Genomic DNA, 113,087 nt, shown 5'->3' with positions numbered 1-113,087 from the left:
ACGGCGGATATCGCCGCCACCGCGCAGGAAACCTGCGGCTTTGGAATATGTCGGTGCTGCTGCTACCGCGGTTGCGGCGAATGCCCCAAGAAGTGCACGCCGGGTCATCCCCGTTGAGCTTGTTCCAGTCATAGGTCGTCAGTCCCGTTTTCTGCCTGTGTCCATGATGTTACATGGGCGTAAATTTTAGTCCCCAGATGCAACCTTTTTATGTCATAGGCAGAATCCTGAACCAAGCCTTTAATCTTATAGAGATTAAGTTGATGCAACTTTAGGCAATTTTCTGCTCAAAGCGTGACCATCCAACGGAACCCGCGCTTTGCTGCGGTGTTGTTTTGGCATCATGCACGATTTTGTTCCGGGTTAACTTCAATGTTATTGGACAGTGGTCTCGTCCCTTCGGACAATCGGCTTTAATATAAGTATTCAAAATACAGGCAAACGCAACGGTGGGAAAATTAATGATGCGAACGGCTTTATTTACGAAAGCATCACGGCGGCAGGCCCTGATGGCGGGGTTCGTGATTGCATTCGGGGCAGCGGTTTCTTTCGCGCCGCGTGCGGGCAGCGCACAGGTGACCGCGTTTAAACAAGCAATCGCCGAAGCGGCAGCGCAAGATGATGATATCGCAGCCTTTTATCGCGCCAACGGGTACAGCCCGATTTGGACTGGTGCGGGAGACGTCGACCGCAACCGCCGCGCGGAACTGTTGCGCGCGATCCGTTCGGTTGCGTCGCATGGCTTGCCCGTTGCACGCTATGACCCTGAAGGGTTGATGAACACGCTGGCCTCCGTGCGCACCGCACGGGATCGGGGCATGGCAGAGGTCGAGATGAGCCGCGTCTTTCTGAAGTACGCCCGCGATATCCAGACCGGCATGCTGACGCCCAAGTCGATTGACCCTGCGATGGTGCGCGAAATTCCCTACCGTGAGCGGGGTACCTATCTGTCGGGCCTCGCCGAGGCGAAACCTGCCGCATTTTTCCGCGCGCTACCGCCAACCAGCATGGAGTACAACGCGCTGATCAAGGAAAAGGTCGCGATGGAGCGGCTTTTGCTGTCGGGGGGCTGGGGCGCAACCGTGCCTGCCAAATCGCTAAAACCCGGGGACAGCGGAAACGCCGTCATTGCGCTGCGCAACCGTCTGATTGCGATGGAGTATCTGGAGCGCACCAACACCCGTGAATATGATGCCGACATGCAGGCCGCTGTACAGCAATTCCAGATTGCACATGGTTTGAACGATGATGGTGTGGCGGGGGTTGCCACGATGAACCAGATCAACGTTGGCGTGGAAAAGCGTCTGCAATCGGTGCTGGTCGCGCTTGAGCGCGAGCGCTGGTTCAACACGGAACGGGGCAAGCGACATATCCTTGTGAACCTGCCGGACTTTTCGGCCAAGATCATCGATGATGACAAGCTGACCTTTTACACCCGTTCCGTCATCGGGGCGAACAGGGACGACCGTCCGACGCCGGAGTTTTCGGATACGATGACCCATATGGTCGTCAATCCCAGCTGGTACGTGCCGCGCTCCATTGTGACCAAAGAATACCTGCCTGCGCTTAAACGTAATTACAATGCGGCCAGCCACATCGAGATCACGGACCGGCGTGGACGCAAGATCAATCGTGCTGCCGTGAACTTCTCGCAGTTTACCGAACGGAACTTTCCCTACGCCATGCGCCAGCCGCCCAGCAAATCCAATGCGCTGGGGTTGGTAAAGTTTATGTTCCCGAATAAATACAACATCTATCTGCATGACACCCCGGCCAAGAGCCTGTTTTCTCGCGATGTGCGGGCCTTTAGCCACGGCTGCGTGCGCTTGGCGCAACCTTTTGAATTTGCTTATGAATTACTAAGCAAGCAAGAGGCAGATCCAAAGGGTCACTTCCAGTCGATCCTGCGCTCGCGCAGTGAAACCAAGGTGGTGTTGGACACGCCTGTGCCGGTTCATCTGATTTACCGGACGGCTGTGACCAATGCGCGCGGCCATACGGAATACCGCGCCGACGTTTACGGACGTGACGCCAAAATCTGGAATGCGCTGTCACGCGCAGGGGTGGTCTTGGGCGGCGTTCAGGGGTAAATCTTGGGGCGCTGCCATAAGGGGTGCCCATGATGACTTACACTATTGCACAGATTGCGAAATCACTGGGGGCCGAGGCCGCCGGTGATACGTCACTGGTGATTGCCCGCGCGGCTGAACCACAATCGGCGGGGCCGGATGATCTGGCACTGGCGATGGACCCGAAATACGCCGAAGGTCTGTCACAAGGAACAGCGCGCGCTGCGATGTTATGGCCGGAAGCCGATTGGCAGGCCATGGGATTGCAGGCCGCGATTTTTCCGACTCGTCCCAGATTTGCCATGTCCGGCATGACGCGGATGTTGGATAAGGGGCAGGGGTTTGGCACGGGTATTCACCCCTCTGCGATCATTGATCCGACGGCGGTTCTGGCCGAGGGCGTCAGCGTGGGACCACTGGCGATCATTTCTGCAGGGGCACGGATTGGCAAGGGATCGGTCATTGGGCCGCATTGCTTTATCGGTGTTGATGTAACCTTGGGCGCGGATGCGTATCTGCGCGAACAGGTCAGCATCGGTGCGCGTGTCACCATCGGCGAACGCTGCATCATCCAGCCGGGCGCGCGAATTGGGGGCGACGGGTTTTCCTTTGTCACGGCGGAACCCTCGACCGTGGAATCCGCGCGCAAAACTCTGGGTGATCAAGGCGCGGCAGAGGCGCAGCCGTGGATCCGCATTCATTCCCTTGGCAGTGTTACCATCGGCGATGACGTTGAAATCGGGATGGGCTGCACCATTGATTGCGGTACAATTCGCGACACGACGATTGGCAATAACACCAAGCTCGATAACCAAGTGCACATGGGGCATAACGTCAGCATTGGCGACAACTGTCTGATCTGCGGACAGGTTGGCATCGCGGGCTCCGCCCGCATCGGCAATAACGTCGTCATGGCGGGTCAGGTCGGCGTGAACGACAATATCTTTGTCGGGGATGGCGTGATCGCGGGCGGTGGCACCAAATTGATGAGCAACGTGCCCGCGGGCCGCACCATGCTGGGGTATCCGGCCACACAGATGGATAAACAGGTCGACCTATATAAAGCACAACGGCGTCTGCCACGGTTGCTGCGCGAGGTCGCAGAACTGCGAAAGGTGGTTTTCAAATCGGAAAAGGACGACTAGATCAGTTGTAAACGTGACCTGAGACACCGCGAATTGAGTACATGACCCAAACGAAGGACGGGCCAATGAACATCTCCGATCAAGTCATTGCCATCATAGCAGAGCAAGCGCTGCTGGAGCCCGAAGATGTGACGCCGGACAGCACACTTGAAAGTCTCGGCATTGACTCGATGGGGGTGGTCGAAAGCATATTTGCGATCGAGGAAGCCTTTGACATTACGGTACCTTTTAATGCCAACAACCCGACAGACTCCGATTTCGACATCACGTCTGTGGCCAGCATCATCAAAGGCATTGAACGGCTGAAAGCCGAACAGGCCTGAGCCGATGAAACGTGTGGTGATCACAGGGGCGGGCACGATCAACGCGTTGGGGCATTCTGTGCCTGCGACCCTGCAGGCGATGCGCGAAGGGGTCTGCGGCATCGGCCAGCTGGCATTTCGCGATGTCGAACGGCTGCAAATCCAGATTGGCGGGCAGGTGCGCGGATTTGAGGCCGAGGGGCGCTATAACCGCCAGCAGATGTCGCTGTATGACCGGTTCACCCAATTCACGCTGGCCGCGGCGAAAGAGGCCATTGAACAATCGGGTCTGACGTTTTCGGGTGAACTCGCCGCAAAATCCGGCGTGGTTCTGGGCACGGCGGGGGGTGGTGTGTCCACATGGGACGACAATTACCGCGCCGTTTATGAAGAGGGTAAAAACCGCGTGCATCCCTTTGTGGTGCCCAAGCTGATGAACAATGCGGCCGCCAGCCATGTCAGCATGGAATGGAATCTCAAGGGGCCGTCCTTTACCGTTTCCACCGCCTGCGCCTCGTCCAATCACGCAATGGCACAGGCGTTTTCCATGGTCCGTTCCGGCATGGCCCCAGCCATGGTAACGGGTGGCTCTGAATCCATGCTGTGTTTCGGCGGTGTCAAAGCATGGGAAGGGCTGCGCGTGATGAGCCGCGATGCATGTCGTCCGTTTTCGGCCAACCGCAATGGCATGGTGCAGGGCGAAGGGGCGGGCATCTTCGTCTTTGAGGAATTTGAACACGCCCGTGCGCGCGGCGCGGATATCCTGTGCGAAGTCATCGGCTTCGCCATGTCTTCGGATGCCAGCGACATCGTTATGCCGTCCAAGGCAGGCGCGGCGCGGGCCATGGCTGGGGCCTTGCAAGACGCAGGGATCAACCGCGAAGAGGTCGGCTATATCAACGCGCATGGCACCGGCACAGCGGCGAACGACAAAACCGAATGCGCAGCCGTGGCGGATGTATTCGGACCGCATGCGGACCAGTTGATGATCTCGTCCACGAAATCGATGCACGGCCATCTGATCGGTGGCACCGGCGCGGTGGAACTGCTGGCCTGCATCATGGCATTGCGCGACGGGGTGGTTGCCCCGACCATCGGTTACGAAGAACAGGACCCGGAATGCGCATTGGATGTGGTGCCTAACGCGGCGCGTGATGCCAACGTGTCGGTGGCCTTGTCGAATGCCTTTGCTTTTGGCGGGATGAACGCGGTGGTTGCCCTGCGCAAGATCTAGGGGCCACTGATCCTGCGACTTCGAGGGGACATGCAAAAGGCCGCCCCGAAACCGGAGCGGCCCTTGATTTCGTACCGTTAAACCGGTCTTACTGTTCGATCACGGAAACTTTGTCATAGCTGGCGGTAAAGCCTTTCAAGGACAGGGCCAATTTGACCTTCTGGTCGGGTGCCAATGCCGGAATGATTGTGATCTCGGCCGCATTACCACGCTTGAACGCAGAAATATCAGCAGCGGTCAGACCCAGACGCGCGTAACATCCGACAGGGTTGCAAAAGGCGTAAGGGTACCGGCGGGCCTTGCCGCCATCGACCGCGATGGTCAACTGCTGGGGCAGGGAGGTTTCAAGCGGCACAACGATCGTCGCACCTGCTTCGGCCTTGCCGCCATTGGGCAGGCGGAACAGCGAGATTTCTGCAACCGGTGCGCCCTGGCCGTCGTCCAGCAACTGGTACATCTGGCAAGGGTCGGGTTCTGCTTCGGTCTTGATACAGCGCATTTCCCACGCGCCGATGACTTCCTGCGTATAGGGTTTGCCCAGCTCCGGATCCTTATCGGCATCCTCGCCAAGGCTCAGTTGCTCTTCGACCTTTGGGGCCTCATCGGTCTGTGGCTGTGCCTCTTCGGTGGCGGTGGCTGTCTGCGCCAGAACCGGCAGCGGAGCCATCAGGGCGAGGGCGGCACAAAGGGGCAGTGCGGTGAAAAACTTGCTCATGTCAAATCCACGATTGTTACTTTCGCGCCGTTTACCATGCCGCATCGGCAATGTCAGTGTCGTTCCTCAATAATTTGAACGCACCAAGGCCGAAAACCGCCGACACATCCTGTCGCAGGCAGGGGGCGCTGAAATAAGAAAAAGGGAACGCATCACGCTCCCTTTTCCAATCTTCTCTCCCCGTCGGACTGGGCCGACTTATGCCGTAACGTTACGAGAGCTTGGCGAGGCGGTCAACAGTTTAAATATCGTTAATTATCAATCTCTTAAGGATTGGAGTGGAGTATCGCCCCTTCCTCACGCGGAATTGTCCGGAAAATTCAAAAAAGACTAGATTTCCGCAGCTTAATGCCAGGCGACTGCAAATGCGGGTGCCGTAGGCGATGCTCTTTTGCAGGTCACAACAGCTGTGTTCATAAAAAGGGCCGCACCCAAAGGCGCGGCCAGTCTGACAGGGAGGAAGTGTCATCCGTGCAAAAGGACATAAGCACCGATGACACCTCCCAATATGGTGCCCAAAGGTTAACTTTCTGTGCCCCTTCGACAGGTTCTTCTGTTCGGTTTTCCATTAAATCGCCCCGAGTAGGGCCAATTGCAGGATTTGATCGTGAAGGGCTGGGCATTTACGGATAAGAATACCGGTGTAACGCTTAAACAGGCACCGCTTGAGAGGAATTTTTGTGACGCAAGACATCTTTATCGGAGGGGGCGGTGACGCATACGCAACCCAGCAGTTTCTCAATATCGGCTATGCCAACCGCCACGGGCTGATTGCGGGTGCCACGGGCACTGGCAAGACCGTGACCCTGCAAATCCTCGCGGAAGGGTTTTCTGCCGCAGGGGTGCCCGTCTTTCTGTCAGACGTAAAAGGCGATCTGTCCGGTCTCGCGAAATCCGGCAGTGCGGATCACAAATTGCACGCCCCCTTCATGAGCCGCGCTGAAAAGATCGGGTTTAGCGATTTCAGCTATGACGCCTTTCCTGTCACCTTCTGGGATTTATTCGGCGAACAGGGCCATCCGGTGCGCACAACTGTTTCCGAAATGGGCCCCTTGCTGTTTTCCCAGCTTCTTGGATTGACCGAGGCGCAAGAAGGCATTTTGAACATTGCGTTTCGCGTCGCCGACGAAGATGGCTTGCCCTTGCTCGATCTCAAGGATTTGCAGGCGCTGCTGGTCTGGATCGGCCAGAACGCCAAGGAACTGGGGCTGCGATACGGGAATGTCTCGGCCGCATCGGTCGGTGCGATCCAACGCCGCTTGCTGGTGCTTGAAAATCAGGGCGCGGCTGATCTATTTGGCGAACCGGCTTTGGCGCTCAGCGATCTGATGCGGACGGAAGAGGACGGGCGCGGCGTGATCAACATCCTCGCCGCAGACAAACTGATGGGATCGCCGAAACTCTACGCGACCTTTCTGCTCTGGCTGCTGTCTGAACTCTTCGAAGAACTGCCCGAAGTTGGCGACCCCGACAAACCGAAACTGGTCTTCTTCTTCGACGAAGCGCACCTCTTGTTCGACGATGCGCCCAAAGCATTGGTCGACAAGGTCGAACAGGTGGCACGCCTGATCCGCTCGAAAGGGGTCGGCGTCTACTTCATCACGCAAAACCCGGCGGACGTGCCCGACGACATCCTGGGCCAGCTTGGCAATCGCGTGCAACATGCCCTGCGCGCCTTTACGGCCAAGGACCGTAAAGAATTGCGCATGGCGGCCGAAACCTATCGTGAAAACCCGCGTTTCGATACCGAAGAAGCCATTCGCGAAGTTGGGGTGGGCGAGGCGGTGACGTCTTTCCTACAGAAAAAGGGTGTGCCCGGTATCGTCGAACGCACATTGATCCGGCCCCCGTCCTCGCAACTTGGCCCTATCGAGGACAGCGAACGCGCCGCCCTTATGGCCCTCTCCCCGATGGCCGGAAAATATGACGCGCGGCTTGATCGCAATTCCGCATTTGAAATGCTGCGAAAACGCGCCGACGATGCTGCAAAAGAAGCCGCAATTGCGGAGGAAAAAGCCGAAGAAATCGACACACCGGCCCTGCGCGAATTCAACAGTGCGCGTCGCTATGCGGGCAAGGGCGTTACCCGCTCGACGTCCCGTGCCCCGCGCCGCAAATCGCAACAAGGCTTCGGCGCTGCCGTGGCAAGTGTGGTCATCAAAGAACTGAAAGGGACCACCGGCCGCCGCATCGTGCGCGGCATTCTCGGCGGTCTCTTCAAAGGGCGCTAAAACGAACAGGGGGCGCGGGCCTATCGCCCACGCCCCCCTCTTTTTGGCGTTATATACTGTCCGCACTCACGCCCAGCACCGCCCAGCAGCGTTTACCCCTTTTACTTCTCGGGGATCAAACCACGCGGGCTAAACCGCAAGACCAACAACAATACCAAACCCATGGTCAGCAACCGCATATGCGCTGCCGATTCAATCAGATGCACCTTCAACGGGGCCTCTTCAGCCATGCCAGAAGTGATTGCTGTCATCAGCCACAGCCCCATCGGTTCAACCTGAACCCACAAGAACCAGATCAGGAAACCGCCTAGAACCGAGCCCAGATTGTTGCCCGACCCGCCGACAATCACCATCACCCAGATCAGGAAGGTAAAGCGCAGCGGCTGATAGGTGCCGGGCGTGAGCTGGCTGTCCATCGTTGTCATCATCGCCCCTGCAATGCCGCAGATGGCGGACCCCAGAATAAACACCTGCAGATGGCGCGCGGTGACATCTTTGCCCATAGCTTCCGCAGCAACCTCGTTGTCACGGATGGCGCGCAACATGCGGCCCCATGGTGAATGTAAAGCGCGTTGCGCCATCCACATCAGGATAACCAGTACCGTTGCAAACAACAGGATATACAAGACTTTCACATAAAGGGTGGAGCCCTCTACCGGATCAAAACCGAAACCCGCGGCACGTTCAACAAATGCGGCGCTGTTTTGCAAATCGATCTCGTATGGGACCGGACGCGGCACACCGATGACGTTTTTCACACCGCGTGTCAGCCAGTCTTCGTTTTTCAGAATGGCGATGATGATCTCGGCAATGCCCAAGGTTGCGATCGCCAGATAATCGGACCGCAGCCCCAGCGCCGTCTTGCCAATCAGCCAGGCGGCCGCGGCCGCGAATACGCCGCCAACAGGCCAGGCAAGCAGCACGGGCAAACCCAAGCCGCCCAGATATCCGGTTTGGGCCGGGTTGATTTCCTCAATCCGCGCAACGGAAGGATCCAGCACAGCACGAAAGATAAAGAAGCCGGCGACCAGAACCGCGATCACGGCAATGTTGCGCAGCCATCCCGCGCCCATCCGCTTCATCACGGCAATCGCCAGCAGGATCGTGCCCGCACCCAGCAGCAGTGCGCCGATCACGCCCAGACCTCCCGCCGCGAATGCGCCTTCGGTCGGGGGCATGCCGATGAGCACAGCGGCCAGACCGCCAAGGGCGACAAAGCCCATGATGCCAACGTTAAACAGCCCCGCAAAACCCCATTGCAGGTTTACCCCTAAGGCCATGATGCTTGAGATAAGGCCCATGGCGATGATCAACAGGGCAGAGTTCCAGCTTTGCTGGAAGCCGACAAAGAGGATCAAAATGGCGATAACGCCAAACAACAATGTATTTCGAACGGTTTCGGTCATACCGATTGCCCCTTGAATAGGCCCGTAGGCTTGAACAGCAACACAATGAGAAGGATCACAAAGCTGACGGCGAACTTGTAATCCGTGCTGAGAAGTTGGACGAGGCCGCTTGGCTCAAGGCTTTCGGGCATCATATAGACCAGCACTTTTTTCCACGCATAGGTGATTGTCACTTCGGAAAAGGCGATGACAAAGCCACCGGCAATTGCCCCCAGCGGATTGCCCAGACCGCCGACAATGGCGCTGGCGAAAATCGGCAGGAGCAGCTGGAAATAGGTGAAGGGTTTGAAAGACTTGTCCAAACCATAAAGCACGCCGGCGATGGTCGCCAAGGATGCCACGATGATCCATGTGATCATCACCACGCGTTCGGGGTTGATGCCCGACAGCAACGCCAGATCTTCGTTGTCGGAATAGGCGCGCATGGATTTGCCCGCGCGCGTCTTGTTCAGGAACCAGAACAGCGCAATCACCACGATAATCGCCGTGACAATAGTGATGCCTTGGGTGGTTTTGAACGACAGCCCTTCGGCCAGACCGGTGGCTTTTTTGAACTCGCGCGCCGAGATGATAAAGCGTTCCCCGTCAAAGAAACTCTGGTCATCGGCACCGATGATAAAGCGCGTTACCCCGTTGTAAATAAAGGTAATGCCCAACGATACGATCACCAGAATGACCGGTTTGGCCTTTTTCACACGATAGAATTTGTAAACTGCACGGTCGGTGAACAGCAACAAACCGATGGCAAACAGGATGCCGAAGGGCAGGGCGAGCAAGGCGGTGGGAAGCGGCCCCAGCGAAATGCCCCATGACTGGAACAGCCAGGTCATCAAAACGGTCGCCATCGCGCCCATCGCCATAGTGTCACCATGGGCAAAGTTGGAAAACCGCAGGATGCCGTAAACCAGTGTCACCCCCAAGGCGCCAAGCGCCAGTTGCGATCCGTAAGCGATGCCCGGGATCAACACATAGTTGGCCAAGGCAATGATTGCGTTTAGAAAATCCATTATTCCGTCACCTCGCATGACCCTACTTGGGATATGACACCCAGAGGATTTTCATCGAAAATTTGTGTTTGAACGGCCCGTCCGTCAGGGAACACGGCGACAAGTTGTGCCTTGAGATCCCCGTTCAGCCGGGTGAGAAAATAGCGGGTGCCGTCATCGCCGGTCAGCTCGACAGTGCCCGACGCTTTCGCCGTCATAAGCTTTTCAGGCGCGGATTTTGTCGCCAGCGCCACCGATGATTGCGGGTCCGATGCGGTGACGCCGGTGCCCGTGTCTTTCACCATCTTTGAAAAGTTGCACAGGATGCCAAAGCCGGCCTCTTGCGCCTGAGCCGAAAAGGCGAAACCGGCCAGCAAGCTTGAACAAAGCAATAACCGCATATCAGCCCCCCAGAAACGATTTGCGCACATCGGGATCGGCCAGCAATTCCTTGCCGGTGCCTGTGTACGCATTTGCGCCCTGCACCAGAACATAACCCTTGTCCGCGATTTCAAGCGCTTGGCGGGCGTTTTGTTCCACCATCAGAATGGGAATACCGGTGCGCGCCACTTCGATGATCCGGTCGAACAATTCGTCCATCACAATCGGCGAAACCCCCGCTGTCGGTTCGTCAAGCATCAGAACCTTGGGTTGCGTCATCAAGGCACGGCCCACGGCAACCTGCTGGCGCTGACCGCCCGAAAGCTCACCGGCAGGCTGGGACCGTTTGTCCTTGAGGATCGGAAACAGGTCATAGACCTGCGCCATGGTATCGCTGAAATCATCTGTGCGAATAAACGCGCCCATCTCCAGATTCTCTTCGACTGTCATCGAGGTAAAGATGTTTGACGTTTGCGGCACGAACCCCATGCCTTTGGCCACGCGGTCTTGCGGGGACAGGTCGGTGATGTCTTCGCCGTCCAGCCGCACATGGCCTTTGCGCATGTCCAGCATGCCGAACACCGCTTTCATCCCCGTTGATTTGCCCGCCCCGTTGGGGCCGACAATCACGGCAATCTCGCCCTTGTCGACGGCAATGGTGCAGTCATGCAAGATGTCCGGTCCCTGACCATATCCGGCCGTCATACCGTCACCAATCAGGAAGGGCCCGCCGGGTGCCGCGAAACTGGTGCCGCCGCGTTGTGGAATTTCAGAGCCCATGCCCTTGGGGTTGCCGATCGACAGATCTTTATTGCCGCGGTCGCCATATGGATCGCTCATGCTACGCGTCTCTTTTCTTGAGGGTCGTGAGGAAATGACATTTGCGGGGTCATGCGCCCACCTTGTCCTTGTTTTTCAGGCCGGTGCCCAAATAGGCTTCGATGACCTGTTCATTCGCTTTGATCTCGTCCAGCGTGCCTTGGGCCAGTACATGCCCTTCGGCCATGCAGATCACCGGATCACAAAGACGTCCGATGAAATCCATGTCGTGTTCGATCACAACAAAGGTATAGCCGCGCTCCTGGTTCAGGCGGATGATCGCATCGCCAATGGTGTTCAGCAGGGTACGGTTCACACCGGCACCGACCTCGTCCAGAAACACGATCTTGGCGTCCACCATCATAGTCCGCCCCAGCTCAAGCAGCTTTTTCTGCCCGCCCGAGATTTGTCCCGCCTTCTGGTCGGTCAGATGTTCGATGGTCAGGAACTCCAGCACTTCGTCGGCCTTCGCCCTGAGCGCGCGTTCCTCGTCTGCGATGCGCTTGCGTCCGAACCACGTGTTCCACAGGGTTTCGCCAGACTGGCCACCGGGCACCATCATCAGGTTCTCGCGGCATGACATCGAATGGAATTCATGGGCGATCTGGAAGGTGCGCAACAGCCCCTTGTGAAACAGCGTATGGGGCGGCAGACCTGAAATGTCCTCGCCGTCCATGTAAACCTTGCCGCTGGTCGGTTGAAGAACGCCTGCGATCACATTGAAAAGTGTGGTCTTTCCCGCGCCGTTCGGCCCGATCAATCCGGTGATGGACCCGCGGTCAATCGACAGGCTTGCCCCGTCTACCGCATGAAATCCGCCGAAATGCTTGTGCAGATCGTCAACGACGATCATGTGCTCATCCGAGTGCACCATGTATAACTTCCCCGTTCGCGCCGCGTTGGGCGCCTGATCTTTTTCGATCTATTATATGCAAATACAGCCCACCCGAGGGCAGGCTGTATCCGGTTGTTCCAATTGGCTTATTTCATGCCAATGGTTTCGTTTTTGCCATCTTTGACTTCGATCATGCGGTAGGTGCCCGCAGATTCACCCGGTCCGATCAGCTCGACCGCCGATGCACCGACATAGTCGATTTCTGTGCCGGCTTTGATCAACTCAAGCGCTTTGCCCAGATCACCAGGATAGATCTTTTCGCCCGGTGCGTTGGCCACGTTCAGGATCTCGTCCTTATAGGCCGCCGGATCGGTCGACTCTGCCGCCTGCATCGCCAGCAACAACAGGGCCGCTGCGTCATATGCTTCCGGTGTGTAAGGCGAAGTTGCGTCAAATGCGCCATCCACCATCTTGACCAGATTGTCGATGCCGTCGCCTTGTGAACCCGCGATCTGACCGTAAGACCCGTTCAGGTCAGGACCGATTGTCTTTGGCAGGTTTTCACCGATCATACCGCCGGGCAGACCGAACTGCTCCCAAGCGCCGGCGTCCAGCGCGGATTTGATGATGCCCGCACCACCTTGGTCAAGGTAGCCCGCAACAACCAGCAGATCACCACCGGCAGATGCCAGCGCGCCAACTTCAGCGGAGTAGTCCGCTTTGCCGTCTTCGTGTGCCGCTACGATTGTGACTTCGCCGCCGACTGCTTTGAACGATGTTTCAATCGCGTCCGCCAGACCCTTGCCGTAGTCGTTGTTGGTATAGGTCAGGGCGATGGATTTCACGCCACGCTCTTGCAGGATCTCCGCCATGACTTCGCCTTCGCGGGCGTCGGACGGGGATGTGCGGAAGAACAGACCGTTGTCTTCCATGGTGGTCAGGCCGGGGGATGTCGCGGAAGGCGAGATCATGACCATGCCGTTTGGAATGGCAACGTTTTGCAGAACCGCGCCAGTAACGCCGGAACAATCCGCGCCGACCAGGCCGCTAATGCCGTCCGCGATCAGACGTTCAGCAGAAGCGACTGCCATACCGTTGTCGATACAGCCGGAATCCGCGCGTACAGAGGTGACCTTGGCCCCGTCCATAAACATGCCGCTGTCAGTGACTTCTTTCATTGCCATTTCCGCACCCGCAGACATCGGGCCGGTCAGTGATTCAATAGGGCCGGTAAAGCCGAACAGAACGCCGAGCTTCACTTCTTTGGCGTGGCCGTCTGCCATCGCGCCCGTTGCAACCAGTGCCGCAGCCGTTGTGGCCATAAGCATCTTTTTCATGTGGTAACTCCCTTGTTGGAACATGATGTTCGCGCCAGAGGTTAAGCGGGGGCCGTTGAAAAGAAAAGGTGTTTTTGCTGTGCGCCAGGGCCGTGTCATCTGGTTGTCAAATGCAGAAGTGGTCATTTCACCAGAAAAGGTTAGATTTCCCGAAAGAGCTGGCCACAACAGGAGAAAAACAATGCGGTTACTAAAAAACGCCACGAATGTTCTGCGTGTGGCCGGTGTTTTGATTATGATATCCTTGCCTGCATTCGCGCAGGAAGGCTGGCGGATCACGACCGTCGCCACGGATTTGGACACGCCTTGGGCGGTTGCGCCCCTGCCGGAAGGGGGGGCATTGATCACCCAGCGCGGCGGCGATCTGATCCTCAGTCGTGACGGTCAAAACAGCCGTATCGGCGGCGTGCCAAAGGTCGCGAATCGCGGGCAGGGCGGTCTGCTGGACATCACACTTGCGCGCGACTTTGCCCGCAGTCGGATGTTGTTCCTGACCTACGCCAAACGCCAGTCCGGTGGCGGCAGCGGCACAGCACTCAGCACGGCAATCTACCGCGAAGGGGCGACAAGGTTGCGTGACGTTACCCCCATTTTCGAAATGAAAACCGGCAGCAGCGGCGGGCGCCATTTCGGCAGCCGCGTGGTTGAGGGCACCGACGGCACCTTGTTTATGACCATCGGCGATCGGGGCGACCGACCTGCGGCGCAGGATGTGACCCGCCACAACGGTTCGGTGGTCCGTGTCGGGCGCGATGGCAGCATTCCGCGCGACAATCCCTTTGTGCAGGGGGGCGGCCTGCCGGAAATATGGTCCTTCGGGCACCGCAATCCGCAGGGCGCTGCGTTGGATTTGGCGGGCAATCTGTGGGTTTCGGAACATGGCGCGCGCGGCGGTGACGAAGTGAACGCCGTAAAGCGCGGTGCGAATTTCGGATGGCCGGTGATTTCTTACGGGCGACATTATTCGGGTGGCAAGATTGGCGAAGGCACCGCCAAGGACGGCATGCAACAGCCCGCCTATTATTGGGACCCGTCCATCGCGCCCTCGGGTTTGCTGATCCATTCGGGCAAGATGTTTGCAGATTAGAAGGGCGATATGTTCGTGGGGTCGCTCAAGTTCGACTACATCAGCCGTCTGTCAGGAACGCCTTTGCGCGAGGTGGAGCAGATCAAAACAGCGCAAACCGGCCGCGTGCGCGATGTTGTCGAAGCGCCCGACGGGTCGATCTGGTTCATCTCGGTGACCGACGGGGCGGTTTACCGGATCACGAAGTGATGTCGCCTTTGTCTGAACCGAGCGCCTAGATTGACAGCCGCGCGGCGTGACTGCCGCGTTCGCGGTACGGCGTGGTTTCGTAATGCGCGCGGTAACATTTGGAGAAATGGGACGGCGACGCAAAACCGCAGGCGAGTGCGACGTTGATCACTGACATATCCGTTTGCATTAACAGGTTGCGGGCCTTTTGCAGGCGCAATTCCATGTAATAGCGTTTGGGCGAGCGGTTCAGGTACCGGCGAAACAGCCGCTCCAACTGGCGGGTCGACATGCCGACCTCCTTAGCCAGCAACGAAGGGCTTATCGGCTCTTCGATGTTGTTTTCCATCATCTGGATGACCTGGCTCAACTTCGGGTGGCGTACCCCGATGCGGGTCGGCACGGACAGGCGTTGTGTGTCCTGATCGGTGCGGATGGAGGAATAGATCAGCTGGTCCGCCACAGAATTGGCCAGTTCCTCGCCCTGATCATCGGCGATCAGTTTCAGCATCAGGTCGATTGACGATGTCCCGCCGGCAGTGGTCATGCGGTTGCCATCAACGACAAAAACAGACTTGGTCAGGTCGACCTCAAGAAACTCCTCGGCAAAGCTGTCCTGATTTTCCCAATGGATGGTCGCGCGTTTGCCGTCCAGCAAACCGGCCTTCGCCAGCGTGTAGGCCGCTGTGCACAGTCCGCCAACCACCAGCCCTTTGCGGGCTTCGCGACGCAGCCAGCCCAATACCCTTTTGCTGGTGGCATCCTGCACATCCATGCCGCCGCAGACCATAATCGAATCGTCACGCGACAGTTCGCCCAGATCTTCATCCAGCTGGAACACTGATCCAGCTGAACATGCCACCGTTTCGCCGCCTTCGCCCATGGTGGTCCAGCTGTAGACCGTTTTTCCGGCCATCCGGTTCGCGATGCGCAAACTGTCGATGGCTGTGGCAAAACACAACAGGCTGAATTGGTCCAACAAAACAAAGACAAAGCGGCGGGGCTTGTCGGTGTCGACCGGAACACGGGTGGCAGAGCGCAAAGCGGACATCGCAGCGTCCTTTGATGGAGGTGTCAACAGGGCCCCAAGCCAGAATTGCAAAGAAACCTGACCCGAACCCTGCTCATGCTCCAAGGGCGGCGTCAAGTGGTCGCAAATGGGTTCTGGTCACTGCGGGCAGGCTTTTGTATAGAAAGGACCTTGATAGCGCTGACAGTCAGCGCTTTGACCGGAGAAATGACCATGACCACGTGGAGCAAATCAAGCTGGCGCACTAAACCGCGAATCCAGATGCCTGACTATCCTGATCAAGCGGCCCTGAAAGCCGTTGAGGCACAGCTTGCACGTTATCCACTTTTGGTTTTTGGCGGCGAAGCGAACCGCCTCAAGCGTCATCTGGGCGCGGCAGGGCGCGGCGAGGCATTTTTGTTGCAGGGCGGCGATTGTGCCGAAAGCTTCGAGCAGTTCAGCTCGGATGCGATTCGCGACACCTTCAAAGTGATGTTGCAGATGGCGATCGTTTTGACCCACGGCGCGAAAGTGCCGGTGATCAAACTGGGCCGGATGGCCGGCCAATTCGCGAAACCCCGTTCGGCCAATACCGAAACGGTGGATGGTGTTGAGCTGCCCAGCTACCGCGGTGACATCATTAACGATCTGGATTTCACCGCCGATGCGCGCATCCCGAACCCCGACAAAATGCTGCGCGCCTACACGCAAGCGGCGGCAACGCTGAACTTGCTGCGGGCGTTTTCAACAGGCGGGTATGCGGATGTGCATCAGGTGCACGGCTGGACCTTGGGCTTCACCGACGGCGAAAAGGCCGCAAAGTACCGTGAAATTGCCAACCGCATTTCTGACACGCTTGATTTCATGTCGGCCGCTGGCGTCAATTCCGACACCGCACACACATTGCAATCGGTCGAATTCTACACCAGCCATGAATCGCTGCTGCTGGAGTATGAAGAGGCGCTGTGCCGTCAGGACAGCATGACCGGCAAGTGGCTGGCGGGATCGGGACACATGATCTGGATCGGTGACCGCACACGCCAGCCCGATGGTGCGCATGTTGAATTTGCATCCGGCGTGATGAACCCGATTGGCCTGAAATGTGGTCCGACGATGACCGCCGAAGACCTGAAGCTTTTGATGGCCAAACTGAACCCGGAAAACGAAGAGGGGCGTTTGACCCTGATTGCGCGCTTTGGGGCAGGGTCAGTGGGTGAACACCTGCCACGGCTGATCAAGACGGTTCAGGAAGAGGGCGCAAATGTTGTCTGGACCTGCGACGCCATGCACGGCAATACGATCAAATCCTCGTCTGGCTACAAGACGCGGCCTTTTGAATCCGTACTGCGCGAAGTGCGCGAGTTCTTTGGCGTGCATGCCGCTGAGGGCACCGTGCCCGGTGGTGTGCATTTCGAGATGACCGGTCAGGACGTCACCGAATGTACCGGTGGTGTACGTGCGGTGTCTGATGAGGACCTTTCAGATCGCTATCACACTGCATGCGATCCGCGTCTGAATGCCAGCCAATCCCTTGAACTGGCCTTTCTCGTCGCAGAGGAGCTGAGCGCGCGTCGCAATCAGCAGCGCACGCAAGCCGCCGGATAACACTATATTGACTTTAAACAGAAAAGCCGCCGAAGGAGACTTCGGCGGCTTTTTTCGTTTTATTTTATCTGGCGGCCAAACGACTGTCAGTCGTCTGATTTGACCAGCCGCAGATAAGGCGGTCGGAGTTTGCCCGATTTTTTCCTATCCGATCCTTGCGCATCTGGTTTATTCGCTTCCGGCTTGCGCGCCTTTGGCTGGCCGATAAAGGGCCGTTTCTCTTCCGCGACCCCTGCGGGTTTGCGCAGGTCCGCATGCGCTTGGGCCGGTTTCGCGGCAGGGGCGGGCGGCGGTACCGGTGCAGGCATGGGCGGTTGACCGGTCACGATATGCAACACTTCTTTGGTCAATATGTCGAAGCGACGCGGCGCTGGTCCTATTTCGCCTTTGCTGACAAATCCGCCAAGCACGCGGCTGACATCACCCAGATCACTTTTCAAAGGCAGCAAGATCATCCGCGCCTCCAAGGCCGGACGCGTGCCAGACGCTGGCGAGGTCAGGCGCAGGGTGCTGATGGCCGGTGTCTGGAAAACCACTTCAAGCAGGTCGGAAACGGTAGGGCGTGCTGCGGGGGTGAAAAATGACGTGAGCGGCATGCCGCGTACTTCCATCCCCATCAGGTCGTTCAGATGACTCCCCGCAATGCGCAGACGGGCGATGCCGGGGGCGATCCGTTCAAGGATAAAGGCGTTTTCAAGGGCCTGTTCGATCCCGCGCGGATCAATATCCGATCGTTTGGGAATAAGATGGGTGCCGCGTATGGCTTCCCAATAGGATTCGATCTGCGCAATTGCGCTATATCCGGTGTCCGGCTGGTAATGTGTCATTGCAACGACATTCTGCGCCTTATGTGGTGACTTGTCCATGAGCCTTGATCCGAGCCTTTCGCCAGCGACAAAGGCCATGCGCCCCGTCATTGGTCGTCACGCCGATCCCGCATCTTGCACTGCACCCAAGCAGCTATGTGTTTGAAACCTTAATATCATCGTTTTGAGGCAATTGTGCTGAATTCTTTACTTCTGGTTAACGCTGCATCGGCGGCAAAGGCTTGCCCCTTGGGGGTGTTTCGACCTATTGCACATCCACCTTACGACAACTTGTGACCAAGGCTGCACAGCCCATGGGAAAGGACGCGCATGATCAGATCAATGACCGGTTTTGCATCCGCCAGCGGCGCAGAGGCGCCGTTCAGCTGGAGCTGGGAGCTGCGTAGCGTCAACGGACGCGGCCTTGACCTGCGGCTGCGGGTGCCTGATTGGGTCGACGGGTTGGAAGCAGGATTGCGCAAAAAGCTCACCGGTGCTGCAGCGCGGGGCAATATCACCTGCAATCTGCGCCTGAACCGCGATGAAGCGGGCGGCGCGCTGGAAGTCAACGCCGCGCAGCTGGAAACCGTTCTGAACGCGCTGCACCAGATCGAAGAGCGCGCGATGGAGGCGGGGGTTTCATTGGCACCGTCCAAGGCCACCGACATCGTGACCATGCGCGGCGTTCTTGAACAGGCAAGATTTGAAGATGATGCCGATGCGCTCTGCAAGGTTCTTCTGGCCGATTTCGACGCGGTATTGGCAGATTTCAGCATCATGCGCGCACAGGAAGGCGCAGCCCTTGCGCAGGTTTTGACCGGTCAACTTGACGAGATCGAACGCCTGACCGGGCAGGCTGCCAGCCTGATGCAGGATCGCCAGACCGAGATGGCTGAAAATCTGCGCAACACGCTGGCCCGGATTCTGGAAAATACCGAAGCTGTTGACGCGGACCGCGTGGCGCAGGAACTGGCGCTGATCGCTGTCAAAACGGACATCACCGAAGAAATCGACCGCCTGAAAGCGCATGTTGTCGCGGCGCGGGCGCTGTTGGCCGAGGGCGGGGCAACGGGCCGGAAGCTGGATTTCCTGACGCAGGAATTCAACCGCGAGGCAAACACCCTGTGTTCCAAGGCGCAGATGAAAGAACTGACAACGATCGGTCTGGCGCTGAAAGCGGTCGTCGACCAGATGCGCGAACAAGTTCAGAATGTGGAGTAGAAGATGAGCCGTGAAACCCCAGAACGCCGCGGCCTTTTGATCATCCTCAGCTCGCCTTCGGGTGCGGGGAAATCGACTTTGGCCAAACGATTGATGGAGTGGGACCCGTCGCTGGAGTTTTCTGTCTCGGCCACGACGCGCCCGCCCCGTAGTGGCGAAGTTGACAAGAAAGATTACTATTTTGTCACCCAGGAAGACTTCAGACGGTGGGTAACCGAAGGCGAGATGCTGGAACACGCCCATGTTTTCGGAAATAACTACGGATCGCCGAAATCCCCCGTTGAAGAGGCCATTTCAGCAGGCAAAGATGTGTTGTTCGATATCGACTGGCAGGGGGCCCAGCAGATCAAAACATCCTCGCTCAGCTCCCATACTCTTTCAATATTTATCCTTCCCCCTTCCATTGCAGAGTTGAAGCGCCGGTTGGTCAGCAGGGGGCAAGATACCCCGGAAACCATCACAAAACGCATGCGAAAGAGCTGGGATGAAATCAGCCACTGGGATGGCTACGACTATGTCCTGATCAACGACAATCTGGACGAAACTGAGGCCAAATTGAAAACCATCATAGAAGCAGAACGCATGCGTGTGGTACAGCAACCCCGTCTCAAGGACCGCGTGCGCCAACTACAAACCGAATTCGAGGAAGACACATGACCCTTTACGCTTTGGCCGATATCACCCCGACCGTGGACGCAGACGCGTGGGTGGCACCCGATGCCAATGTGATTGGAAATGTCGTGCTTGAGTCTGGATCGTCGGTCTGGTTCGGATCAACCTTACGCGGTGACAACGAAGTGATCCACGTCGGCAAAGGCAGCAATGTTCAGGAAAACTGCGTATTTCACACCGACCCCGGATGTCCCTTGACCATCGGGCAGGACTGCACCATCGGTCACAAGGTTATGCTGCACGGCTGTACGATTGGCGATAACTCCCTGATCGGGATGGGGGCTACGGTGCTGAACGGGGCCAAGATCGGAAAAAACTGCCTGATCGGGGCAGGGGCGCTGATCACGGAAAACAAGGTTATTCCTGACGGGTCATTGGTGATGGGCGTGCCGGGCAAAGTGGTGCGCGCCCTTGATGACGCAGCAATTGCGGGTTTGACTGCCTCCGCGCGGCATTATTCGGCAAATGCCGCCCGCTTTCGCGATGGTTTGAAAGAAGTCTGATCCTTTTCCTCACGCCTGCGCTGCAAGCGCAGGTGAACGGGGAGAATATAGCGCGCCTACCGATGCCCCCGCTGTCGGTCAAATCGCGTGGAAAAGGGGGCAGCCGCCCCGCCCGAGTTTAAACGAATTTACCTTCGGTTGCTGGGGTGTTTTTACCTATCCTTCATCCTTTTGTCAGAGCAAGGACAGATCAGTCTGCGGGTGTCAGTGACGGCGCAACCTGTGAGGCAAGGGGCGCAAGGACCAAGGGATGCAGGACCAGATATTAGATTTCGGTGCCGATATGCTGCACCGCTCTACCCGTAAAAGGGTTGTAATCGTTGACGATTCTCGCAGCATCAGGCGTTGGCTACGTATGGTCATCGAAGAAGACCCGCGTCTTGTCGTGGTGGGAGAGGCCGGTTGCGCCCTCACCGCGCGGCAAGTCATCAAGGACACGGACCCCAATGTTGTAACGCTTGATATCGAAATGCCTGGAATGAATGGTCTGGAGTTCCTCAAAAAACTGATGGCATTGCGGCCGATGCCGGTTGTCATGATTTCCGGTACCACCAAGCGCAATTCCAATGCGGCAATCACGGCCCTGACATCCGGTGCGGTGGATTGCATTCTTAAACCGACAAGCGCCCCTGACGCCACAACCCATCGTGACATCTGCCGCCGGGTTTTTGCTGCGGCTTGCAGTACGATCCATGTCGACCTTGCGCCGGCACACCCTTCGTCAGCTCATGTTGCGCAGCCTTCGGATCAGCAAATGCCGTTGATCCTGATCGGTGCTTCGACCGGTGGCGTTGCGGCACTTGAACATATGTTGGCCGCGCTGCACACAGCTGGGCCTCCCGTGGTGATCGTTCAACATATGCCGGGACCGTTTCTGGTAAGTTTTTCAAATCGCTTGAACAAGGCGCTGCTGCAAGACGTGGCGGTTGCACAGGAAGGTGAGGCGTTACAGGCTGGGCAGGTTCGTCTGGCACCTGCCCAGGGCCAGCACACAGAAATCCGGCGGCATGACGGACGATGGAGCTGTGCTCTTGTGTCGCGAGACACAGGGTCGGAACACTGCCCGTCGGTGGGCGTGCTGTTCAGCTCGGCGCAAAAATACAGCCCCGACATCATCGCAGTGATCCTGACGGGGTTGGGACGTGATGGTGCGGATGGTCTGTTGCAACTGCATGAAGGCGGGGCACAGACCATCGGTCAGGACGAGAAAAGCTGTGTTGTCTATGGCATGCCGCGTGCTGCTTTCGAGATGGGGGCCGTTCGCCAACAACTGCCCTTGGACAAAATCGCAGATGGGATAAATCATGCGGTCAGACGTCACGCCGGGGCGAAAAATGGGCAGATTATACAATGAGTAAATTCGTCATCACCCAAGGAGAGTTCAAAACCTCGGCGGACCCAGACACGACGATCTCGACCCTTCTGGGGTCCTGTGTCGCATGTTGCCTGTGGGATCCAATCGCGGCTGTGGGCGGCATGAACCATATTCTGCTCGCCTCCACTACACGCAACGCTGCAAAAAGTGATCTGGCCGGTGTGAATGCGATGGAGCTCTTGATCAATGATCTGTTGAAATTGGGGGCGAGCCGCGGACGTCTGTTGGCTAAAGCGTTTGGCGGTGCCCAGATGATCAAAGGGCTATCGGAAATCGGGCCATCCAATTGCGCCTTTGCAATGAACTTCCTTGAAATGGAAAACATTACCTGTGTGTCCAGCTCCCTTGGCGGAATGCTGTCGCGCAACGTCGTGTTTACCCCGACCACAGGTGCAGTTCGGGTCAAAACCCATCAAAGCACAGAGGTGGAAATTGCGATCCCAGCGACACCTCCGGCACCAGCTTGCGGCAATGACCTTGAACTGTTTTGAGGTGTGTGTTGGGCTAATAGCCCGCGACGGACAGCATTGCGCGAACCAAACCGGCAGAAGCTCTTGAAAACGCAGGGAGGCGGGAACCGGTTTCCAACTCTGATAACGCAGCGCGTTTGACGTTCTGCGAAGTCTTGGTTGGGCTATGGGTGTCGAGCTTCTACTGCAAGCTTAAGGGCTGAAAGCTTGGCCGGTTCCACAACGAAAACTGTATTAGAACAGGTCTACGTCACCCATAACATGTTCTTGCGGCAGCAATTCGGCGCTGCCGGATCCGTCGTCGTTGATCAACGCCTTCGTTACATCAAGGCGCACCATGTTCGCAAGATTGCGATCCAGCGTCCCGTCATGGGTCTTCGACAGAAAATGCAGCAATAAGGCTAAATCTTCCGTTGATTGACGCAGAAAGTCGAGGCGCTGAAGGCGCATGATCGTCTGTGCACCTTCAGCGGTAGTCCGGCCGAATGCATCGCCGAGTGTCTGTTCGATCCGGTGCACCTCTGTCGCCAATCCGTCCATATGGTTGGAGAGGCGGGCCAGCAAATCAGACAAAGACAGGTTTTCGGCCTGCACAGTTTTCACAGGCGGCCCACAACTGTTTCAATGCAATTGCGCAGATCATCGGGTTGGAACGGTTTTTTGAGATAATTATTCATCCCCAACTTCTTACCATGGTCAATAATCTGTTGTTCAGCGCGACCGGTAATGAGAATAAAACCAACGCCCTTTGTCTTGGGAGAAGCACGCAGATAGTGCAGCATCTGGAGTCCGTCCATCTCCGGCATGTTGTAATCCGAGATGACCAGATGCGCAGGTTTAGTTGCCAGAATCTGTAGCGCCTGTTTGCCGTTTTCTGCCGTGGCCACATTGCGGACGCCGAAAGCGTCCAGCGCTTGTGTGATCAGCCCCCGGCTTGTTGACATGTCATCAACTACCATAATCCGAATTTGATCGCGCAATGCCATTATGTTCGTCCTTCGTGAGTGTTTTTATCGTTTTGTCGACCGGAAAGGTCAGCGCGTGGTGGGCCGATAAGTCGTTGGGCCGGTGCAGGAAAATCCGAATTTCGCAGGATCAGCGATCCTTTCGGAATGTCCCAAGAATAAGACGCCGTCGGATGCCAGGGTGGCGTGGAAATGGGGCCAAAGATCCTCTTGGGTTTTCAAATCAAAATAGATCACGACATTTCGGCACAGGATCACGTCGAATTTCTTTTTCATGGGCCAGCGAGAGAGCAGGTTCAGTTCATTATAACGGATCATGTTTTTCAGATCATTTCGGGCCGTAAAGTGTGCACCAGCGGTGGGGCCTTCAACCTGCTCAAAATATTTACTCATCAATCCTTTGGAGACGCCCCCCAGCAGTCGCTGCGGATACACGGCCTGCCGCGCAAAACGGATAACTTCGGGATCAATATCGGTCCCTAGGATCCGCACATCCAACTTGGCAATATCCGGTACATGTTCAGTCAGTGTCATAGCCGCGGACAGGGCTTCTTGGCCGTTCGAACAGCCGGCAGACCAGATCCGCATAGACCCACCCGCGCGCAGCCGCGGCAAACAGCGGTCCACTTCGGTTTTCAAAATATCGAAATGATGCTCTTCCCGAAAGAAATGCGATACGTTTGTCGTGAGCGCGGAAATTAGATGCTGTCGTTCTGTTGAACCTTCCTCTGATTCGATCAATGCGCAGTAAGACGGGAAATCTGCCAATCCCAGATCGCGCAAACGGTGGCGCAATCGCGACTGGATCATCGAACTTTTTTCTTCGACAAGGGTCAGCCCGCTTTCGCGATACGCCAACGCAGCGATCGCGCGAAAGCTCGCAGTGTCGAGATTGGCAATATGTTGCCTGCGTGCCGTCATGCAGCAGCACTTTCGAACGAATTGATTGTCATTGGCAGGTTCAGAACGCGGATCATTCGTTCGTCGATCAGGGTCAGGGCACTGACCACGCCGTCGGCTGTATTCGCGGCAAGTTCTGGCGGTGGCTGTAGATCGTCTTCTGTGACGGCGACAATGTCGGATACCGCATCGACCAAAAGCCCGGTCATCGTGTCCTCGAACTTCACGACAATAATCACACTGCGTTCGTTCTGTTCCCGCTCAGCCATGCCCAACCGAGAGGCAAGGTCCATCACGGGCAAAACGGTGCCACGTAGGTTGATCACGCCCTTCATATATTGGGGCGCATGGGGCAATGGTGTTGCGTGGGTCCAGCCCCTAATTTCCCGCACAGACATAATATCCAGCGCATATTCTTGCTCTGCCAACCTAAATGTCAGAAGTTCGATTGTCGTGTTGCCCACGGTGTCGGTCATGCTGAAAGCCCCAATTGTTGTGCCGGTTGCAAGGGCGTTTGCGCCGAGCCCGGGGTGGATATGATGTCGGTGGGATCAAGGATCAGGGCGATCTGGCCGTCTCCAAGAATGGTTGCAGCGGCGATGCCGGGAGCGCGATAAAAACTCTCGTCCAACCCTTTGATCACGACTTGCCGCTGGTCGATAATGTTGTCGATCACCAATGCTGCGCAGCTGCCGTCTTCTTGTGCGATCAGCAAGACAACGTAGCCCTCAAAGCTGTCCAGTCGCGGGCGATAGCCGAGCGCGGCACCTAGGTCGAAAAGAGGCACAAATCCACTGCGCACTTCGATGACATTTCGACCGGGGCGCACCATTTGAACGTCATCCGGTCCCAAGGTCAGGGTTTCGATCACCAAGTTCAGCGGCAAAACCAGCGTTTCGCCCGCGACCTTGATCACCATACCGTCCAGAACGGCCAATGTGAGAGGGAGCGAGATTGAAAAAGTCGTGCCTTCGCCCGGACTAGAGGTGATGGTAATCCGCCCGCCCAGCGCTTGAATTGCCGTACGCACAACGTCCATCCCAACACCGCGCCCCGACAGATCGGAGACCACTGACGCTGTCGAAAATCCTGGCAAGAACAGCAGGTTGTCGATTTCGGTGTCGCTAAGGGATACATCGGCAGGTACCAAACCCTTGTCGATGGCGATTTGCAGAACTCTGGGTCGGTTGATACCCGCGCCATCGTCGGCCACTTCGATAACCACGCGGCCTGAACGGTGCGCTGCCGTTAGATTGACCCGACCCTGCGCCGGTTTGCCGGCAGCAAGTCGTTGTTCAGGATTTTCCAGCCCGTGATCAACAGCATTGCGGATCATATGGGTCAGTGGATCTGCCAACCGTTCGATGACCGTTTTGTCAACTTCGGTGCCTTCACCGAAGACGTGGAGCCGGACGTCTTTCCCGACAGCTGCCGAAGACTCACGAACAATGCGCGACATACGCTGAAACAGGGATTTTACCGGTTGGGCGCGGATCATCATGACGCTGTCTTGAATATCCCGCGTCAGCCGTTGGAACTCCTCCAATCCGCTCATCGCGTCGGAATGCGGGGAGAGACCGGATTTCTCAAGGCTTTGGCTGAGCATGGCCTGATTGATCACCAGTTCGCCCACCAAATTGACCAGCCGCTCGATGCGGTCAAGGTCCACCCGGACGACCGATTTAGCCTGTGCGCTACCTTGCGACTTTGCTGGTTTATCTGCGGGCTTTGGTGCTTCTGCTGGGGTTTTTGGGATGTTCGGCGCAGGCGATGTGGCAACGCCCACTGCTGGCGAGTCATCCGCGTCGAGAGGGAGCGGCGGCGCTTGGGGGACGGCGGGTCCTTCGACGGCCTCTGGCTCGGATCGTTCGGGTAACTCTTCGACGGTGGGCAAATGCGCGGTGGCTTCGACCGCTCGCGTGATATCAAGTTGGCAAAGCCCTTCGACGAATTCGAAAACCGACCTGATTTCGCTTTCTTCCACGTCGCTGTGCAGGGTCACCGTCCAGCTGAGGTGCGGAATATCGGGTGTAACTTTTGACAGTTCGGGAAGGGCTGTGGCGTCGCAATGCGCCGACATTTCCCCAAGTTCCATTAGATTACGCAGGAGCAGAGCCGGTTCGTTCCCGGTATCAAACAGTTCGGCTTGGGGCGTGAAAACAATCCGGTAAGGTGTCATCGATGCAGGAGGTGGGCTGCTGAAATCCGGTGGCGGGGGCAAGTTGTCTAGATCCGGCAGAGCAGCGGCGGGGTCCGCCCCGTCCTCTTCAGCGTCAAAATCGAAGGACAGACCCATCGGTTGAAAATCGATGTTCTCTTCTTCTTCCTCTTGGGGCGCATCGCCCAGAAAGGCGTCCAAATCAACCAGAAGGCGCGCGGTTTCGTCATCTGGCAGGTCTTCGCCATCACGGCTGATCCGTACCAGATCGGACAGGTGATCGGCAGCTTGAAAAAATACCTTCAGCGCATCAGATTCGACGGTCAATCGGCCGGCGCGTACCTCGTCGAGAACCGTTTCGTACCTGTGGGCAAATCGCACCAACCCTTCCAGCCCAAAAGCACCAGCCCCCCCCTTGATCGAATGTACCGCGCGAAAGACAACGTTGATCGTTTCCAGATCATCGCCGCCTTCCTCGTCCATGGTTTGAAGCCCGTCCTGCAGTGCTTCGAGCAATTCCTCACATTCAATAAAGAAGGAGGCGCGTATTTCTGCCATCGGGTCATTGTCGGTGCTCATGGGAAGAATCCTTTATCCGGCAACCATCTGAAGGGCTTTGACAAGCTTTGCGGGATCGAACGGTTTCACGATCCAGCCGGTGGCCCCTGCGGCACGGGCGCGGGCCTTGAGTTCGGGAGCCGCTTCTGTGGTGAGTACAAGAATGGGGGTCGAACGATGTTTGTCCTGATCGCGCACGGCGTCGATAAAGCCGAAGCCGTCCATGCGTGGCATGTTAATATCGGTAATGATCGCGTCGGGTTCGATGCCGTCCAATACCTCGATCCCGTGGATCCCATCGTCCGCAGTATGGACGGTAAACCCAGAGGGAAGCAGGGCAAGTTTGATCATGTCGCGCATGGTTCGGCTATCATCAACGGCCAGTATTTGAAGGGTCATATGTTGCCTTCCGCAAGGGTTTCGGGGGTAAAACCCATGCTGGTCAGCTGTACCAAGACGGGATCGCAGACATTAATGATGTCAAATCGGGTTTGTTGTTGGCGTGCCTCGCGCGCGGCGGCCAGACAGGTTTGTACACATAACGCCCCGAACAGGGTTACTTTTTCGCAGTCAAGCACGATGTCCTGTCCTTTGCGCGCTGTAAGTTCCGCGTGAAACGCAGCAGCGGCTGTGACATCCAGCTTGCCAGTCAGTGCAAGCGTTTCACTCATAAGAAAACCGGTTTGGCAAAGGTCGGGCAGGGATCATCACAGCGCTCCACATCTTTTGAATGAAGTGGTTTTAGAGTGCGGTCCGTTAATTCCGCGTTACCAGATGGGCGGGGAACGGAATTTCTGTGAAGTTCATATGGCAAAACGCAAAAGGCCCCGACGTGATGTCAGGGCCTTTGCATTAAAATATGCGTGGTCGGGTTGGTTCAACCGCGGCGGCGACCCCCTACACGACCTGCGCGACCGCGGCCTTCCTGGCCGGCCTTGGGGGCTACCTTGTTGAATTTAATCCAGTCGCCGCCGTGCGGATCACGATCGAACAGGAAATTTGCCGCGCGGATGGCTTCCATTTCCTTGCCCGGCCGCGGCTGGGTCGATCCCATGCCGAAGAGCTGCACAAAAGCTTCGTCGTCCATTCCTTCGGGCAGGACTACGCCCAGCGCTTCCAACTCGGCCTTTTTCTCGGCGATTTTTTTGGCATTCACCGGAAGGGCGACAGGGTTCATGATGGCAGAGGTCATGCCAGCCCCCATCGCCATAGGCAGAAACGCATTGTTGATGCCGTGACGGTTGGGCAATCCGAAGCTGATGTTGGATGCGCCACAAGTCGTGTTCACGCCCAGTTCCTCGCGCAGCCGCCTTACAAGGGTAAAGACCTGATGGCCTGCGGTTGCCATGGCCCCGATGGGCATGACCAATGGATCTACCACGATATCATGCGCAGGAATGCCGAAATCAGCGGCCCGTTCCACAATCAGCTTGGCCACGGCAAAGCGCACGTCGGGATCTTCGGAAATGCCTGTGTCATCGTTTGAAATCGCCACGACCGGTACATTGTACTTTTTCACCAGCGGCAGAACCAGTTCCAGCCGTTCCTCTTCACCGGTGACGGAATTCAGCAGTGGGCGGCCTTCACAAGCCTGCAATCCCGCTTCCAATGCACCGGGAACAGAACTGTCGATGCACAGTGGCGTGTCTGTCACGGCCTGTACCCGTTTGATCATTTCAGGCATCAGCATGGGTTCGACAAAGTTATTGTCAGCATACCGTGGATCTTCGGCCATTTTGTTGGAAAACACCGCGCCGGAGTTCACGTCCAGCACCGTGGCCCCCGCATTGGCCTGCGCTATTGCGTCAAACTCGACCCGACTGAAATCATCACGCTCCAGCTCTTCCGCCAATATCTTGCGGCCCGTCGGGTTGATCCGCTCGCCGATGACGCAGAAGGGTTCATCAAAGCCGATAACGGCGGTTTTGGTTTTGGATTCGATGATGGTACGGGTCATTCAGGTGTCCTTGGACAAGAGAGAGGTTTAAACGGAAGTGTTGGCGGGGACGGCAGAGGATCCACCGTTTTCAATCGCCCAACTGGCGTTGGTCTTGATCCCGCCCAGCGGGAAGAAATGCACGTGAGAGATATTGAAATCGGGGTTGGCGGCCTTGTGCAGGGCCAGTTCGTTGATCACATCCGTGGGTTCGTACGGCAACAGCAGTTTGGTCACATCCATCGCGCGCTTTTGCAGTACCTTCAGCGAGGGACCGACACCGCAAGCGATGGCGAATTTAATAAGGGTTTGCAGCTTGGCCGGGCCCGCGATGCCGATATGCACGGGCAGGGTGATGCCAGCCTCGCGCAGGCTATCTGCCCAGGCGATGATCGGTTTGGCGTCAAATGCGAACTGCGTGGCGATGGCCATTTTTGCATCCGTGCGGGTCTGGAAGTCATTCTTCCACTTTAACGCGGCATCCACGCCAGCGGTGCCAGTGGCATCAATATCGCGGTTGCCTTCGGGGTGGCCTGCCACATGCAGACGCTCAAAGCCTGCGGCGTCAAACAGCCCGGTTTCCATCAACTGCATGCTGTCGCTGAAATCACCGTGAGGGGTGGTCACACCGCCGGCCAGCAGCAACGCCTGTTTCACATCCGCTTCGCCCTGATACATGGCAATCCAGTTGGCCAGCGTGGCGCGGTCCTTGATGATGCGCGCGGGGAAATGCGGCATAACCTTATACCCGTCCGCGTTCAGTCGTTTGGCTGTGGCGACCATATCCTCGATCGGGGTGCCCTCAATATGGGCGACATAGACGCGGGTTTCGGCCGGCAAAAGGGCGGTGAAATCCTCGACCTTTTCGGCGGTGCGCGGCATCACCTCGATTGAATAGTCCCGCAAAAGGGCTTCGACTTCGGCGGTGGGCGTGTTTGCAGGGGCTTCTTTGCGGCGGAAATTCAGCAATGCCATGATTTTATCCTTCAACATGCGGGGATCAGATCCATTCGGGGTTCAAGCCCCCTGAGCTTTTACACGCCTCCGGCGCGACCTTCGTTATCAATCAACGCCTTAAGGCGTTCCTTGTCATATTCGGTATCGATCCGTGCGGCTTGGGCGTCAGCCACAGCATCTGCATCGCCTTCAACGCTGAACGGTTCCGCCTTGCGCCAGTCCGCCATATAGGCGTCGCTGTCTTCGGCACCGATGCGCATCGCGACGCGGTCAATCGCCTGCTCAAATCGTTCCGGCAGCGGGCGCTTTGATCCGCGACGGCCTTTACCCACAATCACCTGCGCGGGAATATCGCGCCAGTACACTATTGTTACGTCCACCATCGGCTGATTCCTCTTGCAGTCTTTCATCGGTCTAAACGTAACGGCCTGTCTGTCAGCGCCGTTTTTCGACTTCACATGCGCATTCCGCGACCCCTGCGCAAATGCACGCCCTTTCTATCCCTGCGGCGACCAGAGGACGAGGGGGCAGTGGCCCCATAATATTCATGTTCATCGTGAGGTGCCGCTAAAAGCGGATGTGCCGGAATTATGCGATCTTGCTGCCTTGGCGCTTGCGCGGAACCTTTTGCGGGACTACTTTGAAGGTAACTCGAAATGAAAGGCGCGAACCATGGCGCCACAGCGTCCCAAAGGTGCGGGCGCGCTCGATAAGGACATACAGTCGGCTCTGAGCCCCGTGCCAGTTTCGCCCAGATCGTCCGAGCTATACGCGGCCCTTGATCTGGGCACAAATAGCTGCCGCATGTTGATCGCCCAGCCGAAAGGCAGCGGTTTTCACGTGGTAGACAGCTTCTCGAAATCCGTCCAATTGGGGGCGGGGCTTGAGAAATCCGGGCGTTTGTCGCGCGGATCCATGGCGCGTACCATACAGGCATTGCGTATCTGTCAGCAGAAACTGCGCCGCAACAAGGTCAGGCGTATGCGACTGGTTGCGACCGAAGCCTGCCGTCGTGCCCTGAACGGTGCCGATTTCATGCGCCGCATCCAACGCGAAACCGGGCTGGTGCTGGATATCATCAAGCCCGAAGAAGAAGCCCAGCTTGCGGTTATTTCCTGCGCGCCACTGGTCAATCACAAAACGGAAAACCTGCTGGTGGTGGATATCGGTGGCGGATCGACCGAACTGGTATGGATCGACATCTCGAAGGTGCCGAAAAAGGACCGCGCGCAAAGCATTATGCGACTGCATTCGGGGTTCCATCAAGCCAAGAGCGATATCCCTGCGGCCAAGGTGGTGGACTGGATCTCTGTACCTCTGGGCGTGGCGACCTTGCGGGACCAGTTCGTGGACGTGGACGACGACGCCGCCCGCTTTGCCCTGATGAGTTGGTTCTTTGAGGAAAATTTGCAAGATTTCACACCTTATCAATCTGCCCAGCCGCAAGAACGGTTCCAGATTGTCGGTACGTCAGGCACCGTGACGACAGTTGCAGCTAGCCATTTGGGATTGCGCCGCTATGACCGTACCAAAATCGACGGGCTGCGCATGACATCGGCGCAGATCGACAAGGTGATCCACTCCTATCTGGCGATGGGACCGGCGGGACGGCGTTCTGATCCTCGGATCGGATCGGACCGTGCGGCATTGATCATGTCGGGGGCGGCAATTCTGCAAGCGTTGATGCGCTGCTGGCCGACCGACCGGTTAAGTGTGGCGGATCGTGGTCTGCGCGAAGGATTGTTGTACGCTCAGATGTCGGCGGATGGCGTATTGGAAGAAGGAACATATTGAGATGGCCAAGACACCAACAGGCAGTGGCGGCGGCGCGGGCAAGACCCCGACGGGCAAGAAGACACCGACCGGCAAGAACACATCAGGGCGCGGACAGCGCGACCTGAAGGTCAAGGTCAAGTCGGCGCGCGGGCGCACGACAAGTTCAACCCGCTGGCTGCAACGCCAGTTGAACGATCCTTATGTGAAACGCGCACAGGCCGAAGGCTATCGCGGACGTGCGGCCTATAAGATCATGGAACTGGACGACAAGTTTCGCTTTCTTGTGCCCGGTGCCCGCATTGTCGACCTTGGTGCCGCCCCCGGGGGCTGGTGTCAGGTGGCGGTCAAACGTTCGAACGTCTTGGGCGAACGCGGTGGCAAGGCAGTCGGCACGATCCTTGGGGTCGATTTGCAGGTGATGGAGCCGATTGCGGGCTGTGAGCTGCACGTGCTGGATTTTATGGACGAAGGGGCGGACGATCAGGTCAAGGAATGGCTTGGCGGCAAGGCGGATGTCGTGATGTCGGATATGGCGGCCTCGTCATCGGGGCATAAAAAGACCGATCACCTCAAGATCATGGCGCTTTGCGAGGCGGCAGCCTATTTCGCGTTTGACGTATTGGAAGAAGGCGGCACTTTTGTTGCCAAGGTTCTTGCGGGCGGTGCCGAGGCGGAATTGCAAAAACTGCTCAAGCAGCGGTTCACCAAGGTCCATAATATGAAACCCCCCGCCAGCAGGTCGGATAGTTCCGAAAAGTTTGTGGTGGCCTTGGGGTTCAAGGGGGACAGCGGGTCTGCGCAAGACGAGCGGTTTTGATACCATTTATCTTGTATTGAGAATGTTTCACTGCGTTTCAAATTGAGCGGAAATTTTCACCTAACGAATTGAAATTCGGATTAGGTGAAACATCTTTTTTCATTAATTATCAATGCATTGAAAATCGATCTTAACAAGTGGTTAACTCTGTGTTTCACGCAGAGTTAACCGCCTGTTCCTAATCTGAGATCACATGCGGCTGCTGTCCGCTTTCTCTTTTCAGATCAAAGGAACAGACATGTTTAGATCGACGCTCTTCGCCCTCGGCGTACTTGCATCCCCCATGGCACAGGCCGCCGAAGTGCCGCCGGCGATGTCCCAGTATATCTATGATGATCTTATGAAATGGGTGAATGACGCGCAGATCGTTCAAGCCATAAACGCGCAAAACAATCTGACTGACGGTCTGACCGAAGCGGACATCATCGCAAGGGACGAAATCTGGCGGGCCGAAATTAGTGCGGACGATTCCCCGCTGATAAACGAGGTGGTGAACGCGCCGCTCTCCAATTTCCTGCGGGACCATATGGGCAAATCGGCGGGACGGATTACCGAGGTTTTTGTCATGGACCATCACGGACTGAATGTCGCGTCGAGTGGGATCACATCCGACTATTGGCAGGGCGATGAAGCCAAGTTCAAACAGACCTACGCAAAAGGTGCAGGTTCGGTTTTTGTTGATGATATTGATCTAGATGAAAGCACGCAGACCTATCAGGGGCAGGTTTCATTTGCGGTGACCGACCCTCAAACCGGTGTGGTGATTGGCGCAATCACCGTCGGTCTTAACGCAAGCACGTTCTTTTGACCTGAATTCGCCTTTTGGATTGTTTGGGGCAATACCGGTGTAGATCAACGGTATTGCCCGCGCGTCAAATCCTGAACCCGTGCGTAGGCATCGGGCAGGGAGGTGCCCTTAACGGTCGGAGCACCCTTTTGTGCCGGGATAGCACGTGGGCACTGCAGAGCGGTGACGTATCACGCGGCGCGGCTTCACGACGCGCTTTTTTTGCGGGTGTTTCAACATCTGTTGATAAGTCACCGCACGATTGGGCGACCCACAGCTGATTTCGCCCGAGATCGTCACCGGCTGAAGGCCGGCAGGGCAATAGTTCTTCTTTGATGGCACCGGATATGTGTTGGTTCGTGTCGGCGGTACCATGACGGGCGTTTTGGTTTTTGTTGTGCGCTCGGGTGTTTTGTTGCGATCACCGGGATCCTTGTCTTCACCCTGAAAGGTTTTGTCGCTGTCCTCGAATTCCTCTTCCGGCGGCTCAGGTGTCGGCGGCTCGGGCGTCGGTGGTTCTGGGGCAGGTGGCTCTGGCGTTGGCGGTTCGGGCACTTCCGGTTGTTCGACGGGATCGCTGTCGACCACATCTTCCGGACCGATTGCAGCCGCAGAAAAGGGCAGGGTGCATAGCAGGCTTATAAGCCCGATGGAAACCGTGCGGGGGAATAAATACATAAGGAATCTCGCGTTTTTATCTGCTCGTTTATGATCAATTGATGCCCCTTGCGGGGTAATTTGTCCAGAAATCTTCCTGATCTCCGTGATTTTTCAGCCAAAATTTCCCAATAGCTACCCTATAGGTTGAGGTTGGTTGGGGAACACCATCTATATTTGGCTGCTTTACATAGGCAGCCACTTGACAAGACCCGCATATTCGCCCCGCCGGCTTGCGCCCCGTCAGTCCCCGCGGTGCGCATCCTCAGATCGCGTGGCGATAGGCTGCGGCAGCATTGCATCCTGCTTTAGCGACGACACACCCCGCGAGATAAACCGGGTTGCTGCATCGCCTTCAAGATATCGTGCCGCCGTCGCCGCAGAACGGTTTTGCGTGCCAGCATCGGGCCGCAGATCACCCTGACGCAGCAACTCGAACATCTTTTTATACCTGCTGTTGTGCTCTTGCTCAAATTCATCCATCGTCAATCACTCTTCCTAATTGAGCTATCCGATAAGCGCGCAATATGGCTTGGGCAGGGCGAGGTTCAGGCGATATGGCGGTGCCTTCGCCGCGGCATAACCTCGCGCCCCGATGTTCAACCGGCCACCCCCAGTCGCTTGTGCGCATCTGTTGATGTCCAATCCCTGTCAGTACAACATTTGTAATCCCTGAAATCCCTGAAATACGTCCGAACAGACCCATTACCATCACAGCACTCAACCCGATCAGGATGCCACCGAGTAAAGACGCGCCTTGCGTGAAAGCGGTCACGGCATCCAGTTCGATCCTAGGTTCTTTCGGTCTAATTCAATCGCGTAAGTCTTTAGAGGCGCTGAGTATCTTGGCGCGAGGGGGCCATCTGGCCCGACCCTAACAGAGATCAGGCGTGCGCAGCGTTCGGATAGGGCAACGATGGCGTTTGTAGTTTTTGTTGCTTATAGGCGGGGGCGCGTTACGCAGTAGGTGCAGGCCGCTGTCCTTATCTTTACGAAAGACCACTATGGCCATCTATTTTATCCGGCACGGGCAATCCGAATTCAACACATCATCGGCTTCATGCTCAACAACTGCCAGATTAACCGCTACCGGTAAGTATGATCTGCTCAACCTGCTTTGAACGAGCACCTAAGGGGACACCACATAATGACACGGTTCACTGCGATTATTTTCGATCTGGACGGCACACTCATTCACAGCGCCCCCGATTTGCACTTCGCAGCCAATGAGGCACTGGAAACGATCGGGCGCGGGCCACTTGATCTGGCCACGATCATTTCCTTCATCGGCAATGGCGTGGAAACTTTGGTCAAACGCGCCTTGGCGGCAACGGGCGGTGGCGATGAAGCGCTCGAACGCACGGTTCTGGCATTGTTTTTAGAAGTTTACGCCGAAAACATCACAACGTTGACACGTCCCTATGACGGGGTAATCGCAAGCCTGGAGACATTTCGCAGCGAAGGCATCAAGTTGGGTATATGCACCAACAAGCCAACTGCGCCTGCGCTGGATATCTGCGCGCGGCTTGATCTGACGCAGTATTTCGATGTGATCGTCGGAGCCGAAGCGGGGCGGCCGAAAAAACCTGCGCCCGATATGCTGTTGGCGTGCCTGTCGCAGCTTGGTTGTCCGCGCGAAAAGGCGATTTACGTCGGCGACAGCGCGGTTGACTACCAGACCGCGCGCAACTGTGACGTAACGTTCCGGCTGTTCTCAAGGGGCTACCTGAATGAACCGTTGCCGTTGCTTTCCGCAACAGAACAGTTCGATAACTGGCATCAAAACGGGATCCTCCCCGCATAAACCTATGCCAATAAGGGGTTTATAAATCACAGTGTTACGGCTAGCGTTTCGCTATCTGGGAGGATTCTACATGAAACTTATGAACTCACTTTTGTCTGGCGCCGCCTTGGCGTTCACCATGACCCTTGCGGGTCCCGCAGCAGCACAGGAATGTGAACGCGGTGATCTGGACAAGCGATATTGCGATGTGAACGGCGATCTGATTGCGGATACGCCAACCGATGTCGCGGATCAGGTTGATCCTGACACGCTTGTTTTTGCCTATACACCTGTCGAAGATCCGGCTGTTTACAAGGCCGCATGGTCCGACTTCCTGACCCATCTGGAAAAAGAGACCGGTAAATCCGTGGTGTTTTTCCCTGTGCAGAACAACGCCGCCCAGATCGAGGCGATGCGTTCCGGCCGTCTGCATATCGCGGGTTTCAACACCGGCTCGAACCCGCTGGCTGTGAACTGCGCGGGCTTCAACCCCTTCACCATCATGGCGTCCGAAGACGGCAACTTCGGGTATGAAATGGAAATCATCACATACCCCGGTTCCGGCATCGAAAAAGTCGAGGACATTAAGGGCAAGCAGTTGGCCTTTACTTCGCCCACGTCAAATTCGGGTTTCAAGGCACCGTCCGCGATCCTGAAGGGCGATTTCGACATGCTGCCCGAACGTGATTTCGAGCCTGTTTATTCAGGCAAGCACGACAACTCGATCCTCGGCGTTGCCAACAAAGACTACATGGCGGCCTCTATCGCCAACTCGGTCAAGGCACGTATGCTGAGCCGTGATGTGATTACCGAAGATCAGGTCAAAACGATCTACAAATCGCAAACTTTCCCGACCACGGGTTTCGGCACGGCGCATAATCTTACTCCTGAGCTGAAGGACAAGATCAAGAACGCCTTCTTCAACTTCGAGTGGGAAGGCACGTCGCTTCAGGCCGAGTTTGAAAAGTCGAACGAGGGCCAGTTCCTGCCAATGACCTATCAGGAATTCTGGGAAGTGATCCGCAAGATCGATGCCGCGAACGGTGTCAGCTATTCTTGCGAATAAGCACTGATCGGGCGGGCCTTCGGGCCCGCTTTGATCCATCTGACGACCTTTTCCAATGATAATAATAGAGGCGGGGAAGCTTCATGCTGCGGCTTGAGAAACTTGTTAAGACCTATAAAACCGGCGATCAGGCGTTGCAGGCTGTTGATCTGGAAATTCCCGAAGGGCAGGTGCTGGCGCTGATCGGCCCCTCCGGCGCGGGCAAGTCGACCTTGATCCGTTGTATCAACCGGTTGGTGGAACCGACCTCGGGCAAGGTTCATCTGGGCGATGTCGAACTGACCGGTCTGTCTGCCAGTGGGCTGCGCCGCGAACGTCGCCGTATGGGCATGATATTTCAGGAATATGCGCTGGTTGAGCGGCTGACCGTCATGGAAAACGTCTTGTCCGGCCGGCTGGGTTATGTGGGGTTCTGGCGCAGCTTCCTGCGGCGGTATCCGCAATCCGATGTGGACGAGGCATTCCGCTTGCTGGACCGTGTGGGGCTTGCCCATATGGCAGACAAGCGCGCGGACGAACTGTCCGGCGGACAGCGCCAGCGGGTCGGCATTTGCCGCGCCTTGATCCAGAACCCTGCACTGTTGTTGGTGGATGAGCCGACGGCTTCGCTGGATCCGAAAACATCGCGCCAGATCATGCGCCTGATTTGCGAGCTGTGCAAAGAGCGCGGTTTGGCAGCGATCATCAACATTCACGACGTGGCGCTGGCGCAAATGTTTGTGCAGCGCGTTGTCGGCCTGCAACTGGGGGCGATCAAATTTGACGGGCCGCCAGAGGGTCTGACCCCTGACGTGTTGACCAGCATTTATGGTGCCGAAGATTGGGAAGCGACCATCGAAGCGGTCGACGAAGAAGACGAAGAGGTCACAGAATGAGCGCGACATTCGACGTTCAGACAAAACTGGGCCAACCCTGGAAAAAGCCGCCGTTTGTGCAACGCAGCTGGTTGCGCTGGACGTTGATCATCGGGTTCATCGCCTATCTTATCGCCGCCTACCTCACGGTAGAGGTGAATTGGTCGCGGGTTTATGAAGGTTTGGAGCGGGGCAAAAAGTTCATCCTTGCCTTTACCAATCCCGATTTCGCTACGCGTTCTGGTGATATCTGGGAAGGGATGATCGAAAGCATCGTGATGACGGTTGCGGCATCGGTTGTGGGCATCGCGATTTCCATCCCCATCGCCCTTGGCGCGGCGCGTAATGTGGCACCCTTGCCAGTTTATCTGATCTGCCGGGGCATCATTGCCATCAGCCGTGCCTTGCAGGAAATCATCGTTGCGATCCTGCTGGTTGCGATCTTTGGATTTGGCCCTTTGGCCGGCTTTCTGACGCTTAGTTTTGCGACCATCGGGTTCTTGTCCAAACTCCTGGCCGAAGACATCGAAAGCATGGACCGTGTGCAGGCCGAGGCGATCAAAGCCTCTGGCGCGCGCTGGACACAGTGGATTAACTACGGCGTGCAACCGCAAGTCATGCCGCGATTAATCGGGCTGAGCATCTACCGTCTGGACATCAATTTCCGCGAAAGCGCGATTCTGGGACTGGTTGGTGCAGGCGGCATCGGGGCCACGTTGAACACGGCGTTTGACCGCTATGAATATGACACGGCGGCGGCGATCCTGCTGATCATCATCGTGATTGTGATGGCGCTGGAATACCTGTCGGGTGTCGTCAGGGCGAGGGTGCAATAATGCCGGTACAAGATTCAAAAGGTCTGAAAATCTGGCAGCGGCGCACGGGGCGCGAAAGCTTGTTCCATTGGGCGCTCTGGCTGGTTGGCATCGCGATTTTCGCCTATTGCTGGCAGCAGATTTCCAAATCCACCACGTGGTTTTTTGTGTGGGATGCCCCGCGCATTGCCAATGACATCTGGACCCGCGCGACACCGCCGAAATGGGAATACATCACCCAATTGGGCAAACCGATCTGGGACACGTTGAACATCGCGACATTGGGCACGATCTTTTCTTTGATCCTTGCGGTGCCGGTCGCTTTTCTTGCCGCGCGCAACACGACGCCGTCGCGCTATATCATCCGCCCGATTGCGCTTTTGATTATCGTGTCGACCCGTTCAATCAATTCGCTGATCTGGGCGCTGTTGCTGATCGCGATCATCGGACCGGGCGTGTTTGCAGGGGTTGTCGCCATCGCGATCCGCTCGATCGGGTTCTGCGCAAAATTGCTGTACGAGGCGATTGAAGAGATCGACGAAACGCAGGTCGAGGCAATCACCGCCACAGGGGCGTCCCGATGGCAGGTCATGGCGTATGGTATCGTGCCACAGATCATGCCCGCCTTCGCCGGCATTGCCGTGTTCCGCTGGGACATCAACATCCGCGAAAGCACGGTATTGGGTCTGGTCGGTGCCGGGGGCATCGGGTTGCAACTGTCGTCATCGCTCAACGTATTGGCATGGCCACAGGTGTCCTTGATCCTGTTGGTTATTCTGGCGGCGGTTGTCGTTTCCGAATGGGTGTCGGCCAAGGTACGCGGTGCGATCATTTGAGCAGGCCAGTGAATTGAACACGAATGACGCCTTTGCCGCCTATGAAAAGGTGCGCCACCGTTTGCCGGATGTGCAGCGGACAGCGCCCTGTTCACGGCTGCCTGATCTTGATGCGTTAAGGGACGATATCGACACGTTTTTGCTTGATGCTTTCGGCGTTCTGAACATCGGGGAGACGGCTATTCCCGGCGTGCCCGAAAGGGTCGCAGGGCTGCAGAAGGCCGGTAAACGGGTGATGGTTGTATCCAATGCTGCCGGCTATCCCCATGCGGACCTGATGACGAAATACGCGCGCCTTGGCTATGATTTCGCGCCCGAGGATGTGATCACCAGCCGCAAGACAATCCTGCACGGTTTGGCGGCAGAACCAGCCCGCAAATGGGGGTTAATGGCCACCGAAAGCCTCGGGCGCGGGGATATTGAAGGGCTGGACATCACCTATCTGGCAGAAGACCGGCAAACCTATGATGCGGCAGAAGCATTTTTGTTGTTGGGCAGTGCTGTGTGGACAGAGCAGCGCCAGACCCTGCTTGAAACGTCGCTCAGGCGCATGCCGCGTCCGGTCTATGTGGGCAACCCTGATATTGTCGCGCCACGTGAAAACGGGTTTTCCACCGAACCGGGCCATTTCGCCCACCGGCTTGCAGATGCAACTGGCGTGGCTGTGAATTTTTTCGGCAAACCTTTCGGCAATATTTTTGATCTGGCATTTTCCCGTATAGGCAGTTTCGATCCAGCCCGCACGGTGATGGTCGGGGACAGTTTGCACACGGATATTCTGGGCGGGCAGGCGGCGGGCATTAAGACTGCGTTGATATCCGGCTATGGGTTTTTCGGGGGCACTGATGTTTTGGGACCGATTGAAATATCAGGGATCCAGCCGGATTACATCCTGCACCGCCCTTGAAAACAATCGGCGCAGGTCACTAGTATCTTTCGATAGTTACAAGGTAGCGTCGCGTTGAACGAACCGCATCTCATTCAATTCCTGCTGAATATTGCAGGCGCTGCTGCCTTGTTGATCTGGGCGGTGCGGCTTGTACGTACGGGTGTGGAGCGCGGTTTCGCCAACCAGCTTCGGACGTGGCTTAGGCATTCGGCCAACAACCGTTTGCTGGCGGCCGGCTCTGGTCTTGGGGCGGCGGTATTCTTGCAAAGCTCAACGGCTGTGGCAGTTTTAACGTCAAATTTCGTGGCCAAAGGTGCGCTCACTGCGGCGACTGGACTTGTTATACTTCTGGGGGCGGACGTCGGATCGGCGCTGGTGACGCAACTGTTGCTAGTGCGACAGTCGTTTTTCATCCCCTTGCTTTTGTTGCTTGGTGTCTCGCTGTTTTTGCGTTCAGGCAATGACACTCTGCGTCAGGTCGGGCGCATCCTGACCGGCCTCGCGTTGATCTTTGTTTCCTTGGATATGATCCGCGCTGCAACCGGCCCCATGGTCGCCAATCCGGGCACTTTGGCGGTGATGGAATACCTGGGGCGTGATCTGTTAACGGCTTTTGTGATTGGCACCGGTTTCGCATGGATCGTGCATTCCAGCGTAGCAGCGGTCCTGCTGTTTGTTACTTTGGCAGGGCAGGGGATTTTGCCGCCTACTGCAGCGGCAGCCATGATCCTTGGGGCCAATCTTGGCGGGGCTTTTATCGCTTATGTGTTGACGCTGTCGGCACCGGTTGTGTCACGGCAGATGATTGTCGCAAACCTTGTCTTGCGCGGCGGTGGTGCGTTGATTGCCGCGGTTCTGGTCAGTGTGAAACCGGAGCTTCTGACCTATCTCGGGGCGGATCCGGCGCGACAGGCCATAAACCTGCATTTGGTATTCAACGTCGCCGTCGCCGTTGTCGCGCTGCCCTTCACCGTCAGTGTTACGCGTGTCATTGCCCGCGTTCTAACGGACAAGTCCTCGGCGACGCTGACGCTTGACGCGGGTAGCGCGCTTGACCCTGCGGCCCTTGAGCGCCCCAGTCGCGGGCTCGATTGTGCGGCACGCGAATTGCTGGACATGGGGCAGCGCATCGAAAAAATGCTGATCGCGGTGGAGCCCCTGTACGACACGTGGAACAGCCTTGGCGCGCAAGCGATTGAGGATCAGGACCGCACCATCAAGAAAATGCATCTGGAGATAAAGCTGTATCTGGCCAAGCTGGGGCAGAAGGGGCTGAACGAGGAGTTGAGCCGCCGCTCGATGGACCTTGCGTCGATCTCAACCAGCCTTGATGCCGCTTCCGATGCGATCACGCGAACGATGTTGGAGCTGACCCAGCGCATGCACGCACAAGGCGTTCATTTTTCGCCAAAAGGGCGCGAAGAGATTGGTGATTTTCTGGATCGGGTGTCGGGGAATGTGCAGCTGGCATTGAATGTGATGATGAACCAGAATCCTGCGGAGGCGCGTGAACTGGTGGCCGCCAAGGAAAAGGTGCGCCGCGTGGAGCAAAAACTGCAGCGCCATCATCTGGAGCGGTTGCGCGAGGGGTTGGTGGAAAGCATCGAGACCAGCAATATCCATCAGGAAACGCTGCGCGCGCTCAAGCAGATCAACACGTCGTTTTCGATGGTTGGCTATCCGATACTGGCCAAATCCGGTGATCTGTTGAAAAGCCGGCTGACCTGACAGGAAACAAGGCCGCCTGTCGACTGGCGGCCTTGTCGCGCATTCTACTGGGGTATGGCGTCAGGCCGCAAAGGGATCGTCAAGAACCCCGACCAATGGCATCAGGAAATCACCGCTATTCGCATCCAGTGCAGCGGCGTAATGACCATCCGTTGCACTTACTGCCGCCTCGATGCTGCTTTGCGATCCGTCAAACAGCGCTATGGCCTGTCGCGCATCATCCGTGTCGGACATGCCTTTGGTGACCGCGAAATAGGTACCAATATCGAATTTGTCCGCAAGGTATTGGCGGTCTGCCTGTACCTGTGCGGCGAACTCTGCCGAAGATCCGTCGGGGATGTCGGCCTTTGCCCCTTCAAGGACCGAAAGAATAAACACATCGCGCCCGACCGCGCCCTCATCAAGCACACCGACCCAGAAATTGAACCCATCCGCGTCCGGTACACGCCCCAGCACGTTGTTGTATACGGCTGTGGCGATTTCAGCATTGCTCATGCCCTCAGGATAGGTGGCGCGAGTCTCAGCCTGGTCGATAAACAGGGCGGCCATGGCGTTCAGTGACAACCCGTCCGCATATGCATTACCCCAGAACGCCAGTCCCAACGCGTCCGGTGCGCGGTCGAAATAGGCAATATATAGTTCGACAATCTGCGAGAGATCAGCGGGTGCCAGCGTGGCGATACTGTCGAAGGTATCGATGTTGAAATCGGGGTCCGTGCCCGTCTGGAAATCCAGCCGTTCCATGTTGACCAGCGTGTCACTGCCATCGCGTCCGGTTTGGCGATCTGTTACGACCAGCGTATCCGCAGAGAGGGTCAGGGTATATTGCGATTGATCGCCACTCAGGTTCAGGGTGTCGGTACCGGCCAGCCCGTCCACCACATCATCGCCAAAGCGCGCCGCAAAAACGTCATCGCCATCGGTTCCTGCCGGTGGGATCGAGGCCCCGTAATGAATTTGCACCCCTTCAATATCACCCGCACCCAATCCCGTCAGATGGTCCAGATTGCGGTCATACATGATGGTGTCGGGGTCATTGGTGTGATCAAGGCCAATGGCATGCCCGATCTCGTGCACCGCTACCTGAAAGAAACCGATCTCCCCCGCCGCGCCATCAAAGGTTGTGATCCAGTTTTCACTTTGGTCAAAACGCACCTCGGCAGAGGTCATGGTGAACAGGCTTGATGTAGTTTTGGAACCGCCGAACGACGCTTCACCCGTGACGCCGGACGGTCCGTCCATGTCATCCCAGCCCAAACGGATTTGTGTGTCGGCGCCGTCGGCAACTTCAACAAAGTCGATGTTGGCCACGTTTTCCCAAGTTTGAAACGCATCGCGGATATTGGTGCGAAAGGCCTCTTGTGTGATGAAATCTGCGAATACAAATCCGTCCCCGGGTGAGGTTGCGAAACTCCAGTTCACGATCCCGCCTGCCTCTCCGGTTTCACCGGTGCCCCATTTGAATTCGCTTAAAGTATACATTTCTGCTCCTGTTTTTCTGTTCAATTTGGCACGATGCGTTAAACGCAGGACAACACCGGCCCGTCATGTAGAGGCTGCCGGTTAAGATCGTGTCAAGAAGCAATGCAGATGGTGTTTCGCGGGCGGGACGCGAGGGACGCACGAACACGGCTGGCTGTCGCGCAAATTTGCGGCATGCGGAGCACGCAGCCGCGCTTGAACCCTACACCAAACGCCCATTTTTAGGTGGCAAGGTGGCGGATGAAACAATAATTGGCCGGTAGGTCCAAGGTGCGCAGATGATCATCAAGGCAAGGATCAACTGCGCATCATGGCGGCGCGTAAATGCTGTACACGCGGGGGGACAATACCGGGGACTGTCAGAGCTAAGCGGAAAGGTTGGGGTGGGCCATGCGCTGCCATGCGCCATCGCCGGCCAGTCCTTGCAAGGATCGCTCGGTCACAATCCGGCGCCCCCGCGAAAGCACACTCACAGGCATTCCGCGTATGGTGGTGCCTTCAAACGGATTGTAGCCCACGTTGTCGTGCAGGTCGTTTGCACCATACGTGTGTGAAATCGAGGGGTTCCAGAGGGCGATGTCGGCGTCAAAGCCCTCGGCAATGCGCCCTTTACGCGACAGACCAAACGCGTCGGCGGGCGCGGTCGCTGTCAGTTCAGCGAAGGCGGTCAGATCCATGCGCCCTTTGCTCACCATTTCGTTGAACATCAGGGGCAATCGCGTTTCAAGACCGGGCATGCCATTGGCGATTTTGTTGAACGGCGCATCGTCGCCGTGGGCGAACTTTCCGGTTTCATCCATGCGGTACGGGGCATGATCCGACGTGACCAGCCGAATGGTTCCGTCAGCAATCGCGTCCCACAGTGCATCTTGGTCATCCGTCGTGCGCTGTGGCGGCGAGCACATGAAACGCGCAGGATTGTCCTGCTCCAGAATATCCGCCGTCATGAACAGATAGTGAGGGCAGGTTTCCGCCATGACCTTCACGCCGCGTTTCTGGGCCGCACGAATGATTTCGGCTCCCTCGCGTGTGGAGACATGAAAAATCATGATGCGCGTATCAGTGAATTCGGCAAACCGGCACATCCGGTCGATGGCTTCGGTTTCGGCCAGACGGGGATGCGACAGGGCGTGATATTTCGGCGCTGTTTTGCCTTCGGCCAAAAGCTTTTCAGTCATGTGGCGGATCAGGCCGTCGTTTTCTGCGTGGAAACACACCAGTGCGCCGTCGCGTTTCGCCACGGCCAGAATGTCCAGAATCGATTTATCGTCCTGTCTTACCTTATCATAGGTCGTAAAAATTTTGATCGAACGGTGACCCTGCGCGATCAGGGCGGGAATGTCGTCTTCCAGATTACCATGTGCTGTCTCGGCGACGATCATGTGGAAGGCATAGTCGATCAACGAACCCTTGCGCGCCAATGTGGCATAGGCGTCGACAACATCCCTGATCTTGTTGCCGGGGTGTTGCGCCGCAAAGGAGACGACAGTTGTCGTACCGCCCATCGCTGCAGACCGAGTTGCGGTTTCAAAGGTATCGGCATTCAACAGGCCCGCACCGGACACCTGTTCGATGTGGCAATGGGTATCCACACCGCCGGGTAGGGCGATCAATCCGCGCGCATCGATCCTCGTCACGGCTGTATTTTTCAGGTCCGGCCCGATTGCGGTAATGATGCCATCTTGAATGCCGATATCGGCAATATCCACGCCATTTGAGTGGACGACGGTGGCCCCTTGCACCAGTGTGTCGAAATCTGCGTCTTTCATGTGGTTTCCGCCGCCTGAGTTTTGTATAATGAAATACCAAGTGTATACCAAATTTGGAAACTTGGAATACACTGCGTGCTTTTACATAGAAAATGCATGCCATCAGGAGGGACGACATGGCCGATGCCGCACAAACTTTGGGCACTTCAACCTTCGAGCGGATGAAGGCGATGATCCTTGACGGGACATTGGAGCCCGGCTTGCCCCTGCGGGAAAAAAGCTTTGCCGACCGGCTTGGCGTGTCGCGCACGCCGGTGCGTGAGGCGATCAGTCAGTTGGTGAGCGAAGGATTTGCCGAACGTGCGCCCTCCGGCACGCCGGTGGTTAGTAGTATCTCATTGGCGGATATTATGGAGATCTTGCACGTCCGCAGTCTGCTGGAGTGCGAGGCGGCGCGCAAGGCTGCCGCATCTAACGCAAAATTGGATGAATTGCTGAGTTTACGTGCGAAAACCGTTGATTTTTTGGATGGAAGTCGCCCAAACCCCGAAGCGCATTTCGCTCTGGACGTCCAGCTTCACCTTGCAATCGCCCGCAGGGCGGGGTCACGATTGTTGGCCGAACTGATCGAGAGTCTGAAGGTCAAAACCCGCATGTATGACCAAGGGTCCATTCCTGAACGGTTCGAACCAGGTTGTCATGAACACCTCGCCATCATCGACGCGATTGTGGATGGTGCGCCTGAGAATGCCGCTGAAGCGATGAGGCTGCATCTTAAAAAGGTGCGCGAATCGATCATCTCGCACATTAATCACCCATTCTGATTGACGAAGGCCCGTGACAGCCGGTTTTTTTCCGACAGGCGTTGACTCGGTTTTTTTAATGTATACCGTCTGGATACCAAATTTGATATTCAGGAACGCACATGTCCCAACACCCCCCTCAACGGCCCGACGATGGCATCGTCCTTGCGATCACGTTTCAATATTATCGCGACCTGCCGACGGCGATGGCGTTTTATGAAAACGTGCTGGGGTTCGAGTTGGCCATCGATCAGGGATGGTCCAAAATCTATCGCATAGACGGGCAGGCCCACGTCGGTCTGGTTGATGAAGCCCGCGGGATGCAGAACTGGGCCGAGGATAAAACAGTGCAGATCTGTCTGCGCGTCCCGAATGTAGACGCTTGGTATGCCTGGGCGCAGTCGCATGGCGTGGCGGGGATGACCGAACTGCGCGACAGCGAAGAACTCGGCATACGTGCCTTCGCCATGAATGACCCCGAAGGATACCAGATCGAAGTGCAAACCGCGAAGCCGGGCCACTGACGAACGACGGATAAGCAAGAGAGGCGGCAAACCGCCCCGACGACCTCACGCGAAAGCGACCAACAAAGGAGTTACCATGAAATACCTGAATAGAAATACGTGGCGCATTGGCGCCCTTGGCGCGACATTTGTCGTGGCTGCTGCCGGCGCGACGCTCGCCCAAGAGAAGGCCGTGACCATCGGTCTGACATCGGATCCGAGCCACCTGTACCCGCTTGCGGGCGAGGAGTTGTCCTCCAATATCATGTACTACCATCTGTATGATGCGCTGGTGTCGCGCAGCCCGGAACTGGAATTCGGTCCCGGCCTCGCGGAAAGCTGGGAAAATGTGGACGACGTGACATGGCGCTTCAAGCTGCGCGAGGGGGTAACGTTCCATAACGGGAATGCGTTCACCGCAGCGGATGTTGTTTACACGGTCGAAAAAGCGCGTGCGTCTATCCGTCCTGATCTTGTGGCGAATGTTGCCTCCGTGAAGGCCGTGGATGACCTGACGGTTGAGATCACAACGCCGAAACCCTATGCGGTACTTCCGAACGATCTGGCCGAATTGTTGATCCTTGATGAGGAATACACGGAACAGACCGGCGACGAGAAAATGGACCTCAAGCCGATGGGCACAGGCCCATACATGCTGAAAGAGTGGATCAAGGAAGAAAAACTGGTCCTGACGGCATTTGGCGATTACTGGGGCGGTGCGCCTGCGATCCAGACGGTCACCTTCCGTCCGATCACCAATCCGGCAACACGCACAGCCGCGCTTTTGACGGGCGAAGTTGACGTTATTCAGGATCTCGCGGTGCGCGATGTTGACCGCGTAAAGTCCGAAGACCGCTTTCAGGTGATCACACGGCCAAGTCTTTTGAACGTCGTTCTTGCGATGGACACGCGTGAGAAATCGCCGACCATCGAAGGCAAGAACCCGATGACGGACCAGCGTGTGCGCGAAGCAATCGCGCGGGCCATCGACATGGATGCGATCAACAAAATCGTCATGAATGGACTGGCCACGCCCTCCGCGCAATTCGTGCCAGAGGCCCATCTGGGCTTTGTGGACGGAATGGATTTCCGCGAGATGTATCCGGTTGATATCGAAAAGGCGAAAGAGCTGCTGGCCGACGCGGGGTATCCTGACGGCTTTACGATGACGCTTGACGCTACAAACAACCGCTACGTCAACGATGCGCAGATTGCACAGGCGCTTGCGTCAATGCTGGCCAAGATCAATGTAAATCTTGAACTGAACATCATGCCCAAGTCCAACTTCTGGGGCTATATCCGGGTGCCGACGGAAAACTCTAGCCTGATCATGAGCGGCTGGGATGTGCCATCGGGGGATGCCGGTTCGATGTACGGTGCGCTGTTCTATAGCCGCGACAAGAAAGAGGGCTATGGACAGGTCAACCGCGGTTCCTATTCCAACGCCGAAATGGACGCGCTGCTGGATAAGGCCGATTCAACGCCCGACATCGCCAAACGCGATGAATACCTTCAGGAAGCGACCAAAATCCTGATGGCGGACATTCCGATGATCCCGATGCATTACGAGCAGGACGTCTATGCCGCCCGCAAAGGTGTTACGCTTGTACCGCGCGTCGACAAGTTCATTTCGGCCTTTGAAATGGACGTCGACTGATCCTGCACGTCCTGCGTTCCCCGCAGCCTATACGCTGTGGGGAACGTTCTGATTTCCCTTCAATGAAAGACGGCCCGCTGCGATGTTTGGATACCTTCTCAAACGCCTGATACAGATGCTGCTCGTGCTCTGGGTCGTCTCTGTCGTGGTTTTCATGATGATGAGCTTTACGGGCGATCCGGTCTTTATGGTCGTGCCAATTGATGCGACGGACGCTGAAATTGCACAGGCACGCCGTATCCTCGGGCTCGACCAGTCATTGATCGTTCAATACTGGAAATTCCTGACCAGCCTGCTTCAGGGTGATTTCGGACATTCTTACGTTTTCCGCCAACCCGCGATGACGCTGATCCTTGAACGACTGCCCGCGACCGTCGAAATGGTTCTGGTCGCAATGGTTCTGGCAATCGTTTTCGCGATTCCCCTTGGGGTCTATGCCGGTGCGAACCCGAACGGCCGGTTGAGCCGCGCGATCATGTCGGGTTCGTTGCTGGGCATTTCACTGCCCGGTTTCTGGGTTGGCATGGTGCTGATCTACCTGTTCGCGGTGAACTGGGGCATTTTTCCGTCCTCGGGGCGGGGGGACACTGCAGAGGTATTCGGCTTTCGCATCAGTTTGGTGACGTGGGACGGTTGGCATCACATCGTGCTGCCCGCTGTGACCCTGTCCCTTGGCACCATGGCCATTCTGCTGCGCATGACGCGCGCGGGCATGATGGAAGTCGGCCGTCAGGACTATATGAAATTCGCGCGGGCAAAGGGCGCGACGCGGCGCGATGTCCTGTACAAGCACGGCCTGAAAAATGCGCTGATCCCGGTTGTGACGATCTTCGGTCTGCAACTGGGCGATCTTATCGCCTTTGCCACGATCACCGAGACCATCTTTTCCTGGCCAGGGATGGGCAAACTGCTGATCGATTCAATCTACCGTGCCGACCGTCCTGTGATTGTCGTCTACCTGATGCTGGTTGCGGTGATTTTTGTTGTCATCAATTTTCTGGTCGATCTCGTTTATACGCTGATCGATCCGCGCATCACGCTGAAATGAGGGTCGCATGACTTCTTTCCTCCGCTCGGAGTTCTTCCATAATTACACCCGCAGCACCTCTGCCGTCATTGGCAGCGCGTTGATGGTCCTTTTTGCGTTTGCGGTGATCGTGGGGCCGTTTCTGGTGTCACAAAACCCCTATGACATCGCATCGTTGAACCTGATGGACAGCTACAAACCACCGGTCTGGCTTGAGGGTGGAGATCCGCAATTCGTGCTGGGCACAGACGGGCAGGGCCGTGATGTCTGGGCGTCAATCCTGTACGGCGCGCGCATTTCCGTTTTCATCGGTCTGGTGGCGATGATCGCGTCTTGCACCATCGGAACGGTATTGGGACTGATTGCAGGGTTTTATGGTGGTATCGCCGATGCGATTATCATGCGGATTGCAGACATTCAGTTGTCGTTTCCCTCAATCCTGATCGCACTGTTTCTGATGTCGGCTGTGGGCACGGGGGTCGACAAAGTGCTGATCGCCTTAACAGCGGTTGGCTGGGTCGTATATGCGCGCACGGTGCGCGGCTCCACCTTGTCCGAGATCGAAAAAGAATACGTTCAGGCGGCTAAGGTTGCGGGGCTGTCGAACGCGAAAATTATCCGCAAACATGTTTTGCCGAATGTGCTGACGCCGCTGATCGTTATTGCGACAATTCAGGTCGGTACCTTTGTGCTGATCGAAGCATCGCTCAGCTTTTTGGGGGTGGGGGTGCCGATCACCCAGCCGTCATTGGGTTTGCTGATCAAAAACGGCTTTGACGTTTTGTTTTCGGGCCTGTGGTGGACGTCGGTCTTTCCCGGGGTCGCCATTATGATGCTGGTTTTCGGGATCAACCTGTTCGGTGATTTCCTGCGCGACGAATTGAATCCGAGGTTGAAATGACGGTGTCTGATCCTTTGCTAGATGTGCGTGACCTGCGCACCTATTTCCACACGTTTTCCGGCACGGTAAAGGCCGTCAACGGCGTCAGCTTTTCCGTCGGCAAAGGCGAGGTGATGGGCCTTGTGGGCGAAAGCGGCGGCGGCAAATCGGTCGTCGGCTTTTCCATCCTTGGCCTCATCGACAGCCCCGGAAAAATCGAAGGCGGGGAAATCCTGCTTGAGGGGGAAAACCTGGTTCAGGCTGGCGAAGACCGGCTGCGCCAGATACGCGGGCGCGACATTGCCATGGTGTTTCAGGACCCGATGACATCGCTGAACCCGTTGCATACGGTCGGACGTCAAATGGACGAAATGCTCTGCCTGCACACCGATCTGGATGCAGCAGCACGCAAACAGGCCTGCATTGATATGCTTGAAAGCGTCGGTATCAGCCGTGCCGCAGAGCGGCTGGGTGCCTATCCGCACCAGTTTTCCGGCGGCATGCGCCAGCGCGTCGTGATTGCGATCGCGATGCTGGCGCGGCCGCAATTGATCATTGCGGATGAACCGACAACGGCTTTGGACGTCACAATCCAGAGCCAGATACTCAAGCTCATGCGCGCGCAGATTGCGGAAAAAGGCGCGTCCATGATCCTGATCACCCATGATCTGGCTGTGGTGTCGGAAATGGCCGATCACATCACCGTCCTTTATTGCGGCAAAGTCGTGGAACGCGGCCGTACGCGCGATCTGATCTCTTCGCCTGCGCATCCTTACACCCGTGGGTTGATCGACAGTATTCCTGACCCGCTGAACCGTCATGCGCGTCTTAAACAAATTCCCGGCTCGGTGCCGGATATCCGCAACCTGCCGAAAGGGTGTAATTTTCAGGATCGCTGCCCCCGCGCGCAGGCCCTCTGTGCCCAGCAAGAGCCGGTGTTGCAGCCCCAACATACCTCGCTGGAGGCGGCCTGCCACTTTCCATTGGCACCGGGAGAAAGCGCATGAACGATATGACACCCATGCTCGACGTGCGTGACCTTGAGATGCACTTTCCCATCGGGGGCGGCGTGCTGGATCGCCTTCGGTTAAGCGCCAAAGGCATCCGCATTGACCGGCCCGTCGTGCATGCGGTGAACGGTGTCAGCTTCAAGATCGCGCGCGGCGAGATCATGGCGCTGGTCGGCGAAAGCGGCTGTGGCAAATCCACGGTCGCAAAGACAATCGCCCGCATTTACAAACCAACGGGCGGCACCGTGCAAGTCGATGGCGAGGACATCGCCCAGCACGGGTTTTCGGAAATGTTGCCCGTAAGGGCCAAGATGCAGATGATTTTCCAAGACCCCTTCGCCTCTCTTAACCCGCGCCAGAGGGTGCGCGACATTGTGGCCGAACCGCTGTTGGAGCAGACCAAATCGGCGGCTGAACGCAAGGGCGTCGCGGCAAAAACCGAAGCGCTTTTGGCCAAAGTCGGTTTGAACGCGGAACATGCAGGGCGTTACCCGCACCAGTTTTCCGGCGGTCAGCGCCAACGCATCGGCATCGCGCGCGCCTTGTCGGTGACGCCGGGGCTTATCATTGCGGATGAACCCGTCTCGGCGTTGGACGTGTCGATTCAGGCGCAAATTCTGAATCTGATGATGGATCTGCGGGATGAATTCGGTCTGGCCTATCTGTTCATCAGCCATGACCTGTCCGTGGTGAATCACATCGCGGATCGGGTCGGGGTCATGTACCTTGGTTTCATGGTCGAAAACGCGCCGCGCGATGCGCTGTTTGCCAAGCCGCGCCATCCCTATACGCGTGCACTCCTGTCCGCAGCACCAAGCATTAAGGAAAAGCGCGAAGTCGAAGAAATTTCGCTGAGCGGTGAGGTGCCATCCGCCCTGGAACTGCCCTCCGGGTGCTGCTTTCGCACCCGCTGCCCGTTTGCGTGGGACCGCTGCGCCAAAGAGCGGCCGGTGCTGCAAGATGTAGGCAATGACCAGACGGTGGCCTGCCATTTGGTCGATGAACCGGAAAGGGACGTACTGACATGATCATTGCGCAACCGCGGCTTGGCCTGCACGACCCTCATGATTGTACGGATGCGACGGATGAGTTGACGATCCTGCACGCGGTATACGACACGCTTGTGCGCCGCGTCGGTCAGGACTTTGTGCCCCATCTTGCGCAAAGTTGGGAGGTTTCGACCGACGCACGCCAATGGACATTCAATTTGCAGCCGGATGTTGCGTTTCACGACGGAACTCCCTGCGACGCAGATGCGGTTGCGGCCTGTCTGGTTCGGATGGCCCGCGAGGACAAGGGGTACACACTGGGCGCACCTGCCGTCTGGCGGCAGTTCCTTGGCGGTGCGCAGATTGAGGTGGTGGACAGATCAACACTCACGCTGACGCTGGCAGAACCGATGGCGGACCTGCTTGATGTGCTGGAGCAAGGGTTCATTGTTGCCCCCTCTGCGTTTGCCGCTTTGGATGCCAAGGATTACGGGGTGCAGATTGGATCGGGCCCTTATCGGTTAACCGAGATTTCCAGAAACTGCATCACCGCAGAGCGAATTGACAATCATTTCGCAGGTTCCCCTGCAAACGCTCGCGTCACATGGCAATTAGAGGTCGATCCGCAAGCGCGTCTCGATCTGTTGCAGCAGGGTAAGGTGCAAGCGGCCATTGGCCTTGATTTCGAAAAGTCACGATGTCTTGGTGCCATGCGCCACGTCTTCTTGTCACCTGTCGCAATCATCTATTTGCTGAACGCGGCGCGTGGTCCTTTGGCCGATGCGGATGTCCGTCTGGCGCTTAGTCTTGCTGTCGACAGGGAGGCTTTGATTACCACCGTCATGCAGGGCGCTGCACGCCCCTTGCGCGGATTTGTCAGCCCGAACCATTTCGGCGCGGGGCAGGGTGATGGCATGGTCATGGACCGTGCCCGCGCCAAGACCCTGTTGGCGGGTGCAGGGTATGCGGATGGCCTGACCCTGCGCGTTGACTGCCCCACACGTCTGCCAGACGAAGCGGAGCGCCTGACGGCGGCGCTTGGCGAACAATTGGCGCAGGTCGGGATCAAACTGGAGGTGTTTATCCACCCCGAAAGGGAGGAATACGCACATATGGTGCGGCGCAAGGAGATCCGCGATTTATGTGTTTTCGATTCCAGCCCGATGAGCACATACCGCGTGCTTTTCGAAAAAATCGATTCACGTGTGGCAGGGTCATGGTGGCAGGGCTACGCGAACCCCAAGGTCGAAGCGCTGATTGATGAGGGGCGCGTAAAAACAGACCGCGGCGCACGGGCCGATATCTGGCGCGAGGCTTATGCCCTTCTACAAGAAGACCCTGCATGGCTGACGCTTTATAATCCCTTGCGCGTGATTGGACTGGCGGGCAACCACCCCGCGTTCGAGATGCCCGCCGACGGCGTGATCGACGTGGCGCGTCTTCCCGATCTGAGCGAGGTGCGCGATGCAGGTTGATACACTTTTGACCGGCGGCACGGTCGTGACTATGGACCCGCAGCGCCGCGTGATCGACGCGGGCGCGGTCGCTGTCGCGGCGGGCAAGATCGTTGCAATCGGAACGGCGCATGAAATTGGCGCGCAGGTTCAGGCCGCAGAGGTCATTGAGTGCGCGGGAAAGATCATCATACCGGGACTGATCGACGTCCATGCCCATGCGGGGCACGGGTTGATCAAATCAATCGGTATGCATGGCGGTGACCGGTGGGAAGACATCTGCGGCGAGGTTTATACGCAAGCCTCACCGCCGGAGTTCTGGTACGCCGAAGCACGTCTTGCAGCGTTGGAGCGGTTGCGTTTTGGCGTGACGACGGGTGTTTCGCTATTGGGCGGCGGCGATACCATCATGCGCACTGACGATCCGGCTTATGCCGCCGCGCATTGTCGCGGTGTGGTGGAGGTGGGCACCCGCAGCATGGTGGCCGTTGGCCCGACGCGAGCACCGCATCCGCGGCTCTATGCCGATTGGGAAACGGGTGAGCCGCGCCATTATGAGGTGAGTTTTGAGCAGCAGATGCAGACCTCTCGTGAGATCGTGCAAGCTTGGCATGACACCCACGAGGGGCGCATCCAGATTGCGATGCTCTATCCCGTGTTGCGGGATGAGCACGAGAAAGAGATGCCGCCCGCCGATTATGCCACCGCCTGTCAGCAAGCGCAGCTTGTGCGCGCTTATGCCCGTGAACGAGGGCTGGTTTTCACCCAAGACGGACATTGGCGCGGCTCCATACGGCGGGCAGAAAAGCTCGGTCTTTTGGGGCCGGAAACGCTGCTTTCGCATTGTATTGATCTTCACGAGGATGAAATTGATCTGGTCGCGGCTAGTGACACCAAAATCGCGCATAACCCTTCGGCAAATGCGTCGATCATGGGCCGCTGTCCGGCGATCGAGCTGATGGCGGCAGGGGCGACGGTTGCGCTGGGATCAGATGCAACAGCACCGGATCGCTCGGGTGATATGTTGCGCCATATGCAGCAGGCGATGCATTATCACCGTACCCATTTTCGGGACGCATCGGTTCTGCCCATCGGTAAGGCGTTGGAAATGTGTACCATTGCAGCGGCACGCGCGCTTGGGTTGGACAGCCGAATTGGCTCGGTTGAGGTGGGTAAGCAGGCCGATCTCACGGTGGTGGATTTGCGGCGCGCACATCTTTACCCGCCCAATATGCCGGTGCACCGGCTGGTTTGTTTTGCCAATGGCAATGACGTCGATACCGTTCTTGTCGGCGGGGAGGTTGTCCTTCGCGACGGGCAGGCGACACGTGTAGATGAGGCCGCAATTCTGGAGGACGCCCGTGTGCAGGCCGCGCAAATGATTGCACGCATTGGCGGGCAGGGCGACCTGGAATTGCCATCGGATTTCTGGGGATAGGTAGGACGAATAAATGACGATTTATGTGATCAACCCCAACAGCAGCCAGCATGTGACCGATGGCATTGACCGCGCGGTCGACCCGATGCGCGCCGCCAGTCCGGTTCCGATTGCTGCGCGCACGCTGGCCGAAGGACCGCCGGGTATCGAAAGTCAGGCGCATGTGGATGGGGTGGTTGCCCCGCTATTGACGCATTGCGCCGCACTTGAAGATGACACAAGCGCCTTTGTAATTGCGTGCTACTCCGACCCCGGTTTGGCAGCCGTGCGCGAACAATCCGCACGCCCCGTTTTTGGCATCGCCGAAGCATCCATCCTGACCGCAATGACCATGGGGCAGCGGTTTGGGATCATCTCGATCCTGTCCAAAAGCATCCCGCGGCATATGCGCTATGTCGGCGCGATGGGCGTGATGGACCGTTTGGCCGGCGACATGCCGCTGGAACTGGGTGTGTTGGAACTGGCGGATGAAAACCGGACCTTTGAGCGTCTCAAAGACGTGGGCACGCGATTGCGCGACACTGCGATGGCGGACGTTTTGATCTTGGGCTGCGCGGGCATGACGGCCTTTCGCACGGATCTCGAAAATTACCTTGGCGTGCCTGTTGTCGAACCCTGTCAGGCGGCGGTCGCTATGGCAATCGGCCGCGTGGCATTACAAAAGACTCGATTGGAAAAAGCATGACACAACTGACTACTGACGCGCGGGGCGTTTTCGTGATTGCGGTCACGCCGTTTCATCCGGATGGCCGGATCGACATGGAAAGCTGTGACCGGATGGTCGATTTCTATCTGGACGCGGGCGCGACGGGGCTGACTGTTCTTGGCATGATGGGCGAAGCTCCCAAGCTAACGGTAGAGGAATCACGCGACGTGGTGGCCCGCATCCTGAAAAGGGTCGCGAACCGCGTGCCAGTGGTTGTTGGCGTGTCGGCCCCCGGATTTGCACAGATCGATGCGCTGACGCGGATGGTGATGGATCTGGGTGCCGCTGGTGTAATGGTTGCCCCGCCGGGCAGCCTGCGCACGGACGATCAAATTGTGAATTATTACACGCAAGTGGCCGAATTGATTGGCGATGTGCCGTTTGTCTTGCAGGATTTTCCGCTGGCAACCGGTGTGCAGATGTCATCGGGCGTGATTGCCCGCATTGTGAATGATTTGCCGTCCTGTGTCTGTCTGAAACACGAAGACTGGCCGGGCTTGGAAAAGATCAGCTTTTTGCGCCGCGATGGTGTGCTGAACAAGCGCATTTCTATCTTGTGCGGCAACGGCGGGCTTTTCCTGCCGGAAGAAATGGATCGCGGGGCCGACGGTGCCATGACCGGATTTGCCTATCCCGAAATGATGGTCACGGTTGTGGACCATTACGCCCGCGGCGAAGCGGAGCGGGGCCGTGATCTCTTTGATGCTTATCTGCCCTTGGCACGGTTTGAACAGCAGCCGGGTATGGGGCTCGCGATCCGCAAATATACCCTCGCGAAACGCGGAATTATTGCGCATGACGCGTTGCGAAACCCGGGGGCAGCTTTGTCGGAAGCGAGCCGCCGAGAGGTTGATCAGTTGATCACACGACAAGAACAAAGACTGAAGGAATTGAACTGATGGATCTGGAACTGAACGGCAAACGCGCACTGGTGCTGGGCGCCAGCCGTGGCATTGGCATGGCGATTGCGAAATCCTTGGCCGGCGAGGGGGCAATTGTTTTCGCGGCGGCCCGAAGCGTCGATAAGATCGAAAGCTGGGCAGAGGGTATGAGTAATGTAACCCCGATCAAGCTGGATCTGTCGGACATCGACGCGGTGGATGCGGTGGTTGACGGGCTGATGGCAGAGGGCGGCGTGGACATCGTGGTCAACAACGGTGGGGGACCGCCCCCCGGAGCCGCGGAGACCACAGAACGAACTGCGTGGATTGCCAATTTCGAAGCAATGGCCGCGAACCTGTTCCACCTGACGACACGCCTGTTGCCAGCGATGAAGACGCGCGGCTGGGGACGGGTGATCACGGTCACATCCTCGGGTGTCGAACAGCCGATCCCGAACCTCGCGCTGTCGAATGGCATCCGCTCTGCGGTGGTGGGGTGGTCCAAAACGCTGGCGGGCGAAGTGGCTGCTGACGGGATCACGGTGAACGTGGTGATGCCGGGGCGTATCCACACGCAGCGTGTGGACGAACTGGATGCGGCAGCCGCTAAGCGCACGCAGAAAGATGTGGCAGAAGTCGCTGCAAACTCTCGCGCTGGCATTCCGGTCGGGCGGTATGGCAAACCGGAAGAATTCGCCGATGTGGTGACCTTTCTGGCTTCCGCACGCGCCGCTTATGTGACGGGGTCGCGTATCCGTATCGACGGTGGCGCGATCAAGTCGATCTGATCACCGGACCACCTGCCTGTTGCGGCGCATTGTTTCGCCGCGACAGTCAACGGCGCTATTTTTGTTGGGCGCAAAGGGGCAGGGCACCGCGATTGATGTGGGCCGCTTTGCCGCGTTTCGTGGCATCGGTCTTTGCAGGCCCATGCTATCGGAGCCGGATGATGTCACCGAAGTATTTTGTCAGACTTCCTGCATTGCGCAGGACGACAACTACGACAAGTGGTTAGGCTGCATGGAAAACAGTGTCCTTTCCGACCTGCATTTGCCGTTTTGCTTCACGTCGCGTCGCGCCATAAATCCGCGCACCGAACGTCCGTACACGGAGGCGACGGCCCTCTTGCTTAGAGCCCGTGAAAGCTCAGGGAAAAGTGTAAACACCTCGTGTCGTGCGGCATTGCTCAACATCCTAAGCGCCATCGGGCCGGGGTAAAAGCTTTCGGACGGTACGTCTTCCGCAAAAATGATCTGGTGGGTATCGAACATCAGGTGGATGTAGGTCACCGTGCGCTTGCCCCGTGCTACGCGAATACCTCTGGTCGTTTCGGCCAAGTGCCTGGCCCGCGCCAACTGCTTGCCCCCGTCGATCAACATGCCATGCTGCGGAGAAACGAGGAGATCCCTTTCTACCCCAAGGATCCCGCGCTTGATCAGGATCGGACAAATATCGGGTTGAGCCGCAAGTTCGGCCTTGTTCACGGTACGACGTCCGATCCAGCGAATTGGTTGCGGGCCATTATCCATCGTGCAGACCAGATCGCCAATCGACAAATTGTCGATTAAGACCGGACCTGTTGGCGTGCGGATCGCTGTGCCCGAGGTAAAGCAGACAACGCCGGTGTTCTCAGACGTGAAACTCGAGTTGTCTGCGGATGCCCCGGTGAAGGTGAGGGACCCGTCACCGAAATGGGTATTGTTGGAATAATCGACGGCGTCGCCGTTCAACTTCGTCGCGTTTGACTGGTTCAGTATGCCGTCATCGGCTTGATCGGCGTGCAACTCCCAGATGTCGTCGTAGTATCCGCTCAGGTCAATGTTGTCGTTGTTGCTGTATATGCCATCGTTCAGCGTGCCGGTATTACCGGTGTTGAAATCGGCGATCGTATCGTGGCCGTAGCCGGTCGTATAGAAGAAGTGATCATCACCAGCACCGCCGATCAGACTGTCGTTGTCGCCACCGCCATCCAGAGTATCGTCGCCAGATCCCCCATCCAGAACATCCGCACCAGCATCGCCGTCAATGATATCAGCGCCTGCGCCACCCGAAACGGTATCTGCGCCGGTATCGCCAAAAATACTATCCGCGCCTTCGCCCCCTGATAGGCTATCATCGCCGGCATTGCCGTCGATGCTATCATTGCCCGTGCCGCCGTCGATGGTGTCAGTGCCGGACCCGCCATCGATGGTGTCATTGCCCCCCAGACCCTCAATGTTAATTCCGGCGCTGTCGCTGTCACCGCGCACCACATCGGCGCCTTCTGTCAGAATGATGCGCTCGATCTCGGAGAACGACAGGGTCGACGTGCCGTCTGTGATCGTTCCGGCCTTGTCGCCTGTGTAGGTGACCGTGACCGGTGTTGTCAGCGCACTTAGATCAATCGTATCGCTATTTGTGCCAGCTTCGCCACCGACGATGGTGTCACTTCCAAACCCATCATAAACCAGAAATGTGTCGCTGCCGTCACCGCCCGTCAGGCTGTCATTGCCGGTGCCACCTGTCAGTTGATCATCACCTGCGCCACCATCCAGAGTATCGTCTCCGGCCCCTCCACCAAGAGTGTCGTCGCCCCCTAGTGCATTGATCCAGTCGTTGCCGTCACCGCCTTCCAGTTTGTCCTGTCGTTCGGTACCTGTGATCGTATTGTCGGGTGCCTGTTCGTATGTTTGCGCATCAAAACTACTATAGCTGGGGGCGGCTGCCCCGTTGGGCTGGTAGCTGTTGGTAACGAGATAATTCGCACCCGGTTGGATCGGGCCATCAGCCCCATACCCGACCAGTGTATCGTCGATATAGATGGAATAGACAGTCACCACGGAATTGCCCGGACCGACCAGTTCGAAAGCGTATTCCGAGAAGGCAAATCCGCTGGCCACTGGCGATCCGGACGGATCGGTCACGACTGCAGTTTGCTGAGAGGTATCTTCCACACCTGTTTCAGCAGGGTCGCCGCTTAATGTTGTGTCGTCATCCGTCACCGTCATGATAAGGGCGTCGGTAGAATTCGACCAGTCAGATTTCAGCCGGAACTCATCACCGGTTGACGGGAAAGCACCGGCAGGGCCGGGTGTGGTCAAATTCGTCGCATCGTCGGGCGAAAACAGTGTTATCGTGTATGTGGCCATGGGTTCTTTTTTGTTTCAGCGACTGCGGATTGCCCGCAAGTCGGTGTTCAAATGTCTTAAGGCCGGAGGGTAAAATGGTTCTTTCTCGTTGTTGGTTTTATGGAAAAATGTGGATGAGAATTGATTAAATGTGACCAGGTGCCAATCTAGGAATGCTCGATTAAAAGTATTTAAATTAATGTCTTATTTGCGGCGGTGAGACTTTGATGTCTCTCTTCGCTCTAATTCTGATGCACTCTAAAAATCAGCTTCACGTATCAGGGCGGTTCAGCCTCACAAGAGCTAGGAAAGCGAGCGCAGCTCAATTAATGAGTTGGCTCTGTCGATAGTTTCGATTTTCAAACGAGGGGCCAGTACCGTGTCGGTTAAAGGTCTTTTTTTGAGTCCGGGTCCGCTGAAACCGGTCCAGCTGCTGACGTGTCTTATCGGTCGAAAAAGCCGTTTACGATCATGCCAGAACCCCAGCTGGAACTGCACATGACCAAATGCATCCCAAACAACCGAGGCGAAGGCGCAGATTGTTCTAAAACCAGGGCCTCGATTTTTTTCCCGATGGTCTGCATCATCGACTGGTGATCCAGCTGGATGGCAGCACCGAATTTTGCGCTGAGGCATCATTTTGCGCCTAGCGAGGATATGCAGCAGCAAAACCGTATTCAGCTTATGGGCTCCCAGCCGCTTTAACCCAAGCTCCATCGGGCCATCAATTTCTGCTTCCCTTGACCATCGGCGGGAGTTCTCAATATCCACCAAGCCGATGCTGCAATCTAAGCCGCATCTGCGACGGGTGTCAGAACAGTTGCCAGATTCAGTATCCTGACCATCCTCTCGCCAACCAACGTCGATGCCCGCACATAAGACTGATCACCGCTTTTGGCCGCGTCCGGCGGGGATTGCATTTCGTCTTCGGTCGGCGCGATGATATCGGACACCGCATCCACCAGAAGCCCAAACAGCGTTTCGTCAATCTCGACAACGATAATCACATTTCTTTCGCTCTCTGTCCGGGTTGTAACCCCAAGACAGGTCGCGAGGTTCAACAATGGCACCACCACACCGCGCAAGTTGATGGCATCAAGTACTACATGCGGCGGAGCATCCGGAACGGACGAGGGCACGGTTCAGCTTCTGATCTCGCGGGTTGACCCGATAGCTATCGCGTAAACTTCGCCGCGAACAAGATAAGTCAGAAGCTCGACCGCCTCGGCGTTAGACTGTGCTTCGCTAGTATCATTCATGGTTGGGCCACCCAAATCTTACAGGTATGGCGCGCGGGGAAATGATGTCTCGCGTACTTTGGATCAAAATTCATCCCACCCGTCATAACCGGCCGTACCGCCGCCGCCGGCTGCCGCCACTTTTGGCTGCTTCTGAGGCGCATTGACCGGTTTCCTGTCCAACGCCACGACATTTACCGACTTGTCTTTCTTCTCTACAGACTTGCCCGTATTAAACTTACCCACCTCGCTTGCCAGAACCGACGCTTCCTGACGAAGAGCCATGCTGGCCGCAGTGGTTTCTTCAAAGCGTGCGACGTTGTCCTGTGTGGCGCGGTCAAGCGTACCGATCGCGGTACTTATGGCGGAAATGGTGGAGGATTGCTCGGTTGTGGCATCTGCAATCGACCCGATGCGTTGCGCAACGCTTTGAACCGCCTCTAGAATTTTCTCCAAGGCTGTATTACTGCTGCTTACCTGCTCAACCCCCGATTTCACCTGCGCTTCGCTGGTCGATATCAATATGTTGATTTCCCGCGCAGCATCTGACGACCGCTGCGCAAGGGCACGCACCTCTGACGCCACGACCGCAAATCCACGGCCGGCATCACCGGCGCGCGCCGCTTCGACGCCCGCATTCAGCGCAAGAAGGTTCGTCTGGAAAGCGATGTCGTCAATGACTTTCGTGATCTGGCCAATCTCACCGGACGATTTTTCAATGCCTTCCATGGCCGCAGCGGTATCTCTGGCGATCTGCGCACAGGACTGTGCTTCATGTTCGGTTTTTGTGACCTGAGTGCGGACGTCGGCAGCGTTGGAAGAGGTCGATTTGACAGAAGACGTCAGCTCCTCGATTGCGGCTGCGGTTTCCTCAAGGGATGCGGCAGAGCTTTCGGCCTTACGGGAGACATCGTCAGCGGCTGTAGAAACTTCCAAAGATGAGTCGTCAATGATGCTCCCGCTGACGGCAATCTGATCAACAATACTGGTAAGCACTTCCGATGTGGTATTCAGGGTTTTGCCGATCTCCTGAAAGATGCCTTCGTGATGCTCCGGCATACGTCTGGAAAGGTCACCTGTTGCCAGAGCTTCCAGAATTTGCCGGACATCGGCAAGACTTGCTTCGGTTGCGGTCCCGATCTGGTTCATGCCTTCGCACAATGCGGCGAAGACGCCTTCCTTTTCTTCAGCGTTCAGGCGTTTGGTGAAGTCACCCTTCGCATAGGCTGCGACCACCTCCGCTATTTCCGCCGTCACCCGTTGCTCGGTTGCACGCTCTTGCTCGAGGCGCTGACGTTCGACATCGGCGTGCTGTTTCTCCTTCTCGGCCTGCGCCGCCTCTTCCTTCATGGCCCTCTCACGTGCCTCTTGTGTTGCCTTTTCAGCCTCCTCTGCCTTGCGGCCAAGTTCAACACGCTCAATCGCATTCTTTTTAAAGACTTCCAGCGCATTCGAGATCAAGGCGACTTCGGTGATTTTCGACTGCGTCGTCGAGATATCCATATGCCCCTCTGCAAGACGACCGATTGCCGTTGTCAACTTCTGCAAGGGGCGCGAGATCGACACGGCAAGTCTGACACCGACCACGGCAAATACCGCGATCAGGATCGCCAATCCGGTGCCCCCTGTGAGCAGCAGGTTTTTTTGTGTCTGTGCGGCTTCAGCCTGAACTGTTTCTACGCGGCTTTGGATCAGTCCGGCGACTTCTTCAAAAACCGGTTCAACATCAGCAAATCGCGCTGAAAGTTCACTGCGAAGTTCCGCGGCCTTCAGGGATTCGTTGACATAGCGTGCGAACGCCGTCTGGTAGGTTTCAAGGAGCGCCGTCACTTTGTTTTGCTGAGCAACAGAGCGAAAAGCAAGGGGAGCCATTTCAAGAAATTCGTCCACCCGCGCATTCAGCCGATCAAGATATTTCGGATCGCCGCGCATGATGAAGTCTTTTTCATGACGTCGCATCATCAGCATCTTGACCTGCAGTGGTGCGTTCTCAACAGTTTTCAGGGCCTCCTCTACGGTTTGCACAGCACTGCGGAGTTCCCCTTCCAACCCGGAGGATGGATTAAGGCCAAGCGTCGTCTTCGCTGTTACCAGCTGCGTAAAACTCGCCTCATAGGCCGTTATGCCCTGCAACATGCTGTCGAATTGCGCACGCGCACCAGCGATATCCATCGCCGCGGCGGCAGCAGTTGCCTCCGCGACATGAACCTTGATCGCGCTCATAACATCCGTATGGCGTCCGACATATTTCTCATCGACGCGCAGGAGGAAGTCTTTTTCATTTCGCCGCGCCTGCAGCAGCCCTCTCTCAATCTCGCCCATCTTCCGCTCAAGATCGGCCGACTTGGCCAGTTCACCGGCAACCCGGACCTCTGAAACGTAAACGACGGCGCCGGCGACGCCCATGAGAAGCATCGTGACGAGGGCCAGGCCGACGATCCCGGCAATCGCAGTGCTGACTTTAATATTTTTCATAAGAGAACCCTAAAACGGCGACAAGTTATTCGCCGTTTAGCATTGCCAAGAACTATCTACAAAAGATGTATGAGCCCGTTTTTTTCGGAGATAATTATCTCCACTTTCACAGATTTAGCACGGGCGGATTTGAGGCTATGCTGCCGCAGAAGCACTTTTGTGGTCAATTTTTCGAAACAGTAGCTGGCGAAACGTTCCAAGCTAAAGATCCCGCTTTCGATAATCGGTTTGCTTTGACCCACGCGGCAGGATCGTCATGTTGCGCACCCCTACATTGGTTGCGACTTTGGGCGGATGTGCCGCGTGATGGACGTCAGCACAGGTGGCTTGCGCGCGTTCCGGAACAGTCCGTCCAGCCGCAGCCTGCGATCTGACATGGTGACGCTGGCGCATATCCAACGCCCCGGCAGTCGAAACGCAGAACCATTATGCGCAGCACCCATCGGCGAGCACCTGATTCCGAAACATTGAGTTATAAACCTCTAGCGTCAGTATGCTTGCCCGATGGGGCAGATCGGACAAATGCGCCTTTCAGTTGCCTCTCAAATTGCGGCATTCGCCGTTTGCCAAAGTCCCTCTTCGATGGCCCCCTCATTTCCACACCTACATTTTGCTCAGCACTGGCCAAATGGCTGAAACAAGAAAAACCTAAGTTTTTCGGAGTTCTCACATATTCGCAACGTATATTTGGGGGTAATGGCGGAGAGACAGGGATTCGAACCCTGGGTAGGCTTGCACCCACAACGGTTTTCGAGACCGCCCCGTTCGACCACTCCGGCACCTCTCCGCGCTGGTGTGGTGCGCCGCAATACCCAAGGATCGATCAGGGGGCAAGAGGGTTTCAGGGGCCGATTTTCCAATGAAGTGAATTTGATCGCAGGGTGGCTTGGATCGGTCTGCGTTGCGGTCTACGGTAACGGCAAATGAAAGGATCTGTGATGACCCCTGTTTTGCGCGTACCGCTGTTGGTTCTCTCGTTCTTGTGCTTTGCGGCGTTGGCCCTGCAAAGCCAGCCCGCCCGCGCTGCCGACCCCGACCGGCTGGAGGCGTTTCTTGAGGTGACAGGGTTTGATGTTGCGTTGGAAAGCATCCGGCTTTCAGCCGATTCCGCGCCGCAAATGCTGGGGCTGAGCGCGGATGATTTCGGTTCCGAGTGGTCACGACTGGTGCGCGAGGTCTTCCAGACGGAACTGATGCATGACATGGCGCTCGACATTCTGTCCAAGACGTTAAGTGACGATCTGCTGGATCATGCGGCGGGGTTTTACGCCTCTGACCTGGGACAACGGTTGGTGGTGGCCGAAAACGCGTCGCATATGGTGGACGAGGACGGGTTGAAATCAGAAAGCGGCAGTTCGATCATTGACGGGCTGGTGCGTATCGGTTCACCGCGTGTGCAATTGCTGACGCGGTTGAACGAGGCCAGCGACGTCGAAGACAGTTCGATCCGTGCTATCCAAGAGGTGCAGATCAGGTTCCTGATGGCGGCCGCCGGTGCCGGTGTGATCGAATTGCGGATGGACGAGCCGGATTTGCGCGAAGCAATGCGCAGTCAGGAAGGCGAGATGCGCCGCTCGATCAAGGCCAATGCGCTTGCAAATGCCGCATACACCTATCAGGCGTTTTCTGATCAGGAAGTTGCTGATTATGCCGATGCGCTGGCGGACCCGAGAATGCAAAAGGTCTATGCGTTGATGAACGCTGTGCAATATGAAATTCAGGCCAACCGTTTCGAAGAAGTGGCCACGCGCTTGTCTGCCATGCAACCCAGTCAGGACCTATGATGCGGCGTTTCCTTGGTCTGTGCTCGCTGCTCTGGCTGTTTGCCAGCAGTGCGGCATTTGCCGACGCGCGCATGAGCGTGCTGGTGGATGTTCTTAAACTGTCCGAAGCTGCCGTAATCCTGAGTGAAGAAGGCAAGGGGCAGGCGCAGGACATCAATATCGAGATGTTGGACGGGCAGGGCGGTGCCGGCTGGGCGCAGCAGGTGTCACAGATTTATGCACCGGCCCGTATGGTGGAGCTGGTACGTGCCGAGTTGGTAAAAGAATTGTCCGGTGATGCACTGGAACAAGTGATCACGTTTTTCGCCAGCAGCCGTGGTAGAGAGATCATTGCGTTGGAGAACGCAGCACGACGCGCCATTCAGGACAGCGATGTCGAAGACGCGGCGCGGGCGCGCTTTGCCGAAGTCGAAGGCAGCGACGATGCCCGCTTGGCACTGATCGGCAAATATATCGAAAGTGGCGATATGATCTCGCGCAATGTGACCAGCGCGTTGAATTCCAACTATCAGTTCCTGCGCGGTCTAGCCGAAGGGGGCGCGATCGAAATGACGCAAGAGGAGATGTTGGAGGATGCCGCCGGTGACATCGAAAGCAGCACGCGTGATACCACGCAGTGGCTGTTCGGATTCTTGTTGCTGGCCTATCATCCGCTGTCCGATGACGATCTGCAGGCCTATATCGCCTTTTCCGAAACGCCTGCGGGGCAAGCCTTGAACCGCGCCTTGTTTGAGGGGTTCGGCAAATCTTACGAGGATATATCCTATGCCTTGGGGCGGGCTGTGGCGTTGAATATGACAGCGCAAGAGCTGTAAGCGTGCAGGCTGACGATACCTTGCTTGTCTGGCAGCACTTGCGTAGCACCAGACAAGCCAAGGTCATCCTGTGTGAACAATGCCGAGGATGCGACCGGCGAACCGTTTACGAACTGAATGATTAACGATTTGTTAACTATTCCTAACTGAACGTGAAATGCGTCCCATTTCAGGCGGGGTAGCGGCGATTGTGTGTGGGTTTTGTCGGGCAGACGGTCTGTTGCGCATAGATTTGAGGCCAATCACCGCTCTGCCGGTGTAAACCTGCTTGACTTGTTCCTGTAACCGACAGATAAGCCGCGAACCCGACAGGATTTCCTGTGACGGGTCTATTTTTAATGACGCCCCAAGGGCGCGCTGTTCGAGGTGGACGCGGTATCAAAACCGGTCCGAAACACCCAAGCGGGGACCACAGAACGCGGATATATGAAGGAAGACACGATGTTCGCAGTCATCAAGACTGGCGGAAAGCAGTATAAAGTAGCCTCGGGCGACATGCTTCGGGTGGAACGTATTGCGGCAAACGCTGGCGAAACCGTACAATTCAACGAAGTATTGATGCTGGGTGGCGACAAAGTTCAGGTTGGCGCACCGCTGATCGAAGACGCGGCTGTTCAAGCCGAAGTTGTTGACCAGATCAAAGGCGACAAGGTGATCAACTTTGTTAAACGCCGTCGTAAGCACTCTTCCAAGCGCACCAAGGGTCACCGTCAAAAGCTGACACTGATCAAAATCGGTGACATTCTTGAAACCGGTGCCGGCAAATCCAAAGTGATGGCCGCCGTTGGGACAGGTTCTGTATCGGCCGCAGCTGTTGCTGCGATCACTGGCAAATCCGCTGACGAAGCGGCCAAGCCTGCGAAGGCCAAAAAAGCCGCCGCACCAAAGGCAGAAGCGAAAGCTGAAAAGCCCAAGGCCGAGAAGAAAGCAGCGCCAAAGAAAGCCGCTGCAAAGAAGTCTGATGGCGACGACCTGTCCGAAATCTCCGGCGTAGGTCCGGTGATTGTTGGCAAACTGCACGCAGAAGGCATCACAACCTTCGCGCAGATCGCTGCATGGACAGATGCGGACGTTGAAGCTATTGAAGAGAAACTGTCGTTCAAAGGTCGTGTCGGTCGTGAAGACTGGATCGCACAGGCCAAAGATCTGGCTAAAGGTTAAGGAGAGACCAAATGGCACATAAAAAAGCAGGCGGCTCATCCCGTAACGGACGCGACTCAGCTGGTCGTCGTCTTGGCGTTAAGAAATACGGTGGCGAATCCGTCATCCCCGGCAACATCATCGTGCGTCAGCGCGGCACCAAGTTCTGGCCTGCCGACGGCGTTGGCATGGGCAAGGATCACACGATCTTTGCAACTGTTGACGGTGCCGTGACCTTTCACAAAGGTCTGAAAAACCGCACGTTTATTTCTGTACTCCCGATGGCGGAAGCCGCAGAATAAGCCGTACCCGCAAGGTTTGAGAAAATTTAAGGGATCGGTGGAAACACCGGTCCCTTTTTACATTTACATTGCTGTGATGAATTAACCCCGCCAGCCGGAAAGGAGCGGTGCGATGACACAAACTGACCTGCCCATTCTGGAAATCGGGGATCTGCACCTGCGCTCGGCGGAGGTGCATGATGGTAAACGGGTCTTGCCTGCGGATGATGCCAAGGGGCAGGCCGCATGACCTTTACCTTACAAACCGACCGTCTGGTTCTGCGCCCGTTTCGCGCTGCCGACAGCCTTTGGGTGACCCAAGCGCTTGAGGATGTGGATGTTGCGCAGTGGATACCCTTGCTGCCTTTCCCTTACAGCATCGATGACGGGCGTTCCTTTGTTGAATTGCAGGCTGGCCCAAAGGCAGACGCCTTGGCCGTGGTCCACAATGATCTGCCCGTAGGTTGCATCACAAAGGTCATAGAACTTGGGTATTGGTTCCGCAAAAGCGCTTGGGGGCAGGGGTTCGCCACAGAAGCCGCACGGGCCGTTGTGGCGCAGCATTTCAGGACATCTGACCAGAATTTGACGTCGGGCTATATGATCGACAACAATCGCTCACAGCGCGTCCTGTCAAAGCTTGGGTTTGTTCCGAAGGAAACCGTGGAACGCCTGTCGACGGCTGTGGATGAGATGAAAACCATCCAACGGATGGTGCTGTCGCGGGCTGATTGGGAGGCCTGCGCATGAGTATCGCGATCCTTCCCCTTGCCGTTTTCGCGGCCAGCCAGATCGGCACGCCCGGGCCCGCAAACATGGCACTGCTCGCGACCGGCGCGCGGTTCGGGTTTCGCGCGGCCTTGCCATTCGTGGCGGGCGTGGCTCTTGGCAAGCAGTTGATCATCTGGCCCATCGGTTTCGGCCTGATGGAGCTGGCCGAGGCGGCACCGTGGCTGTTTATCGCCCTGAAATACATTTCGGCAGCCTATATCATCTGGCTGGCATGGAAGGTCGCGAACCTGCGTCTGAACACCACGGCCAGCACAGGCGCGGCACCGGGTTTTGCCGCCGGTTTGATTGTGCATCCGCTCAACCCTAAAGCATGGGCAATGATTGTTGGTAGTTTCACGGCCTTCGTCGGCCCCGATGTGCCAACCCTGACGGCCACGGCGACCATCGCGGCGGTGTTGCTGGGCTGTCAGATTATTCTGCATCCGATCTGGACTTTGGCGGGGGACAGGATCGCCAAAACCGTTGCAGGTACACGTGCAGAACCTTATTTGATGTGGACATTGGCGGGCCTTACCGTCGCGTCCGTTCTATTCGTATTGTTCGGAGGAGGAACATGACGATGAAGATTCAACCCATTGTAAATCAGCCGGTAATCGAGACGGCGCGTTTTGATCTGCGCCCCCTGCGGCGCTCTGATCTGGGGCTGATCGAATTGCACGCCGGTGATGAACGCGTGGCGCGTAACACAACGTCAATCCCGCACCCGCTGCCCCCCGGCACGATCGAAGCTTTCATCTCGCGCGCCATGACCGAGCCGCGTGATTTTGACTGCTGGGCCATGGACGGAACCAAAGAGAACGGTGCCGAAGTGATGGGGCTGATTACGCTCTCGCGGCTTGACCGTAACCAGTCCGAAGTTGGTTTTTGGGTTGCGCCGGCGTTCTGGAACACCCATCTGGCATCTGACTCCGTCACTGCATTGGTCAGCGCCAATCCGTTGGGCAACGCCACGATGTTCGCCACGGTTTTTCAGGACAACCCTGCCTCGGCCAAGGTCATGACCAATGCCGGCTTCGTCTATTTGGGCGATGCGGAAACCTATTGTCTGGCACGCGATGCTGCCGTACCCACATGGACCTATAGCCGTAAGCTATAATCCCGCCTGAAAGGCCAAGCGCATGAAATTCCTCGACCTTTGCAAAGTTTACATCCGTTCCGGCGCGGGCGGCGGTGGCTGCATTTCGTTCCGGCGTGAAAAATACATCGAATACGGCGGCCCCGACGGCGGGGATGGCGGCGGCGGCGGGTCGGTTTGGGCCGAAGCGGTGGACGGGCTGAACACCCTTATCGATTTCCGCTATCAGCAGCATTTCTTTGCCAAGAACGGCCAGCCCGGCATGGGCAAACAGCGCACCGGCAAGGACGGCGATGACATCGTGCTGCGCGTTCCTGTCGGCACAGAAATCATGGACGAAGATCAGGAAACCGTGATCGTCGACATCACCGAAGTGGGTCAACGCGTGCAACTGGCGCGTGGCGGCAATGGCGGCTGGGGCAACCTGCATTTCAAATCTGCGACAAACCAGGCACCGCGCCGCTCCAATCCCGGTCAGGATGGGGTCGAGCGTACCCTTTGGCTGCGATTGAAACTGATTGCGGATGTCGGATTGTTGGGGCTGCCGAACGCGGGCAAATCGACATTTCTGGCTGCGACTTCAAACGCGCGACCCAAGATTGCGGATTATCCGTTCACCACCCTTCACCCGAACTTGGGCGTCGTAGGTGTTGATAACACTGAATTTGTTGTCGCCGACATCCCCGGTTTGATCGAAGGGGCGTCTGAGGGGCGCGGCCTTGGTGATCTGTTCCTGGGCCATGTGGAACGGTGTTCTGTGTTGTTGCATCTGGTGGATGGGACCTCTGAAACGGTGGCAGAAGATTACCAGACCATCATCATCGAGCTTGAACATTACGGCGGTGATCTGGCGTTGAAGCCACGTGTGACAGTGCTGAACAAAGTTGACGCTTTGGACGAAGAGCAGCTGGCAAGCAAACTGGCAGAACTGGAAAAAGCATCCGGTGGCCCCGTGATGCAGATGTCCGGTGTTGCCAAAATCGGCACGGTCGACGTCTTGCGCACCCTGCGCGGCGAAATCGACGAAGACAAGCTGCGTCACAAACCTGCGGTGGAGGCGGAGTCGTGGCAACCCTAAGCACCGCCAAACGGCTGGTTGTCAAAATCGGCTCGGCTTTGTTGGTGGACCGGCACACCGGTGACCTGCGGGCCGACTGGTTGCATGCTTTGGCCGAAGATGTGCGTTGGCTCAAAGGGGTGGGCTGTGATGTTGTGCTGGTATCTTCCGGCTCTATCGCCTTGGGGCGTGGCGTATTGGGTTTGCCTGCGACACCATTGGCGTTGGAGCAATCGCAGGCGGCGGCCGCTGTTGGCCAGATCCGTCTGGCCCGCGCTTACGAGGAAGCCTTGGCACCTCATGCCATCAAGACCGCGCAAGTTCTTGTAACACTTGAAGATTCTGCAGATCGCCGCCGCTATCTGAACAGTCGCGCGACCTTGGAGACCCTGTTGGGATTCGGGGTGGTTCCGATTGTGAATGAAAACGACACGGTCGCGACTGATGAAATCCGCTTTGGTGACAACGACAGATTGGCGGCACAGATTGCAGTGACAGTCGGGGCGGATCAATTGATTTTGTTGTCCGATGTCGACGGGTTTTACAGCGCCAATCCAAACGAGGACGCCAGCGCGACCCGCTATGATGTGATCGATACCATCACTGCCGAGATCGAAGAGATGGCGGGCGATGCCGGTTCGGGTCTTAGCAAAGGCGGGATGAAAACCAAGCTGATGGCGGCAAAAACCGCAACGACTGCAGGTTGCGCGATGGCGATCACCGAAGGATCGGTTATGCGACCCCTGCGGGCGTTGGAAGACGGGGCAAACGCCACATGGTTCACTGCGCAAAGCGATCCGCAAGCCGCCCGCAAACGCTGGATTGCGGCGATGAAACCGCGTGGATCGGTGACCTTGGATGCTGGTGCGGTGAGCGCGCTGACGAAAGGAAAATCCCTTTTGCCCGCGGGTATTACCGAAGTATCCGGCCCCTTTGAGCGGGGCGACAGCGTGGCACTGCTGGACCCCACGGGACGGGTGATCGGCAGCGGTCTGAGCCGCTACGCGTCTGACGAAGCGGCCCAAATCAAAGGACACCAAAGCGCACAGATCGAAGCGCTGTTAGGATATCCGGGCCGCGCGGCTTTAATCCACCGCGATGATATGGCTCTTTGATCTGGGTAAGTTCATGCAACACTTTAAGATGCGAGCATAAGATTATGAACGAAAAAGAAAATATTTCATCTTTAATGGCTGACATCGGGGCACGTGCAAAAGCGGCTGCCGCAGGGCTGGCCGTGGCATCGGCAGAGCGCAAACATGCCGCTTTGATCAGCGCTGCAGAAAATATGTGGAAAAACCGCGAGGGCATTCTGGCCGCCAACGCGGAGGATTTGATCTTTGGTCGCGACAAGGGGCTGTCGGATGCGATGATGGACCGGTTGATGCTGGACGAAAGCCGCATCCAGTCCATGGTTGACGGTTTGCGCAGTGTCGCAGAACAGGCCGATCCCGTGGGCGAGGTGATTGCGGATTGGGATCAGCCGTCCGGGTTGAACATTCGCCGCGTGCGTACGCCTTTGGGGGTGATTGGTGTGATCTACGAAAGCCGTCCGAACGTGACCGCTGACGCCGGTGCGCTTTGTTTGAAAGCGGGCAACGCGGTAATCCTGCGGGGCGGTTCGGAAGGATATAACTCATCGCGCGCGATCCACGCCTGTTTGCAGCAGGGGTTGCGCGATGCGGGCCTTCCCGAAGATGCGGTGCAACTGGTGCCCACACGCGACCGCGCCGCAGTGAGCGAAATGTTGACGATGACGGACACCATTGATGTGATCGTGCCGCGCGGTGGCAAGGGGTTGGTCGGCCTGGTCCAGCGCGAGGCGCGGGTGCCTGTATTTGCGCATCTGGAGGGGATCGTTCACATCTATATCGATGAACATGCCGATCCTGAAAAGGCGTTGAAAATCGTCCTGAACGCCAAAACGCGGCGGACCGGTATTTGCGGCGCTGCGGAATGTCTGTTGATCCACGAAGGGATCATGAAAACCATCGGGCAGGGTGTTGTGCGCGCCTTGATGGATGCCGGCGTCGATGTGCGTGGTGACGCGAATCTACAAGGGATCGAGGGGGTTACCCCCGCAACGGCAGAGGATTGGGGCTGCGAATATCTCGACATGATCATCGCGGCCAAGACGGTGAGCAGTGTCGAGGATGCGATCGCGCATATCCGCAAGTTTGGTTCGAACCACACCGATTGCATCATCTCCGAAGATGCGGCGACGGTGGAAACCTTTATGAACCACCTCGATTCCGCAATCCTGATCCACAATGCGTCAACCCAGTTTGCCGATGGTGGTGAATTCGGTATGGGGGCCGAGATTGGCATCGCAACGGGCAAAATGCACGCGCGTGGGCCGGTCGGGGCCGCGCAGTTGACCAGCTTCAAGTATCTGGTGACAGGGGACGGAACGGTTCGCGCCTAAAGCTCGACCTTGATTGTTGTCTCGTCTGACTGGCAAGTGACGCGCCGTGTCGAATCCTGTGCGATTAGGGGCAAGAGGGCAAACTGGACATGAGAGGGCAGCAAATCCTTGCATGCAGCGCTGCCTGAAAGCAGCGCCCAAAGATCTGTGTCGACGTTGATGCGATCGGCCGTGCCGTTCAGTTGCCATGTGCCCTCATGATGGGTCACCTCAACCCGCCCGCCGTAGGGCATCGCCGTTTCAATGCACATGATGGCGAGAAACGCGAGCCTGACGTCCGTTCGATGGGCTGGTGTTTCAACTTTCCACTCAGGGGAAAGGCGGCTCGCGTCGTAGAGGTCGCGCAGGATGGATTGCACCTCGGCAGGGCCGACCAGTTGATCCCCCGCCGCGCCAAAGGCGATGCGGAAGAACCGGATGCGCGCGCTGGCGTTCCCCACGCTTTCGCCGATCAGGCCGATTTCCGGTCCTGCCGGATTGCCCGACATGCCCAGTAGTTCGAGGCCATTGTTGATCGCGCCAATCGGCGATATCAAGTCGTGGCAAATACGGCTGCCGATCAGGCCGGCTAGGGTGGTGTTCAATTCGCTCATGCCAAAAACCTGCGCTGCCACGGGACGTTGCCAACCAAGGGACGGGACATGGACGATCTGAACGCAATCATGACGCCCGGTATGCTGGTGCGCCATCCTGAACGGCCCGAATGGGGCGTGGGACAAGTGCAAAGCAACAGTGCTGGCAAGGTTACAGTTAATTTTCGCGGCGAGGGCAAAATAGTCATCGACAGCTTCCGGGTAGGGTTAATGCCCGTTTTTGATGACTGAACATGGTTGCCAAATGATTAACGGGTCCCAAGAAGAGGTTTACGCAAGCTCAGCGTACCGCCTGAGTGGCAAATATGCAATCTTAACGTGTATGTTGATGCTCGCCTCTTCGAGCGCGGTTTTTTCCCGCTCAAAACAGCCTGCAAGGCAGGGGAGCGCATGATCTCGATGCACGTGCCCGATTTCCATGTCAGAATGGCACAAACGCCTGATGATCTGCTCGCTGCACAGCGGCTACGCTTTGACGTGTTTGTCCGCGAATTGGGCGGAACGGGCCCCTCGGTGGATCACGCGGCGGGACTGGAGCGGGACGATCTGGATGCGTATTGCGATCATCTTTTGTTGGTGGACCGGACCCATGACGCGGTTGTCGGCGTCTACCGCCTGATGGGGCCGGAGCAGGCGAGGCGGGCAGGGCGCTATTATTGCGCCGGTGAATACGATCTTGGGCCCTTGCTGTCATCGGACCGTCGCTTGCTTGAATTGGGGCGGTCCTGCGTACACCGCGATTATCGCGGCGGCATGGCGATGCATCATTTGTGGTCCGCATTGGCGCGCTATGTCGCAGAACATGAGATCGACGTGCTGTTTGGTGTCGCCAGTTTTCGCGGCACGGACGTGCAGGCCCTGGCGGCACCCTTGTCCTTGCTGCATCAGCGCCATCTTGCCCCGCCCGATTTGCGGGTGCGTGCGCTGGAAAGCGCATTTCAGGATATGAAACTGATTGATCCCGATCAGTTGGATCGCAAGGCCGCGATGGTGCAAATTCCGAGCTTGATCAAAGCTTATCTGCGGCTTGGCGGCTATGTGGGCGAAGGGGCGTTTGTAGATCATGAATTTAATACGACGGACGTCTGTCTGATCATGGACACCGCCCGTCTGTCCCAGCGGCAGGCGCGGATTTACGGACATCTTGCGACATGACGACACGTTGGGAAAGTGACACGCGACCGGTGCATCCGGCGATCACGGTGCGTGGATGGATAAGAGTGATCTTGCGGGCGGTTTGTCTGGCCGTGTTGGTGTTTGGCGGGTTGTTGATCCTGCTGCTGGTGCGCCTGATCGAACGGCCGATCTATGGGCTGCACCGCCCGATGACGCCCTATATCACGCAGTTTGTTTGCCGCAACGCCCTGCGCATTTTGGGCTTGCGCTTGCAGGTGACGGGCAGGCCGATGACGGGGCAGGGTGCGATTGTCGCCAACCACACCTCATGGCTGGATATCTTCGTATTAAACGCAAGCAAGCGGATTTATTTCGTTTCGAAATCCGAAGTGGCGGGATGGCCCGGGATTGGCTGGTTGGCACGATCCACTGGAACCGTGTTCGTGGTGCGTAACCCCGCGCAGGCGAAGGCGCAGACACGATTGTTCGAGGACAGATTGCATGCGGGGCACAAACTGCTGTTCTTTCCTGAGGGCACCAGCACGGACGGCCAACAGGTATTGCCTTTCAAGACGACATTGTTCCAGTCGTTTCTATCGCCGAGCATCAAAAACGACATTGCCGTGCAGCCGGTCAGCGTGATCTATCACGCCCCCGCGGGGGGCGATCCGCGGTTTTACGGCTGGTGGGGGGATACGTCATTCGGGGCGCATCTTGTGGAAACGCTGGCACCGGCGAAACAGGGGCGGGTCGATGTGATCTATCATCCGCCCTTGCCGGTCGCCGATTTTGCAAACCGCAAAGCCCTTGCGCTGGCCTGTGAAACAGCGGTGCGCAAGGGGCATGCAGCAGGGCTGGGTGCCGGTTAATCGATATGCGCGAAAACGCTATCCGGCACGGGACCCATGCGGCCATCTACATTCCAGTCCATTTCCAGACAGGCGCTGCCTTTGCGTTGGAAATAAGTGATTTCGATCGGATACCACGCGGCTTCGGGCACGATGACCTCTTGAATACCGGCAGGTTCACAGGCGTGCACCCCGTCATAGAGGCCAACGTCCTGCCCGCCGATGCGCGCAACCAAGCCGTCGTTGCTGATCATCTCGACTTCGAAAGTACCGGCGGCATCAAAGCGGATAAATCCGCTGATGGCGGCGGCGACCTTGGTGGCTTTGTCCGAGGTCAGGGTCAGGTCCCCCTCGGCATTGTCAGAATAGGACAACCCCCTGATCGGCGGTCCCTTTTCGCTGTCCTCCAGCGCATCAACGGCGTCTTCCAACAGGCGCACATCCCTAGGATAGGCGTAAGATACGGCGAGCCCGGGTGTCAGATCGCCCGCGGCGGGTTGCGGATCGGCGGGTGTCAGGGTGACGGATTGGGCAAAACCCGGTGTCGCCAGCGCAACGGCGAATAGCACTGCAGTGCGGTTGATCATGTGAAGTCTCCCGAAGGTTTGTTTTGCCTGCCAGTTTGTGCCAGCTGTGCAGAGGTGTCCATTGATTTCACGCGCGCATGCGCGATGACAGATTTGCCCCTTGCACCGCTGGCGGTTCTGGCCTAAGGACGCGGCACTTAAACCCGCAGTCGGGGTTGGGCCGTTTCGGGGAGAAATCCTGAACCAGTCCGCCGGTTGGTCACAAATGTGATCATACCCCCGATGAGGCTAAACCGGAAAGGTATACCGACATGGCTCTTCCTGAGTTCTCCATGCGTCAGCTGCTTGAAGCAGGCGTACACTTTGGCCACCAGACGCAGCGCTGGAACCCACGTATGGGTCCGTACATTTACGGCGCGCGTAACGGCATTCACATCATGGATCTGACACAGACCGTTCCAATGCTGGACGATGCGCTGAAACTGATCCGCGACACTGTTGCCAAGGGCGGGTCAATCCTGTTCGTCGGCACCAAGCGTCAGGCCGCAGGCCCGATCGCCGAAGCTGCTGAAAAATGCGCACAGTATTACATGAACCACCGCTGGCTCGGTGGCACGCTGACCAACTGGCAGACCGTGTCCAAATCCATCCAGCGTTTGAAGTCCATCGACGAACAGTCCGAGCGCGGCTTTGAAGGTCTGACCAAAAAAGAGCGTTTGGGGATGGAACGTGACCAGGGCAAGCTTGAAGCGTCTTTGGGCGGCATCCGCGAAATGGGCGGCCGTCCCGACCTGATCTTCGTGATCGACGTGAAAAAAGAAGCACTGGCCGTGGCCGAAGCTAACAAACTGGGTATCCCTGTTGTGGCTGTGGTTGACACCAACTGCTCACCCGATGGCATCGACTACATCATCCCAGGCAACGATGACGCGGCGCGCGCCATTGGCTTGTACTGCGATCTGGCTGCACGTGCGGCACTTGACGGCATGTCCGCCCAACTGGGCGCGGCTGGCGTTGATCTGGGCGCGATGGAAGAAGCACCTGCCGAAGAAGCGCTGGAAAGCACCGGCGTTGAAGTGGGCAATGCGTCCGAAGAGACCGTTTCAGACGATGTGATGTCCGAGGATGCACCGCTTGATATCGAGTCCACAAAAGAGACTGTTGCAAAGGCCTAAGGCCCGGCACTGTCACAGGACTGAAACGGGGGCAGGGTAGACCTGCCTCCAACTGATCAGATATTTAAGGAGAACCAAAAGATGGCGATTACAGCATCTATGGTGAAAGAACTGCGCGACAGCACCGGCGCAGGCATGATGGACGCCAAGAAGGCGTTGACCGAAAACAATGGCGACATGGAAGCAGCGGTTGATTGGCTGCGCACCAAAGGTCTGGCGAAAGCGGCAAAGAAATCTGGCCGTACGGCAGCAGAGGGTCTGGTTGCGGTTCAGGTCGATGGTGGTCACGGTGTTGCAGTTGAAGTAAACTCCGAAACCGACTTTGTCGGCAAAAACGCTGACTTCCAGAAAATGGTTGCCGGTATTGCTGACGTTGCTTTGGGCGCAAACGACATCGACGCGCTGAAAGCGGCTGACATGAACGGCAAGTCCGTTGAGCAGACCGTGACAGACGCGGTTGCTGTGATTGGTGAAAACATGTCGGTCCGCCGCATGTCCGCGATCGACGGCGACACTGTTGTGTCCTACGTGCACAATGCTGCGGCACCTGGCATGGGCAACATCGGCGTGCTGGTCGCAATGACCGGCGGCGATGAAGCCTTTGGCAAACAGGTCGCCATGCACATCGCGGCGACGAACCCTGCGTCCTTGTCCGAAGAGGATCTTGATCCGGCAGTGGTCGAGAAAGAAAAGCAGGTCCAGATGGACATCGCACGCGAGTCCGGCAAGCCCGAAGCCGTCATCGAAAAGATGATCGTGGGCCGCATGAAAAAGTACATGTCCGAAGTGACATTGCTGAACCAGCAGTTCGTCATTAACCCTGACGTGACCGTGGCTGAAGCGGCGAAAGAAGCGGGCGCATCCATCACCGGCTTCGTACGTTTGGAAGTGGGCGAAGGCATCGAAGTTGTGAAAGAAGATTTCGCAGCCGAAGTTGCTAAAGTCGGCCAAAGCTAACCACTGGCGACATCAGATTTAGAGGGCGGTGCATTGGGTTGCGCCGCCCTTTTTCTATGCGAAGGGGAAACGGCGGGAAAAACGAAATGGCGGGCCACGCTGCCACGTGACCCGCCGATCGACCCGACCGTGAAGGACCGGGGCGCCTATTGATCCGGTCAACCCAAGTGGAAAAATACACCCAAGATGAACCGGTGCACATAAGAGCCCTGCTATCACAAGGTGTTATGAGCCGTTGTTCCCGTGGTCAAACCACTTGGCGGGAACCGGTTTACTGTGCGACAAATCTTTGGATCTGGCCAGTATGGGATTCCTTACCTTTGTTAAAAACAAGGGGAGTAATTTTAAGAAAACATCAGATATGAGGTTCGTCAGGCGTCCAGTACGAAAATCTGGTTGGCAAAAGAAGCTTTCAGGACCGCCTGCGCGGTTGTATCGACCGCAAGCGCCTCGCGTGCCAGTCGTAGGTGTTTTTCAACCGTCGCAGAGGTCAGCCCCATCAGAATAGCGATGTCTTGCATGGTTTTGCCGTCACCGACCCACTCTAGCGCCTCGCGTTGGCGGTTGGTCAGGCCACGGTTTGGTGCTGTATAGGGCAGGGTAAGGATTTTGAGATGAGCAATGTCGTTCATCAGTTTGATATCATTGCCATGTTCCGCCCAGACGTCGTCGATCTCTGCTTGTGAAATATCCGCCCGGGCGGTGAGGGCAATAGCCCCTTTGGAACGGGCAGAAATAGATTTAAAACTAACGGTATAGCCGGCAAAGACTTGCATGCGTCGGTTGAAATCGACCACACGTTCTTCTGCAGGTGTCATCGCACGTTCCCGCGCCATATCGTGCAGGACTGTCCAGCTGCACGCCCCATCGTTGGCCAGCGCCCAATGGACCATCGGCGCATGGTAATAGAGACCGCCGGTAATGAATTCATCGGTATAGGCGCGGCTGTGGTTGGTCAGAATGACGAAATCTTCGGGATCGCCCAGCGATGTTGAAGTCCGGTAACGGGTAAAGCCGTATATCAGCCGGTCAAAACCATAGCCTGCCATCTTGTCGAGATGTGCATCCCACAGTTCTTCAATGGACGGACATCGCGCGATGAAATGAAGATAGTCGCGTAAACTCATGGGCTTGCCAGATGTTGTTTAAGTGCCTGAAGCGCCAGAATATAGCCGGTCGCGCCAAACCCGCAAATCTGCCCAAGCGCGACCGGCGCGATATAGGACGTATGGCGAAAGGTCTCACGCGCGTGGATATTGCTTAGATGTACCTCGACCACAGGCAGCTCGACGGAGGCAATAGCGTCCATCAGGGCGATCGAAGTGTGGGTATATGCACCGGCGTTCAAAACGATGCCAGCATGTGAACCTTTGGCGGCATGTATTTGATCTATCAGCATTCCTTCGTGATTGCTTTGCGCAAACGTGGTGCTTAACCCAAGGTTTTCGGCCGCGTCGCGACACATGACTTCGATGTCGGCAAGCGTTGTCGCGCCATAGACTTCGGGCTGGCGCGTTCCAAGCAGGTTCAGGTTGGGGCCGTTTAGAATCAGGATCGACGTCATCGGGTTACTCGCAATTTAGGTCACGCACAGTTAATGCTGCCAAGGTGCAGCTGTCCAGTATTGCGCTTGCGGGGCTGTGGGATTGTCGTCTAGCATACTTCTTGTAATCAGTATTATGTAACAAAAGTATCTGAAAGAATGCACGCGTGCCCGCCCTTGTGCTAATCTTGCAGATCCAGCGTCAATTGCGCCGCCACGGGCAATCCTGCGCTGTCTAGATACGGCCTGTGGTCGTTGGTATTCAGCGCGACCTCTAGAATATGCGTACCGGCTGGTACTGGCCCGATATCAAAAGCTGGTTCGTAAAGCCGCCCCAGCTTTAATCCGTTGAGGTAAAGATGCGCGTGTCCTTGGCCCGCCACATGTGCGGCATCATCTGCCGCGCGGTGGAAGTTGAAATTCTCGACTTCGACACGCAGCGCGAAACCATCAGTGTTTGGCGTTTCCACCGCATTCAGTGTCACACGTGGCGCGGGTTGAACCGATACGCCATCGTCGGGATCATGCGACATGGTGCTGCTGCCGGCATGCTGCAGCCGGGTTGTGACGGCTCCGGCGTTTGCGAATGTGAGGGTCAGCGGTACGAAACTGCCTTCGGGAAAATCGGGCATTCGCATCATTGCATGCGCACCGTCCATCGCCAGCATGCCGTGACCCTGCCCCGGAACGATGATTTCGCGGTCGCCGTGTTGCGGGTTCATCAGATGCATCATGCCCGCCTTTGGACTTGCGACATCCACCAGGACATCGGGCGGCCCGTCATTTTCTATCGTGAGCGTGACCATAAACATCGACGGTCTGTCAGCCATGGCAAAGGCTTTGGCCCCGACAAGCGTGATTGCGCCAGCAGGCCTGTTTAGCATGACGTAACCCGCAATGCCGATGCCAGCGAGCAAACAAAAGACCAGAAGCCGTTTCATCGCGTGTTTTCCCCCTGTGACTTCACCTGTAAGCTAACGATATGACGGGTAATTCAAAGTGTCTTTTAGGGGTGGTGTTCGCGCTTTCCATGCCAGCGATGGCTTTGGCGCATCCTGCTGAACAGGCTTTGGTGCTGCTTTTGCCAACAGAGCTTTATACATTGGGCGGGACGCTGGCGGTGTTTGCGTCAATCATCCTGATCAGTTTTACGCCCCGCAGCTGGCTTGCACGCCTATATCGCGGGTTCCGTATCGGACGTGGTTTTGACGCTGGCATCGCGCCACAGGTCACATCCTTGCTGTGTACGGTGCTGTTCTTTGCGCTTCTCTATGTCGGCGTGAACGGCCCGAACGATCCGCAAAGCAATCTTTTGCCGCAGGTAATCTGGACCGGCTGGTGGGTCGGCCTGTTTATGGTGCAAGGGGTGCTGGGCGATCTATGGCGCTGGGTCAACCCGTGGTCGGGACTCTGTGTAGTTTTGCTTGATGGCAACGCCCCGCTGTTGCGCTACCCTGCCCGATTGGGCGCATGGCCTGCTCTCGCTGTTTTTATTCTGTTCCAGATTTTCCTTTTGACCGATGTCGCGCCGAGTGACCCTGACCGGCTGGCCACAATTGCACTTGTTTACTGGGTTTTTACCTTTGTCGGCATGGCGCTGTTTGGCCGCGCGGTCTGGGCCAGAAATGTGGAATGTTTCTCCGTTCTGTTCAGCCTTATCGGGTCGCTGCGTCCTGTGCATTTAGGGGCGCAGGTCAAGGTTGGCATCGCTGGCTGGGCCAGCTTCGCCCTTGCGCCGCTCGACATGGCGCGGGCGCTGTTCTGCCTGACGATTCTGGTCTCCGGCAGTTTTGATGGTCTGCGCGAGACATTCTGGTGGTTGGGTCAAATCGGCATCAACCCGCTGGCGTTTCCGGGCCGCTCTGCTGTGGTGTGGAGTTCCGCTTTGGGGCTGATCGCCGCCAATATCACAGTGATCTGCCTTTACGGTGCCGCGATCTGGGCGGGGCTGCGGATTGCCACACGGTTCGGATCGATGCCGCCTGTTTCATTTTTGCAGGCGTTTCGCACCTATGCTATTACCATCCTGCCGATTGCACTGGGCTATCATTTCGCCCATTATTTCGTCTCGTTTCTTGTTCAAATTCAGCACCTTGCCGCAACCCTCGGCGATCCACTGGCGCGCGGCTGGAACCTGTTCGGTCTGGGCGATCTGCGCGTCACAACCGGTTTTCTCAATAGTACTGAAACGGTGAAACCGATCCTGCTGGCCAATGTTGCGGCGGTTGTCATCTCTCACATAATCTCTATAGCTATGGCACATCATCTTTCCGGCCGGTTCGCCAAAACGCGCAAAGGGTTGATCCTGATCCAGCTGTTCCTCAGCATTCTGATGATTTTCTATACGATTTTTGGCCTTTGGCTGCTGTCAACACCGCGGGGCGCGTGAACTTTTAGAAAGTTCTGGACAGATCATTCGTGTGCGAACAATATAAATCAAGCGCTCCGGAACTGCGCACCAGCCTTCAAGGGAGAATTACTGTGTCCAACGGAACATCCAAGAAGACCGATTTTAATCGCCGAACGGCTTTGAAAGGCATCGGTGCGGGTGCATTGCTTGCTACGGGGACGCTGCCCGGCAGCCTGGGCTTTGCGCAGGCGCAAAGCTCGGCCCCCATCAAAATCGGTTTTCAGAAACACGCGACGGGCATCGGTGCGGCTTACGGGCGCTGGTATGATGCCACGACGCAGGCTGCCGTAAAGCGCATTAACGATATGGGCGGGATCAATGGTCGCCCCGTTGAAGTGGTGATCGAGGATGACGGCACCGACCCCAAACGCGGGGCCGAGGTGCTTGAAAAGTTTGCCAACCAGCATGAAGTCGACGTCGCATTTGGCACGTTGTTCAGCCATGTGGTCATCGGCTCTGCACCGCGCGCGGGCGAATTGAAACTGCCCTATTTTGTGGTCTCCGAAGGGCACCATGTCGCGTCCGGCATGCTAAACCGCTACACATTGCAGCCGGGCATCACGGATGTGAAAAGTCAGGTGCAATCCATGGCCCCTTTTGTGGCGAATAATCTGGGTAAAAAGGTAACGATGATCTTTCCCGACTTTGCCTTTGGCCATGATCACCGCGACTTCTTCTCCGCCGCGATCGAGGCGCAGGGAGGTGAAGTGGTTGCCAAGATTGCCGTGCCGCCTGCCGAAACCTCTTTCACCCGCTACTTCCCACAGATCCCGCGCGACACCGATGTCGTCTATCACGTCATGGTCGGCCCTGCGGTGCTGACATTTGTGAAAGAACTTGGCGAGTTCTTTGGCCCGTCGCGTCCTGAAATCTTTGGCTTCATCGACAGTCTTGAGGCCGTGGACATCCAAAGCCCGGGTCTGGAATTTCTGGAAGGCACCTATTTCTGGGAGGGCCATCCGCGTCATGCGCAGGAAGACAACTCCGAATTCGACACGGCCTACCGCGCCGCCGTCGGTGTTGACGCGCGCGGCGCATCGCTGGACGATCCCAAAGATGTGTCAACCTATGCCCATATGTTCGGCTGTTGGGAGACCCTGAATGTAATCAAGGCAGGTATGGAAACCGCCGGTTATCAAGGACCGCAAGACCGCGCCAAACTGATCGAAGCCGTCGAAGCCATGACGGATATGCCGCATTCGCTCGATCACCCCCAAGGCGCGAAACTGTTCAACGGCAAGACGCATCAGGTCTTTGGGCCGCAGTATATCTCCAAGGTTTCGGAGGGAACGCTTAAGGTCGAACACACTGCTTCGATCGAGGACGGCATGTACGAGGACGAGGTCGATTATACCGCGCAGTCCTTCTAAAGCGCTGAAATTGCAGCAGTAGAATGGAATTTGGGCCACATCTGATGCTTGCCTCCCTCGAGGGGGCGGTCATCGCTTCGGTGCTTGTACTGACCTCTATGGGGCTGAGCATCGTGTTCGGGGTGATGCGCGTGGTGAACGTGGCGCATGGTGAATTCTACATGTTGGGCGCCGTATTGGCATGGTATGTGACTTCCCTTTTGGGTGGGCACCCGGCGGTTGGTTTTGTAGCAGCACTGGTGGTCGCGCCCTTGTTGGTCGGCCTGATCGCTGCCACGGCGGACCGTGTGATCCTCAAACACCTGAAATACGATGCCGACCGGACCATTGTGGCGACCATTGGTCTGCTTTACATCATCCAGCAAACCACCTTGATGACCTTTGGCCCTGATGCCCGTCCGGTTGAACCGCCCTTTAATCACCGCCTTGCCTTGCCGTGGTTCGAGTTCGGCGAAAGCGGTTTTGCAATGTATTGGCCATGGGGGCTGAGCACGACCAGTTACAAGCTCTTCGTGATTGCTGCAGCAGCGGTGGTGCTTGTGGCGCTTTGGCTGCTGATTACCCGCACGAAAATTGGCCTGATCATGCGGGCAACGCAACAAGACAGCGAAACGGCCCAAGCTTTCGGCATTCCTGTGGGGCGTGTTTATTCCATGGTCTTTGGCCTTGGTGCGGGCCTTGCCGCACTTGGCGCGGTCCTTGTGGTGCCGATCCAACAGGCCCATTACCTGATGGGCGCGGACCCTTTGCTGCTGTCGTTTATCGTCGTCATCATCGGTGGCCTCGGCAGCCTGCCCGGTACCGTCGTGGCTGCCCTGCTGATCGGCATGAGCGACGGCATAATCTCGGTGTTTTTCTCGCCCACCGTGGCGAAAATTCTGGCGACCTTCCTTGTTGCCATGGTCCTTGTCTGGCGACCGCAAGGCCTGTTTGGCAAGCCCGTCACATGACGATCACAGGCAAATCCACAACGTTGCACCTGTCGGTTCTGGCCGCATTGGTCGCGCTGTTCTTTATCCTGCCGCCTTATCATTCCGGCAATCTGTCGCGGATCATGGTACTGGCGATCTATGCCATGGGGTATAACGTTCTGTTTGGCTATACTGGCCTGCTGAGCCTTGGCCATGCAATGTTTTTTGCCGCTGGCATGTATGGTTTTGGCCTGTCGGTGAACCTTGGCGGCTTGCCCCTGCCCCTCGCTTTTTTGGCCGGCATGGCGTCGGCCACCGTGCTGGCTGCGGTGACCGGCTTTCTCGCTCTGCGCACCACTGGCGTGGCGTTTATGATCGTGACCTTGATGTTCGCGCAAACCGCATACCTCGTGGTGCTGTACTTCGGCACCTATACGCGCGGCGACGAAGGCTTCGTAATCCAGTCCGCTCAGCGCCAGTTTCTGGGGATAGATCTGACCACGGATCATGCCCGCTACGTCGCGGCGCTGGTGCTGTTTTCGGCCTGTTTCCTTGCCCTTGCACGGATTACGCAATCGCCCTTTGGTCGCACGTTGGTGGCAATCCGCGAGAACGAAGAACGGGCAAAGATGCTGGGCTACGATACTGGCGCGCATAAGCTGAAGGCGATGATCCTGTCTGGGCTGATTTCGGGCGTTGCCGGTGCGGCCTATGCCATGTTGTTCGGCTATGTCGGGGCGACCTTTGCCACGGTCCAGTATTCGATCTTTCCGCTGCTTTGGGTACTCTTGGGCGGTGCCGGCACCACCATCGGGCCATTGCTTGGGGTGTTCTTCATGTTCTATCTCATTGATTTTTCCAGCTCTCTGACCACAGCCTATATGCTGGTTGCGGGTGTGGTGCTGGTGTTGCTGACCATGTTCGCGCCGCAAGGGCTGATGGGCGAAATGCGCAAACGGGTGTTCCCATGGTTGCCATGAATATTCTGGAAACCAAGGGGCTGACCAAGGTCTATGGCGGCATCTCGGCCAATGCCGACGTCGATTTCGCCTTGCCGACGGGCAAGATCACCGCCCTCATCGGGCCTAACGGAGCAGGCAAATCCACTTTTGTCGGCATGGTCAGCGGTCGCACGCCGGCAACCCGCGGTCAGGTCCTTTTTGAAGGGCGCGACATCAGCGCCCTGCCCGCGCATAAACGCATCCAGCTCGGCATCGCTTATACCTTCCAGATCACCTCGATCTTTCCGCGTCTGTCGGTGCATGAAAACGTCGCTATCGCGGCGCGGCGTCTGTTTGGTAAGCAACCCGCAGTGTTAGCCAGAAAGATCGCCGCAGCGCTTGGCAAAGTCGACATTGCGGATCGGGCCGACCAGATCGCGGGCGACCTTAGCTATGGCCATCAACGCCAGCTGGAAATCGCGATGGGCCTTGTTCAGGAACCGCGTGTATTCATCCTTGATGAACCAACCCAAGGCCTTGCCGAAGCTGAAGTTGCGGGCTTCATCGCGCTGATAAAATCGCTGGCCGGAGAAACGACAATTCTGTTGATCGAGCATAATATGACGGTGGTCATGGGGGCGGCGGACTGGATCACGGTGCTGGACCAGGGGATGGTGCTGGCCAATGGCACCCCCGAAGAGATCAGTCAAAGTGGCGCCGTGCAGGCCGCGTATCTGGGTAAGACCGATGCTTGAGGTCAAGGATATTCACGCCGCATATGGCGATGTCAAAACCCTGCGCGGGGTGAGCTTTGATGTGCAACCCTCTGAAATTATGTGCCTTCTGGGCCGCAATGGCGCAGGAAAAACCACGGCGCTTAAATCCGTGATGGGGCTGCTGCCCATCAGTTCGGGCAGTGTGACATTGGAGGGCGAAGACCTTGCCACCCTGCCCCCACATGAAATTCCGCGCCGTGGCATCGGGTATATCCCGCAAGGCCGGCGATTGTTTCCCGAGCTTTCGGTCGCTGAAAACATCGAAATCGGTCTGATGACACGGGGCATGGGCAAGGACACAAAAGAATGGGTGCTGGAGCTGTTTCCCCGCCTGCGTGAACGGCTGAAACAAACCGCGGGCACCCTTTCAGGGGGGGAACAGCAAATGCTGGCCACTGCCCGTGCCTTGTGTCTGCGCCCCAAGGTTTTGCTGCTGGATGAACCCACCGAAGGGCTTCAACCTTCGATGATCGCGCTGATCCGTGATGTGATTTTAAAGATGAAGGCCGAAGGCTTTGCCATTGTTCTTGTTGAACAAAGGGTCGATGCGGTTTTGCAGGTCGCCGACCGTGTGGTGTTTATCGAGAACGGCATGTCGGTTGCCTCTGCGACGGCGGATGATCTGAAAGAAGACCCGGAAATGCTTGCGCGTTATCTCGGGGTTTAGAATGTAAACGAAGGAGCCGTCATGAGCGAGAAACTGGTAATCAAGAACATCGGCATGATCCTGTCAGGCAAGCTGGAAGAGCCGATTTTTGACGGCGACTGCCTGATCGCGATGGATGGCAAGATCAGCGCGTGGGGCAAGTTCGCCGACCTTGATACGGATGATGCCGATACTGTGGTGGATGCCAAAGGTGTCACATTGGCCCCCGGTCTGATCGACAGCCATGTGCACCCGGTGGTCGGCGATTACACCCCGCGTCAACAACAATTAAGCTGGATTGACAGTACTTTACACGGCGGCGTTACCACGTTGATTTCAGCGGGAGAGGTTCATATGCCGGGCCGCCCTAAAGATATTGTCGGCCTCAAAGCGATGGCAATCGCCTCGCAGCGCTGGTACGAAAACTTCCGCCCCTCAGGCGTCAAGGTCCACGCGGGTGCACCGGTGATCGAACAGGGCATGGTGGAACAGGATTTCAAAGACCTTTCCGAAGCCGGTGTGAAGCTACTGGGTGAAGTGGGGCTGGGCACTGTTAAGGACGGCAAGACGGCCCAACAGATGGTGTCATGGGCGCGCAAATACGGCATGCAAAGCACGATCCATACCGGCGGGCCGTCGATCCCCGGATCGGGATTGATCGACGCGGATATGGTGATCGAAACCGGAACAGATGTGATCGGTCACATCAACGGCGGGCATTCCGCCCTGCCCGACGATCAGATCCTTTGCCTGTGCGAAAGCTGTTCCTCGGCTTTTGAAATCGTGCACAATGGCAATGAACGCGCCGGCGTTCTGGCGCTAAATGCGGCGCGTGAATTGGGCAAACTGGATCAGGTGATCCTTGGCACCGACGGACCTGCGGGATCTGGTGTTCAACCGCTTGGCATCTTGCGGATGATTGCGATGCTGTCGTCCTTTGGGAATGTGCCCGCAGAACAAGCGTTTTGTTTTGGCACCGGCAACACGGCGCGGCAACGCGATTTGGACACAGGGTTGATCGAGGCCGGCAAATGCGCCGATTTCGTGCTGCTGGATCAGGCGCAACACGCCCCCGGCAAATCGATGCTAGACTCTGTGAGCGAAGGCAACCTGCCGGGCGTCGGCATGACCATCATCGACGGTAAAGTCACCTCTACCCGCAGCCGCAACACCCCGCCCGCCGAGCGCTTGCCCGAGGTGATCTAACTTATTTTCTTAAGCAAGCTCACAAGCGTCTGGCTTTCATCCGCGCTGAGGGGGGCCAGCGTCAGGGCGCTTATCTCATGGCCTGCACGTTTGAGGTCACCAATCATCTGATGTCCCGCATTGCTGAGCGAAATCGACATCCTGCGCTTGTCGCGCGGGTTGGCGCGTGTTTGCACCAGCCCCTTGGCTTTCAGCCGGTCCACGACGCCCTTGATGGTCGCCACATCCATTGCGGCCAACCGTCCAAGGTGGTTTTGTGACACCTCCCCATGCTCCGAAATCCGCATCAGCGTCGCGAATTGCGTGGCCGTCAGCTTGCCCACCACATTCTTTTGAAAAATCACCGAATGGCGTTGACTGGCCAGGCGCAGCAAGAACCCGATCTGGTCATCAAGCACATAATCGAGGTCATCTTCGATCACCGTAACCCGTCCTTGCCTTCGGCCTCTGCATGGGTCAGCCCGCCGACCCGCGGCAAGGGTCGACCGCTGTCGGTGACCGCCACGGCGACCATGATTTCATTGGCGCGGGGGGAATCGTTCAGTTGTACTTCGATCCCGTCAAAATGGCTGCGCACATAGGCGGCATCCTTGTGCCCCAACGGCACGTCCAGCACCTGTCCGGGGCTGCCCATTTTTTTAGACGAAGCGACCAATGCCGCGCCCTTTTCGACGGCCAGACGCAGGGGCGCACCCAGTTTCGGATGCAGGATGGCTGCTGCATGCTCAAGTTCGCCATTTTCGCCGACCATGGCAGATTTACCATAGCTTTCAGCAGCTTGCGGCGTGATCCCAAGCGCGTCGACACAGCGTTTTCCCAAGAGCGCACCCAATTCGGCACCGATGTCCATCAAGGGGGTCAGATCCTCGGTATAGCTGCCGGCAAAGGGGTTTTCGATCACCGCAACTGCAACCGCTTTGCGTGTAGGTGGCGATATGGCACGTCCCATCTCGATATGTGTTTCTTCCACGTTTACCGCAATTTTTCTGATCTTCGCTTTCATCGTAAACCGTCCTCGCCTTTGATATCCGCCGCTGCCAGCCCGCCGGCGCGGTTGTGAATGCGCGCGCCTGTACTCATCACCAGTATAACGGCCATCTCGTCCGCCTTGGGCGCATCGTTGCACCCGACTTCCATCGCGTCGAAATGGCTGCGCACATAAGACGCGTTGATATGGGTCAGCGGCACGTCCAGCCGTGCCCCCACGCCGCCCACCTTTTTGGTTGAGGGCACAATTGCCTTGGCATCGCCAAGCAATTCGCGCATCGCATAGCCGCCCGGCGCGTGCCAAAGCGCCCCGTGCTCGATCTCTCCCCCGGCACCAATGATTGCGCCTTTACCGTATCCTTCGATCGCGCCCGCACCGCCCAATGCCGCTGCCAGTTTCATCGCCATCTCTAAACCTAATGGTTTAAGGTCGTCCTGAAACCCTTCGATTTCATTGACGTAATCACCGGCGAACGGGTTATTGATGATCGCCATGATCGACCCGCGCAGCAGCGGGGTGTCCGGCACTGGCCCGCCTTCGTGAAAAATCTCCTCAACGGCCAGAACCGTTTTGCGCAGAATGACTTTATGCATATTCAGGTGTTCCTTGTGAAAGCGTGACGGCGCTGTGGCCGATGACGCGGGACTGGCCTTGCAGGAAGAGACAGGCACCGGTGATCTGGCCGCCGTTTGCGCATTTTTGCGCGTAATTCGCGCCGTTGCCCAGCGCGGTTGTGATCGCATCGTCGCGCAATGGGCCGCAGCCGGTGACGACCAGCCGGTTACCAAGGTCAGAGTGATCGTCGATCTCTCGCGCAGGACAGCGGCGGATGGCGAGGGTGTTTTGGACATCAACCGCATTGGCGATCAGCGTGGCGGCGACATCTGCGTTTGCAGCAGTGGCGGCCAGAACCGTAACACTGTCAGCAATGCCGCGGCTCAGGCTGCGTCCGTGTCGCCCGCTGGTTGCAATCCCGCGTATAGGGTCCGCATGGGTGATCCTGATGCGGCCCAGCGCGCGACCGTCATGACCCGCCATCGCCGTCGAGAATTCAGTGCCCTGCGTCAGGTGCAGCGCGATATCGCCGCCGTTGTTGACATAGGCCCGCGTCAGATCGGCGGTGTCCGTCATCGCATGCAAGATCGTTTCGGCGACCGCGCCCGCGACTGCAGCCATGGACGTTACAAAGGTACCTCGCGCGAACCGTTTGCTTGCGGCCATCATGCGTGTGGCGGTTTCCCCATGCGGTGGCGGCGTGTCGTGCCCGATGGGCTGGCGCAAAAGATCAATCTCTGCCACCAGTTCCTCAAGCACAGTTGCGAACCGGGCTTGCGCGGCTGCAAAGGCCTGCGTGCGCGCGTGCCCTGCCCCGTCTGCCCCGATGATCAGATCAATCGGGCCGTGTTGCAGGTGCAATCGGTCGCCCAGTCTGTGCGCAACGGGGCCCATCAGCGTTTGTCCCCTTTTGCCCAATGATAGTGCTGCGCCGCCAATGGATCATGGCCTTGCGCGCTCCGCCCGATCCGCCGTGCCGATGCCGTTTCAATCTGCGTCACCGGTTTGACGTGATCCACATAGCCGCCCATCGCGGCGTAATCGCTGGCCCGCAGCGTGAATTCGATCGGGGCAACCAAGGCGGGTGTCGGCACATAACCGAATGACATTTCAGGCATGTCCATCACATCCACCATCACAGTGATCCCGCCGCCCGGCCAGACATAGGGTTTCGCCCCGCCGCAGGACACATGGGTCAGCGCATCCTTGACCGAACGGGTCAGGCGCACGGGATTTTCCGTTACTCCTGCACGCAGGCTGCCCCCGGCACCGCCCATGAACAGCACGGAACAAACCGAAGGTTCGCAGTTTTCCGCAATCAGATCCGTCGATTTGCGCAATGCCTCGGGCAGGTCGCGCTGTTGCGGTTGCAAGGTGTCGTCCAGCTCGTAATAGGCGAATTGTTCACCCGTGGTGGACACCATCAACAACCGCATACCGGCGCGGGCGATTTTAGGGTTGAACGGTCCCAGAATGGTCAGCGGATCGTCGATATCCGTGCCACCCCAGCCGGTGCCGGGCTCAGCCACCTGAAAATAGCGTCCGGGTGTGGAACGGCGTCCTTTGATCTTGATCCCGGTTGCGGTCATATCCAACTGCTTGCCCGCTTCGTGTTCGGACAGAACGCCCGTGATGTGATCATCGACAACCACCACGTCATCCACGTGATCAAGCCATTGTTTCGCGAACATCCCGATGGTGGCCGAGCCGCAGCCCACCCGCATCAGGCGTTCTGTATCTCCGTTGATCACGGGGGCTTGGCCTGCTTGTACGATCACCTCGGTGGCATGATCACCTTCGCCGATGCTAAGGGTCACAGCCTCGCGGTTACACAACGCCAACAAGGCGGCGCAGGTGGCGCGCCCCTCCTTCTTTGAGCCGCCGGTCAGGTGCTCTACACCACCCAGCGACAACATCTTGGAACCGTATTCAGAGGTCATCACATGGCCGATCGCCTCGCCCTGCGCATATACGATATCGCGTTCATCCCCGATGTGACGGTCCGTGTCGATCTTCACCTTCACACCGCAATAGCTGAAGATGCCTTCGGTCACGACAGTCACCATATCCACGCCGTCGATGTCCCGGCTGACGATAAAGGGGGCTGGTTTGTAGTCGGGATAAGTGGTGCCAGCCCCCACGGCAGTGACGAAAGGGCGGTCGCCTTTGACGATATCGCCGTCCCATGCCGCGCCATCTTTCATAAAGGGCACCAGCGGCGCCCCCGCCGTTTCAACGATCGTCAACGGGTCCAGTCGCACCAATTCACCTGCGTGATTGGCATAGCGGTCGCAGGCTCCAGATTTCCCGTCCGCGATGAAACACAGAACCGGACAGGCATCGCATCGGATTTTCTCGGGTTTCGCGCTTGCAGGGCCGCTCATGATTGCGCTTTCTTGATTGCGCCGCGCACGATGGCGGGTGTCGCGGGGACCTGCGTGATCCGCGCCCCTGTTGCCGCATAGATCGCGTTCAGGATCGCGGGAGCCGTCGGGATCAATACGTGTTCGCCCAACCCCTTGGCACCGTAGGGTCCGTGCGCATCGGGTTCTTCGATGATGATCGTTTCAACGGGCGGCATATCACCGATGGTCGGGATCAAATAATCATGCAGGTTTTCGGTGCGCCCGGGCAGGTATTCTTCCATCAATGCCATGCCCAACCCTTGCGCGATGCCACCCTGCACCTGCCCCTCAACCAACAAGGGGTTCATGGCCTGACCAACATCATGCGCCGCGATGAATTTTAGCGGTTTGACAGTGCCCAAGGCCATATCCACCTCAACCACCACCAGATGCGCCGCATATCCGAATTGGGCGTAGGGCGCGCCCTGCCCGTCGGCATCCAACGGTTTGGTCGGCGGGTCATAGGTTTCGATTGCGCGGAACACAAAGCCATCTGTGTCAGTTTCCAGCGTGGCGAGATCAAGGCGATGCACCCTGCCGCCATCCTGCGCCACAGCCTGACCATCCTTAAACGAAAGCACGGCCGCCTCGGACACGTTCATCCGTTTGAGCACCAGCGCCCGCAACGCCAGTCCCGACATCCGCGCTGCAGCCCCCGAGACATAGGTCTGGCGCGAGGCAGAGGTTTTGCCGGCATCCGGCGTCACATCCGTATCGGGCCCGACAAGATCAATAGACGTGGTCCCGACCCCAAGAGCCGTCGCGAAAATCTGTGTGATGACTGTATTGGCCCCCTGCCCAATGTCCATCGCCCCTTGATGCAGCACCACAGCCCCCTTTGCCGTCACGCCAGATTTGATCGTAGAGGGGTTTGGCAAGGACGTGTTGCCACAGCCATACCAGCCCGCCGCCACCCCGACACCGCGCTTGTAGGTGTTTGATGTTGCATTGAACTTTTCGACGGCGCCGCGCTCGGTTGCCCAGCTTTGCCGCAGGCTTTCCAGACATTTTCCGATACCAACCCCTTGCGAAAACACCTGTCCGCAGACCGTCGGCGCATCGTTTTGCAAGGCATTCAGAATGCGAAACTCCAACGGGTCCATGCTCAGCTTTTCGGCCAGCATGTCAAACAGGCATTCCTGTGCAATGGCTGACTGCGGTACGCCAAATCCGCGAAACGCACCGGCGGGCGGATTGTGGGTGTGGACCCCTTTGGATTCAGCGCGGTAATCGGTGATGCGGTAAGGGCCGGAGGCATGTACCGGCACGCGATTGGCAACCGTCGGCCCCCAACTGGCATAGGCGCCCGTGTCGAATTCTCCGTAGAAATCAAAGCCGCAAATCCTGCCGGTGTGGTCTGCCCCGATCCGCAAGTGAATGTCTGAGGGGTGGCGTTTTGTGGTGCTTTGCATCGATTCCGTGCGGCTATAGGTCAGGCGGACAGGTTTGCCTGTCTTCACCGCAGCCAACGCCAGATAGGGCTGCACCGAAAGGTCCAGTTTCGACCCGAAGCCGCCCCCGATGCCCGTCGGCACAATGCGGATCTTGCTGGCATTCAGCCCCAAAATGATTTCTAGGCTGTCGCGGTCCATCACGGGGGCTTGCGTGCCTGCGTAAATCTCCACACGGTCCCCGACCATCTGCGCAAACCCCGCTTCGGGTTCGATGTAACCGTGTTCGACAAAGCCGCTGTTGAAATGACCCTCAACCACGACATCCGCACGCGCCAGCGCCGCTGTGGCGTCACCGCATTTTACAAACCCGCCACACATGATGTTGCCATCGCGGTCCTTGTGCAAATTTTCGGCGGTGCTGTCTTGCGCCATATGAATGTCTGTCGCGGCGGGTAATTCGGTCCATGTGACGGGAAAGTCATCCGGCGCAAGCGCCTTGATTGCAGCGGGCGTGCCCACCACGGCGGCAACCGCTTCGCCGCGAAAACGGGTTTCGGTTTCGGCGAAAACGGGCTGGTCTACAAACTGCGGGATCACACCAAAGACATTGCGCCCCGGCACGTCGGCAGCGGTCAGGGTCGCCTCGATCCCGTCGGTCGCAGCAGCCCAAGTTTCAAGGTCACCAAAGCGGAAGCCGGCCCGCGCATAGGGCGAGCGGATCACGAGAATTTCAAGCGTGCCGGCGGGGGCAATATCATCGCTGAAGCGCTCAAGTCCGGCAACCTTGTCGGCCCCGTCCAAGCGGCGGATGCTGTCCCCGACCGCACCGCGCGCACCGTCCAAAACCGCAGGCCGTCCCATTACCGCATCGATGATTTTGCGATAGCCCGTGCAGCGGCACAACACCCCGCCAAGGGCATCCTTTACGGCGTCTTCCGTGGGCGTTGGGTCATCGCGCAGCAAAGCCACCGCAGCCACCATCATGCCCGGTGTGCATATGCCACATTGCGCGGCACCGTGATCCTGAAACCGTTCGCCCAGCATTTTTGCGACGGGATCATTGGCATGCAACCCTGCGACGGTTTCGACGTTTTGCCCAGCGATCTGTTGTGTTGGCGTCAGACAAGCGCAAACCGGCACCCCGTCCAACAGTACCGTACAGGCCCCGCAGTCGCCCGCGTTACAGCCGATTTTCACATCCCGCGCCCCTAGCGTTTCGCGCAACGTTTCCGACAGGCGCGCGCCGGTTTCAGGATGAACAGTGGTGTCTTTCCCATTGAAACGGAACAGAACTTCAGTCACACCATTGCCCCCTCTAACGCACGAAGGCACAGTGCTGCCACCGCGTCGCGCCGATAGGCGGCTGAACCGCGCACATCGTCGATCGGGGTCAAATCCGTCAAATGATCTGCGGTCACTGTGATGTCTTCAGGGCGTTTTCCAATGCACGAAACCTCGAGCCGCCGAAGTCGCTGTGCGACCGCAGAGCAGGCACCGACCGCGATCCGCGCGTCGGTAATGCACCCGCTTGCGTCTTTGACAACAAGTGCCGAAACCATTGCGATCGAGATCACCAGATAGCGCCGGCTGCCCAGTTTCTCGAAACAGGAACCGGCATCCTGCGGGGGCCGCGGTACAACAAGCGCCGTCACAATTTCATCCGGCTCAAGCGCGGTTTTCCTGACCCCCAGAATGAACGCGTCCAATGGAACCAACCGCGTGCCGCGCGCCGCGCTTGCAACCTCAACCTCGGTATTTAGCGTCAATAAGGGGGGGACACCGTCGGCGGCTGGCGAGGCATTGCACAGGTTACCGGCAAGGGTGGCCCTGTTCTGGATCTGTACGCTCCCGACCTGCCGGGCGGCCTGTTTCAACCCCTCAAAGGCCGGCGGCAAATCGGCGTTGATCGCGTCGCTCCAACTTAGGGAGGCGCCCAAGCGAATAGCCTTTTCTGTATGCTCAATACCGGCCAGTTCCCGCACAGCCGTCAGGTCAAGCAGGCTGCCAAACCCCTGCCCCTGTCGTTTGGCCGGAAAAACATCGGTGCCGCCCGCAATCCTCACGTGCCCCGCCTCGGACGCGAGGGACAGGGCAGATGCCAGATCTGTCGGGCGGTGATAGGACACGGGTGCAGCGCCTTTGATTGTTTGTATGCGAATGATATGCACCCGATGGATCTTGTCAACAGACAAGCCGTCTGCGCGCCCCGATGGTTAGTTTTGCAGCATAAGGTGGGAACGGTTTTCTGGCGGGGCCTGCCCCGTTGGTGTCGCATTGCGCGGCTCTGGGTAACTGCCCACAATGCGGGTCAACCAAAGGATTGCCTGAAATCAGGTGAAAAACGGTCGACCGTGAATATTTACTCTCGTTTTTTCGAAAATGCGCGGCAGATCGGCGGTCGGCCACAATATCGACATATTGGCCCATAGAATAGGATGCGTACAATTGTCTGAATTAGAAATGGGATAAGCACGTGGTTCGGTATTGGGTTTCTGGGTTCACTTTGGTTTTTGGCGTCGCTGCGTTAAAGACCGCGCTGGTTGTCGGCTTTATTCTTCAGAAAGGGTCAGCCGACGTCGCAACAATCGTCGGGTTGTTTGCGCTGTTCTTCGCATTGACCAGCGGCGTTGCTTATATCTGCTTTAAGCAAGTTACCAAATATCAGGCCAATCTGCGCCCCAAGAAGGCGGCCTCTTCCGTTTCCGCGCCAGCGGCCAAGGAAAGTGTCATCGCGCGCTATGCGCCTGAATGGGGATTGTCGCAGGCCGAAGCGGACGTCGCCATTTTTGTGGCCAAAGGATTTTCCAATAGCGAAGTTGCCGAGATGCGCGGATGTGCGATTGCCACGATCAAATCCCAGCTCAGCAGCATTTATCAAAAATCCGGCATGGGATCGCGCTATCAACTGATTGCCTTTGTGACCGATGAAATCTGCGCCATCGCAAATGAAACCGACGCCGAACATCACCAGCGGACCACCTCGGTTCCGACCCGTCGCATTTTGCCGCTTGTCGGGCGTTCCAAACACAGTGATCCTGCGGCACTCCAGGCCTGAACGCTTTAGGCTTTGCAACGCGGAAACTGGCCGCACCCGCTCACGTAACACCCGAACACCTACACAATCTATCCAGTCAAGCGGACCCTTACCGGTCCGCTTTTTCTGTGCGTAGGGCCAGTTGTTTGCACGGAGAATAGCGACGCTCATTGCACCAGCCTGATCGCTTCGCAGTGATGGCGGTTCAGGGTCAGCTCCCCTTCGCCCAAACGCAGTCCGGCACCGTTTAATACAGTGTCCACCACCCCGTCCAAAGGTGTCGCCAGCGCCCCCAGCAAACGGTCGGGCAGGATTGCCAGCACGTTCGACAACAGCGGTGCGACCAGACCCGTAACAAGCCCCTCCTGCCCCGGCTTCACCCGCAATTCGGTATGTGCCGGTGACAGCAAAGTCGAAATCGCCGAGCCGACCAATTCTCCGGACCCGAAATGACGAACCATCCGGTCATTTTTTACATCGTCGTTGGTAAAGCGGATGCTTTCGGTTTGGGATTGCCCGACCGCAATATTGGAACGTGCCTGAATTGTAATGCCGGGAACCTCGACCGACCCTACCAGCAGGTTAACCCGCAGTGTCACCTCCAGAATGTCGGCAAAACCCAGATCGGACGGGCTGATCGGCCCTTGGGTAAATACATCTTCCGCAATTTTCCCGAGATACAGTGCCGCAACCGAGGTGCCGTTTTCAGGGCTAAGCGGTGTCGATGCTGTTGAAAACCGTGCCGCAAGCGCATCGGGTTGCTCGGAGGCGCAGCTGATTTCTTCCAAAGTTGCAGTCGATCCTGCGACTTCCACATAGACCGGCACGTTGAGGCTGGTGACGGAAACACCCACCCCAAGCGCGCCAAGCAGGTTCGGTTCAAGGTTCACTTCGGTCAGCACGCGTGTGGCCGCTCTGTGCAATTGCACGCCCTGTTCGCCCAAAGCGACCCAACCGGAATGTGCCGGTGGTTCGCCAAGGGCCAGCCGCGTAGCGACCGTTGTGACACCAGCCACATCCAATGCAGCATCCGCGTTCAAAGCATTGCTATAGCTGTTGGTGCTGGCGACGGCTTTGACGATATCGAGGGCGGTCAATTCCACGTCAGATGCGAATTCAAATGCGGTCAGGCCCAAACCGCTGTCGATCCCGCCCACCAATGCCGATACTGCGACGGGCAATGCCCCGCCCGCGCCCATCACGGCGTTCAGGCTGCCTGCGGTGCCCGCTGGAAGCACATTTTGCAAAGCGGTGAAGACGTCCGCCGCTGTCGCTTCGGCATCAAGAATTTCCGCCGGATTGCGCGATCCGTTTCCGACCAACCGGTTCAACTCCTCAAGGAAGTCTTCCATGTCGACGTCTGTGCTGGACAAGGCTTCGTGCTCGCCCGCGGTGATCGAGATTTCGGTGCCAAAGCTCTCGGATAATGTTAGGTTCAGATCGGCCAGATCCAGCCGCGCGATACTGCTGTTAAGCGAAAAACTCGCGGCACCAGTGCGGATCGCCGTCGCCCTTCGGGTCAGATCGACGTGATCGCCCTGCGTAAAGATCTTGGCGAAATAGAGTGGCCCGTCATCTTCGAGTTTCACGCGCACCGCGTTGATTGCCGGATTGCCATCGGAAAGCGGGGTAAAGCGGTTCTCGCGGGGGATTTCAGGGTTGCGCAGATAACGCCCCTTGACCAGCTCCGTCAACGTTTCGTTTTCACGCTTGTTTTTGCCCAGTGACAGCTGCGCACGCGGGGTCGCTTGACCGGGGTCGCGCACGCTGCTCATGGCGGCCAGATCGGCATCCGCCTGTAGATTGGCGTTCTCGCGGTACAGCGCCGCCACATCAATGCCAAGTGCCACAAAGCCCAGCAAGACGGTCAACAGCAACGAAACAACAACTGCAATGGCCCCACCTTCGTCGCGCGCAAATGCCGTGAAGATCGGGGGATTAATACGCAAGATAGGCGCTCCCCTTGATGTCCGTCAGGCTGAGGCCGAGCAGGCTGTTGGCAACGCCCAATAACGATCCGTCAATTTCATAGGTGACATTTACCGTTACGCCGGGGGGGGTGCTTTCCTCCAGCAGGTATTGGGTGTCGAGCGCGTCCTGCTTGAGCAACGGATAGTTCACGCTTGCTTTCTCAAGATAGGCGGTGACCAGTTCTTCGCGTTCATCCGTGTCCAACCCGACAACCGAAACGCGGGCCGCACCAGTGGCAAGCTGGGAAACCGAATGGCTGACCCCGATAAAGTAGCCAACAATGACAATGCCGAACAACAGCGCGAACAATAGCGGTGCAAGCAGCACAAATTCGATCGCGACAGCGCCGGATTGATCGTGGCGGAAACGGTTTAGAAAGGCGATTGGTTGGTGCAGCATCATCGTCCTCAGCCTCCCGATAGAATGTTGTCAAAAACGTTGAGCCCGGCTGGTCCGACCAGCACCACAAAGATGGCGGGCATGATGCAAAAGATCAGTGGCATGGTCATCAGAACCGGCAGCCGCGCGGCCTTTTCCTCTACAGCGACCAAACGGTTGCTGCGCTGTTCGTCGATCAGCGTGCGCATGGCGCGGGCAAAGGGCGTGCCGTATCGGTCGGATTGATCCAGCGTTTGCGTAAAGACCGCGATTTCCGGCAAGGGCGCACGAACATTCAGCTTTTCGTAAGCGCCGCGCGCATCGCTGGTCATGGCCATTTCCGACACCATTTGCAGCATTTCTTGCGCAAGGTCCGGGTGCGTGACGGCCATCTCCTGCGCCACGCGGTGCAAGGCGGGCTGTGGTCCCAGACCAGCCTCGGAGGTGATGACAATCAGCTCCAGCATATCGGGAAAGCTCTGGCGGATGCGGGCCAGACGTGCGGTGCGGGCTTTGTTGACCACGAAATCAACGCCGATCGACAGCCCGAGGGCCGCACCGATAACCATAGCAGCAGGCATGATGATAGTGATATCAAGGGGTTTGGTTAAAAGCAGCCAGATCAGCCCGCCCAGCAGCGCCGTCAGCGGCAGGATGGTTTTAAGAAAAGCATAGATCAGCAGTGCATCGCGGCTGCGGAAACCGGCGGATGACAGGTTTGCAGCGGTCTCGCGCGACTCCCCGCCCAAAACGACAGACAGACGTTCGCCCAGCTTCACAACGACATCACGCATCTTGCCTGTCAACGTCCCGAACGGGCCGGTGTTCACCGCAATATCGCCAACGCGGCGTGCTTTTTCGGACCCGTTGGCGCGGTTCAACCGCCCTGCCCGCAGACTGCGCTGGTGTTCGCTGTACATCAGGAAGGTCAGCGCCATCATGGCGGTGCTCAGGCCCAGAAAGGCCATCCAGAAGATATGGATCGAGGTCTCAGACATCCAGCTTGCCCATCCGAACCATGATAAAGATGCCAAGGGCGATGCTGCCAAGGGCGGTGGCGGACATAATGCGGCCCCGCGGATCCGCATAAAGCGGTTCAAGATAGGCACCGTTCAACACTGCGATCAGCAAAGTGACGGCGAAGGGCAAAGACGCAAGAATAATCGCGCTTGCCCGCGCTTCGGACGTGAGGGCACGGGCCTTTTTGCGCAGCTTGCGCCGCTCGCGTAACTGTGCGGCGAGGTTTTCCATGGTTTCAATCAGGTTGCCGCCGGTTTCGGCCTGCAAGGCTGTGGAAACCGCAAAGAAGTTCACTTCGGCCAGGGGCAAACGCGCGCTCAGGCGTTCCAGACAATCGGGCAATGACGTGCCCATGCGCACTTCGTCGCGGCAGCGGCTGAATTCATGCAAGATCGGACCGCTTGAGTTGTCGACCACAATCGCCATGGAATCCGTGACCGGACGCCCTGCCCGCAAACCGCGTGCAAAGATGTCCAGTGCCTCTGGCAGACCGGCAGAGAACGCGGCCTTGTACCGGCTTTGCGCAATATTGAGGATGCTCATCATCATCCCGAAAGTCAGTACAGCAGCAACCGGCAAGGCCGTAATCGGGTGCAACCCAAGTGCCAGAACGGCAAGCGCGTAGAGGGCCAACAGACCGATGCCCACCTGAATCAGGAATTCGTTGACGCCAATGCGCAGGCTGGTCTGGTCAAGCTGGCGTTCAAAAAAGGCGACGAAACGCTCTGTCGCGTTGGTCGGGCGCAATGGCCCGCGCTTTCTGGATTTCGAACGCTGCACGGCAGGCAGAGCTATCGCGTCTTTCTGGCGGTGCAAACGGGCGATGTGACGGCGCCGCTGGCGGTCAGCAAGGACAAACCCGAACAGGATCAACCCTGCGTTCAAAGCGAAACCGGCCATCAGTAGGAGTGTAAATGTCGACATCATTTGGTCCCCAGAATTGAGTCAAGCTCGTCCGCGACGCCATAATCGGCCGCGCGGCTGGCAAATCCCGGGCGGTAACCGGAATAGACATGTTTGCCGGTCACTTTCGTGCGGGTGCTTTCGGGATCGGTCTGAAAGGTGAACAATTCCTGCAAGGTGATGACATCACCTGACAGGCCGGTCAGTTCAGAGATCGAGGTCACGCGGCGTTTGCCGTCCCGCATCCGCGACACCTGCACAATCAGGTTTACCGCATCTGCCAGCTGGCGGCGCACAACGCCGCTGCCGGGGGCAAAACCGGCCAATGCTGCCATGCTTTCCACACGGGTCAGCGCCTCGGCGGGCGAGTTGGCGTGCAAAGTGCTCATGGACCCGTCATGGCCGGTGTTCATCGCCTGCAACAGGTCCAGCACTTCGTCGCCGCGAATTTCACCGATGATGATACGGTCAGGGCGCATCCGCAGGGCATTGCGCATCAAGGTCCGCATGGTGACTTCGCCGGTGCCTTCGACATTGGGCGGACGGGTTTCAAAGCGCACCACATGTTCCTGCTGGAAACGCAGTTCGGCGGCGTCCTCGATGGTGACGATCCGCTCGCCTTCGGGAATGAAGCCAGACATCGCGTTCATCAACGTGGTTTTACCGGAACCGGTGCCGCCCGAGACTAGGATATTCAGGCGCAGATATGCCGCAAGGGCCAGAAAGCGGCTCATCTGGGCGGTCAGGCTGCCACCTTCGACCAGCTTTTCCAGCTTGACCGGTGCCGAGGGGAATTTACGGATGGTGATGGTTGCGCCGTCAATCGCCAGCGGTGGCACCGCGATGTTCACACGGCTACCATCGGCCAGACGGGCATCGACAAGGGGTTGGGATTCATCAATGCGCCGACCGACAGCCGCAACAATCCGGCTGGCCACGGTGAATACATGCTCATTGTCGCGAAACCGCACCTGCGTCAGTTCCAGTTTGCCACCGCGTTCGACGAAAATCTGGTTCGGTCCGTTGACCATGATGTCTGTGATGTTCTCGTCGGCCAAAAGCGCTTCGAGCGGGCCAAGGCCCAGCATATCGGCCAGCACTGCCGACACCAGTTCGGCAATCTCGCGCCCGTTGAGGTGGAGTTTCTTTTCCGTTGAAACGGATTCAATGCCACTGCGGATCAGGATTTCCTGTTCGGCACGGGGTTTTGCCGCCAACTCCGAAAAATCGAGGAATTCGAGCAAGGCGTGCACAACGTCATTGGCCAGTGCCAACATTTTGATCGACGGCGGCGTGACATCGGCCTGAGCCTTGGCAGGTTTTGTAGCGGCCACTTCGCGCAGTTGCGGTTCGGCCTGTGCGAGGGCCACGACCTTTTCAATTGTCTCATCCAGCTTGGCAGATCTATCGACCGGTTGGGCCTCGACGGGGTCGGCCATGGCAAATGTGTTGCTCGGAACCGGTTTAGCGGTCTCTACCAGATCGACATCGCTTGCCTCGTCCGGCAGATCGCCGCGCAAGGCTTTGGTTGCTTGGCTGAGGATCTGGCGTTGCAGGGCCAATGGCCACGGAAAGTTCTGGCGCTCGATCACATAGGTCACGGCAGCATTTGCGCGGTCTTCGGCGGGCAACCCGTCGGCGTCGAACTGCTCTGCAATCTCGACGACCAGGGCGACAGCGTCGCGCAAGGAAGGTTGAGGGAGGTGCACAGTCACGCCGTGGCCCTCTTGAAGAAGCCCAGCCTTGGTTTCGGGGCTGATGTAGCCACGGTGGCTTTCACCGGTTTCGTCGCCCGTTCCCAAATGGTGCGCGTTGCCTTGGCATAAGGCGCGCGGGGCTGGTTTTCGGTCAGGGATTTGGCCGCGCGATGGGCGCGGGTCAGCGCCTTGGCGCTTTCGGGCAGTGTCGCCACCACATCAAGGCCGATCCCGACGCCAATGTCCTTGGCCGTTAGCTTTGCGTCCTGACGGAATTCCGACAACACCGGAAGGATTTTCAACGCCGGCGCTTCGGCTTTCAGCACTGACATCAGCCGGCTTGCCACATTCACACCGGCATATCCCGCAGGGATCACCAAAATCAGCGTATCAAGTGCACGGGCGAATTCAGGGTGCGCCACAAGGGTGGTGCGTGGTAAGTCGACAACGACTGCGTCGAACTTGGCGCGGATCGCGTCAAGCAGCGGCGGGAAAGCCGCATCCATCGCATCGACGTTCTGCGAGATATGCGCCTGTTGGGAGTACAGCGACAGGCGCTCGGTCAGTTTTTCCATTGTGGCGCTCAGGAAAGTGTCATCGACACGGTCCGGTGCCGATAGCGCTTCCAGCAGGCCGGGCGTGTCCTTGCGATCCAGATCAATCGCCTGCGACCCGAAACGCAGATCGGCGTCGATCAATGCGGTTTCCAATGCGGGGCCATTTCCCTTGCCAGCGGCGGCGTGAAACGCGAGGTTCTGGGCCAGCAGGCTGGTGCCGACACCGCCGTTGCATCCCATCACCCCGATGCAGGTGCCGTGAACAGTCGCGATTTCCGCAACCGGTTGCTGCACAGGGGCTGCGATATTGTCGTTGGCGGCGATGATTTCTTCGTGGGTGACGGGATAGGCGAAATATTCTTCGGCGCCAGCGTTGCGCAGCGCGCGGTAGGTCGCAAGGTCGGGTTTGTCGCCCAGCACAATAACGTGTGCGCCCGTCTGGCGAATTTCGGTGACACATTCGCACGCGGCATCAAGGGTCATATTGCCCATTTCCGCCAGTACCAGTTTTTCAAGTGCAGGTGTGCGGCAGACGCGTGCTGCGCCGCCCAATCCGCCCCCATGCAGTGTTGAGGGGTCCCCGCCCAAAGTATCAACCACGCTGCGTGCAATGTCGGCACCTTGGTCGGTACACACATATGCGGCCACCGGCTTTGGTGCGCTGCTGGACGGGCTGGAAACTGTCATGATGGGGTGCCTGTGTTTTCGTTAAGGTCGGAAAGTTGGTTGGTGCTTGCGATCCGAAAACCGCAAGCACGAGAGTATGAATGCTGATTAGCTGCCGCCGGCTGGGGCGTCGTCACCTGCTTCGTCGATAACCGTGGCGACATCGCTGAATTTCGTGTTGGTAGACGTACCGAGTGATGTGACACCCACAACGATTACGGCACCCACAAGGGCGACCATCAGGGCGTATTCAATTGCGGTCGCACCGTCTTCGTCTTTGGCGAAAGTGCGGAGTGCTTTGTTCAGGGCGTTACGTGTAAGGGTCATGTTAATTCTCTTTTCGATTGGTGGTCGGTAGTGACCTGTGAGGGTCGCTAGTGACCCGGGGTGTGATTAGAAATGACAGCAATCCCCACAGGTCGATATCCGTCTTGGGAGTGAAAAATGGCCTTTAACACCTACGGCGCAGGTCTTTCATACCAAGGTATGATGCCATTCAGACCGGTTCGTGTTCGTCACTAGCCCCCCGAATGTCGAGAATAAGGCAGGTTCCCGTTTTAGATGATTTGAGCGTGAATGGTGGAAATGGTCCACTTTGTTGATTTGGATCAAGGGGCACAAGGACGGACGGTTTTACGCATATTCAAGGCCTTAACCTCTGTCTCCTTTGGCGGTGTGCCAATGTGATTCCGTTTGATTCGAGATAAATCGCCTGCGCCGTCCCAGCGATGGGGCGCAACCGATCCAAAGGCACGCCCGCGCTGGTGACATGAAGCCCGCCCACCCCCTGCCCCAAGGCATTGTGCGGTGCCCTTCAAAGGTTGTTCCGCCGCCGAAAAAACGTAACACTTGATTTATGAAAGATACCGAACCTCGCGCATCCTATCGCGCCATCGCCAAAGAACTGGCCACGACATTCGCACCGCGTGCGGCCAAATGGGACCGCGAGCGCAGCTATTGCTGGGACAACATCAAGGATCTGACGGATGCCGGTATCATGGGTATGACCCTGCCGACCCATCTGGGCGGGCAAGCGGCGTCATGGCTGGATACGGTTGTGGTGGTCGAGGAAATCGCAAAGGCTTGCACCCTGTCAGCGCGGATCGTTGTAGAGGCAAACATGGGCGGGATCAGCGCCATCATGGCCTATGGCACCGCAGCGCAGAAAGAACGTGTCGCACCCTATGTACTGGCCGGTGACAAGCCTGCGATCTGCATCACCGAACCTCAGGCCGGCAGTGCTGCCACCCAAATGAGCACAACAGCCCAGCGCACCGAAGGCGGTTATCTGTTGAACGGCGTCAAACACTGGATCACCGGCGGCGGCATTTCGAAGGTGCACCTTGTCTTTGCCCGTGTGCTGGACGGTGCCGGACAGGATCAGGGCATCGGCGGGTTCATCCTGTGCCATGATCCCGCGGCGGGTCTGACCCCGCAAGGGTTTCGCGTGGCGGGCCATGAGCGCACTATGGGGCTGTGTGGTATGCCGGAGGCGACACTGGCCTTTGATGATGTATTCATCGCGGATGAGGATGTGCTGCGGCCCCCTTCGGGATTCGGACGCGGTTTTGCCGATCTGATGAACGCCTATAACAGCCAGCGTGTGGGTGCGGGCACCATTGCGATGGGCGTCGCCGCCGGTGCGCTGGAGCATGCCAAACGCTATCTGAAAGAACGTGAGCAATTCGGCAGGCCGCTGGCCGAGTTTCAGGGGCTGCAATGGATGCTGGCGGATATGGACACTTCGGTGCATGCCGCGCGCCTGATGTTGCACGAGGCGGCGAAATCACGTGGCCCGAACGGATCCCCCTTTCCCGACATTACTATGGCGGCACGTGCGAAACTCTTTGCCTCGGAAGCGGCGATCAAAGTGGTGAATGACGCGCTGCAAATCTTCGGCGCGCGCGGCTATGGCAGCGAGGAACCGTTGGAGCGGATGTACCGTGATGTGCGGATGTTCACCATTGGTGGCGGCACGGCGCAGATATTGCGCACCCAGCTTGCCGGAAGCATTCTGGGCATGCGGACCCCGCAAACCCGCGATGGTACTTAAGGCCCGAAACAGACTATTCTTCAATCACAGGACCCCCAGATGAAAACCAGATCCCTTGGCAAGAACGGACCGCAGGTGCACCCCGTCGGCATCGGTGCGATGTCTTTTTCTAATTTCTACGGACCCACCAACGAGGCCGAGAGCCACGCCATTCTGGATACGGCGATGGACGCGGGGGTAACCCACATCGATACGGCCAATGTCTATGGCATGGGGACATCGGAAACCGTGATTGGCAGCTATCTGGCAGCGCACCCCGCGGCAAAGGATCATTTCACCATCGCCACCAAGGGCGGCATAACCCGCAACCCGGACGGGCCGGGAAATATCTTTGACAATTCGGCGCAACATCTAGAGGCGGAACTGGAGGGCAGCCTGAAACGGCTGGGCGTTGACGCGGTGGACCTTTATTATGTGCACCGCCGTGACGCGTCCCTACCCATCGAAGAGGTTACCGAAACGCTGGCCGCTCTGGTGAAGTCGGGCAAGGCCAAAGCCATCGGTTTTTCCGAGATTGCCCCATCGTCGTTGCGGCGTGCTCATGCGGTGCATCCGGTGGCCGCTGTGCAGTCGGAATATTCGCTATCGACACGCTCTCCGGAATTGGGGCTGGTGCAGACCTGCGCGGAACTGGGCACCGCGCTGGTCGCGTTTTCACCTGTGGGGCGGTCCTTGTTGACCGATACGCCACTGGGGTTTGACGCGGTGCAGGAACTGGCTTTTCTGTCCAGCAACCCCCGCTTTGTTGAACCAAACTACAGCGCCAATATCGCCGCCGTGAAAGGGCTGCAATCGCTGGCGTCCGATATGGGGATTTCCACAGCAGGTCTGGCCATCGCGTGGCTGCTGGCGCAAGGGGATCACGTGATCCCGATCCCCGGAACGCGATCCGTGGCACATTTCGCACAGCTTCTAGAGGGAGCGGACCGGACCTTGAGTGGCGACGACCTTGCGGCAATCGAAAAGGTGTTGCCGGTTGGCTGGGCCCATGGTGACAGATATGCGCCGCCACAGTGGAACGGGCCGGAGAAATACTGCTAGGCCGGTTACATCGGTTCCGTTGGGAAGGGACTTGTCGCCCCTTCCCGTGTGTAGGGTCGGTCTAGCCGATCAATACTTCGCCAAACTCTTCGCGCAGGTTGCGTTTCAGCACCTTGCCCGTGGCGTTGCGCGGCAGCACATCGGTAAAGACCACACGGTCCGGCACCTGCCACTTTGCGATTTTGCCTTCGAACACCTCAAGTACCTCGGCCTCTGACGGGTCTTGCCCTTCGGCTTTGACAGCGACCAAGATCGGGCGTTCATCCCATTTTTCGTGACGCGCCCCGATGACCGCGGCATCCGCCAGCATCGGATGGGCAATGGCGATGTTTTCCAACTCGACTGAGCTGATCCATTCGCCGCCAGATTTGATGATGTCCTTTGAACGGTCCTTGATCGTGACATAGCCGTCAGGATCCATCGTCGCCACATCGCCCGTGTCAAACCAGCCGTTGGTCAGGGTTTCTTCGCGTGTGGAGCGGAAATATGCATCCAGAATCCAGTGGCCGCGTGTGACCAGATCGCCCTGTGCCTTACCATCATGAGGCAAGGGGTTGCCGTCGTCATCGAGAATTTCAAGTTCGACACCGAACACGGGACGTCCCTGATTTTCACGCAGGCTGTGCTGTGCTTCGATTGGCAGTTCCAGATGTTTGGACAAGGGCCGGTTCACAGATCCCAAAGGAGACATTTCCGTCATGCCCCAGGCGTGTACTGTATCCACGCCGAAATCCTCGCGGAAGGAGGTGATCATCGAAGGCGGACAGGCAGAGCCGCCGACAACGGTGCTTTGCAGGCTTTCGAGCTTGCTGCCGATTTTCTTGGCTTCTCCCAGCAGACCCAGCCAGATTGTTGGCACCCCAAGGGCAATTGAAACCTTGTAGCTGTCAATCAGTTTAACAAGCGACGGCCCGTCCAGTCCCGGCCCCGGCATCACCATGCGCGCCCCGCTCATGGCGCAGGCATAAGGCGAGCCCCATGCGTTGACGTGGAACATCGGGACCACCGGCAAGACGATATCCGTGGCCTTGATGCCCAGACTGTCCGCCATGTTCACACCAAAGGAATGCAGCACAGTGGAGCGGTGTGAATAAAGAACGCCCTTCGGGTTGCCCGTCGTACCGGAGGTGTAACACAGGCTGGAGGCGGTGTTTTCGTCGATCTGCGGCCAAGTGTAGGCATCATCACCCGAGGCAACCAGATCGTCATAGAATTTCAAACCCGGTAACGCTTTGGCGGCTTCCTCATCGGTGCCTTCCATCAGCACGACATGTTCCAGATGCTCCAGCTTGTCGCGGATCGCGGCGACCAAAGGCACAAAGGTCTTGTCGATGAACAGAACCTTATCTTCCGCATGGTTCAGGATATAGACCAGCTGTTCGGGAAACAGGCGCGGGTTGATGGTGTGGCAGACGAACCCGCCCCCCGAGACGCCGAAATATATTTCCAGATGGCGGCGGTTGTTCCACGCGATCGTGCCGCAACGCGCCTGCGGTTCGAGCCCCAGACCCGTCAGAGCGGAGGCCAGTTTGCGCGCGTTGAGCGCCACCTGCCCCCATGAGGTTTCTTCGACACCGCCCCCAGTATTGACCGAATAAATCTCGGCCGTGTTGTGGTAGCGTTCGGTATGGGCGATCAGGCTCGATATCAGCAGCGGTTGCGTCATCATTTGGCCAAGCATTGCGGTTTCCTCCCATGGAAATGTTTTGCCGTAACTTGAACAATGCGGCGTGCTCTTGCAAGCGGGTGGTGTCCCCCCTTAAGCATGTGACATGACGTTAACTTACCATACCCCGCTTTCCCCCGCCCAACAGGTTGTTGCCGGCATTGACCCCGTGCAACCTCTGGCCATGGCAGACCGTGTTCGGTTTTCCGAATTGGACATTTTGAACCATGTAAATAACAAGGTTTACCTTGAATAGTTCGAACGCCTGCGGGTGCGATATTCGCAGGAATGGGGCATTTCAAACTATGGCAAAAGCGGTGTGAATCCACGGATTGTGATCCGGTCAGGCAACATTCGCTACCATCAGGAAATGCGGATGGACGAAGATTACGTTGCGACATGCGGCTGTCGTGCGTTTCGTACCAGTTCATACACGCTGGGTCAGCAGATTTGGTCAGGTGGTACGTTGCGGGCGACCTTTGACTGCGTGTTGGTGTTGTTGCAGCCTGACGGATCAGGCCGTTTCCCGATCCCGGACGAGATTCGCGCCCGATTCATCGCCGTCGATGGCGCGAAGCAGGAAGGATAACCCATGGCAGGTCAAAACAGTCACATCACCACCCGCCCGCTCAAGGCGACCGACCGCGCCGAATGGGATAACCTGTATCAGGGCTACGCCACGTTTTACAAAGTCGAACAAACCGCCGAAATGCGCGACAGGGTTTTCGGTTGGCTGATGGATGCGGAACACACCAGTAACGGGATTGTCGCCGAAAATGCGGATGGCAGGTTGGTGGGACTGACCCATTACCGGCCTTTTGTCAGCTGCCTTGGCGCGCGGACAAATTGTTTTCTGGACGATCTGTTTGTCGATCCCGCGGCGCGCGGTTCGGGGGCTGCGGATGCGCTGATCAAGGCGGTCGCGGATGTGGCGCGCGAAAACGGTTGGCCGGTCGTGCGCTGGATCACGGCGGATGACAATTATCGCGGGCGCGGCGTTTACGACAAACTGGCGACCCGCACGATGTGGGTCACCTATGATCATCAGGTCTGATGTCGCGCTTTGGGGCCGATGCTGATCAGGCGTCGCGGTGCCTGATCAAATAGTCGACCAATGAGGCGGTCGAGCTGTCCTTGCCCTCGGCGCTTTGTGTGCCCTCGACAACGGGTTGCAGCGATGTCGCCAGCTCCTTGCCCAGTTCAACGCCCCATTGATCATAAGAGTTGATCCCGAGGATCACCCCTTCGACAAACACGCGGTGTTCATAAAGCGCGATGATTTGACCCAAAGTATACGGGTCAAGCCGGTCATAGACCAACGTGGTCGACGGCCGGTTGCCGACAAAGACGCGATGTTGCGCCTGGCGTTCCAGTTCGTCACCACTTAGCCCCTTGTCCTGCATGATCTTGCGGGCCTGCGCCAGCGAGCGCCCCTGCATCAAGGCTTCGGATTGGGCCAGACAATTGGCAATCAGCAGGTGGTGATGATGCGCCAGTTCCGGTTCATGCCCGTTGGCCGCCACCATGAATTCGCAGGGAATGACACGGGTGCCCTGATGGATCAGCTGATAAAACGCATGCTGCCCGTTAGTGCCCGCCGCGCCCCAGACAACGGGGCCGGTGTCGCGCGGCGATGCGGTGCCGTCCATCTGCACACGCTTGCCGTTTGATTCCATCTCAAGTTGTTGAAAGTAATCAGGCAATAGCGACAGACGTTCATCGTAGGGCAATACCGCGCGGGTGGCGTGGCCGCAAATTTGGTTGTGCCAGATGCCGACCAACGCCAGCATCATTGGCATGTTTTCCAAAGGCTCGGCGGCGCGAAAATGGGTGTCCATGGCAAAAGCACCATCGAGAAAGGCGTTGAACCCTTTCGGCCCGATGGCGATCATGAGGGACAGGCCAATCGGCCCCCAGACGGAATAACGCCCGCCCACCCAGTCCTCGAAACCGAAGACTTGCGCAGGCGCAATGCCGAACGCGGCGGTCTTGTCCTCGGCGGTACTGAGGGCTGCAAACTGCGTTGCCGGATTGCCGCCATGATCCACCATCCACGCCCGCGCGGTGCGCGCATTGGTCATGGTTTCGATGGTGGTAAAGGTTTTTGAGGCGACAATGACCAGCGTGGTTTTGGCGTCCAGCCCGCGCAGCGTATCCGAAATATGCGCCCCGTCCACGTTCGACACAAAATGGCAGCGCGGCCCGTCGTGATACGGGGCGAGTGCTGCCACAGCCATGGCGGGTCCAAGGTCGGAACCGCCGATGCCGATGTTGACGACATCGGTGATGCCGCTGCCGCGGATCTGGTCGGAGAAATCCGCCATCCGTTTCAGGGTGTCGCGGATGGCGGGCATGACGTCTGCGCCGTCCACCATGACCGGCGCATCATCGCGGTTGCGCAGCGCGGTGTGCAAAACTGCGCGCCCTTCGGTATCGTTGATCTTGTCGCCCCGGAACATGGCATCGCGTTTGTCTGCGACACCGGCCTCCTCGGCCAACGCGATCAGATCGGCCCGGGTGTCGGCGTCAATGTTGGTTTTGGCATAATCAAACGCCATATCCTGTGTCTGGATGGTAAAGGATTTGGCACGTGTCGCATCCTCGAACAGCGCCAGAATGGGGCGTTCGCCAATGGCTTCAAAACGGGTGTGTAGTTTGTCCCAAGTCTGCATTACGCGGCCCAGTGCACGGTGGCATTGGCCAGTACCGCTCCTATGGGGGCTTCTTCGGGCGGCAGGCTTTGAGCGCGCTCCACGGCGGCGCGTTTCTCATCGCCAAAGATTACCAGATGGGTCGACAACGCGCCGGTGAGAACGTGCAATGGCAGGGTGACACGCACCATGTCCTGATCGACCGGTTGCACGGCGCACAACAGGGGGGCGTCATTTGCCATGGCCTCGCCCAGCCCTTGTGCATTGGGAAACAGCGATGCGGTGTGCATGTCAGCCCCCATGCCCAGCAACAACAGCGAGAGTGGCAATTCATCCTTGAGCGTTGGTGCGACCTCTGTGGCCCCTTCGGCGGCGGAAAGACCGTCACGGTAATAGGGAATGAACTGCGCTTGGGCTCCAAAGCCCGTGAGCAGCGTGTTCTTTACCAGCCGTGCATTGGAATGCGCGTTTTCTTCATCCACCCAGCGCTCGTCCGTCAGCATGACATGGACGCGCGACCAGTCGATTTCGACTGCGCTCATCATTTCGAAGATCGGCCCCGGCGTGGTGCCACCGGGCAAGGCAAACGAGGCATGATCCTGAACCGCCAAAGATTTGCGCAATTCGCCCGCCAGCACATTTGCAACAGACATGGCCAGCATCTCGCGGTCGGGGTATTCGATCAAATTCATAGGGATACCTTTCGCCATTCGCGGCCGTCCCGCCGCATTAATTCATGTGAATCCGTGGTGCCGTTGGACCCGCTGTCGTAGGGCTTGGGCACTTCGCCGCGTGCTTCCCAGCCGTGGATAATCGGATCGGTCCATGCCCAGGCCGCTTCTACCTCATCGCCGCGCATGAACAGGGTCTGGTTGCCACGGATCACATCCATGATCAGCCGCTCATAGGCATCGACGTGTTCGGCGTCATCATCCAGCGCTTCGGCAAATGTCATATCAAGGGGCACGTCGATCAGGCGCATACCGCCCGGTCCCGGTTCCTTGATCGTCACACCCAGCGTGATGCCTTCGTTCGGTTGCAGGCGGATCGACAGCACGTTGCGGTGTTGTCCGGCATCCGGCCCGAAAATCGAATGCGGCGTTTCCTTGAACACCACGGATATTTCCGAGGACCGCGCCGCCATACGTTTGCCGGTGCGCAGATAAAACGGCGTGCCCGACCAGCGCCAGTTGCTGATCTGGGTTTTCAACGCGATAAAGCTTTCCGTTTTGGAACGGGGATCACCCACCGCTTCGCGGTAACTTGGATGCGTGCCTTCCTGCCCTGCTTCTGCCTCGTATTGGCCACGCATGATGTGGTGGGGCAGAACGGGATCAAGCGCGCGGATCACCTTGAGTTTTTCGTCGCGCACCGCATCAGGGTCGAACCGCGCGGGCGGTTCCATCGCGATCAGGCACAACAGTTGCATCAGGTGGTTCTGCACCATATCGCGCATCGCACCGGATTTGTCGTAGTATTCGCCCCTGCCCCCGACACCGACGGTTTCGGCCACGGTGATCTGGATGTGATCGACGTATTGTGCGTTCCACAAAGGTTCAAACAGCATGTTGCCAAAGCGCACCGCCATCAGATTTTGCACGGTCTCTTTGCCCAGATAATGGTCGATGCGGTAAATCTGGTCTTCGTTAAAGTATTTGGCGAGCGTCCCGTTCAGCGCCTTTGCGGTAGCCAGATCGCGGCCAAAAGGTTTTTCGACCACGATGCGGGCATCCACATCTGCCATGCCCCAATGTTGCAACCGCTCTGCCAGATCGCCGAACAAGGAGGGGGCCACGGAGAAATAATATGCTTCAACGCGGCCCGTGCCTTTCATCAACTCTTGCAGTTCGGCCCACCCCGCTTCGCCTTTGGCGTCGATCGTGACATATTCCAGCTGCGCCAGAAAGGCGTCCAGCGTACCGGTAGGCGGTGTGTCGATGCCGCCGAATTCGTCAATCGCACCGGCAATCATTTCGCGGTAACCCGCGCTGTCCATATCCGTACGCGCCGCCCCGATGATCCGCGCCTCTGGCGGCATCTGACCGGCAATGAACCGCCGGAACAATCCCGGCAAAATCTTGCGCCGCGCCAGATCGCCCGTGCCGCCAAAGATCACCAGATCGAAAGGATCAACCGGAATAACCCGCGACACCATATGTGGCACACCATCATGAAGTTTGGTCATTTTATCCCCGTCTCTCATCTTTGCAGGCGCTGTTAGCGGTAACATAGTCAAATTTCAAGCGTTCACAAGCCCGTGCACACCCGCGGTGCAGGTCTTTTCAACACACTTTGGATACCGTAGCACAGTGGATAACATGAACAGCGGTGAAACAAGTGTTTTCCCATTATAATTGCCCAACGAGGAGCAGTCATGAAAGATCTGGACGTCACCGGTGCCACCGCCAATAGCGGCAAGTTTCAGGACCCTGCCCTGACCGCCAAAGGCGAAGCACGGGCAACCGTTGCTTTGAGTAACCCGCAGACGTTGTGGTTCAACACC

Annotated in this window: 113 protein-coding genes, 1 tRNA gene and 1 pseudogene (2 of these 115 only partly in view); 63 read left to right on the top strand and 52 right to left on the bottom strand. The window is 57.4% G+C overall.

Annotated elements, in window-relative coordinates:
* Nucleotides 1-108, bottom strand: the start of a protein-coding gene (gene mepK, locus Z947_RS0113440; RefSeq protein ID WP_386626277.1) for a peptidoglycan L,D-endopeptidase MepK. The gene continues 438 nt to the left of window position 1, outside the view; 108 of the gene's 546 nt are visible here — the first part of the coding sequence; the start codon lies at nt 106-108; its stop codon lies off the left edge, out of view.
* 356 nt (nt 109-464) lie between these two features.
* Here mepK and Z947_RS0113435 point away from each other — a divergent pair, with 356 nt between their 5' ends.
* The 4 genes from Z947_RS0113435 (at nt 465) to Z947_RS0113420 (ending at nt 4,750) form a co-directional block, all read left to right on the top strand.
* Nucleotides 465-2,090, top strand: coding sequence for a L,D-transpeptidase family protein (locus Z947_RS0113435; protein ID WP_025044813.1), 1,626 nt, complete (start codon nt 465-467; stop codon nt 2,088-2,090).
* A gap of 32 nt (nt 2,091-2,122) precedes the next feature.
* Nucleotides 2,123-3,214, top strand: a complete 1,092-nt coding sequence (gene lpxD / locus Z947_RS0113430; RefSeq protein WP_025044812.1) for a UDP-3-O-(3-hydroxymyristoyl)glucosamine N-acyltransferase — start codon at nt 2,123-2,125, stop codon at nt 3,212-3,214.
* Between the two features lie 65 nt (nt 3,215-3,279).
* A complete protein-coding gene (locus tag Z947_RS0113425) occupies nt 3,280-3,537 on the top strand; it encodes an acyl carrier protein (protein ID WP_025044811.1) in 258 nt (85 codons plus the stop codon).
* Between the two features lie 4 nt (nt 3,538-3,541).
* The gene (locus Z947_RS0113420; protein WP_025044810.1) at nt 3,542-4,750 is read left to right on the top strand and encodes a beta-ketoacyl-[acyl-carrier-protein] synthase family protein; all 1,209 of its coding nucleotides are present in this window, start codon (nt 3,542-3,544) and stop codon (nt 4,748-4,750) included.
* 88 nt (nt 4,751-4,838) lie between these two features.
* On the opposite strand, the gene Z947_RS0113415 is transcribed toward Z947_RS0113420, so the two are convergent.
* The gene (locus tag Z947_RS0113415; protein WP_025044809.1) at nt 4,839-5,465 is read right to left on the bottom strand and encodes an invasion associated locus B family protein; all 627 of its coding nucleotides are present in this window, start codon (nt 5,463-5,465) and stop codon (nt 4,839-4,841) included.
* Nucleotides 5,466-6,145: 680 nt separating this feature from the next.
* Between Z947_RS0113415 and Z947_RS0113410 the strand changes: the two genes are divergently transcribed.
* Entirely contained in the window at nt 6,146-7,696 is a 1,551-nt protein-coding gene (locus Z947_RS0113410; protein WP_025044808.1) for a helicase HerA-like domain-containing protein, read from the top strand.
* A 101-nt stretch (nt 7,697-7,797) separates the two neighbouring features.
* On the opposite strand, the gene Z947_RS0113405 is transcribed toward Z947_RS0113410, so the two are convergent.
* The 6 genes from Z947_RS0113405 to Z947_RS0113380 all read right to left on the bottom strand — a co-directional run bounded on the left by Z947_RS0113405 (nt 7,798) and on the right by Z947_RS0113380 (nt 13,460).
* Nucleotides 7,798-9,102, bottom strand: a complete 1,305-nt coding sequence (locus Z947_RS0113405) for a branched-chain amino acid ABC transporter permease (protein WP_025044807.1) — start codon at nt 9,100-9,102, stop codon at nt 7,798-7,800.
* Nucleotides 9,099-10,109 carry a branched-chain amino acid ABC transporter permease gene (locus Z947_RS0113400; RefSeq protein ID WP_025044806.1) on the bottom strand — a complete coding sequence of 337 codons (1,011 nt, stop codon included), beginning with the start codon at nt 10,107-10,109 and terminating at the stop codon, nt 9,099-9,101. The genes Z947_RS0113405 and Z947_RS0113400 overlap by 4 nt, the downstream gene beginning before the upstream one ends.
* A complete protein-coding gene (locus Z947_RS0113395; RefSeq protein WP_037938922.1) occupies nt 10,109-10,489 on the bottom strand; it encodes a hypothetical protein in 381 nt (126 codons plus the stop codon). Before Z947_RS0113395 ends, Z947_RS0113400 begins: the two co-directional genes overlap by 1 nt.
* A gap of 1 nt (nt 10,490) precedes the next feature.
* Entirely contained in the window at nt 10,491-11,309 is an 819-nt protein-coding gene (locus tag Z947_RS0113390) for an ABC transporter ATP-binding protein (RefSeq protein WP_025044804.1), read from the bottom strand.
* Between the two features lie 49 nt (nt 11,310-11,358).
* Nucleotides 11,359-12,141, bottom strand: a complete 783-nt coding sequence (locus Z947_RS0113385; protein WP_025044803.1) for an ABC transporter ATP-binding protein — start codon at nt 12,139-12,141, stop codon at nt 11,359-11,361.
* Between the two features lie 128 nt (nt 12,142-12,269).
* Complete coding sequence (locus Z947_RS0113380; protein ID WP_025044802.1) at nt 12,270-13,460, bottom strand: ABC transporter substrate-binding protein; 1,191 nt, start codon at nt 13,458-13,460, stop codon at nt 12,270-12,272.
* A gap of 235 nt (nt 13,461-13,695) precedes the next feature.
* Between Z947_RS0113380 and Z947_RS21125 the strand changes: the two are divergent.
* Nucleotides 13,696-14,736 (top strand): annotated as a pseudogene (locus Z947_RS21125) (PQQ-dependent sugar dehydrogenase).
* A 25-nt stretch (nt 14,737-14,761) separates the two neighbouring features.
* Here Z947_RS21125 and Z947_RS0113370 read toward each other — a convergent pair.
* Nucleotides 14,762-15,766, bottom strand: a complete 1,005-nt coding sequence (locus tag Z947_RS0113370; RefSeq protein WP_025044801.1) for a GlxA family transcriptional regulator — start codon at nt 15,764-15,766, stop codon at nt 14,762-14,764.
* A 192-nt stretch (nt 15,767-15,958) separates the two neighbouring features.
* Here Z947_RS0113370 and Z947_RS0113365 point away from each other — a divergent pair, with 192 nt between their 5' ends.
* Complete coding sequence (locus tag Z947_RS0113365; RefSeq protein ID WP_025044800.1) at nt 15,959-17,329, top strand: class II 3-deoxy-7-phosphoheptulonate synthase; 1,371 nt, start codon at nt 15,959-15,961, stop codon at nt 17,327-17,329.
* Between the two features lie 86 nt (nt 17,330-17,415).
* Here the strand turns inward: Z947_RS0113365 and Z947_RS21560 are convergent, their stop codons facing one another.
* Nucleotides 17,416-18,195, bottom strand: coding sequence for a PAS domain-containing protein (locus tag Z947_RS21560; protein ID WP_025044799.1), 780 nt, complete (start codon nt 18,193-18,195; stop codon nt 17,416-17,418).
* Nucleotides 18,196-18,465: 270 nt separating this feature from the next.
* On the opposite strand from Z947_RS21560, the gene Z947_RS0113355 reads away from it, so the two are divergent.
* From Z947_RS0113355 to Z947_RS0113335, 5 genes are all read left to right on the top strand, one after another.
* A complete protein-coding gene (locus tag Z947_RS0113355; protein ID WP_025044798.1) occupies nt 18,466-19,356 on the top strand; it encodes a YicC/YloC family endoribonuclease in 891 nt (296 codons plus the stop codon).
* A 3-nt stretch (nt 19,357-19,359) separates the two neighbouring features.
* Complete coding sequence (gene gmk, locus Z947_RS0113350; RefSeq protein WP_025044797.1) at nt 19,360-20,013, top strand: guanylate kinase; 654 nt, start codon at nt 19,360-19,362, stop codon at nt 20,011-20,013.
* Complete coding sequence (locus Z947_RS0113345; RefSeq protein ID WP_025044796.1) at nt 20,010-20,531, top strand: gamma carbonic anhydrase family protein; 522 nt, start codon at nt 20,010-20,012, stop codon at nt 20,529-20,531. Before gmk ends, Z947_RS0113345 begins: the two co-directional genes overlap by 4 nt.
* 250 nt (nt 20,532-20,781) lie before the next feature.
* Entirely contained in the window at nt 20,782-21,885 is a 1,104-nt protein-coding gene (gene cheB, locus Z947_RS0113340) for a chemotaxis-specific protein-glutamate methyltransferase CheB (protein WP_025044795.1), read from the top strand.
* Nucleotides 21,882-22,397 carry a chemotaxis protein CheD gene (locus tag Z947_RS0113335; protein WP_025044794.1) on the top strand — a complete coding sequence of 172 codons (516 nt, stop codon included), beginning with the start codon at nt 21,882-21,884 and terminating at the stop codon, nt 22,395-22,397. The genes cheB and Z947_RS0113335 overlap by 4 nt, the downstream gene beginning before the upstream one ends.
* 213 nt (nt 22,398-22,610) lie before the next feature.
* On the opposite strand, the gene Z947_RS0113330 is transcribed toward Z947_RS0113335, so the two are convergent.
* The 10 genes from Z947_RS0113330 to Z947_RS0113285 form a co-directional block, all read right to left on the bottom strand.
* Nucleotides 22,611-22,979 carry a hypothetical protein gene (locus tag Z947_RS0113330; RefSeq protein WP_025044793.1) on the bottom strand — a complete coding sequence of 123 codons (369 nt, stop codon included), beginning with the start codon at nt 22,977-22,979 and terminating at the stop codon, nt 22,611-22,613.
* Nucleotides 22,976-23,362 carry a response regulator gene (locus Z947_RS0113325; protein ID WP_025044792.1) on the bottom strand — a complete coding sequence of 129 codons (387 nt, stop codon included), beginning with the start codon at nt 23,360-23,362 and terminating at the stop codon, nt 22,976-22,978. The genes Z947_RS0113330 and Z947_RS0113325 overlap by 4 nt, the downstream gene beginning before the upstream one ends.
* 48 nt (nt 23,363-23,410) lie before the next feature.
* Nucleotides 23,411-24,262: a CheR family methyltransferase gene (locus tag Z947_RS0113320; protein WP_025044791.1), complete on the bottom strand. Its 852-nt coding sequence runs from the start codon at nt 24,260-24,262 to the stop codon at nt 23,411-23,413.
* Nucleotides 24,259-24,717 (bottom strand): chemotaxis protein CheW, encoded by a 459-nt coding sequence (locus Z947_RS0113315; protein WP_025044790.1) that lies wholly within the window; start codon nt 24,715-24,717, stop codon nt 24,259-24,261. The genes Z947_RS0113320 and Z947_RS0113315 overlap by 4 nt, the downstream gene beginning before the upstream one ends.
* Nucleotides 24,714-26,978, bottom strand: a complete 2,265-nt coding sequence (locus tag Z947_RS0113310; protein WP_025044789.1) for a chemotaxis protein CheA — start codon at nt 26,976-26,978, stop codon at nt 24,714-24,716. Before Z947_RS0113310 ends, Z947_RS0113315 begins: the two co-directional genes overlap by 4 nt.
* A 12-nt stretch (nt 26,979-26,990) precedes the next feature.
* Nucleotides 26,991-27,356 carry a response regulator gene (locus Z947_RS0113305; protein ID WP_025044788.1) on the bottom strand — a complete coding sequence of 122 codons (366 nt, stop codon included), beginning with the start codon at nt 27,354-27,356 and terminating at the stop codon, nt 26,991-26,993.
* The gene (locus Z947_RS0113300; RefSeq protein WP_025044787.1) at nt 27,353-27,628 is read right to left on the bottom strand and encodes an STAS domain-containing protein; all 276 of its coding nucleotides are present in this window, start codon (nt 27,626-27,628) and stop codon (nt 27,353-27,355) included. The genes Z947_RS0113305 and Z947_RS0113300 overlap by 4 nt, the downstream gene beginning before the upstream one ends.
* A 206-nt stretch (nt 27,629-27,834) precedes the next feature.
* On the bottom strand, nt 27,835-28,914 hold the full coding sequence (locus Z947_RS0113295; RefSeq protein WP_025044786.1) for a methyltetrahydrofolate cobalamin methyltransferase: 1,080 nt from the start codon (nt 28,912-28,914) through the stop codon (nt 27,835-27,837).
* Nucleotides 28,915-28,941: 27 nt separating this feature from the next.
* Entirely contained in the window at nt 28,942-29,868 is a 927-nt protein-coding gene (locus tag Z947_RS0113290; protein ID WP_025044785.1) for a methylenetetrahydrofolate reductase, read from the bottom strand.
* A 59-nt stretch (nt 29,869-29,927) separates the two neighbouring features.
* A complete protein-coding gene (locus Z947_RS0113285; RefSeq protein ID WP_025044784.1) occupies nt 29,928-30,233 on the bottom strand; it encodes a virulence factor in 306 nt (101 codons plus the stop codon).
* A 289-nt stretch (nt 30,234-30,522) separates the two neighbouring features.
* Between Z947_RS0113285 and Z947_RS0113280 the strand changes: the two genes are divergently transcribed.
* From Z947_RS0113280 to Z947_RS0113270, 3 genes are all read left to right on the top strand, one after another.
* Nucleotides 30,523-31,644 (top strand): Ppx/GppA phosphatase family protein, encoded by a 1,122-nt coding sequence (locus Z947_RS0113280; RefSeq protein WP_025044783.1) that lies wholly within the window; start codon nt 30,523-30,525, stop codon nt 31,642-31,644.
* A gap of 1 nt (nt 31,645) precedes the next feature.
* The gene (locus Z947_RS0113275; protein WP_025044782.1) at nt 31,646-32,443 is read left to right on the top strand and encodes an RlmE family RNA methyltransferase; all 798 of its coding nucleotides are present in this window, start codon (nt 31,646-31,648) and stop codon (nt 32,441-32,443) included.
* A gap of 238 nt (nt 32,444-32,681) precedes the next feature.
* Nucleotides 32,682-33,251 (top strand): hypothetical protein, encoded by a 570-nt coding sequence (locus Z947_RS0113270; RefSeq protein ID WP_025044781.1) that lies wholly within the window; start codon nt 32,682-32,684, stop codon nt 33,249-33,251.
* 108 nt (nt 33,252-33,359) lie between these two features.
* Here Z947_RS0113270 and Z947_RS21555 read toward each other — a convergent pair whose 3' ends face one another.
* On the bottom strand, nt 33,360-33,908 hold the full coding sequence (locus Z947_RS21555; RefSeq protein WP_025044780.1) for a hypothetical protein: 549 nt from the start codon (nt 33,906-33,908) through the stop codon (nt 33,360-33,362).
* A gap of 222 nt (nt 33,909-34,130) precedes the next feature.
* Nucleotides 34,131-34,370, bottom strand: a complete 240-nt coding sequence (locus tag Z947_RS0113260; protein ID WP_025044779.1) for a hypothetical protein — start codon at nt 34,368-34,370, stop codon at nt 34,131-34,133.
* 664 nt (nt 34,371-35,034) lie between these two features.
* On the opposite strand from Z947_RS0113260, the gene gph reads away from it, so the two are divergent.
* From gph to Z947_RS0113225, 7 genes are all read left to right on the top strand, one after another.
* Nucleotides 35,035-35,691, top strand: a complete 657-nt coding sequence (gph, locus tag Z947_RS0113255) for a phosphoglycolate phosphatase (RefSeq protein ID WP_025044778.1) — start codon at nt 35,035-35,037, stop codon at nt 35,689-35,691.
* Between the two features lie 70 nt (nt 35,692-35,761).
* Entirely contained in the window at nt 35,762-36,736 is a 975-nt protein-coding gene (phnD, locus tag Z947_RS0113250; protein ID WP_025044777.1) for a phosphate/phosphite/phosphonate ABC transporter substrate-binding protein, read from the top strand.
* Between the two features lie 83 nt (nt 36,737-36,819).
* Nucleotides 36,820-37,611 carry a phosphonate ABC transporter ATP-binding protein gene (gene phnC / locus Z947_RS0113245; RefSeq protein ID WP_025044776.1) on the top strand — a complete coding sequence of 264 codons (792 nt, stop codon included), beginning with the start codon at nt 36,820-36,822 and terminating at the stop codon, nt 37,609-37,611.
* Nucleotides 37,608-38,426 (top strand): phosphonate ABC transporter, permease protein PhnE, encoded by an 819-nt coding sequence (gene phnE / locus Z947_RS0113240; RefSeq protein ID WP_025044775.1) that lies wholly within the window; start codon nt 37,608-37,610, stop codon nt 38,424-38,426. The genes phnC and phnE (Z947_RS0113240) overlap by 4 nt, the downstream gene beginning before the upstream one ends.
* Nucleotides 38,426-39,241 (top strand): phosphonate ABC transporter, permease protein PhnE, encoded by an 816-nt coding sequence (phnE, locus tag Z947_RS0113235; RefSeq protein WP_025044774.1) that lies wholly within the window; start codon nt 38,426-38,428, stop codon nt 39,239-39,241. The genes phnE (Z947_RS0113240) and phnE (Z947_RS0113235) overlap by 1 nt, the downstream gene beginning before the upstream one ends.
* Before the next feature lie 13 nt (nt 39,242-39,254).
* Complete coding sequence (locus Z947_RS0113230) at nt 39,255-40,148, top strand: HAD-IIA family hydrolase (protein ID WP_025044773.1); 894 nt, start codon at nt 39,255-39,257, stop codon at nt 40,146-40,148.
* Between the two features lie 54 nt (nt 40,149-40,202).
* Nucleotides 40,203-41,858 (top strand): Na/Pi cotransporter family protein, encoded by a 1,656-nt coding sequence (locus Z947_RS0113225; RefSeq protein WP_025044772.1) that lies wholly within the window; start codon nt 40,203-40,205, stop codon nt 41,856-41,858.
* Nucleotides 41,859-41,918: 60 nt separating this feature from the next.
* On the opposite strand, the gene Z947_RS0113220 is transcribed toward Z947_RS0113225, so the two are convergent.
* Both Z947_RS0113220 and hydA read right to left on the bottom strand, forming a co-directional pair.
* On the bottom strand, nt 41,919-43,340 hold the full coding sequence (locus Z947_RS0113220; protein WP_025044771.1) for a matrixin family metalloprotease: 1,422 nt from the start codon (nt 43,338-43,340) through the stop codon (nt 41,919-41,921).
* A gap of 365 nt (nt 43,341-43,705) precedes the next feature.
* A complete protein-coding gene (gene hydA / locus Z947_RS0113215) occupies nt 43,706-45,109 on the bottom strand; it encodes a dihydropyrimidinase (RefSeq protein WP_025044770.1) in 1,404 nt (467 codons plus the stop codon).
* Between the two features lie 116 nt (nt 45,110-45,225).
* On the opposite strand from hydA, the gene Z947_RS0113210 reads away from it, so the two are divergent.
* From Z947_RS0113210 to Z947_RS0113155, 12 genes are all read left to right on the top strand, one after another.
* Nucleotides 45,226-45,873, top strand: coding sequence for a GntR family transcriptional regulator (locus Z947_RS0113210; RefSeq protein ID WP_025044769.1), 648 nt, complete (start codon nt 45,226-45,228; stop codon nt 45,871-45,873).
* Nucleotides 45,874-45,974: 101 nt separating this feature from the next.
* On the top strand, nt 45,975-46,376 hold the full coding sequence (locus tag Z947_RS0113205; protein ID WP_025044768.1) for a VOC family protein: 402 nt from the start codon (nt 45,975-45,977) through the stop codon (nt 46,374-46,376).
* Nucleotides 46,377-46,452: 76 nt separating this feature from the next.
* On the top strand, nt 46,453-48,012 hold the full coding sequence (locus Z947_RS0113200) for an ABC transporter substrate-binding protein (RefSeq protein WP_025044767.1): 1,560 nt from the start codon (nt 46,453-46,455) through the stop codon (nt 48,010-48,012).
* An 82-nt stretch (nt 48,013-48,094) separates the two neighbouring features.
* Complete coding sequence (locus tag Z947_RS0113195) at nt 48,095-49,060, top strand: ABC transporter permease (protein WP_025044766.1); 966 nt, start codon at nt 48,095-48,097, stop codon at nt 49,058-49,060.
* Nucleotides 49,061-49,067: 7 nt separating this feature from the next.
* Nucleotides 49,068-49,940: an ABC transporter permease gene (locus Z947_RS0113190; protein ID WP_025044765.1), complete on the top strand. Its 873-nt coding sequence runs from the start codon at nt 49,068-49,070 to the stop codon at nt 49,938-49,940.
* Nucleotides 49,941-49,942: 2 nt separating this feature from the next.
* Nucleotides 49,943-50,926, top strand: a complete 984-nt coding sequence (locus Z947_RS0113185; protein WP_025044764.1) for an ABC transporter ATP-binding protein — start codon at nt 49,943-49,945, stop codon at nt 50,924-50,926.
* Nucleotides 50,923-51,957, top strand: coding sequence for an ABC transporter ATP-binding protein (locus tag Z947_RS0113180; protein ID WP_081781151.1), 1,035 nt, complete (start codon nt 50,923-50,925; stop codon nt 51,955-51,957). Before Z947_RS0113185 ends, Z947_RS0113180 begins: the two co-directional genes overlap by 4 nt.
* The gene (locus Z947_RS0113175) at nt 51,954-53,393 is read left to right on the top strand and encodes an ABC transporter substrate-binding protein (RefSeq protein WP_025044762.1); all 1,440 of its coding nucleotides are present in this window, start codon (nt 51,954-51,956) and stop codon (nt 53,391-53,393) included. The genes Z947_RS0113180 and Z947_RS0113175 overlap by 4 nt, the downstream gene beginning before the upstream one ends.
* Nucleotides 53,383-54,810: an amidohydrolase family protein gene (locus Z947_RS21110; RefSeq protein WP_037938920.1), complete on the top strand. Its 1,428-nt coding sequence runs from the start codon at nt 53,383-53,385 to the stop codon at nt 54,808-54,810. Before Z947_RS0113175 ends, Z947_RS21110 begins: the two co-directional genes overlap by 11 nt.
* A 13-nt stretch (nt 54,811-54,823) precedes the next feature.
* Nucleotides 54,824-55,495, top strand: a complete 672-nt coding sequence (locus tag Z947_RS0113165) for an aspartate/glutamate racemase family protein (protein WP_025044761.1) — start codon at nt 54,824-54,826, stop codon at nt 55,493-55,495.
* A complete protein-coding gene (locus Z947_RS0113160; RefSeq protein ID WP_025044760.1) occupies nt 55,492-56,415 on the top strand; it encodes a dihydrodipicolinate synthase family protein in 924 nt (307 codons plus the stop codon). The genes Z947_RS0113165 and Z947_RS0113160 overlap by 4 nt, the downstream gene beginning before the upstream one ends.
* Nucleotides 56,415-57,185, top strand: coding sequence for an SDR family oxidoreductase (locus tag Z947_RS0113155; protein WP_025044759.1), 771 nt, complete (start codon nt 56,415-56,417; stop codon nt 57,183-57,185). The genes Z947_RS0113160 and Z947_RS0113155 overlap by 1 nt, the downstream gene beginning before the upstream one ends.
* Nucleotides 57,186-57,395: 210 nt before the next feature.
* Here the strand turns inward: Z947_RS0113155 and Z947_RS21105 are convergent, their stop codons facing one another.
* The 5 genes from Z947_RS21105 to Z947_RS0113125 all read right to left on the bottom strand — a co-directional run bounded on the left by Z947_RS21105 (nt 57,396) and on the right by Z947_RS0113125 (nt 64,004).
* Nucleotides 57,396-59,525 carry a Hint domain-containing protein gene (locus Z947_RS21105; protein WP_025044758.1) on the bottom strand — a complete coding sequence of 710 codons (2,130 nt, stop codon included), beginning with the start codon at nt 59,523-59,525 and terminating at the stop codon, nt 57,396-57,398.
* 282 nt (nt 59,526-59,807) lie between these two features.
* Nucleotides 59,808-60,275 carry a hypothetical protein gene (locus tag Z947_RS22110; RefSeq protein ID WP_156026659.1) on the bottom strand — a complete coding sequence of 156 codons (468 nt, stop codon included), beginning with the start codon at nt 60,273-60,275 and terminating at the stop codon, nt 59,808-59,810.
* A 17-nt stretch (nt 60,276-60,292) separates the two neighbouring features.
* On the bottom strand, nt 60,293-60,643 hold the full coding sequence (locus tag Z947_RS21885) for a chemotaxis protein CheW (RefSeq protein ID WP_081781150.1): 351 nt from the start codon (nt 60,641-60,643) through the stop codon (nt 60,293-60,295).
* 183 nt (nt 60,644-60,826) lie between these two features.
* Nucleotides 60,827-63,217, bottom strand: coding sequence for a methyl-accepting chemotaxis protein (locus Z947_RS21095; protein WP_025044757.1), 2,391 nt, complete (start codon nt 63,215-63,217; stop codon nt 60,827-60,829).
* Nucleotides 63,218-63,914: 697 nt separating this feature from the next.
* Nucleotides 63,915-64,004: transfer RNA gene (locus Z947_RS0113125), tRNA-Ser, on the bottom strand.
* Between the two features lie 151 nt (nt 64,005-64,155).
* Here Z947_RS0113125 and Z947_RS0113120 point away from each other — a divergent pair.
* The 10 genes from Z947_RS0113120 to Z947_RS0113070 all read left to right on the top strand — a co-directional run bounded on the left by Z947_RS0113120 (nt 64,156) and on the right by Z947_RS0113070 (nt 72,586).
* Nucleotides 64,156-65,001 carry a DUF2059 domain-containing protein gene (locus tag Z947_RS0113120; RefSeq protein WP_025044755.1) on the top strand — a complete coding sequence of 282 codons (846 nt, stop codon included), beginning with the start codon at nt 64,156-64,158 and terminating at the stop codon, nt 64,999-65,001.
* Nucleotides 65,001-65,816 (top strand): DUF2059 domain-containing protein, encoded by an 816-nt coding sequence (locus Z947_RS0113115; protein WP_025044754.1) that lies wholly within the window; start codon nt 65,001-65,003, stop codon nt 65,814-65,816. Before Z947_RS0113120 ends, Z947_RS0113115 begins: the two co-directional genes overlap by 1 nt.
* Before the next feature lie 441 nt (nt 65,817-66,257).
* The gene (locus tag Z947_RS0113110) at nt 66,258-66,977 is read left to right on the top strand and encodes a 50S ribosomal protein L21 (protein ID WP_025044753.1); all 720 of its coding nucleotides are present in this window, start codon (nt 66,258-66,260) and stop codon (nt 66,975-66,977) included.
* Nucleotides 66,978-66,988: 11 nt separating this feature from the next.
* Nucleotides 66,989-67,258: a 50S ribosomal protein L27 gene (rpmA, locus tag Z947_RS0113105; RefSeq protein ID WP_025044752.1), complete on the top strand. Its 270-nt coding sequence runs from the start codon at nt 66,989-66,991 to the stop codon at nt 67,256-67,258.
* A gap of 225 nt (nt 67,259-67,483) precedes the next feature.
* Nucleotides 67,484-67,987, top strand: a complete 504-nt coding sequence (locus tag Z947_RS0113095; protein WP_025044751.1) for a GNAT family N-acetyltransferase — start codon at nt 67,484-67,486, stop codon at nt 67,985-67,987.
* Nucleotides 67,984-68,586 (top strand): LysE family translocator, encoded by a 603-nt coding sequence (locus Z947_RS0113090; RefSeq protein ID WP_025044750.1) that lies wholly within the window; start codon nt 67,984-67,986, stop codon nt 68,584-68,586. Before Z947_RS0113095 ends, Z947_RS0113090 begins: the two co-directional genes overlap by 4 nt.
* A gap of 2 nt (nt 68,587-68,588) precedes the next feature.
* Complete coding sequence (locus tag Z947_RS0113085; protein WP_025044749.1) at nt 68,589-69,125, top strand: GNAT family N-acetyltransferase; 537 nt, start codon at nt 68,589-68,591, stop codon at nt 69,123-69,125.
* A gap of 22 nt (nt 69,126-69,147) precedes the next feature.
* Complete coding sequence (obgE, locus tag Z947_RS0113080; protein ID WP_025044748.1) at nt 69,148-70,182, top strand: GTPase ObgE; 1,035 nt, start codon at nt 69,148-69,150, stop codon at nt 70,180-70,182.
* Complete coding sequence (gene proB / locus Z947_RS0113075) at nt 70,170-71,276, top strand: glutamate 5-kinase (RefSeq protein ID WP_025044747.1); 1,107 nt, start codon at nt 70,170-70,172, stop codon at nt 71,274-71,276. Before obgE ends, proB begins: the two co-directional genes overlap by 13 nt.
* A 44-nt stretch (nt 71,277-71,320) precedes the next feature.
* Nucleotides 71,321-72,586 (top strand): glutamate-5-semialdehyde dehydrogenase, encoded by a 1,266-nt coding sequence (locus tag Z947_RS0113070; RefSeq protein ID WP_025044746.1) that lies wholly within the window; start codon nt 71,321-71,323, stop codon nt 72,584-72,586.
* Here the strand turns inward: Z947_RS0113070 and Z947_RS0113065 are convergent.
* Nucleotides 72,583-73,179: a histidine phosphotransferase family protein gene (locus tag Z947_RS0113065; RefSeq protein WP_025044745.1), complete on the bottom strand. Its 597-nt coding sequence runs from the start codon at nt 73,177-73,179 to the stop codon at nt 72,583-72,585. The two genes, Z947_RS0113070 and Z947_RS0113065, sit on opposite strands and share 4 nt — an antisense overlap.
* A 48-nt stretch (nt 73,180-73,227) precedes the next feature.
* On the opposite strand from Z947_RS0113065, the gene Z947_RS0113060 reads away from it, so the two are divergent.
* The 3 genes from Z947_RS0113060 to olsA all read left to right on the top strand — a co-directional run bounded on the left by Z947_RS0113060 (nt 73,228) and on the right by olsA (nt 75,164).
* On the top strand, nt 73,228-73,410 hold the full coding sequence (locus tag Z947_RS0113060; protein ID WP_025044744.1) for a DUF3553 domain-containing protein: 183 nt from the start codon (nt 73,228-73,230) through the stop codon (nt 73,408-73,410).
* Between the two features lie 168 nt (nt 73,411-73,578).
* Nucleotides 73,579-74,334, top strand: a complete 756-nt coding sequence (gene olsB / locus Z947_RS0113055) for an L-ornithine N(alpha)-acyltransferase (protein ID WP_037939514.1) — start codon at nt 73,579-73,581, stop codon at nt 74,332-74,334.
* Nucleotides 74,331-75,164: a lyso-ornithine lipid O-acyltransferase gene (gene olsA, locus Z947_RS0113050; RefSeq protein WP_025044742.1), complete on the top strand. Its 834-nt coding sequence runs from the start codon at nt 74,331-74,333 to the stop codon at nt 75,162-75,164. The genes olsB and olsA overlap by 4 nt, the downstream gene beginning before the upstream one ends.
* Here olsA and Z947_RS0113045 read toward each other — a convergent pair.
* Nucleotides 75,161-75,730, bottom strand: coding sequence for a PA14 domain-containing protein (locus Z947_RS0113045; RefSeq protein ID WP_025044741.1), 570 nt, complete (start codon nt 75,728-75,730; stop codon nt 75,161-75,163). The genes olsA and Z947_RS0113045 overlap by 4 nt on opposite strands.
* A gap of 251 nt (nt 75,731-75,981) precedes the next feature.
* Between Z947_RS0113045 and rpsB the strand changes: the two genes are divergently transcribed.
* Together rpsB and tsf are read left to right on the top strand one after the other, a co-directional pair.
* Nucleotides 75,982-76,845 carry a 30S ribosomal protein S2 gene (gene rpsB / locus Z947_RS0113035; protein WP_025044740.1) on the top strand — a complete coding sequence of 288 codons (864 nt, stop codon included), beginning with the start codon at nt 75,982-75,984 and terminating at the stop codon, nt 76,843-76,845.
* A gap of 81 nt (nt 76,846-76,926) precedes the next feature.
* Nucleotides 76,927-77,802, top strand: coding sequence for a translation elongation factor Ts (gene tsf, locus Z947_RS0113030; RefSeq protein WP_025044739.1), 876 nt, complete (start codon nt 76,927-76,929; stop codon nt 77,800-77,802).
* A 371-nt stretch (nt 77,803-78,173) separates the two neighbouring features.
* Here the strand turns inward: tsf and Z947_RS0113025 are convergent, their stop codons facing one another.
* From Z947_RS0113025 to Z947_RS21545, 3 genes are all read right to left on the bottom strand, one after another.
* Complete coding sequence (locus tag Z947_RS0113025; protein WP_025044738.1) at nt 78,174-78,929, bottom strand: LuxR family transcriptional regulator; 756 nt, start codon at nt 78,927-78,929, stop codon at nt 78,174-78,176.
* On the bottom strand, nt 78,926-79,366 hold the full coding sequence (aroQ, locus tag Z947_RS0113020; protein ID WP_025044737.1) for a type II 3-dehydroquinate dehydratase: 441 nt from the start codon (nt 79,364-79,366) through the stop codon (nt 78,926-78,928). The genes Z947_RS0113025 and aroQ overlap by 4 nt, the downstream gene beginning before the upstream one ends.
* Before the next feature lie 161 nt (nt 79,367-79,527).
* On the bottom strand, nt 79,528-80,286 hold the full coding sequence (locus Z947_RS21545) for a copper chaperone PCu(A)C (protein WP_025044736.1): 759 nt from the start codon (nt 80,284-80,286) through the stop codon (nt 79,528-79,530).
* Between the two features lie 41 nt (nt 80,287-80,327).
* Between Z947_RS21545 and Z947_RS0113010 the strand changes: the two genes are divergently transcribed.
* From Z947_RS0113010 to Z947_RS0112980, 7 genes are all read left to right on the top strand, one after another.
* A complete protein-coding gene (locus tag Z947_RS0113010) occupies nt 80,328-81,734 on the top strand; it encodes a hypothetical protein (RefSeq protein ID WP_037938919.1) in 1,407 nt (468 codons plus the stop codon).
* Between the two features lie 92 nt (nt 81,735-81,826).
* The gene (locus tag Z947_RS0113005) at nt 81,827-83,125 is read left to right on the top strand and encodes an ABC transporter substrate-binding protein (RefSeq protein WP_025044734.1); all 1,299 of its coding nucleotides are present in this window, start codon (nt 81,827-81,829) and stop codon (nt 83,123-83,125) included.
* Nucleotides 83,126-83,148: 23 nt separating this feature from the next.
* Nucleotides 83,149-84,075, top strand: coding sequence for a branched-chain amino acid ABC transporter permease (locus Z947_RS0113000; RefSeq protein ID WP_025044733.1), 927 nt, complete (start codon nt 83,149-83,151; stop codon nt 84,073-84,075).
* Nucleotides 84,072-85,016, top strand: coding sequence for a branched-chain amino acid ABC transporter permease (locus Z947_RS0112995; RefSeq protein WP_025044732.1), 945 nt, complete (start codon nt 84,072-84,074; stop codon nt 85,014-85,016). The genes Z947_RS0113000 and Z947_RS0112995 overlap by 4 nt, the downstream gene beginning before the upstream one ends.
* Nucleotides 85,013-85,732, top strand: coding sequence for an ABC transporter ATP-binding protein (locus tag Z947_RS0112990; RefSeq protein ID WP_025044731.1), 720 nt, complete (start codon nt 85,013-85,015; stop codon nt 85,730-85,732). The genes Z947_RS0112995 and Z947_RS0112990 overlap by 4 nt, the downstream gene beginning before the upstream one ends.
* Nucleotides 85,725-86,420, top strand: coding sequence for an ABC transporter ATP-binding protein (locus Z947_RS0112985; protein ID WP_025044730.1), 696 nt, complete (start codon nt 85,725-85,727; stop codon nt 86,418-86,420). The genes Z947_RS0112990 and Z947_RS0112985 overlap by 8 nt, the downstream gene beginning before the upstream one ends.
* 21 nt (nt 86,421-86,441) lie before the next feature.
* Entirely contained in the window at nt 86,442-87,605 is a 1,164-nt protein-coding gene (locus Z947_RS0112980) for an amidohydrolase family protein (RefSeq protein WP_025044729.1), read from the top strand.
* Here Z947_RS0112980 and Z947_RS0112975 read toward each other — a convergent pair.
* From Z947_RS0112975 to Z947_RS0112945, 7 genes are read right to left on the bottom strand one after another with little or no spacing between them, the layout of a single operon-like run.
* Nucleotides 87,602-88,027: a MarR family winged helix-turn-helix transcriptional regulator gene (locus Z947_RS0112975; protein WP_025044728.1), complete on the bottom strand. Its 426-nt coding sequence runs from the start codon at nt 88,025-88,027 to the stop codon at nt 87,602-87,604. The two genes, Z947_RS0112980 and Z947_RS0112975, sit on opposite strands and share 4 nt — an antisense overlap.
* The gene (locus Z947_RS0112970) at nt 88,024-88,608 is read right to left on the bottom strand and encodes an amino acid synthesis family protein (RefSeq protein WP_025044727.1); all 585 of its coding nucleotides are present in this window, start codon (nt 88,606-88,608) and stop codon (nt 88,024-88,026) included. The genes Z947_RS0112975 and Z947_RS0112970 overlap by 4 nt, the downstream gene beginning before the upstream one ends.
* Nucleotides 88,605-89,186 carry an amino acid synthesis family protein gene (locus tag Z947_RS0112965; RefSeq protein ID WP_025044726.1) on the bottom strand — a complete coding sequence of 194 codons (582 nt, stop codon included), beginning with the start codon at nt 89,184-89,186 and terminating at the stop codon, nt 88,605-88,607. The genes Z947_RS0112970 and Z947_RS0112965 overlap by 4 nt, the downstream gene beginning before the upstream one ends.
* Entirely contained in the window at nt 89,179-90,042 is an 864-nt protein-coding gene (locus Z947_RS0112960) for a UPF0280 family protein (protein WP_037938917.1), read from the bottom strand. Before Z947_RS0112960 ends, Z947_RS0112965 begins: the two co-directional genes overlap by 8 nt.
* The gene (locus Z947_RS0112955) at nt 90,042-91,532 is read right to left on the bottom strand and encodes a hypothetical protein (RefSeq protein ID WP_025044724.1); all 1,491 of its coding nucleotides are present in this window, start codon (nt 91,530-91,532) and stop codon (nt 90,042-90,044) included. Before Z947_RS0112955 ends, Z947_RS0112960 begins: the two co-directional genes overlap by 1 nt.
* Entirely contained in the window at nt 91,529-94,249 is a 2,721-nt protein-coding gene (locus Z947_RS0112950) for a molybdopterin-dependent oxidoreductase (protein ID WP_025044723.1), read from the bottom strand. Before Z947_RS0112950 ends, Z947_RS0112955 begins: the two co-directional genes overlap by 4 nt.
* On the bottom strand, nt 94,246-95,073 hold the full coding sequence (locus Z947_RS0112945; RefSeq protein ID WP_025044722.1) for an FAD binding domain-containing protein: 828 nt from the start codon (nt 95,071-95,073) through the stop codon (nt 94,246-94,248). Before Z947_RS0112945 ends, Z947_RS0112950 begins: the two co-directional genes overlap by 4 nt.
* Nucleotides 95,074-95,420: 347 nt before the next feature.
* On the opposite strand from Z947_RS0112945, the gene Z947_RS21540 reads away from it, so the two are divergent.
* Nucleotides 95,421-96,002 carry a helix-turn-helix transcriptional regulator gene (locus Z947_RS21540; protein WP_025044721.1) on the top strand — a complete coding sequence of 194 codons (582 nt, stop codon included), beginning with the start codon at nt 95,421-95,423 and terminating at the stop codon, nt 96,000-96,002.
* A 146-nt stretch (nt 96,003-96,148) separates the two neighbouring features.
* Here Z947_RS21540 and Z947_RS0112935 read toward each other — a convergent pair whose 3' ends face one another.
* From Z947_RS0112935 to Z947_RS0112905, 7 genes are all read right to left on the bottom strand, one after another.
* Entirely contained in the window at nt 96,149-97,930 is a 1,782-nt protein-coding gene (locus Z947_RS0112935) for a TadG family pilus assembly protein (RefSeq protein WP_025044720.1), read from the bottom strand.
* Nucleotides 97,920-98,351: a TadE/TadG family type IV pilus assembly protein gene (locus Z947_RS21535; RefSeq protein ID WP_162171874.1), complete on the bottom strand. Its 432-nt coding sequence runs from the start codon at nt 98,349-98,351 to the stop codon at nt 97,920-97,922. The genes Z947_RS0112935 and Z947_RS21535 overlap by 11 nt, the downstream gene beginning before the upstream one ends.
* A gap of 8 nt (nt 98,352-98,359) precedes the next feature.
* A complete protein-coding gene (locus Z947_RS0112925; RefSeq protein WP_025044718.1) occupies nt 98,360-99,328 on the bottom strand; it encodes a type II secretion system F family protein in 969 nt (322 codons plus the stop codon).
* On the bottom strand, nt 99,321-100,274 hold the full coding sequence (locus Z947_RS0112920; RefSeq protein WP_162171873.1) for a type II secretion system F family protein: 954 nt from the start codon (nt 100,272-100,274) through the stop codon (nt 99,321-99,323). Before Z947_RS0112920 ends, Z947_RS0112925 begins: the two co-directional genes overlap by 8 nt.
* The gene (locus Z947_RS0112915; RefSeq protein ID WP_025044716.1) at nt 100,274-101,968 is read right to left on the bottom strand and encodes a TadA family conjugal transfer-associated ATPase; all 1,695 of its coding nucleotides are present in this window, start codon (nt 101,966-101,968) and stop codon (nt 100,274-100,276) included. Before Z947_RS0112915 ends, Z947_RS0112920 begins: the two co-directional genes overlap by 1 nt.
* Nucleotides 101,965-103,194 carry a CpaE/TadZ family protein gene (locus Z947_RS0112910; protein ID WP_025044715.1) on the bottom strand — a complete coding sequence of 410 codons (1,230 nt, stop codon included), beginning with the start codon at nt 103,192-103,194 and terminating at the stop codon, nt 101,965-101,967. The genes Z947_RS0112915 and Z947_RS0112910 overlap by 4 nt, the downstream gene beginning before the upstream one ends.
* 87 nt (nt 103,195-103,281) lie before the next feature.
* On the bottom strand, nt 103,282-103,500 hold the full coding sequence (locus Z947_RS0112905; protein ID WP_052880616.1) for a Flp family type IVb pilin: 219 nt from the start codon (nt 103,498-103,500) through the stop codon (nt 103,282-103,284).
* Between the two features lie 529 nt (nt 103,501-104,029).
* Between Z947_RS0112905 and acdA the strand changes: the two genes are divergently transcribed.
* Nucleotides 104,030-105,226 carry a 3-sulfinopropanoyl-CoA desulfinase gene (gene acdA / locus Z947_RS0112900; RefSeq protein WP_025044713.1) on the top strand — a complete coding sequence of 399 codons (1,197 nt, stop codon included), beginning with the start codon at nt 104,030-104,032 and terminating at the stop codon, nt 105,224-105,226.
* Between the two features lie 39 nt (nt 105,227-105,265).
* Nucleotides 105,266-106,267 carry an aldo/keto reductase gene (locus Z947_RS0112895; protein WP_025044712.1) on the top strand — a complete coding sequence of 334 codons (1,002 nt, stop codon included), beginning with the start codon at nt 105,266-105,268 and terminating at the stop codon, nt 106,265-106,267.
* A 61-nt stretch (nt 106,268-106,328) separates the two neighbouring features.
* Here the strand turns inward: Z947_RS0112895 and Z947_RS0112890 are convergent, their stop codons facing one another.
* Nucleotides 106,329-107,948: a long-chain-fatty-acid--CoA ligase gene (locus tag Z947_RS0112890; RefSeq protein ID WP_025044711.1), complete on the bottom strand. Its 1,620-nt coding sequence runs from the start codon at nt 107,946-107,948 to the stop codon at nt 106,329-106,331.
* A 91-nt stretch (nt 107,949-108,039) separates the two neighbouring features.
* Here Z947_RS0112890 and Z947_RS22510 point away from each other — a divergent pair, with 91 nt between their 5' ends.
* The 3 genes from Z947_RS22510 to Z947_RS0112880 are packed head-to-tail and all read left to right on the top strand — an operon-like array spanning nt 108,040 to nt 108,987.
* Entirely contained in the window at nt 108,040-108,189 is a 150-nt protein-coding gene (locus Z947_RS22510) for a hypothetical protein (protein ID WP_338057825.1), read from the top strand.
* Nucleotides 108,190-108,198: 9 nt separating this feature from the next.
* Nucleotides 108,199-108,522, top strand: coding sequence for an acyl-CoA thioesterase (locus Z947_RS21075; protein ID WP_338057843.1), 324 nt, complete (start codon nt 108,199-108,201; stop codon nt 108,520-108,522).
* A gap of 3 nt (nt 108,523-108,525) precedes the next feature.
* Nucleotides 108,526-108,987, top strand: a complete 462-nt coding sequence (locus tag Z947_RS0112880; protein WP_025044710.1) for a GNAT family N-acetyltransferase — start codon at nt 108,526-108,528, stop codon at nt 108,985-108,987.
* A 25-nt stretch (nt 108,988-109,012) separates the two neighbouring features.
* Here the strand turns inward: Z947_RS0112880 and pgi are convergent, their stop codons facing one another.
* The 3 genes from pgi to zwf are packed head-to-tail and all read right to left on the bottom strand — an operon-like array spanning nt 109,013 to nt 112,739.
* Nucleotides 109,013-110,605 (bottom strand): glucose-6-phosphate isomerase, encoded by a 1,593-nt coding sequence (gene pgi, locus Z947_RS0112875; protein ID WP_025044709.1) that lies wholly within the window; start codon nt 110,603-110,605, stop codon nt 109,013-109,015.
* On the bottom strand, nt 110,605-111,276 hold the full coding sequence (gene pgl, locus Z947_RS0112870; RefSeq protein WP_025044708.1) for a 6-phosphogluconolactonase: 672 nt from the start codon (nt 111,274-111,276) through the stop codon (nt 110,605-110,607). Before pgl ends, pgi begins: the two co-directional genes overlap by 1 nt.
* Nucleotides 111,273-112,739 (bottom strand): glucose-6-phosphate dehydrogenase, encoded by a 1,467-nt coding sequence (zwf, locus tag Z947_RS0112865; protein ID WP_025044707.1) that lies wholly within the window; start codon nt 112,737-112,739, stop codon nt 111,273-111,275. The genes pgl and zwf overlap by 4 nt, the downstream gene beginning before the upstream one ends.
* Before the next feature lie 219 nt (nt 112,740-112,958).
* Between zwf and Z947_RS0112860 the strand changes: the two genes are divergently transcribed.
* Nucleotides 112,959-113,087, top strand: the 5' portion of a protein-coding gene (locus Z947_RS0112860) for a radical SAM protein (RefSeq protein ID WP_025044706.1). 831 nt of this gene lie beyond the right edge of the window; only the first 129 of its 960 coding nucleotides appear in the window; the start codon lies at nt 112,959-112,961; the stop codon falls past the right edge of the window.

The organism is Sulfitobacter geojensis (assembly GCF_000622325.1).
Lineage (GTDB): Bacteria > Pseudomonadota > Alphaproteobacteria > Rhodobacterales > Rhodobacteraceae > Sulfitobacter > Sulfitobacter geojensis.
This window is presented reverse-complemented; position numbering and strand designations above follow the sequence as displayed.

Bases quoted from the DNA above. Each gene is read 5' to 3' on its own strand.
- Z947_RS0113435 (WP_025044813.1), top strand. From the start codon at position 465: ATGCGAACGGCTTTATTTACGAAAGCATCACGGCGGCAGGCCCTGATG.
- lpxD (WP_025044812.1), top strand. From the start codon at position 2,123: ATGACTTACACTATTGCACAGATTGCGAAATCACTGGGGGCCGAGGCC.
- Z947_RS0113425 (WP_025044811.1), top strand. From the start codon at position 3,280: ATGAACATCTCCGATCAAGTCATTGCCATCATAGCAGAGCAAGCGCTG.
- Z947_RS0113420 (WP_025044810.1), top strand. From the start codon at position 3,542: ATGAAACGTGTGGTGATCACAGGGGCGGGCACGATCAACGCGTTGGGG.
- Z947_RS0113415 (WP_025044809.1), bottom strand. From the start codon at position 5,465: ATGAGCAAGTTTTTCACCGCACTGCCCCTTTGTGCCGCCCTCGCCCTG.
- Z947_RS0113405 (WP_025044807.1), bottom strand. From the start codon at position 9,102: ATGACCGAAACCGTTCGAAATACATTGTTGTTTGGCGTTATCGCCATT.
- Z947_RS0113400 (WP_025044806.1), bottom strand. From the start codon at position 10,109: ATGGATTTTCTAAACGCAATCATTGCCTTGGCCAACTATGTGTTGATC.
- Z947_RS0113395 (WP_037938922.1), bottom strand. From the start codon at position 10,489: ATGCGGTTATTGCTTTGTTCAAGCTTGCTGGCCGGTTTCGCCTTTTCG.
- Z947_RS0113390 (WP_025044804.1), bottom strand. From the start codon at position 11,309: ATGAGCGATCCATATGGCGACCGCGGCAATAAAGATCTGTCGATCGGC.
- Z947_RS0113385 (WP_025044803.1), bottom strand. From the start codon at position 12,141: ATGATCGTCGTTGACGATCTGCACAAGCATTTCGGCGGATTTCATGCG.
- Z947_RS0113380 (WP_025044802.1), bottom strand. From the start codon at position 13,460: ATGAAAAAGATGCTTATGGCCACAACGGCTGCGGCACTGGTTGCAACG.
- Z947_RS0113370 (WP_025044801.1), bottom strand. From the start codon at position 15,766: ATGTCCGCTTTGCGCTCTGCCACCCGTGTTCCGGTCGACACCGACAAG.
- Z947_RS0113365 (WP_025044800.1), top strand. From the start codon at position 15,959: ATGACCACGTGGAGCAAATCAAGCTGGCGCACTAAACCGCGAATCCAG.
- Z947_RS21560 (WP_025044799.1), bottom strand. From the start codon at position 18,195: ATGGACAAGTCACCACATAAGGCGCAGAATGTCGTTGCAATGACACAT.
- Z947_RS0113355 (WP_025044798.1), top strand. From the start codon at position 18,466: ATGATCAGATCAATGACCGGTTTTGCATCCGCCAGCGGCGCAGAGGCG.
- gmk (WP_025044797.1), top strand. From the start codon at position 19,360: ATGAGCCGTGAAACCCCAGAACGCCGCGGCCTTTTGATCATCCTCAGC.
- Z947_RS0113345 (WP_025044796.1), top strand. From the start codon at position 20,010: ATGACCCTTTACGCTTTGGCCGATATCACCCCGACCGTGGACGCAGAC.
- cheB (WP_025044795.1), top strand. From the start codon at position 20,782: ATGCAGGACCAGATATTAGATTTCGGTGCCGATATGCTGCACCGCTCT.
- Z947_RS0113335 (WP_025044794.1), top strand. From the start codon at position 21,882: ATGAGTAAATTCGTCATCACCCAAGGAGAGTTCAAAACCTCGGCGGAC.
- Z947_RS0113325 (WP_025044792.1), bottom strand. From the start codon at position 23,362: ATGGCATTGCGCGATCAAATTCGGATTATGGTAGTTGATGACATGTCA.
- Z947_RS0113320 (WP_025044791.1), bottom strand. From the start codon at position 24,262: ATGACGGCACGCAGGCAACATATTGCCAATCTCGACACTGCGAGCTTT.
- Z947_RS0113315 (WP_025044790.1), bottom strand. From the start codon at position 24,717: ATGACCGACACCGTGGGCAACACGACAATCGAACTTCTGACATTTAGG.
- Z947_RS0113310 (WP_025044789.1), bottom strand. From the start codon at position 26,978: ATGAGCACCGACAATGACCCGATGGCAGAAATACGCGCCTCCTTCTTT.
- Z947_RS0113305 (WP_025044788.1), bottom strand. From the start codon at position 27,356: ATGACCCTTCAAATACTGGCCGTTGATGATAGCCGAACCATGCGCGAC.
- Z947_RS0113300 (WP_025044787.1), bottom strand. From the start codon at position 27,628: ATGAGTGAAACGCTTGCACTGACTGGCAAGCTGGATGTCACAGCCGCT.
- Z947_RS0113295 (WP_025044786.1), bottom strand. From the start codon at position 28,914: ATGACCCGTACCATCATCGAATCCAAAACCAAAACCGCCGTTATCGGC.
- Z947_RS0113290 (WP_025044785.1), bottom strand. From the start codon at position 29,868: ATGGCATTGCTGAATTTCCGCCGCAAAGAAGCCCCTGCAAACACGCCC.
- Z947_RS0113285 (WP_025044784.1), bottom strand. From the start codon at position 30,233: ATGGTGGACGTAACAATAGTGTACTGGCGCGATATTCCCGCGCAGGTG.
- Z947_RS0113280 (WP_025044783.1), top strand. From the start codon at position 30,523: ATGGCGCCACAGCGTCCCAAAGGTGCGGGCGCGCTCGATAAGGACATA.
- Z947_RS0113275 (WP_025044782.1), top strand. From the start codon at position 31,646: ATGGCCAAGACACCAACAGGCAGTGGCGGCGGCGCGGGCAAGACCCCG.
- Z947_RS0113270 (WP_025044781.1), top strand. From the start codon at position 32,682: ATGTTTAGATCGACGCTCTTCGCCCTCGGCGTACTTGCATCCCCCATG.
- Z947_RS21555 (WP_025044780.1), bottom strand. From the start codon at position 33,908: ATGTATTTATTCCCCCGCACGGTTTCCATCGGGCTTATAAGCCTGCTA.
- Z947_RS0113260 (WP_025044779.1), bottom strand. From the start codon at position 34,370: ATGGATGAATTTGAGCAAGAGCACAACAGCAGGTATAAAAAGATGTTC.
- gph (WP_025044778.1), top strand. From the start codon at position 35,035: ATGACACGGTTCACTGCGATTATTTTCGATCTGGACGGCACACTCATT.
- phnD (WP_025044777.1), top strand. From the start codon at position 35,762: ATGAAACTTATGAACTCACTTTTGTCTGGCGCCGCCTTGGCGTTCACC.
- phnC (WP_025044776.1), top strand. From the start codon at position 36,820: ATGCTGCGGCTTGAGAAACTTGTTAAGACCTATAAAACCGGCGATCAG.
- phnE (WP_025044775.1), top strand. From the start codon at position 37,608: ATGAGCGCGACATTCGACGTTCAGACAAAACTGGGCCAACCCTGGAAA.
- phnE (WP_025044774.1), top strand. From the start codon at position 38,426: ATGCCGGTACAAGATTCAAAAGGTCTGAAAATCTGGCAGCGGCGCACG.
- Z947_RS0113220 (WP_025044771.1), bottom strand. From the start codon at position 43,340: ATGTATACTTTAAGCGAATTCAAATGGGGCACCGGTGAAACCGGAGAG.
- hydA (WP_025044770.1), bottom strand. From the start codon at position 45,109: ATGAAAGACGCAGATTTCGACACACTGGTGCAAGGGGCCACCGTCGTC.
- Z947_RS0113210 (WP_025044769.1), top strand. From the start codon at position 45,226: ATGGCCGATGCCGCACAAACTTTGGGCACTTCAACCTTCGAGCGGATG.
- Z947_RS0113205 (WP_025044768.1), top strand. From the start codon at position 45,975: ATGTCCCAACACCCCCCTCAACGGCCCGACGATGGCATCGTCCTTGCG.
- Z947_RS0113200 (WP_025044767.1), top strand. From the start codon at position 46,453: ATGAAATACCTGAATAGAAATACGTGGCGCATTGGCGCCCTTGGCGCG.
- Z947_RS0113195 (WP_025044766.1), top strand. From the start codon at position 48,095: ATGTTTGGATACCTTCTCAAACGCCTGATACAGATGCTGCTCGTGCTC.
- Z947_RS0113190 (WP_025044765.1), top strand. From the start codon at position 49,068: ATGACTTCTTTCCTCCGCTCGGAGTTCTTCCATAATTACACCCGCAGC.
- Z947_RS0113180 (WP_081781151.1), top strand. From the start codon at position 50,923: ATGAACGATATGACACCCATGCTCGACGTGCGTGACCTTGAGATGCAC.
- Z947_RS0113175 (WP_025044762.1), top strand. From the start codon at position 51,954: ATGATCATTGCGCAACCGCGGCTTGGCCTGCACGACCCTCATGATTGT.
- Z947_RS21110 (WP_037938920.1), top strand. From the start codon at position 53,383: ATGCAGGTTGATACACTTTTGACCGGCGGCACGGTCGTGACTATGGAC.
- Z947_RS0113165 (WP_025044761.1), top strand. From the start codon at position 54,824: ATGACGATTTATGTGATCAACCCCAACAGCAGCCAGCATGTGACCGAT.
- Z947_RS0113160 (WP_025044760.1), top strand. From the start codon at position 55,492: ATGACACAACTGACTACTGACGCGCGGGGCGTTTTCGTGATTGCGGTC.
- Z947_RS0113155 (WP_025044759.1), top strand. From the start codon at position 56,415: ATGGATCTGGAACTGAACGGCAAACGCGCACTGGTGCTGGGCGCCAGC.
- Z947_RS21105 (WP_025044758.1), bottom strand. From the start codon at position 59,525: ATGGCCACATACACGATAACACTGTTTTCGCCCGACGATGCGACGAAT.
- Z947_RS21095 (WP_025044757.1), bottom strand. From the start codon at position 63,217: ATGAAAAATATTAAAGTCAGCACTGCGATTGCCGGGATCGTCGGCCTG.
- Z947_RS0113120 (WP_025044755.1), top strand. From the start codon at position 64,156: ATGACCCCTGTTTTGCGCGTACCGCTGTTGGTTCTCTCGTTCTTGTGC.
- Z947_RS0113115 (WP_025044754.1), top strand. From the start codon at position 65,001: ATGCGGCGTTTCCTTGGTCTGTGCTCGCTGCTCTGGCTGTTTGCCAGC.
- Z947_RS0113110 (WP_025044753.1), top strand. From the start codon at position 66,258: ATGTTCGCAGTCATCAAGACTGGCGGAAAGCAGTATAAAGTAGCCTCG.
- rpmA (WP_025044752.1), top strand. From the start codon at position 66,989: ATGGCACATAAAAAAGCAGGCGGCTCATCCCGTAACGGACGCGACTCA.
- Z947_RS0113095 (WP_025044751.1), top strand. From the start codon at position 67,484: ATGACCTTTACCTTACAAACCGACCGTCTGGTTCTGCGCCCGTTTCGC.
- Z947_RS0113090 (WP_025044750.1), top strand. From the start codon at position 67,984: ATGAGTATCGCGATCCTTCCCCTTGCCGTTTTCGCGGCCAGCCAGATC.
- Z947_RS0113085 (WP_025044749.1), top strand. From the start codon at position 68,589: ATGAAGATTCAACCCATTGTAAATCAGCCGGTAATCGAGACGGCGCGT.
- obgE (WP_025044748.1), top strand. From the start codon at position 69,148: ATGAAATTCCTCGACCTTTGCAAAGTTTACATCCGTTCCGGCGCGGGC.
- Z947_RS0113070 (WP_025044746.1), top strand. From the start codon at position 71,321: ATGAACGAAAAAGAAAATATTTCATCTTTAATGGCTGACATCGGGGCA.
- Z947_RS0113065 (WP_025044745.1), bottom strand. From the start codon at position 73,179: ATGAGCGAATTGAACACCACCCTAGCCGGCCTGATCGGCAGCCGTATT.
- Z947_RS0113060 (WP_025044744.1), top strand. From the start codon at position 73,228: ATGGACGATCTGAACGCAATCATGACGCCCGGTATGCTGGTGCGCCAT.
- olsB (WP_037939514.1), top strand. From the start codon at position 73,579: ATGCACGTGCCCGATTTCCATGTCAGAATGGCACAAACGCCTGATGAT.
- olsA (WP_025044742.1), top strand. From the start codon at position 74,331: ATGACGACACGTTGGGAAAGTGACACGCGACCGGTGCATCCGGCGATC.
- Z947_RS0113045 (WP_025044741.1), bottom strand. From the start codon at position 75,730: ATGATCAACCGCACTGCAGTGCTATTCGCCGTTGCGCTGGCGACACCG.
- rpsB (WP_025044740.1), top strand. From the start codon at position 75,982: ATGGCTCTTCCTGAGTTCTCCATGCGTCAGCTGCTTGAAGCAGGCGTA.
- tsf (WP_025044739.1), top strand. From the start codon at position 76,927: ATGGCGATTACAGCATCTATGGTGAAAGAACTGCGCGACAGCACCGGC.
- Z947_RS0113025 (WP_025044738.1), bottom strand. From the start codon at position 78,929: ATGAGTTTACGCGACTATCTTCATTTCATCGCGCGATGTCCGTCCATT.
- aroQ (WP_025044737.1), bottom strand. From the start codon at position 79,366: ATGACGTCGATCCTGATTCTAAACGGCCCCAACCTGAACCTGCTTGGA.
- Z947_RS21545 (WP_025044736.1), bottom strand. From the start codon at position 80,286: ATGAAACGGCTTCTGGTCTTTTGTTTGCTCGCTGGCATCGGCATTGCG.
- Z947_RS0113010 (WP_037938919.1), top strand. From the start codon at position 80,328: ATGACGGGTAATTCAAAGTGTCTTTTAGGGGTGGTGTTCGCGCTTTCC.
- Z947_RS0113000 (WP_025044733.1), top strand. From the start codon at position 83,149: ATGGAATTTGGGCCACATCTGATGCTTGCCTCCCTCGAGGGGGCGGTC.
- Z947_RS0112995 (WP_025044732.1), top strand. From the start codon at position 84,072: ATGACGATCACAGGCAAATCCACAACGTTGCACCTGTCGGTTCTGGCC.
- Z947_RS0112990 (WP_025044731.1), top strand. From the start codon at position 85,013: ATGAATATTCTGGAAACCAAGGGGCTGACCAAGGTCTATGGCGGCATC.
- Z947_RS0112985 (WP_025044730.1), top strand. From the start codon at position 85,725: ATGCTTGAGGTCAAGGATATTCACGCCGCATATGGCGATGTCAAAACC.
- Z947_RS0112980 (WP_025044729.1), top strand. From the start codon at position 86,442: ATGAGCGAGAAACTGGTAATCAAGAACATCGGCATGATCCTGTCAGGC.
- Z947_RS0112970 (WP_025044727.1), bottom strand. From the start codon at position 88,608: ATGAAAGCGAAGATCAGAAAAATTGCGGTAAACGTGGAAGAAACACAT.
- Z947_RS0112965 (WP_025044726.1), bottom strand. From the start codon at position 89,186: ATGCATAAAGTCATTCTGCGCAAAACGGTTCTGGCCGTTGAGGAGATT.
- Z947_RS0112960 (WP_037938917.1), bottom strand. From the start codon at position 90,042: ATGGGCCCCGTTGCGCACAGACTGGGCGACCGATTGCACCTGCAACAC.
- Z947_RS0112955 (WP_025044724.1), bottom strand. From the start codon at position 91,532: ATGAGCGGCCCTGCAAGCGCGAAACCCGAGAAAATCCGATGCGATGCC.
- Z947_RS21535 (WP_162171874.1), bottom strand. From the start codon at position 98,351: ATGCTGCACCAACCAATCGCCTTTCTAAACCGTTTCCGCCACGATCAA.
- Z947_RS0112925 (WP_025044718.1), bottom strand. From the start codon at position 99,328: ATGTCTGAGACCTCGATCCATATCTTCTGGATGGCCTTTCTGGGCCTG.
- Z947_RS0112920 (WP_162171873.1), bottom strand. From the start codon at position 100,274: ATGTCGACATTTACACTCCTACTGATGGCCGGTTTCGCTTTGAACGCA.
- Z947_RS0112910 (WP_025044715.1), bottom strand. From the start codon at position 103,194: ATGACAGTTTCCAGCCCGTCCAGCAGCGCACCAAAGCCGGTGGCCGCA.
- Z947_RS0112905 (WP_052880616.1), bottom strand. From the start codon at position 103,500: ATGACCCTTACACGTAACGCCCTGAACAAAGCACTCCGCACTTTCGCC.
- acdA (WP_025044713.1), top strand. From the start codon at position 104,030: ATGAAAGATACCGAACCTCGCGCATCCTATCGCGCCATCGCCAAAGAA.
- Z947_RS0112895 (WP_025044712.1), top strand. From the start codon at position 105,266: ATGAAAACCAGATCCCTTGGCAAGAACGGACCGCAGGTGCACCCCGTC.
- Z947_RS0112890 (WP_025044711.1), bottom strand. From the start codon at position 107,948: ATGCTTGGCCAAATGATGACGCAACCGCTGCTGATATCGAGCCTGATC.
- Z947_RS22510 (WP_338057825.1), top strand. From the start codon at position 108,040: ATGACGTTAACTTACCATACCCCGCTTTCCCCCGCCCAACAGGTTGTT.
- Z947_RS0112880 (WP_025044710.1), top strand. From the start codon at position 108,526: ATGGCAGGTCAAAACAGTCACATCACCACCCGCCCGCTCAAGGCGACC.
- pgi (WP_025044709.1), bottom strand. From the start codon at position 110,605: ATGCAGACTTGGGACAAACTACACACCCGTTTTGAAGCCATTGGCGAA.
- pgl (WP_025044708.1), bottom strand. From the start codon at position 111,276: ATGAATTTGATCGAATACCCCGACCGCGAGATGCTGGCCATGTCTGTT.
- zwf (WP_025044707.1), bottom strand. From the start codon at position 112,739: ATGGTGTCGCGGGTTATTCCGGTTGATCCTTTCGATCTGGTGATCTTT.